This window comes from Bacillus sp. EU55 (assembly GCF_038005925.1).
Lineage (GTDB): Bacteria > Bacillota > Bacilli > Bacillales > Bacillaceae > Bacillus > Bacillus velezensis.
Map to the genome: position 1 here is coordinate 4,013,979 of NZ_JBBOUE010000001.1, position 115,343 is coordinate 4,129,321.

Annotated in this window: 101 protein-coding genes, 7 pseudogenes and 3 riboswitches (2 of these 111 cut by a window edge); of the genes and pseudogenes, 40 read left to right on the plus strand and 68 right to left on the minus strand. The window is 47.0% G+C overall.

Annotated elements, in window-relative coordinates:
- On the plus strand, positions 1-1,351 hold the 3' portion of the coding sequence (locus NYE50_RS20530; protein WP_159353582.1) for a S8 family peptidase. Its footprint begins 395 nt before the window's first position; the window shows 1,351 of its 1,746 coding nt (coding positions 396-1,746); its start codon lies beyond the left edge, outside the window; the stop codon is at positions 1,349-1,351.
- Between the two features lie 55 nt (positions 1,352-1,406).
- On the opposite strand, the gene NYE50_RS20535 is transcribed toward NYE50_RS20530, so the two are convergent.
- The 3 genes from NYE50_RS20535 to NYE50_RS20545 all read right to left on the minus strand — a co-directional run bounded on the left by NYE50_RS20535 (position 1,407) and on the right by NYE50_RS20545 (position 4,226).
- Positions 1,407-2,267, minus strand: coding sequence for a glycosyltransferase family 8 protein (locus NYE50_RS20535; RefSeq protein ID WP_015418500.1), 861 nt, complete (start codon positions 2,265-2,267; stop codon positions 1,407-1,409).
- A 259-nt stretch (positions 2,268-2,526) separates the two neighbouring features.
- Positions 2,527-3,159, minus strand: a complete 633-nt coding sequence (locus tag NYE50_RS20540; protein WP_007407732.1) for a GTP pyrophosphokinase — start codon at positions 3,157-3,159, stop codon at positions 2,527-2,529.
- A gap of 131 nt (positions 3,160-3,290) precedes the next feature.
- Positions 3,291-4,226, minus strand: coding sequence for a 1,4-dihydroxy-2-naphthoate polyprenyltransferase (locus NYE50_RS20545; protein ID WP_007614633.1), 936 nt, complete (start codon positions 4,224-4,226; stop codon positions 3,291-3,293).
- Positions 4,227-4,669: 443 nt separating this feature from the next.
- Between NYE50_RS20545 and NYE50_RS20550 the strand changes: the two genes are divergently transcribed.
- The 6 genes from NYE50_RS20550 (at position 4,670) to NYE50_RS20575 (ending at position 10,231) form a co-directional block, all read left to right on the plus strand.
- A complete protein-coding gene (locus NYE50_RS20550) occupies positions 4,670-4,819 on the plus strand; it encodes a teichoic acid D-Ala incorporation-associated protein DltX (protein ID WP_003150882.1) in 150 nt (49 codons plus the stop codon).
- A gap of 15 nt (positions 4,820-4,834) precedes the next feature.
- On the plus strand, positions 4,835-6,346 hold the full coding sequence (dltA, locus tag NYE50_RS20555) for a D-alanine--poly(phosphoribitol) ligase subunit DltA (RefSeq protein ID WP_224988572.1): 1,512 nt from the start codon (positions 4,835-4,837) through the stop codon (positions 6,344-6,346).
- Positions 6,343-7,524: a D-alanyl-lipoteichoic acid biosynthesis protein DltB gene (dltB, locus tag NYE50_RS20560; protein WP_015240830.1), complete on the plus strand. Its 1,182-nt coding sequence runs from the start codon at positions 6,343-6,345 to the stop codon at positions 7,522-7,524. Before dltA ends, dltB begins: the two co-directional genes overlap by 4 nt.
- A gap of 16 nt (positions 7,525-7,540) precedes the next feature.
- Positions 7,541-7,777, plus strand: coding sequence for a D-alanine--poly(phosphoribitol) ligase subunit 2 (dltC, locus tag NYE50_RS20565; protein WP_003150875.1), 237 nt, complete (start codon positions 7,541-7,543; stop codon positions 7,775-7,777).
- Positions 7,778-8,956: a D-alanyl-lipoteichoic acid biosynthesis protein DltD gene (gene dltD, locus NYE50_RS20570; RefSeq protein WP_007407736.1), complete on the plus strand. Its 1,179-nt coding sequence runs from the start codon at positions 7,778-7,780 to the stop codon at positions 8,954-8,956.
- A 183-nt stretch (positions 8,957-9,139) separates the two neighbouring features.
- Complete coding sequence (locus NYE50_RS20575) at positions 9,140-10,231, plus strand: branched-chain amino acid aminotransferase (RefSeq protein WP_025650062.1); 1,092 nt, start codon at positions 9,140-9,142, stop codon at positions 10,229-10,231.
- Positions 10,232-10,271: 40 nt separating this feature from the next.
- Here the strand turns inward: NYE50_RS20575 and licH are convergent, their stop codons facing one another.
- The 7 genes from licH to NYE50_RS20610 all read right to left on the minus strand — a co-directional run bounded on the left by licH (position 10,272) and on the right by NYE50_RS20610 (position 16,607).
- The gene (gene licH, locus NYE50_RS20580; RefSeq protein ID WP_014419213.1) at positions 10,272-11,600 is read right to left on the minus strand and encodes a 6-phospho-beta-glucosidase LicH; all 1,329 of its coding nucleotides are present in this window, start codon (positions 11,598-11,600) and stop codon (positions 10,272-10,274) included.
- The gene (licA, locus tag NYE50_RS20585; protein ID WP_003150867.1) at positions 11,597-11,929 is read right to left on the minus strand and encodes a PTS lichenan transporter subunit IIA; all 333 of its coding nucleotides are present in this window, start codon (positions 11,927-11,929) and stop codon (positions 11,597-11,599) included. The genes licH and licA overlap by 4 nt, the downstream gene beginning before the upstream one ends.
- 18 nt (positions 11,930-11,947) lie before the next feature.
- Positions 11,948-13,306, minus strand: a complete 1,359-nt coding sequence (celB, locus tag NYE50_RS20590; protein WP_007407740.1) for a PTS cellobiose transporter subunit IIC — start codon at positions 13,304-13,306, stop codon at positions 11,948-11,950.
- Between the two features lie 15 nt (positions 13,307-13,321).
- Positions 13,322-13,630, minus strand: coding sequence for a PTS lichenan transporter subunit IIB (licB, locus tag NYE50_RS20595; RefSeq protein ID WP_003150863.1), 309 nt, complete (start codon positions 13,628-13,630; stop codon positions 13,322-13,324).
- A gap of 98 nt (positions 13,631-13,728) precedes the next feature.
- A complete protein-coding gene (gene licR / locus NYE50_RS20600) occupies positions 13,729-15,684 on the minus strand; it encodes a transcriptional regulator LicR (protein ID WP_224988570.1) in 1,956 nt (651 codons plus the stop codon).
- 146 nt (positions 15,685-15,830) lie between these two features.
- The gene (locus NYE50_RS20605; RefSeq protein ID WP_369719122.1) at positions 15,831-15,965 is read right to left on the minus strand and encodes a hypothetical protein; all 135 of its coding nucleotides are present in this window, start codon (positions 15,963-15,965) and stop codon (positions 15,831-15,833) included.
- 51 nt (positions 15,966-16,016) lie between these two features.
- Positions 16,017-16,607 carry a DNA-3-methyladenine glycosylase gene (locus tag NYE50_RS20610; protein ID WP_021494728.1) on the minus strand — a complete coding sequence of 197 codons (591 nt, stop codon included), beginning with the start codon at positions 16,605-16,607 and terminating at the stop codon, positions 16,017-16,019.
- Positions 16,608-16,849: 242 nt separating this feature from the next.
- Here NYE50_RS20610 and NYE50_RS20615 point away from each other — a divergent pair, with 242 nt between their 5' ends.
- The 13 genes and pseudogenes from NYE50_RS20615 (at position 16,850) to katX (ending at position 29,727) form a co-directional block, all read left to right on the plus strand.
- Positions 16,850-17,848: a FecCD family ABC transporter permease gene (locus NYE50_RS20615; RefSeq protein ID WP_224988580.1), complete on the plus strand. Its 999-nt coding sequence runs from the start codon at positions 16,850-16,852 to the stop codon at positions 17,846-17,848.
- On the plus strand, positions 17,849-18,862 hold the full coding sequence (locus NYE50_RS20620) for a FecCD family ABC transporter permease (RefSeq protein ID WP_021494727.1): 1,014 nt from the start codon (positions 17,849-17,851) through the stop codon (positions 18,860-18,862).
- Between the two features lie 16 nt (positions 18,863-18,878).
- Positions 18,879-19,775, plus strand: coding sequence for an ABC transporter substrate-binding protein (locus NYE50_RS20625; protein ID WP_007407746.1), 897 nt, complete (start codon positions 18,879-18,881; stop codon positions 19,773-19,775).
- A gap of 102 nt (positions 19,776-19,877) precedes the next feature.
- Complete coding sequence (locus NYE50_RS20630; RefSeq protein ID WP_033574347.1) at positions 19,878-20,228, plus strand: ArsR/SmtB family transcription factor; 351 nt, start codon at positions 19,878-19,880, stop codon at positions 20,226-20,228.
- 13 nt (positions 20,229-20,241) lie between these two features.
- On the plus strand, positions 20,242-21,540 hold the full coding sequence (locus tag NYE50_RS20635) for an arsenic transporter (RefSeq protein WP_224988568.1): 1,299 nt from the start codon (positions 20,242-20,244) through the stop codon (positions 21,538-21,540).
- A gap of 152 nt (positions 21,541-21,692) precedes the next feature.
- On the plus strand, positions 21,693-22,004 hold the full coding sequence (locus tag NYE50_RS20640; protein ID WP_159353588.1) for a PTS sugar transporter subunit IIB: 312 nt from the start codon (positions 21,693-21,695) through the stop codon (positions 22,002-22,004).
- Positions 22,005-22,018: 14 nt separating this feature from the next.
- Positions 22,019-22,339, plus strand: coding sequence for a PTS lactose/cellobiose transporter subunit IIA (locus NYE50_RS20645; protein WP_159353589.1), 321 nt, complete (start codon positions 22,019-22,021; stop codon positions 22,337-22,339).
- A 4-nt stretch (positions 22,340-22,343) separates the two neighbouring features.
- A pseudogene (gene celB, locus NYE50_RS20650) lies at positions 22,344-23,662 on the plus strand (PTS cellobiose transporter subunit IIC).
- A 29-nt stretch (positions 23,663-23,691) separates the two neighbouring features.
- Positions 23,692-25,092 carry a glycoside hydrolase family 1 protein gene (locus tag NYE50_RS20655; protein WP_159353591.1) on the plus strand — a complete coding sequence of 467 codons (1,401 nt, stop codon included), beginning with the start codon at positions 23,692-23,694 and terminating at the stop codon, positions 25,090-25,092.
- A gap of 19 nt (positions 25,093-25,111) precedes the next feature.
- Positions 25,112-25,993 (plus strand): ROK family protein, encoded by an 882-nt coding sequence (locus NYE50_RS20660; protein WP_159353592.1) that lies wholly within the window; start codon positions 25,112-25,114, stop codon positions 25,991-25,993.
- Complete coding sequence (gene manA / locus NYE50_RS20665) at positions 25,990-26,934, plus strand: mannose-6-phosphate isomerase, class I (RefSeq protein ID WP_159353593.1); 945 nt, start codon at positions 25,990-25,992, stop codon at positions 26,932-26,934. Before NYE50_RS20660 ends, manA begins: the two co-directional genes overlap by 4 nt.
- A gap of 19 nt (positions 26,935-26,953) precedes the next feature.
- A pseudogene (locus NYE50_RS20670) lies at positions 26,954-28,036 on the plus strand (glycosyl hydrolase).
- A 77-nt stretch (positions 28,037-28,113) separates the two neighbouring features.
- A complete protein-coding gene (gene katX, locus NYE50_RS20675) occupies positions 28,114-29,727 on the plus strand; it encodes a catalase KatX (protein ID WP_159353594.1) in 1,614 nt (537 codons plus the stop codon).
- 39 nt (positions 29,728-29,766) lie between these two features.
- Here katX and NYE50_RS20680 read toward each other — a convergent pair whose 3' ends face one another.
- On the minus strand, positions 29,767-30,753 hold the full coding sequence (locus NYE50_RS20680) for a choloylglycine hydrolase family protein (RefSeq protein WP_071182066.1): 987 nt from the start codon (positions 30,751-30,753) through the stop codon (positions 29,767-29,769).
- 317 nt (positions 30,754-31,070) lie between these two features.
- Here NYE50_RS20680 and NYE50_RS20685 point away from each other — a divergent pair, with 317 nt between their 5' ends.
- A complete protein-coding gene (locus NYE50_RS20685; RefSeq protein WP_224988565.1) occupies positions 31,071-32,429 on the plus strand; it encodes a purine-cytosine permease family protein in 1,359 nt (452 codons plus the stop codon).
- Positions 32,430-32,442: 13 nt separating this feature from the next.
- Here NYE50_RS20685 and NYE50_RS20690 read toward each other — a convergent pair whose 3' ends face one another.
- The 5 genes from NYE50_RS20690 to NYE50_RS20710 all read right to left on the minus strand — a co-directional run bounded on the left by NYE50_RS20690 (position 32,443) and on the right by NYE50_RS20710 (position 39,201).
- Positions 32,443-33,273: an NAD(P)H-hydrate dehydratase gene (locus NYE50_RS20690; protein WP_032875660.1), complete on the minus strand. Its 831-nt coding sequence runs from the start codon at positions 33,271-33,273 to the stop codon at positions 32,443-32,445.
- Positions 33,274-33,364: 91 nt separating this feature from the next.
- On the minus strand, positions 33,365-35,095 hold the full coding sequence (cydC, locus tag NYE50_RS20695; RefSeq protein ID WP_159353595.1) for a thiol reductant ABC exporter subunit CydC: 1,731 nt from the start codon (positions 35,093-35,095) through the stop codon (positions 33,365-33,367).
- Entirely contained in the window at positions 35,092-36,795 is a 1,704-nt protein-coding gene (gene cydD / locus NYE50_RS20700) for a thiol reductant ABC exporter subunit CydD (RefSeq protein WP_159353596.1), read from the minus strand. Before cydD ends, cydC begins: the two co-directional genes overlap by 4 nt.
- Positions 36,795-37,811: a cytochrome d ubiquinol oxidase subunit II gene (cydB, locus tag NYE50_RS20705; protein WP_014722010.1), complete on the minus strand. Its 1,017-nt coding sequence runs from the start codon at positions 37,809-37,811 to the stop codon at positions 36,795-36,797. The genes cydD and cydB overlap by 1 nt, the downstream gene beginning before the upstream one ends.
- Positions 37,795-39,201, minus strand: a complete 1,407-nt coding sequence (locus tag NYE50_RS20710) for a cytochrome ubiquinol oxidase subunit I (RefSeq protein ID WP_007614697.1) — start codon at positions 39,199-39,201, stop codon at positions 37,795-37,797. Before NYE50_RS20710 ends, cydB begins: the two co-directional genes overlap by 17 nt.
- A gap of 502 nt (positions 39,202-39,703) precedes the next feature.
- Between NYE50_RS20710 and NYE50_RS20715 the strand changes: the two genes are divergently transcribed.
- Positions 39,704-41,047: a 2-hydroxycarboxylate transporter family protein gene (locus NYE50_RS20715; protein ID WP_012118784.1), complete on the plus strand. Its 1,344-nt coding sequence runs from the start codon at positions 39,704-39,706 to the stop codon at positions 41,045-41,047.
- A gap of 35 nt (positions 41,048-41,082) precedes the next feature.
- Here the strand turns inward: NYE50_RS20715 and NYE50_RS20720 are convergent, their stop codons facing one another.
- The 4 genes from NYE50_RS20720 to NYE50_RS20735 all read right to left on the minus strand — a co-directional run bounded on the left by NYE50_RS20720 (position 41,083) and on the right by NYE50_RS20735 (position 45,131).
- Positions 41,083-41,925 (minus strand): polysaccharide deacetylase family protein, encoded by an 843-nt coding sequence (locus NYE50_RS20720; protein WP_061861669.1) that lies wholly within the window; start codon positions 41,923-41,925, stop codon positions 41,083-41,085.
- Positions 41,926-42,024: 99 nt separating this feature from the next.
- Positions 42,025-43,125 (minus strand): ABC transporter ATP-binding protein, encoded by a 1,101-nt coding sequence (locus tag NYE50_RS20725; RefSeq protein WP_014419235.1) that lies wholly within the window; start codon positions 43,123-43,125, stop codon positions 42,025-42,027.
- 117 nt (positions 43,126-43,242) lie between these two features.
- Positions 43,243-44,136, minus strand: a complete 894-nt coding sequence (locus NYE50_RS20730) for a PucR family transcriptional regulator (RefSeq protein WP_159353597.1) — start codon at positions 44,134-44,136, stop codon at positions 43,243-43,245.
- Between the two features lie 158 nt (positions 44,137-44,294).
- Positions 44,295-45,131, minus strand: a complete 837-nt coding sequence (locus NYE50_RS20735; protein ID WP_003150818.1) for a YitT family protein — start codon at positions 45,129-45,131, stop codon at positions 44,295-44,297.
- 65 nt (positions 45,132-45,196) lie between these two features.
- A riboswitch (guanidine-I (ykkC/yxkD leader) is annotated at positions 45,197-45,298 on the minus strand.
- 346 nt (positions 45,299-45,644) lie between these two features.
- On the opposite strand from NYE50_RS20735, the gene NYE50_RS20740 reads away from it, so the two are divergent.
- Complete coding sequence (locus tag NYE50_RS20740) at positions 45,645-46,184, plus strand: DUF4352 domain-containing protein (RefSeq protein ID WP_119834765.1); 540 nt, start codon at positions 45,645-45,647, stop codon at positions 46,182-46,184.
- 112 nt (positions 46,185-46,296) lie between these two features.
- Here the strand turns inward: NYE50_RS20740 and NYE50_RS20745 are convergent, their stop codons facing one another.
- Both NYE50_RS20745 and galE read right to left on the minus strand, forming a co-directional pair.
- On the minus strand, positions 46,297-47,865 hold the full coding sequence (locus NYE50_RS20745) for an IS1182 family transposase (protein WP_340762868.1): 1,569 nt from the start codon (positions 47,863-47,865) through the stop codon (positions 46,297-46,299).
- A 162-nt stretch (positions 47,866-48,027) separates the two neighbouring features.
- Positions 48,028-49,044, minus strand: a complete 1,017-nt coding sequence (galE, locus tag NYE50_RS20750; RefSeq protein WP_014419237.1) for a UDP-glucose 4-epimerase GalE — start codon at positions 49,042-49,044, stop codon at positions 48,028-48,030.
- A gap of 210 nt (positions 49,045-49,254) precedes the next feature.
- On the opposite strand from galE, the gene pepT reads away from it, so the two are divergent.
- From pepT to NYE50_RS20770, 4 genes are all read left to right on the plus strand, one after another.
- Positions 49,255-50,487, plus strand: coding sequence for a peptidase T (gene pepT, locus NYE50_RS20755; RefSeq protein WP_224988560.1), 1,233 nt, complete (start codon positions 49,255-49,257; stop codon positions 50,485-50,487).
- A 576-nt stretch (positions 50,488-51,063) separates the two neighbouring features.
- Complete coding sequence (locus NYE50_RS20760; RefSeq protein ID WP_003150808.1) at positions 51,064-51,231, plus strand: hypothetical protein; 168 nt, start codon at positions 51,064-51,066, stop codon at positions 51,229-51,231.
- Positions 51,232-51,334: 103 nt separating this feature from the next.
- Complete coding sequence (locus NYE50_RS20765) at positions 51,335-51,811, plus strand: LURP-one-related/scramblase family protein (RefSeq protein ID WP_022553977.1); 477 nt, start codon at positions 51,335-51,337, stop codon at positions 51,809-51,811.
- Between the two features lie 84 nt (positions 51,812-51,895).
- Positions 51,896-51,982, plus strand: a riboswitch (SAM riboswitch).
- Between the two features lie 77 nt (positions 51,983-52,059).
- Positions 52,060-53,196 (plus strand): 5-methyltetrahydropteroyltriglutamate--homocysteine S-methyltransferase, encoded by a 1,137-nt coding sequence (locus NYE50_RS20770; protein WP_159353599.1) that lies wholly within the window; start codon positions 52,060-52,062, stop codon positions 53,194-53,196.
- A 34-nt stretch (positions 53,197-53,230) separates the two neighbouring features.
- Here NYE50_RS20770 and NYE50_RS20775 read toward each other — a convergent pair whose 3' ends face one another.
- A complete protein-coding gene (locus NYE50_RS20775; protein WP_224988559.1) occupies positions 53,231-54,112 on the minus strand; it encodes a methyltransferase domain-containing protein in 882 nt (293 codons plus the stop codon).
- A gap of 361 nt (positions 54,113-54,473) precedes the next feature.
- Positions 54,474-54,574: riboswitch (purine riboswitch) on the plus strand.
- Between the two features lie 135 nt (positions 54,575-54,709).
- Between NYE50_RS20775 and NYE50_RS20780 the strand changes: the two genes are divergently transcribed.
- Positions 54,710-55,903 carry a NupC/NupG family nucleoside CNT transporter gene (locus tag NYE50_RS20780; protein WP_014419242.1) on the plus strand — a complete coding sequence of 398 codons (1,194 nt, stop codon included), beginning with the start codon at positions 54,710-54,712 and terminating at the stop codon, positions 55,901-55,903.
- 47 nt (positions 55,904-55,950) lie between these two features.
- Here NYE50_RS20780 and NYE50_RS20785 read toward each other — a convergent pair whose 3' ends face one another.
- The 3 genes from NYE50_RS20785 to NYE50_RS20795 all read right to left on the minus strand — a co-directional run bounded on the left by NYE50_RS20785 (position 55,951) and on the right by NYE50_RS20795 (position 59,386).
- Positions 55,951-56,625, minus strand: coding sequence for a DUF3298 and DUF4163 domain-containing protein (locus NYE50_RS20785; protein WP_159353601.1), 675 nt, complete (start codon positions 56,623-56,625; stop codon positions 55,951-55,953).
- A gap of 140 nt (positions 56,626-56,765) precedes the next feature.
- Positions 56,766-57,014, minus strand: a complete 249-nt coding sequence (locus NYE50_RS20790; protein WP_046341506.1) for a hypothetical protein — start codon at positions 57,012-57,014, stop codon at positions 56,766-56,768.
- A 320-nt stretch (positions 57,015-57,334) separates the two neighbouring features.
- Complete coding sequence (locus NYE50_RS20795) at positions 57,335-59,386, minus strand: catalase (protein WP_015418529.1); 2,052 nt, start codon at positions 59,384-59,386, stop codon at positions 57,335-57,337.
- Positions 59,387-59,586: 200 nt separating this feature from the next.
- Between NYE50_RS20795 and citH the strand changes: the two genes are divergently transcribed.
- Positions 59,587-60,867, plus strand: a complete 1,281-nt coding sequence (citH, locus tag NYE50_RS20800) for a citrate transporter CitH (protein WP_025285499.1) — start codon at positions 59,587-59,589, stop codon at positions 60,865-60,867.
- Between the two features lie 41 nt (positions 60,868-60,908).
- On the opposite strand, the gene bglS is transcribed toward citH, so the two are convergent.
- Together bglS and licT are read right to left on the minus strand one after the other, a co-directional pair.
- Positions 60,909-61,640: a beta-glucanase gene (gene bglS / locus NYE50_RS20805; RefSeq protein WP_007407782.1), complete on the minus strand. Its 732-nt coding sequence runs from the start codon at positions 61,638-61,640 to the stop codon at positions 60,909-60,911.
- Positions 61,641-61,870: 230 nt separating this feature from the next.
- Positions 61,871-62,699: pseudogene (gene licT / locus NYE50_RS20810) on the minus strand (BglG family transcription antiterminator LicT).
- Between the two features lie 171 nt (positions 62,700-62,870).
- Here licT and NYE50_RS20815 point away from each other — a divergent pair.
- Positions 62,871-64,121, plus strand: a complete 1,251-nt coding sequence (locus NYE50_RS20815; protein WP_224988562.1) for an MFS transporter — start codon at positions 62,871-62,873, stop codon at positions 64,119-64,121.
- 31 nt (positions 64,122-64,152) lie between these two features.
- On the opposite strand, the gene NYE50_RS20820 is transcribed toward NYE50_RS20815, so the two are convergent.
- The 17 genes and pseudogenes from NYE50_RS20820 to NYE50_RS20900 all read right to left on the minus strand — a co-directional run bounded on the left by NYE50_RS20820 (position 64,153) and on the right by NYE50_RS20900 (position 82,031).
- The gene (locus NYE50_RS20820; RefSeq protein WP_072177492.1) at positions 64,153-65,592 is read right to left on the minus strand and encodes a DEAD/DEAH box helicase; all 1,440 of its coding nucleotides are present in this window, start codon (positions 65,590-65,592) and stop codon (positions 64,153-64,155) included.
- A 54-nt stretch (positions 65,593-65,646) separates the two neighbouring features.
- The gene (locus NYE50_RS20825) at positions 65,647-66,021 is read right to left on the minus strand and encodes a hypothetical protein (protein ID WP_159353603.1); all 375 of its coding nucleotides are present in this window, start codon (positions 66,019-66,021) and stop codon (positions 65,647-65,649) included.
- Between the two features lie 55 nt (positions 66,022-66,076).
- A pseudogene (locus NYE50_RS20830) lies at positions 66,077-66,327 on the minus strand (DNA-binding protein).
- Entirely contained in the window at positions 66,324-66,704 is a 381-nt protein-coding gene (locus NYE50_RS20835) for a YxiJ family protein (protein ID WP_159353604.1), read from the minus strand. The pseudogene NYE50_RS20830 and the gene NYE50_RS20835 overlap by 4 nt, the downstream one beginning before the upstream one ends.
- A complete protein-coding gene (locus NYE50_RS20840) occupies positions 66,698-66,859 on the minus strand; it encodes a hypothetical protein (protein ID WP_172869695.1) in 162 nt (53 codons plus the stop codon). Before NYE50_RS20840 ends, NYE50_RS20835 begins: the two co-directional genes overlap by 7 nt.
- A 95-nt stretch (positions 66,860-66,954) precedes the next feature.
- Positions 66,955-67,782, minus strand: a complete 828-nt coding sequence (locus tag NYE50_RS20845; RefSeq protein WP_224988557.1) for a hypothetical protein — start codon at positions 67,780-67,782, stop codon at positions 66,955-66,957.
- A 42-nt stretch (positions 67,783-67,824) separates the two neighbouring features.
- Positions 67,825-68,304 (minus strand): hypothetical protein, encoded by a 480-nt coding sequence (locus NYE50_RS20850; protein WP_060562347.1) that lies wholly within the window; start codon positions 68,302-68,304, stop codon positions 67,825-67,827.
- Positions 68,305-68,371: 67 nt separating this feature from the next.
- Entirely contained in the window at positions 68,372-68,779 is a 408-nt protein-coding gene (locus NYE50_RS20855) for a YxiG family protein (protein ID WP_060562346.1), read from the minus strand.
- A 3-nt stretch (positions 68,780-68,782) separates the two neighbouring features.
- Entirely contained in the window at positions 68,783-69,193 is a 411-nt protein-coding gene (locus NYE50_RS20860; protein WP_032869335.1) for a WapI family immunity protein, read from the minus strand.
- A 207-nt stretch (positions 69,194-69,400) separates the two neighbouring features.
- Entirely contained in the window at positions 69,401-69,838 is a 438-nt protein-coding gene (locus NYE50_RS20865) for a hypothetical protein (RefSeq protein WP_159353606.1), read from the minus strand.
- A gap of 226 nt (positions 69,839-70,064) precedes the next feature.
- A complete protein-coding gene (locus tag NYE50_RS20870; RefSeq protein WP_172869664.1) occupies positions 70,065-70,508 on the minus strand; it encodes a hypothetical protein in 444 nt (147 codons plus the stop codon).
- A 98-nt stretch (positions 70,509-70,606) separates the two neighbouring features.
- The gene (locus NYE50_RS20875) at positions 70,607-71,365 is read right to left on the minus strand and encodes an Imm26 family immunity protein (protein WP_060562343.1); all 759 of its coding nucleotides are present in this window, start codon (positions 71,363-71,365) and stop codon (positions 70,607-70,609) included.
- 123 nt (positions 71,366-71,488) lie between these two features.
- Positions 71,489-72,097 (minus strand): hypothetical protein, encoded by a 609-nt coding sequence (locus NYE50_RS20880; RefSeq protein ID WP_224988556.1) that lies wholly within the window; start codon positions 72,095-72,097, stop codon positions 71,489-71,491.
- 16 nt (positions 72,098-72,113) lie between these two features.
- Positions 72,114-79,157 carry a DNRLRE domain-containing protein gene (locus NYE50_RS20885; protein WP_159353607.1) on the minus strand — a complete coding sequence of 2,348 codons (7,044 nt, stop codon included), beginning with the start codon at positions 79,155-79,157 and terminating at the stop codon, positions 72,114-72,116.
- A gap of 162 nt (positions 79,158-79,319) precedes the next feature.
- Complete coding sequence (locus NYE50_RS20890; protein WP_032867891.1) at positions 79,320-80,384, minus strand: polysaccharide lyase family 1 protein; 1,065 nt, start codon at positions 80,382-80,384, stop codon at positions 79,320-79,322.
- Positions 80,385-80,525: 141 nt separating this feature from the next.
- Positions 80,526-81,437, minus strand: a complete 912-nt coding sequence (locus NYE50_RS20895; RefSeq protein ID WP_047936319.1) for a DMT family transporter — start codon at positions 81,435-81,437, stop codon at positions 80,526-80,528.
- 147 nt (positions 81,438-81,584) lie between these two features.
- Positions 81,585-82,031 carry a universal stress protein gene (locus NYE50_RS20900; RefSeq protein WP_007407802.1) on the minus strand — a complete coding sequence of 149 codons (447 nt, stop codon included), beginning with the start codon at positions 82,029-82,031 and terminating at the stop codon, positions 81,585-81,587.
- A 250-nt stretch (positions 82,032-82,281) separates the two neighbouring features.
- On the opposite strand from NYE50_RS20900, the gene NYE50_RS20905 reads away from it, so the two are divergent.
- Positions 82,282-85,413 (plus strand): DUF3427 domain-containing protein, encoded by a 3,132-nt coding sequence (locus NYE50_RS20905; RefSeq protein ID WP_224988554.1) that lies wholly within the window; start codon positions 82,282-82,284, stop codon positions 85,411-85,413.
- Here the strand turns inward: NYE50_RS20905 and NYE50_RS20910 are convergent.
- The gene (locus tag NYE50_RS20910) at positions 85,402-85,791 is read right to left on the minus strand and encodes a (deoxy)nucleoside triphosphate pyrophosphohydrolase (RefSeq protein ID WP_160223362.1); all 390 of its coding nucleotides are present in this window, start codon (positions 85,789-85,791) and stop codon (positions 85,402-85,404) included. The genes NYE50_RS20905 and NYE50_RS20910 overlap by 12 nt on opposite strands.
- Positions 85,792-85,970: 179 nt before the next feature.
- Positions 85,971-87,376: pseudogene (locus tag NYE50_RS20915) on the minus strand (glycoside hydrolase family 43 protein).
- A 241-nt stretch (positions 87,377-87,617) separates the two neighbouring features.
- On the opposite strand from NYE50_RS20915, the gene hutP reads away from it, so the two are divergent.
- The 6 genes from hutP (at position 87,618) to NYE50_RS20945 (ending at position 95,075) form a co-directional block, all read left to right on the plus strand.
- On the plus strand, positions 87,618-88,064 hold the full coding sequence (gene hutP / locus NYE50_RS20920; protein ID WP_071182075.1) for a hut operon transcriptional regulator HutP: 447 nt from the start codon (positions 87,618-87,620) through the stop codon (positions 88,062-88,064).
- A 112-nt stretch (positions 88,065-88,176) separates the two neighbouring features.
- Positions 88,177-89,715, plus strand: a complete 1,539-nt coding sequence (hutH, locus tag NYE50_RS20925) for a histidine ammonia-lyase (protein ID WP_224988552.1) — start codon at positions 88,177-88,179, stop codon at positions 89,713-89,715.
- The gene (gene hutU / locus NYE50_RS20930) at positions 89,712-91,376 is read left to right on the plus strand and encodes a urocanate hydratase (RefSeq protein WP_224988551.1); all 1,665 of its coding nucleotides are present in this window, start codon (positions 89,712-89,714) and stop codon (positions 91,374-91,376) included. The genes hutH and hutU overlap by 4 nt, the downstream gene beginning before the upstream one ends.
- Position 91,377: 1 nt before the next feature.
- Positions 91,378-92,643: an imidazolonepropionase gene (gene hutI, locus NYE50_RS20935; RefSeq protein WP_224988550.1), complete on the plus strand. Its 1,266-nt coding sequence runs from the start codon at positions 91,378-91,380 to the stop codon at positions 92,641-92,643.
- Positions 92,636-93,586, plus strand: coding sequence for a formimidoylglutamase (gene hutG, locus NYE50_RS20940; RefSeq protein ID WP_017418560.1), 951 nt, complete (start codon positions 92,636-92,638; stop codon positions 93,584-93,586). Before hutI ends, hutG begins: the two co-directional genes overlap by 8 nt.
- 70 nt (positions 93,587-93,656) lie before the next feature.
- Positions 93,657-95,075, plus strand: a complete 1,419-nt coding sequence (locus NYE50_RS20945) for an amino acid permease (protein WP_224988549.1) — start codon at positions 93,657-93,659, stop codon at positions 95,073-95,075.
- Positions 95,076-95,114: 39 nt separating this feature from the next.
- Here NYE50_RS20945 and NYE50_RS20950 read toward each other — a convergent pair whose 3' ends face one another.
- The 7 genes from NYE50_RS20950 to NYE50_RS20980 form a co-directional block, all read right to left on the minus strand.
- On the minus strand, positions 95,115-96,416 hold the full coding sequence (locus tag NYE50_RS20950; RefSeq protein ID WP_071182079.1) for a pyrimidine-nucleoside phosphorylase: 1,302 nt from the start codon (positions 96,414-96,416) through the stop codon (positions 95,115-95,117).
- A gap of 27 nt (positions 96,417-96,443) precedes the next feature.
- The gene (locus NYE50_RS20955) at positions 96,444-97,625 is read right to left on the minus strand and encodes a NupC/NupG family nucleoside CNT transporter (protein WP_004393280.1); all 1,182 of its coding nucleotides are present in this window, start codon (positions 97,623-97,625) and stop codon (positions 96,444-96,446) included.
- A gap of 92 nt (positions 97,626-97,717) precedes the next feature.
- Complete coding sequence (gene deoC, locus NYE50_RS20960; protein WP_071182080.1) at positions 97,718-98,386, minus strand: deoxyribose-phosphate aldolase; 669 nt, start codon at positions 98,384-98,386, stop codon at positions 97,718-97,720.
- A gap of 90 nt (positions 98,387-98,476) precedes the next feature.
- Positions 98,477-99,418: a sugar-binding transcriptional regulator gene (locus tag NYE50_RS20965; RefSeq protein ID WP_224988548.1), complete on the minus strand. Its 942-nt coding sequence runs from the start codon at positions 99,416-99,418 to the stop codon at positions 98,477-98,479.
- Positions 99,419-99,488: 70 nt separating this feature from the next.
- Positions 99,489-100,301, minus strand: coding sequence for a sugar-phosphatase (gene yidA, locus NYE50_RS20970; RefSeq protein WP_015240895.1), 813 nt, complete (start codon positions 100,299-100,301; stop codon positions 99,489-99,491).
- 68 nt (positions 100,302-100,369) lie between these two features.
- Positions 100,370-100,894 carry a hypothetical protein gene (locus NYE50_RS20975; RefSeq protein WP_025285527.1) on the minus strand — a complete coding sequence of 175 codons (525 nt, stop codon included), beginning with the start codon at positions 100,892-100,894 and terminating at the stop codon, positions 100,370-100,372.
- Positions 100,884-101,303: a lipocalin family protein gene (locus NYE50_RS20980; protein WP_053573898.1), complete on the minus strand. Its 420-nt coding sequence runs from the start codon at positions 101,301-101,303 to the stop codon at positions 100,884-100,886. Before NYE50_RS20980 ends, NYE50_RS20975 begins: the two co-directional genes overlap by 11 nt.
- 110 nt (positions 101,304-101,413) lie before the next feature.
- Between NYE50_RS20980 and NYE50_RS20985 the strand changes: the two genes are divergently transcribed.
- Positions 101,414-101,800 carry a hypothetical protein gene (locus NYE50_RS20985; protein ID WP_007407822.1) on the plus strand — a complete coding sequence of 129 codons (387 nt, stop codon included), beginning with the start codon at positions 101,414-101,416 and terminating at the stop codon, positions 101,798-101,800.
- Between the two features lie 160 nt (positions 101,801-101,960).
- Positions 101,961-102,323, plus strand: a complete 363-nt coding sequence (locus NYE50_RS20990; RefSeq protein WP_007407823.1) for a hypothetical protein — start codon at positions 101,961-101,963, stop codon at positions 102,321-102,323.
- Positions 102,324-102,373: 50 nt separating this feature from the next.
- Here the strand turns inward: NYE50_RS20990 and NYE50_RS20995 are convergent, their stop codons facing one another.
- Positions 102,374-102,766 carry a hypothetical protein gene (locus NYE50_RS20995; RefSeq protein ID WP_004393261.1) on the minus strand — a complete coding sequence of 131 codons (393 nt, stop codon included), beginning with the start codon at positions 102,764-102,766 and terminating at the stop codon, positions 102,374-102,376.
- 129 nt (positions 102,767-102,895) lie between these two features.
- On the opposite strand from NYE50_RS20995, the gene NYE50_RS21000 reads away from it, so the two are divergent.
- Positions 102,896-103,858 carry an iron-hydroxamate ABC transporter substrate-binding protein gene (locus tag NYE50_RS21000; protein ID WP_004393259.1) on the plus strand — a complete coding sequence of 321 codons (963 nt, stop codon included), beginning with the start codon at positions 102,896-102,898 and terminating at the stop codon, positions 103,856-103,858.
- Positions 103,859-103,898: 40 nt separating this feature from the next.
- Here the strand turns inward: NYE50_RS21000 and NYE50_RS21005 are convergent, their stop codons facing one another.
- From NYE50_RS21005 to iolD, 13 genes and pseudogenes are all read right to left on the minus strand, one after another.
- Positions 103,899-104,246, minus strand: a complete 348-nt coding sequence (locus NYE50_RS21005) for a YxeA family protein (RefSeq protein WP_004393256.1) — start codon at positions 104,244-104,246, stop codon at positions 103,899-103,901.
- Positions 104,247-104,259: 13 nt separating this feature from the next.
- A complete protein-coding gene (gene yxdM, locus NYE50_RS21010) occupies positions 104,260-106,128 on the minus strand; it encodes an ABC transporter permease YxdM (RefSeq protein WP_172869693.1) in 1,869 nt (622 codons plus the stop codon).
- Positions 106,103-106,375, minus strand: a pseudogene (locus tag NYE50_RS21015) (bacitracin ABC transporter ATP-binding protein); the annotation flags it as partial. The gene yxdM and the pseudogene NYE50_RS21015, both read right to left, overlap by 26 nt.
- A gap of 106 nt (positions 106,376-106,481) precedes the next feature.
- Positions 106,482-107,205, minus strand: a pseudogene (locus NYE50_RS21020) (ABC transporter ATP-binding protein).
- A 143-nt stretch (positions 107,206-107,348) separates the two neighbouring features.
- Complete coding sequence (yxdK, locus tag NYE50_RS21025; RefSeq protein ID WP_015418563.1) at positions 107,349-108,326, minus strand: two-component system sensor histidine kinase YxdK; 978 nt, start codon at positions 108,324-108,326, stop codon at positions 107,349-107,351.
- Positions 108,323-109,012: a two-component system response regulator YxdJ gene (yxdJ, locus tag NYE50_RS21030; protein ID WP_015240901.1), complete on the minus strand. Its 690-nt coding sequence runs from the start codon at positions 109,010-109,012 to the stop codon at positions 108,323-108,325. Before yxdJ ends, yxdK begins: the two co-directional genes overlap by 4 nt.
- A 107-nt stretch (positions 109,013-109,119) precedes the next feature.
- Positions 109,120-109,992 (minus strand): class II fructose-1,6-bisphosphate aldolase, encoded by an 873-nt coding sequence (gene fba / locus NYE50_RS21035; protein WP_159353623.1) that lies wholly within the window; start codon positions 109,990-109,992, stop codon positions 109,120-109,122.
- Positions 109,993-109,994: 2 nt separating this feature from the next.
- Positions 109,995-110,837 (minus strand): 2-keto-myo-inositol isomerase, encoded by an 843-nt coding sequence (gene iolI, locus NYE50_RS21040; protein ID WP_007614866.1) that lies wholly within the window; start codon positions 110,835-110,837, stop codon positions 109,995-109,997.
- A gap of 87 nt (positions 110,838-110,924) precedes the next feature.
- Positions 110,925-111,794, minus strand: a complete 870-nt coding sequence (locus NYE50_RS21045; protein ID WP_007407833.1) for a sugar phosphate isomerase/epimerase family protein — start codon at positions 111,792-111,794, stop codon at positions 110,925-110,927.
- A 19-nt stretch (positions 111,795-111,813) separates the two neighbouring features.
- Positions 111,814-112,848 carry a Gfo/Idh/MocA family protein gene (locus tag NYE50_RS21050; RefSeq protein WP_159353624.1) on the minus strand — a complete coding sequence of 345 codons (1,035 nt, stop codon included), beginning with the start codon at positions 112,846-112,848 and terminating at the stop codon, positions 111,814-111,816.
- Between the two features lie 22 nt (positions 112,849-112,870).
- Entirely contained in the window at positions 112,871-114,166 is a 1,296-nt protein-coding gene (locus NYE50_RS21055; protein WP_172869675.1) for an MFS transporter, read from the minus strand.
- A 12-nt stretch (positions 114,167-114,178) separates the two neighbouring features.
- Positions 114,179-115,075, minus strand: coding sequence for a myo-inosose-2 dehydratase (gene iolE / locus NYE50_RS21060; protein ID WP_172869672.1), 897 nt, complete (start codon positions 115,073-115,075; stop codon positions 114,179-114,181).
- Between the two features lie 15 nt (positions 115,076-115,090).
- On the minus strand, positions 115,091-115,343 hold the final stretch of the coding sequence (gene iolD / locus NYE50_RS21065; RefSeq protein ID WP_022554007.1) for a 3D-(3,5/4)-trihydroxycyclohexane-1,2-dione acylhydrolase (decyclizing). 1,661 nt of this gene lie beyond the right edge of the window; the window shows 253 of its 1,914 coding nt (coding positions 1,662-1,914); its start codon lies beyond the right edge, outside the window — the gene reads right to left on this strand; the stop codon is at positions 115,091-115,093.

Here is a 115,343-nt window from a genome sequence, read left to right on the forward strand (position 1 = left end):
AAAGGTGAAAGTGGCTGTCATTGACAGCGGCATTTACCCTCATGATGACCTTTCCATTGCCGGAGGCTATTCCGCAGTCAGCTATACTTCCTCATACAAAGATGACAACGGACACGGGACGCATGTCGCCGGAATCATTGCGGCCAAACATGACGGATACGGCATTGACGGCATCGCGCCGGATGTCCGGTTATATGCGGTTAAAGCATTAGACAGAAAGGGTGCAGGCGATCTTAAAAGCCTTCTGAAAGCGATCGACTGGTCGATCGCCAATAAAATGGACATCATCAATATGAGCCTCGGAACTAACGCAGACAGCAAAATTCTTCACGACGCCGTAGACAAAGCATACAAAAAAGGAATCGTGATCGTAGCCGCCGCAGGAAACGACGGCAACAAAAAACCCGTCAATTATCCGGGTGCCTACAGCAGCGTAACGGCAGTCTCAGCGTCAACTGAAAAAAACGGGCTCGCGGCTTTTTCCACGACTGGAAAACAAATTGAGTTTGCCGCACCCGGCACCAATATTACGAGCACGTATCTGAATCAAATGTACGCCACGGCTGACGGCACATCTCAAGCCGCGCCCCACGTCACCGGCATGTTCGCGCTGCTCAGGCAGAAATATCCCGAGGAAACAAATACACAGCTCCGGCAGCAGATGCAGCAAAACGTCAAAGATCTGGGCGCTCCCGGACGTGACAGCCGATTTGGGTACGGCCTGGTGCAATATCACGTAAAGCAAAAGAGCTTTGCCGAACGGGCCGTAATAAAAGCGGAAAAGACGAAAAAACAGGCAGATATCAATCAAGCAAAAACGGCCGTCAGCAAGCTGTCCAAGTCAAAGGGAAAAACCGCTCTCGAGTCCCGGATCAATAAAGTTCAGACGGCAAGAAATGTGACGGACGCAAGAGACAAAGTCCGGACTGCCGAAAAACAAAAGAAAAAAACCGCCGTCAATGCCGCACAAAGCGTCATTCGCAAATTACCGGCCGGTTCAGAGAAAAAAGGGCTGCAAAAGCGGATTAACGCTGTCAACTCAAGCCTTTTGAAAACAGCTGAGGCCAGCGTCAAACAGGCGGAAAAAAAGACCTCTGAGGCCAGCACCGCAAAAGCCCAAAAAGCAGTCAGCGAAATCCAGCCGGGAAAAGAAAAAACCGCTCTGGAAAAACGGCTTGACCGGATAAAAGATAAACTCAACCGGCAGCAGGCTAGAGACAAAGTAAAAACGGCGGAAAAAACCAAGACGAAAAAAGCAAAATCAGCGGCGCAAACGGCAGTCAGCCGATTGAAGCCGTCTGCCGAAAAGACCAGCCTGCAAAAACGCGTGCGTGCGATTCGGGTTAAATAGCAAAAAAACGCTTATGAGCCGGATAACGGCTTCACAAGCGTTTCATCACACCTGCCTATTGGTTCATGGCCGGGCGGTCGATCGTGTTCCATTTCGTAAAGGACATATATCGGAAATAATGATCACGATACGGGTGCGAGGTGCCTGTATTCCAAGGCTTGTCGCTGCCGCAGAAATGGACGATGGCCGGTTCGGCACGTGTTTCTCTGTAACGTATACGGTCGATCAGTTCAGGAGGCGTTTTCTCGTTCATGATAATATGCGTCTGCGCATTCCAGCGCGGATGCAGTTCATGCCATTGATCATATAAGATCGCGTTAAGCGCGTCCTGATCATGAAACACGAGAAAATCCTCCGAGCTGTTTTCGTTAATAAAATCAATCACCTTTTCGGAAATATTTTGTTTTCTCCAAGGTTCGAAATCTATAATCATAATGCCGGAATTAAAATACTTGGCAGTTTCGCTGATATTCATTTTTTTCAGTCTTTCATGCTGTCCGGCGTCTTCTACTGCCGCAACTATTGCCGGGGAAATATCCAAGTCCCATAAAACCGAAATATCTTCCATCACAATTGCATCGCAATCAATGTAAATCATCCGCTTTACGGACTCATCCTTAATTAAATCAGGGATGGAAATGCGGTAATAAGCCGCTTTCGTAATGTGGCTGCTTTCGACTGCATGCTTGTATTGATCAGCGTCTACTTCTAAAAATTCAAGCGGCGTCCCGAATGACATCGCGGTCTGTTCAAGCTTGTCCTTGTTTTCGGCAGTAATTCCGCCGTCGATTACATATAATTTCGCATCCCTTGTTTTATCCATATTCATCAATAAAGAAGCGAACATCCCACCCAAATGACGAGCATAATGATCATCGGCACATGATACGATATGCATTGTTTCATTCTTTCCCACTGATATTCATCTCCCTTTTTGTTGTACAAATTTCTTTCCCTTTTTTTAAAAAGTAAACCTCGATCTTACACATTTTTTCTGCGGGAATGTGCTGTTTGCGATTTGATATCTATTGCATTCCCTGTTCAAATTCAATCAGGATTTCAGCCTGAATCATCGTCAGAATATATCGCGCAGGAAAGCGAAAACACGTAAACATAAAAACAACCAGCCGGACTGCACATAAAAGCGGTCCGGCTGTTTGTGATGCGTCAATCGTTTAATCGACTTCTTTCTTAATCCCAAGCATCTTTTCGTCTAAATAATGGGCGATGTCCGCTGCTTCCTTCAGCTCGTCGGTCAGATGCTTTGGGACTTCGTTATTTAATTTGTAATAAATTTTATGTTCAAGACTCGCCCAAAAATCCATGGCGATGGTGCGGATTTGAATTTCCGCCTTCACATATTCCACACGATTCGTCAAATAAACGGGAATTTCAATAATCAAATGCAGGCTGCGGTAGCCGTTCGGCTTCGGATGTTTGATATAATCCTTCACCTTTACGATCTTCAGGTCCTTATGCTGCTTCAAAACCTCAGCGACATTATAAATATCGGAAATAAAGGAACAGATAATCCTGACACCCGCAATATCATGAATATGCTCTTTCATTTCCTGCGTCGTCACATCGCAGCCTTTGCGCATCAGTTTATTGACGATACTCTCGAAACTTTTTACGCGTGATTTTGTATGCTCGATCGGGTTATGCCCGTGAATCAAATTATATTCCTGGCTGATGATCGAAAACTTCGTATCCAGCTCATCTAAAGCGAATTTATAAACTAATAATTCATTTTTCCAATCTTCCATGACCGTTTTCAAATCATCCATATGGGCTGTTGACAAGTCCATTTTTTTCATCTCCTTGCTTTGCTGTCCGTATATAAGACGGGTCAGTCCTCAGTCAGGTTCTTTACAAAATCATGAAGATTATTTCATAAAAAAAAGCAAATGCCGGTTATGGCATTTGCCTTTTCATTTGATCAGCGGAAATAACTGATCAGGAGTCCGATTGAAAGCAGGAATCCGAAAAATGTATTGGTTTGCGCCGTTGATTTCATCGCAATAATCATGTTCATCGGCATTTCGTTTTTCACAAAGCCTTTCACAGCCTGAACGGGCTTCGGCACGCTCAGGAAGACCAGGAACAGCCATGGGCTTGTGTAACCCATGATGACAAGACCGACGATCCAGATGTAAGCGATGGCAAAAGATGCGGCCAGTATCATGACGGCTCCTCTATGCCCCATCAAAATGGCCAGCGTTTTACGTCCGCCCTTTTTATCTTCCTCAATATCACGGATATTGTTGGACAGGTTAATCGCTCCGACCAAGATGGCAATCGGGATGGAAATCAAAATGCTCTGTTCATTAATTCTGCCTGTCTGAATGAAGAAAGAAATAAGGACAAATACAGAGCCCATGCAAATGCCGGAGAACAGTTCCCCGAACGGTGTATACGCAATCGGCAGCGGGCCGCCCGTATACAGATAGCCGATCAGCATGCCGGCAAGGCCGATAACCGCAAGCCACCAGCTGCTGCTCATGCAGATATAAACACCGAGCACGAGGGCAATCGCATAAGAGCCGAGCGCCAGCTGCAGAATTGTTTTCGGCTTCATGCCGTGGCGGACGATCGCTCCGCCGATACCGACGGAATCCTCCGTATCTAAACCGCGTTTAAAATCGTAATATTCATTGAATAAGTTCGTGGCGATCTGAATCCAAAGGCAGGAAAACAGCATGGCCAAAAACAGCAGGAAATCAACCTTTACGTAAAACATCGCCAATACGGTGCCGAGAAGTACGGGCACAAACGATGCCGTCAATGTATGAGGGCGGGTTAGCTGCCACAAAATGCGGCCCATGCTTTCTTTCTCGGGCGTCTTTTGGCTGCCCCCCATATTGTTTTGATTCATTTTCCTCTTCCTTTCTATTAAAAGGCTTTCACAGTCAGCCGATAACAGTAGTGTTGAATTGGGGTTTTCACGTTTTCTGCTACCTTATCTATCATAATAATTTCTTCCTCATTTCACAAGATGCGGCGCTTTATCGGCTATCCTGCCGGAAACGGGTTTTCGCCCTTCTCCATTGGGGTTCGGCTCAAGCCTGCGTAAGAAAAAGCCGCCAAAATTTTTTTACCTCGTTTATATTTACGATAAGTTAAAAATCCCGCCTGAACAGCGCCTTTTTAGTATGATCATTTGCCAATTTATACATGCGTGTTTTCCATCCTTTTGTTTCTCATTCATTTTTAAGGAAATTTTAAGCTTAGGATATTAGACATATTTTGAAACTTTTTGTTAATCTAATCGTCATATACTGGTGTAATTATTGAATACGCGGGGAAGGAATTTTGAATATGATGCAAAAATTAAAACGTGCTTATGAAAATACATTGATCAAATGGACGTTTCATACAGGCTTTTATTTTCTGATATTAGTATTGCTCTTTTGGATGTATGGATTTCATACAGCGAATACCGGCACTTATATTTACAACGATTTCTAATCGGGGAGGATAACTATGAAACTACTTGATGCTATAAAAACATACGCAGACGCCAAGCCGCAGGCTGAAGCGTTTCGTTCCTTAGATCATTCCCTCACTTACGGGGAATTATGGGATTTGTCGGAGCGGGTTGCGTCCGGCATTCAAAAACATACAGCTGACGGTTCGAAAGCGCCTGTCCTGGTTTACGGACATATGGAGCCGAATATGATCGTTTCTTTCTTAGGAAGCGTCAAAGCGGGCCGCCCTTACATCCCTGTCGATGTTTCCATTCCGGCGGAGCGGATCGTCAAAATCATTGAAAGCTCAGGCGCAGAGCTGCTTATCAGCGTATCGGGCGATGCAGTCGATACGGGAAGCAATCTGATTAAAACCGTTACGCCCGAAGAGCTTGCAGCTGACGGAGATGCAGACCTCAGCCGTGAGAACTGGGTAAAAGAGCTGGACACATTTTACATTATTTACACGTCCGGCAGCACGGGAAATCCGAAGGGCGTGCAGATATCGGCTGATAACCTGCAAAGCTTCACTGACTGGATCTGCAGGGATTTTCCTGTGGGCGATGGTAAGACATTCTTAAACCAAGCGCCGTTTTCTTTTGATTTATCTGTCATGGACATTTTCCCTTCGCTTCAAACGGGAGGTACGCTGCATTGCGTAACGAAAGACAAAATCAATAAACCGAAAGTACTATTTGAAGAGCTGGAGAAATCCAAACTGAACGTCTGGACATCGACGCCGTCTTTCGTCCAAATGTGTCTGATGGACCCCGGCTTTACGCAGGAGCTCCTGCCTGAGGCAGAAGTATTTATGTTTTGCGGAGAAGCGCTTCCGGCTGCCGTGGCACAGGAGCTGTTAAACCGTTTTCCGAAGGCCCGCGTATTCAATACATACGGCCCGACTGAAACAACGGTTGCCGTCACCTCCGTTGAAATTACGCAGCAGATCATCGATGAAAATGAATCTCTGCCCGTCGGTTTTGCAAAACCCGATATGGATATCTTCATCATGGATGAAAACGGGAATAAGCTTCCGGACGGAGAAAAAGGGGAAATCATCATCGCGGGCCCGAGCGTGAGCAAAGGCTATCTCGGAGAGCCTTCTCTGACGGAAAAAGCGTTTTTCCCGATCGACGGCCAGTGGGCATATCACACGGGTGATGCCGGTTATGTTCAGGATGGTCAGATTTTCTGCCAAGGACGCCTTGATTTCCAGATTAAGCTTCACGGCTACCGCATGGAGCTGGAGGAAATCGAAGTACATGTAAGGCAGTCTCAATATGTGCGCACGGCGGTTGTCATCCCGTATCAGCCTAACGGACCTGTCGAATATTTAATTGCCGCCATCGTGCCTGAAAAACATGATTTTGAAAAAGAATTCCAGCTGACAAGCGCCATTAAGAAAGAACTGGCCGCTTCGCTTCCGGCCTACATGATTCCGAGAAAATTCATTTATCAGGATCACATCCAAATGACTGCGAACGGAAAAATCGACCGTAAACGCATTGGCGAAGAGGTTCTTGTATGACGCCTTACAGCTCGTTTTTCTTCTTTATCTTACTTGGAATCCTTCTTTTGCCGACGATTATTTTAGGGCTGAACGGCAAGAGATTCCAAGGATACAACATGTTTATATCCATCATCGTATTGGCTTTGATTTTCGCGCATGATCTGCACGGCGTGATCGCACTATGTATCTTTACGCTGTGGCAGGTGCTTTTAATCAGGGGTTATCTCGCTTACAGACTGAAAGCCAACAGCGGCTTTGTCTTCAGTATGGCCGTGATCGCGTCCATTTTACCCCTGTTTTTATCTAAATTATGGCCGTTTTTCTTTCCGCCGGTGCCTCATCACCCGGTTCATAACCTGATCAGTTTCTTAGGAATTTCTTATTTGACATTTAAAGGCGTCCAGCTGATCATGGAAACGAGAGACGGGCTGATTAAAGAAAAAATGCCGCTTCACCGCCTTTTGTACTTTATTATGTTTTTCCCGACCATTTCTTCCGGTCCCATCGACAGATACCGCAGATTTGCCAAGGACGAACAGAAAGTATGGACAAAGGGAGAATACGCTGATTTACTGTATACCGGCATTCATAAAATTTTTATCGGTTTCTTATACAAATTCATTATCGGATATGCGATTAACACGTATTTCATTATGAATCTGTCTCATATCACCCACAGCAAACTGTGGGGTAATGTGCTGTACATGTACGGATACAGCTTGTACCTGTTTTTTGATTTTGCGGGTTACACGATGTTTGCCGTCGGTGTAAGCTATATCATGGGTATCAAATCTCCGGAAAACTTTAATAAGCCGTTTATCAGCAAAAACATTAAAGACTTCTGGAACCGCTGGCACATGTCCTTATCCTTCTGGTTCAGAGACTACGTATTTATGCGCTTTGTTTTCTGGATGACAAAGAAAAAATGGATAAAGAACCGGATGGCCGTCTCGAACATCGGGTATTTCCTGCTGTTCATGCTGATGGGCGTCTGGCACGGACTCGCCCTGCAATATATTGTATACGGCCTGTACCACGCCGTATTAATGACCGGGTATAACTTTTTTGAGAAATGGAATAAGAAATACAAGTGGCTGCCCGCCAATCGTTTTACGGCCTTTTTAGCCATCGTCATCACATTCCATTTCGTATGTTTCGGATTTTATATTTTCTCAGGAAAACCATTTCATCACTAAAGGAGATTGAAAACACATGGAATTTAAACAGGAAGTATTAGACGTATTAGCTGAAGTTTGTCAGGAGGACGCTGTGAAAGAAAATCCTGATATTGAAATCTTTGAAGAAGGACTGCTTGATTCTTTCGGAACTGTAGAGCTGCTTGTCGCCATCGAAAACCGCTTCGGCATTACAGTGCCGATCACTGAATTTGACCGTGACGAGTGGAATACGCCAAACAACATTGTAAACAAACTGACTGAGTTGAAGTAAATGAAAAAGCGTTTCTTTGGACCAATTATTTTAGCGTTCGTCCTGTTTGTCGGAGCTATCGCAGTTCCGGCTTCATGGCTTACGCGCTTCATTCCTGAAAAACGTGTCGAAGAGTCGGCGGCAGCCTTAAATCCGAATATGTTCCAGGGGCTCTATCTGCAAAATAAAATGTTCGAAGACTCGAAGTATCTGCCGATTTTCGGTTCTTCCGAGCTTTCAAGACTGGATGAGTTTCATCCGTCCAACTATTTCCAAGTAAACAACCAAGGCTTTACGCCTTATCTTGTCGGAAAAGGCGGGGACCAATCCTTGATACACGCCGTGAACTTTGCGGCGCATTATCAGCAGCTGAAAGGCAAAAAGCTGGTATTCATTGTTTCTCCGCAATGGTTTATCAAAAAAGGTTCTGATGAACAGCACTTTGCGCCGAATTTTTCATCACTTCAGGCATTGGATTTAGCATTTAATAACCAGATTGATCCCGCGGTCAAAAAGAACATGATGAAGCGCATGCTCCGTTTTAAAGTCGTTCAGCATGATGCCGTCCTTTCTGAATTGTACAAGGGAATGGTCAACGGACAATCATGGAAAGTGAAAGCGGTCATGCCGGCTGCCAAAGCTTATTATTCTCTGCTTGAGAAAAAAGATCTTTATTATTCAATGGGAGAAACCAAGGGCCCTGAACGGACGATCTCTGAAAACCTGAAAGGGAAATCGTGGTCAGAGTTAAAAACAGCCGCCGCGCAATTAGGAGAACGGAGCTCCAAGTCCAATCCTTTCTATATCGATGACGCTTCTTATAAAAAGATTAAGAAGAAAGTAAAGAGAGTGAAAGGGATCAACAAAGGAAGAACGTACGCCAAATCAGTCGAATATCACGACTTTGAGGATATGCTGGACATTCTGAAAGATGCCGGCGCTGAACCGATGTTCGTGGTTATTCCGGTCAACGGAAAATGGTATGACTACACCGGCTTCCCGAAAAAAGGCCGGACTGATTACTACAAAAAAGTCACTAAGCAAATTAAAGCGAAGGGCTTTCAGGTTGCCGACTTATCCGGGCACGAATATGATCCGTACTTTATGAAAGACACCATCCATATCGCCTGGAAAGGCTGGGTGTACGTCGATAAAGCAATGGAGCAGTTTTACAAAACCGGCAAGGTGACGGTTCACTGAGCACGGTGATGACAGAATACGTAAAAACGAACACGCAGGGGGCATTCTCTCCCCTGCTTTTTATGTGATTTGATTTTTTCACAAATTTGAGGAAAACTATTGCGAATATTTGTTGAAGGTATACAATAGAATATAAATTATTTTCAAATAAGTTTGACAATAACACCAATAGGGAGACAGAACATTATGAAACAAGACATTCGTGTTGAATTGACTTCAGCCAAAAAACCGAAACCGGACCCCCATGACCTTGCGTTCGGCAGAATTTTCACCGACCATATGTTTGTTATGGATTACGATGCTGATCAAGGCTGGTACGATCCGAGAATTATCCCTTATCAGTCCATCTCAATGGATCCTGCGGCCATGGTTTATCATTACGGCCAAACCGTTTTTGAAGGGCTTAAAGCGTATGTAACGAAGGATCAGGAAGTGCTTCTGTTCAGACCGGAGAAAAATATGGAGCGCCTGAACCAGTCAAATGACCGCCTTTGCATCCCGCTCATTGATGAAGAGCTTGTTCTTGAAGGCCTGAAACAGCTCGTAGCCATCGACAAAGACTGGATTCCGAAAGCGGAAGGCACTTCCCTTTATATCCGTCCGTTTATTATTGCGACTGAGCCTTTCCTCGGTGTAGCGGCATCCCATACGTACAAGCTGTTTATCATTCTTTCCCCGGTCGGCTCTTATTACAAAGAAGGCATTAAACCGGTGAAAATCGCCGTGGAAAACGAATTCGTGCGCGCCGTCAAAGGCGGCACCGGAAACGCGAAAACCGCCGGCAACTACGCATCAAGTCTGAAAGCGCAGCAGGTTGCGGAAGAAAAGGGATTTTCCCAGGTTTTATGGCTTGACGGCATTGAGAAAAAATACATCGAAGAAGTCGGCAGCATGAACATCTTCTTCAAAATCAGCGGCGAGATCGTGACGCCGGAGCTGAACGGAAGCATTCTTGAAGGAATTACGAGAAATTCCGTCATCACCCTTCTCAAACATTGGGGACTGACTGTGTCTGAGCGGAAGATTTCGATCGATGAAATCATCCAGGCGCATCGTGACGGCCGATTGGAAGAAACATTCGGAACCGGTACGGCGGCGGTCATTTCTCCGGTCGGCGAACTGATCTGGAATGATGAAAGTCTTGTCATCGGCAGCGGTGAAACCGGAGAGATCTCGAAGAAATTGTATGATACCATTACAGGCATTCAAAAAGGCGCGGAAGCCGACGTGTTCGGCTGGACGACGGAAGTCGCCTCACTAAGCGAATCAAAATAAGCAAAAAACCCGGAAGCGAATCCGGGTTTTTTTACTGCTCTTATGCTTCAATCGACTTAAAGAAATGAGGCAGATGTTCTTTGTGGGCCTCAAGCATTTCATCCAGAATGGCCTTTGCCACGGAGTCTGACGGGACGAGAGGGTTGATCGTCATCGCAAGTAGCGCCGTTTGATAATCTCCCGTGACGGCTGCTTCAGCGGCGACACGCTCAAATGATTTGATTTGCTGGACGAGTCCGCGGACAGACACCGGCAGATCACCGACGGCGATCGGTTTCGGACCGTCTTTCGTCATGACACAGTTCACTTCGACTGCTGAGTCATTCGGAATGCTGGCGATCGCGCCGTTGTTTATCGTATTGACGGGCTGGATATCATGTTTGTCATTATAGATGGAGCTGATCAGGTTGCAGGCCGCGTCACTGTAGTACGCTCCGCCCCGTTTTTCAAGCTGCGGCGGTTTGATGGCGAGATTCGGATCTTTGTACAGTTCGAACAGTTCTTTCTCAACCTTCTGCACGACCTCGGCGCGTGTGCCCTCCGTCTGTGACGCTTCTATTTCATGCTCGAGCATTTCTTTCGTTTTGAAATAATAGCGGTGGTAGCCGCAAGGAATCAGATCGAGCGCCTTCAGGAATTCAGGCTCCCATTCCGCTCCTGAAATATTTTTCATCGTCATGGCGTTTTTCGGGTCTCCCATGGCTTCAATGACTTGATCTTTCACGCTGACGCCGTCTAAGAAAACATCTAATCCGAAGACCATGTGATTCAGCCCGGCAAATTGCACTTCGATCCGGCTGACATCCACATCCAATGCTTTTGCGACGCCCATTTTAATGCCGATCGGCACATTGCAGAGGCCGACGACTTTTGTGAGATTCGAGTAGCGGAGCAAGGCCTCGGTAACCATGCCGGCAGGGTTTGTGAAATTCACGAGCCATGCATTCGGACAAAGCTCTTCGATGTCTTTCGCGATTTCCAGAATAACCGGGATGGTGCGCAGCCCTTTGAATAAACCGCCCGGACCGTTTGTCTCCTGGCCGATTACGCCGTATTTTAACGGAATCCGTTCATCTTTGGCGCGGGCCTCAAGAAGGCCGACGCGGAATTGAGTCGTTACGAAATCCGCATCCTTCAAGGCTTCTCTCCGGTCAAGCGTCAGGTGAATCTCTATCGGAACACCCGCTTTTTCGACCATGCGTTTTGCAAGCGTGCCGACGATATTGAGTTTTTTCTCGCCTTCAGGAATGTCGACGAGCCATAATTCTCTGACAGGCAGTTCCTCATAGCGCTTAATGATGCCTTCCACAAGCTCCGGTGTATAGCTTGAACCTCCGCCGATCGTTACAATTTTAATTCCTTTTGTCATATTTTTGCTCCCCCTTGCAGACTCACTTTTTCATAAATCTCGACTAACTCTGCGGCCAAGTCTTTCACGGTCATGGCATTCATTAAATGATCTTGCGCATGCACCATCAAAAGCGTCATGTCTGTTTTTTCTCCGCCGGCTTCATTTTGGATCAGTTCTGTCTGATAATGATGAGCTTCGGTCAGTTCCCTTGCGGCTTCCTGAAGCTTTTCCTCCGCCATGGCTCTGTCCCCCCGCTTTGCGGCGGCAATGGCTTCCATTGATGCGCTTCTGCCGTTGCCGCCATGCAGGATGATCTGAAAAATGGTCTGTTCCATTTTTTCATTCATGTGTTTCACTCCCTTTCTCTACAGCACGGCTTTTTCGTCTCCCTGTACGGCTGGCGCCTGCGATTGTTCAAGTTCGTTTTCTTCTTTCAGCTTTTGCGAATCCCACATTCTGAAGAACGGATAGTACACGATAAAGGCTGTGATGATATTAATCGCCTGCATGACAGCCCCTGATATTTTTCCGCCCGTGGCAAGATAGCCGGAGAAAATCGGCGGCATCGTCCATGGGACGGCAATGCCGGCAGGTTTGGCGACGAGGCCGGTGCTCATACCGATATAGGTAAGGACCAGTGTGACAAGCGGTGTGATAATGAACGGAATGAGAAGCATCGGGTTCATGACGATCGGCATTCCGAAAATAATCGGCTCATTAATATTAAAGACGGCCGGCCCGATGGCGAGTTTCCCAAGCTGCTTCATCTGCTTGCTTCGCGAACGGAGAAACATGGTGACCACGAGCGCCAGTGTCGCGCCGCTTCCGCCGATGTTGATCCAGATTTCAAAGAACTGCTGGGTGAAAATATTCGGAAGCGCATCGCCCGCCTGAAACGCAATCCGGTTGGCATCCATCGCTCCGAACCAGATCGGCGCCATGACGCCGCCGACTATGTTCGCCCCGTGTAATCCGCACGCCCACAAGAGCATTTGAACCGCTTCGGCTATCAGGCTTCCGCCGAGACTTCCCCCAAGAATCGAGAGCGGCGTCCCCAGTACAACGCTTACAATGTTATGAAGGCTTTCAAACGGCGTCGCTTCGACAATTAAACGCGCACCCCAGATCAGAAAGATGACGGCAAAGCCGGGAATTAAGGCGACAAACGATTTGCTGACCGCCGGAGGCACGCCGTCCGGCATTTTGAAGACGAAATTCCGCTGGATGATCAAGCGGTAAATTTCCGTCGACAGCATGGCGATGATCATCGCGACAAACAGCCCTTTGCTTCCCATGAGAGACAGCGGGATGCCGCCGCCCACCATGATTTCCTCTTTGGCGCCGGAAGGCAGAAACGGAACTTTGTACGGCGTTGCCAAGAGAAACGCCGCCAAAGATATCGCACCGGCTGATAATGCGTCCACCCCGTATTTTTCGGCCAGGCGGTAGGCGATTCCGAAAGCGGCGACAAGACCCATGATTTCAAAGGTCGCATCAACCGGATATTGCAGTTTTTGAGACCAGGCGCTTCCGAACGTCTTTGCCATGAAATCCGCATATCCCGGAATCGGCAGGTTGCCGATGATCAGAAAAAACGAACCGATGATGATAAGCGGCATGGTGAGGATGATCCCGTCACGCAATGCTTGCAGATGCCGCTGGGAAGCAATTTTCCCGGCAATGGGCATGACTTTCTCTTCTAAAAACTGATTCACCTTATTCACACGGCCCGCCCCTTTCTACGATGCGTTTCCGAGCTGTTCTGCTGATTTCAGAACCTCCGCTCCGTTGCATGTGCCGTAATGGACGGTATTAATGACTTCAACCGGCACGCCTTTTGATTCGCCCAATTTTTTCAGCTGCGGAAGCAAATAACGGACTTGAGGCCCAAGCAGCAATACGTCCGCTTTATCTATATGCTGGTTGACTGAATCGCCTGACACAGCCCAGATTTTATATTCTTTTCCTTGTTCCTGCGCGCTTTTTTCCATCTTTGTAACGAGTAAGCTTGTTGACATCCCTGCTGCACAAACGAGTAATATATTCATGTAAAAGACCTCCTGAAAGTTTGATATTTTGTATGTCTCGGTGTTAATACCATCATATTATGAAATCGCTTTCATAACTACTCAGGCTTTTTCCGCTGCTAACGGAAAAAAGGTGTATCCCGGTCTTTCTCTGATCGTTTGTCTCTGAATACTTGTAAAACCTCGTGATAGGCTGTGCATTTTAAGAGACGGCTCACCGCGGCCGGATCATCTAACATGCCCCCCAGCCATTTGTACATATGCTGGAGGTCGGCTTTGCTCTCTTTCTCGACGCAAAGCAGGCAGACAAATTGGACACGCTTATCCGCCCAGTCAATCGGTTTTTTCAGCGTGCACACCGCCCAAAACGTCGTGTCTGTCTGCGGAACGAGCGGATGCGGAATCGCCGTGAGATTGCCGAAACTCGTAGGAGAAATCGCTTCCCTTTCAAAAATAGAATCGGTCAGAGTATCAGAAGCGAGGCCGGCTTTTGCAACCTGATGTCCGAGAAAACGGATGACGTCCTCCTTCGTCTCCAGATCCTGCTGCAAAAAAACCAGCTCCGGTTTCAGAAAGTTCAATTGTTCCCGCTTTTCTTCCAGCATGGCGTCGATTTTTGTAAAATCCCCGCCGCCCAACAGCGTATGAACCTTCAATACGGGAACGGGCAGGTCTTTTTTGATCGGCACTGTGCTGACCACAAAATCAATCGACTCAAAGGAAAGCTGGTCAAGGCTGCAGTAATCAGCCGTTCCGACGATTTCAAGACGCTTTGCGAACCGGGAACGGAGCTTTTCTCTTAAAAGCTGCGCGCTGCCGGCGCCGGACGCACAAACAATCAAGCAGCGTTTAGGCGGCCGTTCCGTCTTTCTCCTTTCAATGGCGGCTCCGAAATGAAGCGCCAAATATCCGATCTCATTTTCATGAATATCAATGCCGGTTTGCTCCTTGATCACGATTCCCGCAATCACTCCCGCTTCAAATGCGAGCGGATAATTTTCCTTTATGGCGGAGAGCATCGGGTTTCTCAGGTTCATTCCGTACCGGTTTCGGTTAATCGCCGGCTTGATGTGGAGCGCAAGACCCGCTTTCAGCTCATTGTCGTCCGTGATTCCGAGCTTCAGCTCCCGCTCAATGGCTTCAATCATGGCCTCCGTCAAACGGCTGGTTTCCCCGTCTATCAGCCTTGTAAGCTCTTTTCCTTCCAGTTGTGACTGGGTCATGCGCTTTGTCCCGAGCAGGTGAATGGCGATATAGGCTGTTTCCTGTTCGGGAAAGGTGACCGAAAGCGCAGATTCAAGCTCTTTTACGATGGCTTCCGCTGACTGATATTCTGTTTCAAGCTTAATATCATGAAGATCTTCCGGGATGAGAGATACATAGTTTTCTGTCCGGATTCGTTTGCAGGCAATGGCGATATGGATGATGAGATTGTTCAGGCCGAAGAAAGAAAGCGGGATCTTATGGTTTCGAACCTGCTTCATAATGGCTGTGCGGATCACGTGAATGTCGTCTTTCGGCAGAATACCGGCCTTTTCACTCAGGAGATCAGGCTCAGGCTCGCGGTCGTCCACTAAGTATTCCGCCATACAATAACGGAGGCGGAGCTCTTCGCCGCGCAGCTTAAAGCCGTAATTCGGCCTTGTTTCCAAAATGATGTCATAGGGGCGGAGCCGTTTTTTGACTTCTTTTAAATCAGATTGAAGTGTGGATTTACTGATGAACAGTTCTTCCGCCAAGTCATCCAGCTTGAGGTAGCCGTCGGCCAGAAGCATTCTTTTCATAAGGTAATCTAACCGTTCACCGGGAAAAATCGGCACGGTGCTGTTCTGCTGGAAATTGTCCTGAAGCCAGTTTTTAAACGGCTGCTCATTCCGGATCAGCAGCTTATAGCCGCTCCCTCTGACAGATTGAATGGATGCGCCGTGTTTTTCTACAATGGTTTGCAGTTCCTTTATGTCATTGCGGACCGTCCGCGTCGTTACCTTTACATTTGCAGCGATGACTGAGCTTGTAACCGGTGTTTCAGCAGCTAAAAGCAAGCGCAGAAGTTCACGAAGCCGCCCATGAAGCATGAGAAAAACCTCCTATCAGATCAGATGCAGACGTGAAAAATGGGCAAATAGAATGAGGAAGGGGTAAATGTATGTAAATTCTATAATGGGGAGGATTTCAAGTCAATGCGGCAATCCGATGCCAGGCCCGTAAAAAAACAGCCGGATCAGCCGGCTGTTCGGGATGCGGACATGCGGTTCCGCTTAGATGCCTTCCGTTCTTTTATGATTTTTCTGATGATCGGATAGATGACGGGCGCCCATTTGATAATCGTTTTGAAAAATTTTTTCAATGTCTGAATCCCCTTTCTTTTACCTTGTCTTTCCCCTGTTATCAGCGTTTATAAACATGGTCAGCGTGAGACATACCGGTTCCCCGTCACCCAATAGCGCCACGGATAATCCCGGGCTTCTCCGCTGTTGTCAATCCCGATTCTCGGGCCTGTTGATATATGCTCAGGCGTAAAGCCCTCCGTAATATACAGCGGCGGTTCCGTGATCATGCTGCCGTAGTCGTTCATTGAAATGCCCATCGCCTTCGTCAGTTTTCCCGGGCCGTTTGTCCGCTCTCTCGGGGGTCTGCCCGGTCTCCTGCTCTCCATCAGGAACTGTCCTTCATGAGGCTCCGCCGCCCTGATTAACACGGCCTGCGGAATGCCGATGTCCGCGGCGACGACGTTCATTAATGTATGAGTGTGCATGACGTATGTATAAATGCGGCCCGCCTCATGGAACATAATTTCCGTCCGTTTCGTGCGCCGGTTGCCGAAGCTGTGCGCCGCCCTGTCATCCGCTCCCATATAAGCTTCCGTTTCCACGATAAAACCTGAAGCCGTTCCCTCGTCCGTCTCCTTCACCAAGAGACAGCCGAGCAATAAAGGGGCAAGCTCCACTGACGGTCTCTGGTAAAATTCAATCGGCAAAGGCTTTCGTTCTCCCGCCATTTGCCTCCCTCCTTTCTGAATATAGCGATTTCCTCTTTCACGTTTTTCACTTCTTTTTTACAATATAAACATGAGAGAAAAAAAGGACATCATTGTTGAACGCTCTATTGCGTTTTGAAAATCAGCTCGGTATAATATGATGGTTCAAATGAAAATGATTCTCATATTCAATAAATACCGGACAATGATCATAAAAGTAGGTGAATTGATTTTTGAGCGATTCTGTCACGTCCGCAAACCGTCTGATCAGCATCTTAAAAAACGGGGTTTTCTTCCTGATCGCGGTGATCGGGCTGCTTGTATCTATTTTTTTCGCTGTCTCATTCGGCGCGAAAGACATTACTTTACATACGGTTTGGTCGGCTGTTGCTGATTACAATCCGAACATAACGGGCCAGCAGATCATTCATGAATTGCGTCTTCCGAGGGTGCTCGGGGCGGCCGTTACAGGAGCCGCTTTTGCTGCAGCCGGCGCCCTCATGCAGGGTGTCACGAGAAACCCGCTTGCCGATTCGGGTGTCTTAGGCGTAAACGCGGGCGCCATGTTTGTTGTTGCGCTCAGCTTTGCTTTTTTCCCTCATTTGTCATACGCCCTGCTGATGGTGATGTCATTTTTGGGAGCACTGGCAAGCACCGGCTTGATTTTCTTTATCAGTGCGGCGGGAAAAGGCAGCATGACACCTTTAAAGGTGACGCTTGCCGGAGCGGTCGTGGCCGCTCTTTTACATTCACTCAGTACCGGTGTGGCGATTTATTACGATTTAAGCCAGGATTTGGCCTTCTGGTACGCCGGCGGGGTGTCAGGGATCAAGTGGGCTCATTTACAAGTCCTAGTTCCCGTGATTGCGGTCTTCATCATTCTCGCGACATTCATGGGCCGGTCCGTCACCCTTCTCTCAATGGGAAATGACGTGGCGGCGAATTTAGGAGTGAACACGGCTCTGACGCGTGCCGCCGGATTAATGATCGCTGTCGTTCTTGCCGGTGTGTCTGTTTCCTCTGCGGGCGCGATCGGCTTCGTCGGGCTGGTCATTCCCCATATCGCGCGAAAGATCGTCGGCGTTACGTACAGGCTGATTATTCCGATGTCCGCGTTACTCGGCGCGATTCTATTGATTTTGGCCGACCTGGCCTCGCGCACGGTCAGTCCCCCGAGGGAATTGGCGATAGGCATTATGGTCGCACTTGTCGGTGTCCCTTTCTTTCTTTATATTGCCCGCAAGGAAGGAAGAGACTTATAAATGAAAGTGCAGAAAGAAACAAAAAAAGCGGCGGCGGCAGGACTCATTCTGCTGGTCATCGCCGTTTGCATGATTCTGATCGGGCTGCATACGGGCTCATTCCGGCTTTCTCCTCTCACCGTGGGAAAAACGCTGTTCGGATACGGCACGTTTCAAAGCACAACCGTTTTATTCGATTACCGGCTTCCCCGGATTCTGGTGACGATGCTGGCCGGCATCGGTTTAGGAGTGTCGGGCGCTATTTTGCAGGGTGTATCCCGAAATCCGCTTGCCGATCCGGGCATTCTCGGACTGCATGCCGGCGCTTCCTTCGGTTTGATGATGTATATCACATTCTTTCATTCCCTGGAGGCGCAGGCGTCGATGTTCATCCCGCTGTTTACGTTTGCGGGCGGAACACTCGCCGCCCTGCTGATTGTAGTGCTTACGTACGACAGGCTGAACGGTTTTTTAACGATCCGTATGCTGTTAGTCGGGATCGCCGTTTCCGCGGGCTTCAGCGCCGTTACATTGTTTATGTCGCTGCGCCTGAATGAAGAAACTTATACATTCGCTTCCCGCTGGCTGGTGGGAAACGTCTGGGGCAGGGATTGGATTCACGTGTGGTCGCTATTGCCCTGGATCGGCATTCTCGCACCGCTTGCATGGCTGAACGCCCGCTCTTTGAATATTTTAATGCTCGGTGACCAGGCAGCCGCGGGGCTCGGCGCACACGTGCAGAGAAAAAGGATCATGCTGATCGCCATAGCGGTCGGCTTGTCTTGCGCGAGTGTGGCGATGGCCGGGGGAATCGGCTTTATCGGCTTTGCCGCCCCTCACTTGGCAAGACGGCTCGTCGGCACCATGCATCAGCATATTATCCCGATTGCGGGATTAATCGGACTCGTCATTCTTGTCGCGGCAGACACCATCGGCCGGTCTTTGTTTCAGCCGAACGCCATTCCGGCCGGCGTGGTTGCGGCAGCCATCGGCGCGCCGTATTTTCTCTATCTCGTCATGAAAATCAAATCATAAAACAAGGAGTATTCCCATGAAAAAAATAATTGCGCTCGTCAGTTTCATGTGTATTTTCTTATTGGCTGCCTGCCAATCCGACTCAACACAGCCGGAGTCAAAAAAGAAATCCGGCGATCATAAAATCGCTTCGATGTCCATTCACCTGACAAATGATCTGCTGGCTCTCGGCGTTACACCTGCCGGTTCCGTCGTGGGCGGAGAATTGAAAGATTTTCTCCCTCATGTGAAAAATCAGCTGAAAGACACGAAAAAACTCGGACCTGCCTCAGACCCGGATATGGAAGCTTTACTTGAGCTGAATCCAGACAACATTTATCTTGATAAAGAATTTGCGGGGAAAGATGTGTCAAAATACAAGAAAATCGGAAACACACACGTTTTCGACCTTGATAAAGGCACTTGGCGCGATCATTTAAAAGATATCGGAAAAATCGTCAACCGTGAAAAAGAAGCGAAAACATTTATTCAAGATTACGAAGATGAAACAAAACAAGTCAGATCCATGATGAATAAGGAATTAGGGAAAAACGCCAAAGTCATGGCGATCCGCGTGAACGCAAAAGAGCTTCGCGTCTTCAGCACACGCCGTCCGATGGGACCGATTCTGTTTGACGATCTGAAGCTGAAACCGGCTGACGGCATTAAAGAAATGAACACCTCCCGCCCTTATGAAGTCATTTCTCAAGAAGTGCTGCCTGATTACAACGCAGATGCGATTTTCGTCGTCGTTAACAGAGACGACAAATCACAGCAAGCCTATAAAGAATTGCAAAAAAGCGCTGTATGGAAAGGGCTGAAGGCCGTGAAAGCAAACCACGTCTATAAAATTGCCGATCAGCCTTGGCTTGATTATTCAGCACTGGGAAATAAATTAGCAATGGATGAAGCGAAAAAACTGTTCCAAAAATAAACACGAGCCGGTTTTGCAAAAAGTGCAAGGCCGGCTTTTTTATATTGTCGTTTACTTATATAAACATCTGCTTATATAATAGTGTAAAAAAGGAGTGAGCGCATGGAACGGAGGCATCATGCTTTAAGTTCCGAAGGGATCACCCAGTGCCTCAAACTTCTAAGCGACCCGACGAGGCTGTTGATGCTGAAGCTTCTGAAGGATAAGGAATATTGTGTCTGCGAGCTGACGGCTATTTTTCATATAAGTCAGCCCGGCATCAGCCAGCACTTGAGGAAATTAAAGAACGCCGGCCTTGTGCGGGAAAGACGCGAGGGTCAGTGGCGGTACTATGCCATTCATCCGTCCGGTCCGGAATACGCGCTGGTTTGCTCGATTCTGCAGCAGATAGATGAAAAGGACGAAGTTTTACAGACATTGCGGCAAAAAGAAGTCACTGTTACATGCCGGTAAGGGGGATATATTCTTGGGAGTTGCGGTTTTATCAGCGCTGATTTTTGTGCTGACACTTGTGTTTGTCATATGGCAGCCGAAACATGTATCAATCGGCTGGTCTGCCTGCGGCGGAGCGGTCCTCGCTTTGATCGCCGGAGCAGTCAGCCTGCACGATATCGCGGAAGTGACGGGAATCGTCTGGAATGCGACACTTGCCTTTATCGCCATTATTATCATTTCATTGATTCTTGACAGCATCGGTTTTTTTGAGTGGGCCGCGCTGCATATGGCCATGGCGGCCAAAGGCAGCGGGCTGCGGATGTTTCTCTATGTGTCGGTCTTAGGGGCTGTTGTCTCCGCCCTGTTTGCCAATGACGGAGCGGCGCTCATTTTGACGCCGATCGTACTGGCGATGGTGCGGGCTTTGAATTTACCTGAAAAGCTGGTTTTTCCGTTTATTATCGCCGGAGGATTCATCGCCGACACCACCTCGCTTCCGCTCGTTGTAAGCAATTTGGTCAATATTGTATCCGCCGATTACTTTCATATCGGGTACATTGAATATGCATCACGCATGCTGGTGCCCAACCTTTTTTCTCTGGCGGCAAGCATTTTGGTGCTGTATCTCTATTTCAGAAAAAACATTCCGAAACGGTATGACACCGGTCTTGTGAAACATCCGGCATCCGCGATTAAGGATGAACGCCTTTTCCGGTTATCGTGGGCTGTGCTGGCCGTTTTATTGATCGGATATTTCGTCAGCGAACTGCTGTCGATACCCGTTTCCTTCGTTGCCGGCTCCATCGCGGTCATTTTTCTCATTCTGGCGCAGCGAAGCCCCGCCGTCCCTGCGAAACAAGTCATCAAGGACGCCCCGTGGGCCATCGTGTTTTTTTCTGTCGGCATGTATGTTGTCGTGTACGGCTTGCGGAATGCCGGACTGACGGATTTTCTTTCTCAGCTTTTACAGAAAGCGGCGGATCACGGACTGTTTGCGGGCACACTCGGAATGGGTTTTATCGCGGCGATCCTCTCCTCCGTTATGAATAACCTGCCGACGGTGATGATTGACGCCATAGCCATCAGCGGAACGGAAACTCACGGGCTGATGAGAGAAGCATTGATTTACGCGAATGTTATCGGTTCGGACCTCGGGCCGAAAATCACGCCGATCGGATCGCTGGCGACGTTGTTATGGCTCCACGTGCTGAGCCGGAAAAACGTGAAAATTTCCTGGGGAATGTATTTCAAAACAGGTCTGATATTAACCATTCCGACGTTATTCATCACCCTGATCGGACTTTATTTATGGCTGTTATGGCTCCCATGAGATGAAAAACCTTTTAAGTTGAATCTTAAAAGGTTTTTTTGTGTCAAAAATCCGAAAAGTAAAACTTTATATTTTAAAAGTATAGACATTTAATTTCAAAAGATTATAATATTCATGAAAACGTTTTAACTTTATGAAAGAAGGGATTCCTCATGAAAAGAATTTTATTAGCCTGCAGCTCAGGCATGTCCACCAGCCTTCTTGTTACGAAAATGCAGAATTACGCCCGCTCCATCGGTGAGGAAGCCGAGATTTGGGCAGTCGGACAGGATAAAGTAAAAGAAGCGATGAAAGACGCAGACGTCGTACTGATCGGCCCGCAGATGAGTTTTTTAAAAGGTGAGCTTCAAAAAGATGCGGACCCGCTTCACATCACCGTTGATGTGATTGACATGATGGCTTACGGCATGGGAGACGGCAAAAAAGCATACGAACAGGCCGTTGCCTTGATAGAGAACAAATAAAGGAGGCGATAAGCATGGAAACGTACACGGATGAACAGATCAGTTTTCAGCTGATTCTTCACAGCGGCAATGCCCGCAGCAATATTATTCAATCGATACGCGCTTATAAAGACGGCCGGACAGATGAGTCAGACACCTTTCTGACAAAGGCTGAAGAAGAACTGGGGATAGCGCACGACATCCATTTTCAGATGATTCAAAAAGAAGCCGGCGGCGCCAAGACGGATGTCTCTCTGCTTTTTATGCATGCCGAAGACCACTTAATGTCAGCGCTTTCTATGAAAGAGCTCGTTAAAGAAATGCTCGACTTATTTCAATCAAAAAGCCGGGGGTGAAGACGTGTTTGAGAAAATCAGCCAATTCCTTGTTCCGATCGCGGGCAAATTAAACAATAACCGCTACTTGCAAGTCTTACGGGATGCTTTTATGCTGGCGTTTCCGCTGACCATTTTCGGTTCGGTGTTCGTCGTGCTGACGAACCTGCCGTTTTTAAACAAAATCATGAGCAGCTCCGCACTGTCTGTCTTTCAATCCGGATTTGGCGGCGCTTCGACGGCGACGATGGGGATTATGTCCATTTTTGTCGTCTTCGGGATCGGCTATTACCTTTCCAAAAGCTACGAAGTGGAGGCCGTATTCGGCGGAGCGATCGCATTGGTTTCTTTTCTGCTGCTCACCCCGTTCGTCTTAGAGCCGGAAACGGGCAAAGCGGTCGCAGGCGTCATTCCGGTTGACCGGCTTGGAGCAAAAGGGATGTTTCTCGGCATGATGACCGCGTTTTTGTCAGGTGAAATCTACAGAAGAATCGTTCAGAGAAACTTAACGATTAAGATGCCTGCCGGTGTTCCTCCGGCTGTTGCTAAATCGTTGCCGCATTGATTCCGGCTTTTATCACGCTTACCGTCTTCCTCTTGATCAATGCGGCTGTCACCCAGATCTTTCACACCAATCTGCATGATGTCATTTATCATACGGTTCAAGCACCGCTTGTCGGACTTGGAAGCGGCATCATTCCTACATTAATCGCTGTTTTCTTTATTCAGATTTTATGGTTTTTCGGACTTCACGGACAAATCATTATCAATTCCGTGATGGACCCGCTTTGGAATACATTACAGGTCGAAAATTTGGCAGCGTATACAGCGGGGAAAGAGATTCCCCATATTATTTCTAAGCCGTTTATGGAGATTTACACCGTCGGAATGGGCGGAACCGGAATGACATTGGCCATAGTGATCGCCATCTTGCTTTTTATGAAAAGCAAACAGATGAAACAGATATCCAAACTCGGTCTCGCGCCAGGCATTTTCAACGTCAATGAGCCGGTTATTTTCGGTTTGCCGATCGTGATGAACCCGATCATTATCATTCCGTGGGTGATCGCACCGATGGTTGTCACCCTCGTCACCTACCTGGCCATGTCGGCGGGGATCGTGCCCCCTCCTACCGGCGTGACCGTGCCTTGGACCGTCCCCCTTTTCATTAACGGGATTATGGCGACCAATTCCGTCATGGGCGGCATTATGCAGCTGGTCAACCTCTGTATTGTGTTTGTCATCTGGTTCCCGTTTCTTAAAGCGCTGGACAAATTAAACATGGCAAAGGAAAAAGAAGCTGAGACCGAGCAGCATGCCCGGGATGACAGCATGAGTATGTAATCAAAATCGCAGTAAGGGAGAGAAATCAATTGACTGACTCAAATATTCAATATCGTTTTCCGGAAGGATTCTGGTGGGGGTCTTCCGCCTCCGCCACCCAAACAGAAGGCGCCGCTGACAGAGACGGAAAAAGCCAAAACATATGGGATTACTGGTATGAAAAAGAGCCGAGCCGTTTTTTTAACGGCGTCGGCCCCGGCGACACGTCACGTTTTTACGATCAATACAAGGAGGATATCCGGCTGATGAAAGAAATCGGCCATAACTCCTTCCGGCTGTCTATTTCCTGGTCAAGATTGATTCCGGACGGAACTGGCGAGGTCAATCAGAAAGCGGTCGCGTTTTATCAGGACGTCATCGATGAAATGCTTGCCCATCGCATTGAGCCGTTTGTCAATTTGTTTCACTTTGACATGCCGCTCGCCCTTCAGCGGAAGGGGGGCTGGGTCAGCCGGAACACCGTTGACGCGTTTGAACATTACGCCAAAACATGCTTTTCGCTATTCGGTGACAAGGTGAAAAAATGGTTCACTCACAACGAGCCGATTGTGCCGATTGAAGGCGGCTACTTATACGACTTTCACTACCCGAATCACGTTAATTTTCAAGAAGCGATGCAGGCCGGCTTCCATACCCTGCTGTCGAATGCAAGGGCTGTCAAAGCCTACAGAGAATTGAAACAGGACGGACAAATCGGAATCATTCTGAATCTGACGCCTTCTTATCCGAGAAGCTCACATCCTGAAGATCTGAAAGCGTCCCGGATTGCCGACGCCTTTTTCAACCGCTCATTTTTAGATCCCGCCGTAAAAGGCGAATTTCCTGAGGAGCTTGTCGAGATTCTCAAGGCGGAAGGCTTTCTGCCGCGTTATGAGAAAGAAGATCTCCGCCTCATTCAGGAGCATACGGTTGACCTGTTAGGCGTGAACTACTACCAGCCGAGGCGCGTCAAGGCAAAAGAACATGTTCCGAATCCGCATGCCCCTTTCCTGCCCGAGCGTTTCTTCGATCCGTATGTCATGCCCGGCCGTAAAATGAACCCTCATCGCGGGTGGGAAATTTATGAAAAAGGAATCTACGACATTCTCACCAATCTCAGAGAACATTACGGAAATATCGAGTGTTTTATTTCTGAGAATGGCATGGGAGTAGAAGGCGAGGAACGCTTCCGCGATGAAAACGGCATCATTCAGGATGATTACAGGATTGAATTTATCCAGGAACATCTGAAATGGGTGCATCGGGCCATCGGAGAAGGTTCAAATGTAAAAGGCTATCACCTGTGGACTTTCATGGACAACTGGTCTTGGACAAATGCTTATAAAAACCGCTACGGCTTTGTATCTGTCAATCTGGAAAACGGGGGCGAACGGACCGTCAAAAAAAGCGGCCGCTGGTTCAAAGCCGTTTCCGATCAAAACGGATTTTAACAGATGAGGAGGGACGGCCATGCTTGGAGGTATTGAAGCCGGCGGCACGAAATTTGTCTGTGCCGCCGGACAAAGAGACGGCACCATTATGGACAGAGCAGAGTTTCCGACGGGAGAACCGGATGACACACTCAGACAGGTCATCCGTTACTTTAAAGATTTCCCGATAGACGCCATCGGCATCGGGTCGTTCGGGCCGATTGATATCCGTCCCGACAGTCAAACATACGGGTGCATCACCGCGACGCCGAAGACAGCCTGGCGGAACTGCCCTATTCTTCAAACGATCAAAAGCGCTCTGGATATTCCCGCAGGCTTCACCACCGACGTTAATGCGGCGGCGCTTGGAGAAGCTTCTTTCGGCGCGGCCAAAAACGCGGACAGCTGCCTCTATTTGACGGTCGGTACAGGCATCGGCGCGGGCGCCATTATGAACGGCAGATTTGTTCAAGGGCTGTCTCATCCTGAAATGGGCCACATTTATGTCAGAAGACATCCGGACGACGGCTACAAAGGCAATTGCCCTTACCATACAGATTGTCTGGAAGGCCTCGCGGCAGGCCCCGCCATTGAGAAACGCTGGGGGAAAAAAGCAGTTCTGCTCACGGATCAGCAGGAAGTGTGGGAGCTTGAGGGCTATTATATTGCCGAAGCGCTTGTGCAGTATATTCTCATACTTTCGCCGGAAAAAATCATCCTCGGCGGGGGCGTCATGAAGCAGCGGCAGCTGTTCTCTTCTATCCGTCAGCACGTGAAAAAGCGGCTGAATCAATATATTGATCTGCCCGACATTGAAAACCGCATCGTCCCCCCTCAATTAGGCATTCACTCCGGAGCGGCCGGTTCGCTCGTATTGGCGGAGCGCGCATTAGAGGCGGCAAACCGGGAGGCGGAAAAATGACGAAACTCTTATTTTTGGAACCGGTTTTTAAAGAAAGATTATGGGGCGGGACGAAGCTGCGCGATACATTCGGGTATGAGATTCCTTCTGAGCGGACGGGAGAGTGCTGGGCGATTTCAGCTCATCCGCACGGCACATCCATCGTGCGGAACGGGCCTTTTTCCGGAACATCATTACATCGTCTCTGGAATGAACACCCTGACCTGTTCGGACATCCGAAAGAAGAAGCCTTTCCCCTGCTCACAAAAATTCTCGACGCAAATATGGACTTATCCGTACAGGTTCATCCGGATGACGTATATGCACATCGGCATGAAAACGGAGAACTCGGAAAAACGGAATGCTGGTACATATTGGACTGCAAAAAAGAGGCGGAGCTCATTTTAGGGCACCGCGCCCAAACGAGAGAAGACTTCGTTCGGCACATTGAACAAAACGAGTGGGATCACCTGCTCCGCCGCATCCCCATTAAGCCCGGCGACTTTTTCTATGTCCCGAGCGGCACACTGCACGCTTTATGTGAAGGTACGCTCGTTCTTGAAATCCAGCAAAGCTCTGATGCCACCTACCGGCTTTACGACTATGACCGGACGGATGGGAACGGGAATAAACGCGAGCTTCATCTTCAGAAAGCAATTGACGTAACAAGTATTCCGCATACCGATGAAAATGTAAAAAGCACAAAGCATCGGATCGGAAATGCTCTTATTACAACACTTGCCGAAACACCTTTCTTTTCAGTTTATCAATGGGATGTGAGCGGGAAAGCATCATTCCCCGCACCCGGCCGTTATTTACTCGCAAGCGTCATTAAAGGACGCGGAGAACTGGATGGATGCCCCATTCACAAAGGCGATCACTTTATCGTGCCGGCGGATTCCGGAGATTTTGTTATAGAAGGAGATTGTGAGGTTATCGTTTCACATCCTTCATCATCTTAAAAATCAGGAGGTCTTTTTTATGCTCAAAAAGTTAGCAGTCTGCCTGTCTATCGTTTTATTACTCTTAGGAGCCGCCAGTCCGATATCGGCTCACACCGTTTATCCCGTAAACCCAAATGCCCAGCAGACGACAAAAGATATCATGAACTGGCTGGCGCACCTGCCCAACCGTTCAGAAAACAGGGTCATGTCCGGTGCGTTCGGCGGGTACAGCGATGTCACTTTTTCAATGACAGAGGAAAACCGCTTGAAAAACGCGACGGGACAGTCTCCCGCCATCTACGGCTGTGACTATGGGAGAGGATGGCTGGAAACAGCGGATATCACCGATACTATCGATTACAGCTGCAACAGCAGCTAGATCTCATACTGGAAAAGCGGCGGCCTCCCTCAGGTCAGCCTGCATCTCGCAAATCCGGCTTTTCCATCCGGAAACTATAAAACGGCCATCTCAAACAGCCAGTACAAAAACATCCTGGACCCTTCAACTGTTGAAGGAAAACGGCTTGAGGCGCTGCTCAGCAAAATCGCCGACGGCCTTACTCAGCTGAAAAATCAAGGCGTCACCGTTCTGTTCAGGCCGCTTCACGAAATGAACGGCGAGTGGTTCTGGTGGGGGCTGACAGGCTACAACCAAAAAGACACGGAAAGAATCTCGCTGTACAAAGAGCTTTACAAGAAGATATACCGCTATATGACAGAGACAAGAGGATTGGATAACCTTTTGTGGGTGTATTCGCCGGATGCCAACAGAGACTTTAAAACAGACTTCTACCCAGGCTCATCTTATGTGGATATTACCGGTCTGGACGCTTACTTCACTGATCCGTATGCGATATCAGGCTATGATGAAATGCTGTCTCTGAAAAAACCGTTTGCCTTTGCCGAAACCGGTCCGTCCGGCAATATCGGAAACTTTGATTATGCTGCTTTTATCAATGCGATCAGGCAAAAGTATCCCGAGACCACGTACTTTTTGACATGGGATGAACAATTAAGTCCGGCGGCCAATCAAGGCGCGCAAAGCCTTTATCAAAACAGCTGGACGCTGAACAAGGGCGAAATATGGAACGGCGGGTCCTTGACACCGATCGCGGAATAACCGCTTCTTTTGAAAATCGGTTTTAAAAAACGGCTCTGCTGGGCATATTGTTACCGTTCAAAAAGGAGGGTTCAACAATGGAAAATAACAAAAACAGCGAAGAAACGCTTTCCAGTAAGACGACCGGTAAAGGCGAGTCAGAAGACACGCTGACAAACCGGCAGGGCCATCCGGTCACTGACAACCAGAATGTCAGGACAGTCGGCAATAGAGGACCGACGACATTGGAGAATTATGATTTTTTGGAGAAAATCAGCCACTTTGACCGCGAACGGATTCCCGAGCGCGTCGTTCACGCGCGCGGCGCCGGCGCACACGGATACTTTGAGGCCTACGGAAGTTTTGGAGACGAGGAGATTTCTAAATACACAAGAGCGAAAGTGTTTCAAAAGAAAGGAACGAAAACTCCGGCGTTTGTGCGGTTTTCTACCGTCAACCACGGAAAGCATTCCCCGGAAACATTGCGTGATCCCCGGGGTTTTGCCGTTAAGCTTTATACCGAAGACGGCAACTGGGATCTGGTCGGCAACAACCTGAAAATCTTTTTTATCCGTGATCCGCTGAAGTTCCCGGATCTTGTGCACGCATTTCAGCCTGATCCCGTTACGAACATTCAGGACGGCGAGCGTATTTTCGACTTCATCTCCCAATCACCGGAAGCGACTCATATGATCACTTTCTTGTTTTCGCCGTGGGGCATCCCGGCCAACTACCGGCAGATGCAGGGCTCAGGCGTCCATGCCTACAAATGGGTCAATGAAGAAGGAAAAGCCGTACTCGTCAAATATCACTTTGAACCGAAACAAGGCATCCGCAACCTGACACAGAAGGAAGCGGAAGAGATTCAGGGGAAAAACTTTAACCATGCGACACAGGATTTGTATGAAGCGATTGAAAAAGGCGATTACCCTGAATGGGAAGTGTATGCGCAAATCATGACTGATGACGAACACCCCGAGCTGGATTTTGATCCGCTTGATCCGACCAAGCTGTGGTATAAAGACGATTTCCCTTGGAAGCCGATCGGTAAATTGGTTCTGAACAAAAACCCGGAAAACTACCATGCCGAGGTGGAACAAGCGTCATTCGGAACGGGCGTGCTTGTGGACGGCCTTGATTTTTCGGATGACAAATTACTTCAGGGGCGGACATTCTCCTATTCAGATACCCAGCGGTACCGCGTCGGCGCAAACTACCTGCAGCTTCCGATCAACTCGCCGAAAAAGCATGTCGCCACCAACCAGGAAGGCGGGCAAATGCAGTATCGGGTCGATCGGGCAGAAGGACAAAACCCGCACGTCAACTATGAGCCGTCCATTATGGGAGGACTCAACGAAGCAAAGCAGGATGGGAAAGACCATACACCTCATGTCGAAGGCGATGTGAAGCGGGAAGCGATCGACCGGTCGAATAATTTCGGCCAGGCCGGAGAAACATACCGCAGATTTTCGGAATTTGAACGGAACGAATTGATCACAAACCTGGTCAATACGCTTTCTTCCTGCCGCAAAGACATTCAGGATCAAATGATTGAGAATTTCACAAAAGCAGATCCGGACTACGGAAAACGTGTGGCGGAAGGGCTGAAAAAAGCCGCCGAAAGCAACAGCGGCGGGCCGATCGGCACTACTGATACAGCACAAGCCGCAAAACAGGCTGAACAGGAAAGCCATCCGTCTGATCCGTATTAAATAAAAAAACAGGACAATCGCGTCCTGTTTTTTTTTGAGCTAATTCAGCTCCTGTATATTCTGCTCCGCCGCGGCCGCAAATACTTTCGGCTCCGGACGGTCAAGATTTTCATGGAATAAACTTACTTTGTGAATCTGCCGGTTGTCGTACAGATGAAAGTAGTAGTTCCCGGTGTCACAGCACATGACCGACGTATACTGCGTATAATCAATTTCATTCTCCTCTGTGATCACCGCGCCTTTTGGAATATTCACATTGGACAGCACGTGAAAAGCGGCCGTAACGCCATCCGTTTCATGAGCGGCAGGCTCTAAATGCTCTTTCAGATAAGCGGCTCTGATGAATCGGGATGGCGGCGTGTAATCACCGGGAAGCCCGATCGTTCCAGATCCTTGGCCGAAAGCGGTTAATGTCATTCCGCCCAATGTTTTGCTTTCTGACTGTTGCGGCCTGATTCCGATATAATGGCGCAGATTGGTCACATGCCAAGGAAATTCCGGACTGTTGGTCATCACTCCGGGTTTGTTGTCATATACTTTCATTCCCTCCGGTGTCGGCTCGATGACAATGCAGCCGCCCGTGCGGTCTGATAAAATCCAATGAAGAGGCAGCACCGTATCCAATAACATTAACTTCTTCTCTACAATCGTCAGCGAACCGAGCTTTTCCTTTATTTCTTCAAGAGATTCACAGTTTGATAAGGCCCAGGTGACAAACTCATGAGGAGCGATGTGACAGGTGCCCTCCCGTTCCGCTTTCTCGTATCCCGCAAAGCCCGGAAAATACAGCGTCGCACACGACAGCCCTTTTTCATTTACGCCGTCGGCAAACAGAACATTGCCGAGATTTCTCCCCATACCGATAAATGCGTATTTCGTCTTATGCATCCTGCCGTCAGCTTCGCTTTTCCAGCTGTACTGACGAGGGTAAAGCACGACGTCCGTACCGAGCTGAAATGCAAAATCCATCGTTCGCGCCAATAGGTGATTACCGTCTGTCGTTTTCAATGTAAGACTTGTACACATATTATCAATCCCCTTTTCATTAATGAAATTTACACAAAGTAAACTATTCTTCCAGCTTAACGAATAATGGCTCCATTCGTCAAAAGATTGACACATTTCTCCTTAATACATATTAGTCCGTAAGCATATCCATGCCTTTTAAACCCTGGCAAATCGTTTTGGCGGCAGTGTTTGTTCCGTTTTTTTAAAAAAACTTTTGAACGGCTGTCAGCGAGGCTTTACAATGTTTTTCCTGCATGCTGGAATTTGTAAACGGCAGGTCAATCTGTTAAGCTATGACTTTATGTTAAAAGAAGACATACGGAGGAGATTATCTATTGAAAGTAGAAAGGCGAACGATTGAACATATTCCGCATCACGAAAGACACGGAAAGGCCAAAGATTTATTCCCCGTTTGGTTCGGGGCGAATATGCATATTACGACGTTAGTCACAGGCACACTGCCCGTTACAATGGGACTCGATCTCTTTTGGAGTATCGCCGCCATTATTATCGGAACCTTTATCGGCGCAATCTTTATGGCGTCTCATTCCGCACAAGGACCTCAGCTCGGAATTCCGCAAATGATTCAAAGCCGCGCGCAATTCGGCGTGATCGGAGCGATTCTGCCCCTCTTTTTGGTCATGTTTATCTACCTGGGCTTCTTTGCGAGCAGTACGATTCTCGCAGCCGGTACACTGAGCAGCTTTGTACCGATTCCGGCTTCATGGTGTATTATCGGCTTAAGCGCCATCTGTTTTTTACTCACGATCTACGGTCATGATCTGATTCACAAAATGCAGAAAATCCTCTCTTGGACCTCCTTTGCCGTTTTTTTTGCTGCAACGATTCTTATTTTTCAACTGCCGATTCCTTCAGGAAGCTGGGTGCCCGGCTCATTAGACCTGCCTGTTTTCCTAGTGGCGGTCAGCGCGGTGGCCACATGGCAGCTGGCATATGCGCCATATGTCGCAGATTATTCCCGTTATCTGCCGGTCAAAACACCGGCATCGCATACCTTTTGGTACAGCTACGCAGGTACGTCAGTCAGTTCCATCTGGATGATGCTTCTCGGCGCCATTTTGACGACGGCGCTCCCGGAATTTACCGCTAATGCGGGAAATGAGATTGTCCGATTGTTCGGTCCGTTTTCCTTTATTATGCTGATCATCGTCCTGTTCGGACAAATGGCGATCAACGTCTTTAATTTATACGGAGCCTTTATGTCAACCACGACTACTTTGGAGCCGTTTTTAAAACTGAAGGTGACGCCGAAAACGCGAGTGGTAATGATCCTTTGTGTGACGGCAGCGGGTACTGTATTAAGTCTCTTGGGCCAAAGCAATTTCATGGAACTGTTTTTAAATTTCATCTTTTTCATCAGTTATTTCTTAATTCCATGGACGGCGATCAACCTCGTGGATTACTATTTTATCCGACGCGGAAAATACCACGTCAAATCGATGTTTGACGTCAACGGGCAATACGGCAGGGTCAATTGGATTACAGCGGCCGCCTTCGTTTTGTCGATTATATTAGAAATCCCGTTCATCAATACATCCTTTTACATCGGGCCGCTCGCTGAAATATTCGGCGGAGGCGACATTGCCTGGGTCATCGGCCTGGCCGTTCCGTCGCTGCTGTATTATGTCCTGATGAAATCAAGGGTAAAACAAAAAGAGGCGCCTTCCCTATGAAGACGCCTTTTCTTTATTCATATTCCTTCCATACACGCGGCAGCAGTTCAGAAAGTTCGTGCGCCAATAAGGTATGGGCGGAGCGCTCTTTCGTCCATAATTCCGCACATTCGCCGTGAAGGCGGACGGCGTTCAATACGGCATGCTTCGGGTCTTGATGACAGCACAGCATGCCGAGAATCATTCCCGTCAGCGTGTCGCCGGTCCCGCCTTTTGCAAGCGCGCCGTTTCCGGTTGTATTCCTGCGGCATTCCCCGTCGGGAAAAGCGATAATGGTTTCGTTTCCTTTCAGGACAATCGTGGCATGAAGCCGCTCCGCCCATTCCGCGGCATATCCCGCTCTGTTCTGCTGAATTTCTTGAATCGGAAGGCCTGTCATTCTGGAAAATTCGCCGGGATGAGGCGTCAAGATCACGGGGGCTTTCCTCTTTGGATAGGTTCTTTTCGTAATGGCGCCCGCGTCCAGTATGACGGGATAATCGGCAGAAAGCAGCTGATCAGCCGCCTGCTGCACTTCGTCTGTTTGAGGAAGGCCCGGCCCGATGGCAGCGGCCCGGATGGTTTCCCCGGGCTGGCCCGCCGCGGCTTTTTTCCAGCCGTCACGCCAGTACGTCGCTTCCGGCAGCACCGGGACGATGAGCGGAATGACGCCTGCCGATGTACCGATGACGAGCTTGCCGACACCGCTTCTCATCGCGCCCAATCCGGCCAGAAGGGCGGCTCCCGGCATGTCATCGCTCCCGGCCAGCAATAACGCCGTCCCGAACGTTCCTTTATGGCTGTCTGCCTCCCGTTTCGGCAGCGTATCTTTCACATCCTGTTCCGTCCAATCCATTATATTCATCTCTGTACCTCCTCTTCTGTCTCCTATTTATATTCCAAACAAGAAGAGATTTTAAACCGCACAAAAAAAACAGCCGCTCGTTTGCGGCTGTTTATGTTCTGATCGGAACATCAAGACGGTAAAGCTTCCGGTACCGTTCGTTTTCTGCAAGCAGCTCTTGATGGGTTCCTTCCATTTCTGCTTTTCCATTTTCTAAAAAGACGATTTTATCAGCTGTTTCCACACCCGCTAAATGGTGTGTAATCCAGAGGATCGTTTTCTCTTTAAAGACATCAAAAATCGTATCAAGCAATTCGCGTTCAGTGACCGCATCAAGGCCGACCGTCGGTTCATCAAGGATAATGACCGGCGTATCTTGGAGCAGAATACGGGCAAGCGCGATCCGCTGCCGTTCCCCGCCTGAGAAACGAATTCCCGTCTCCTGCACGGACGTTTCATATCCGTCAGGCAATGATTCAATATAATCATGCAGCTTCACTTGCCGCGCCGCACGCTTAACATCTTCATCACTCGCCTTGCCGTTTCCGAGCCGGATATTGTTCATAATGCTCGTGTTAAAGAGATGAGGTTTCTGATTCAAAACGGCCACCGCTGAGGAAATCTGCTCCTGCACGGCCGCAGTTTCCAGCCCGTTCAGCATCACTTTGCCCGAATCGGGAACTAAGGCGCCTTCAATTAAAGCGAGAGAGGTCGACTTACCGGAGCCGCTCCTGCCGAGCAGCGCCATTTTTTCACCTTGGCGGAGAGTGAAGGAAAAACGGTCAAGCACATGACTGTGCTGATCATAAGAAAACGTCACGTTATCAAATGTAAGTGTCACATCAGATACATCCAGTTTCTCATCTGTCTGCTTCACCTCACGACTTCGCAGCTCCGGAGCCGCCTTACTCATTCTTTTGATGGAATCCTGATAAGAAGGCACTTCCGTCAGCGCATCCGAAAGGGGCAGAAACGCCTCCGTCAATGGAAATACGACAAGCACAAAGGCCGCGATCATCGTGTTGGCGATGCTGCCGTCCGCATACTGACCCGCCGTCCAGAACAGCATGATCAATATGAAGCCGCCGACAAGACATTGCGCGGCGAGATCACGCCATCTCGTAAACCGCTGACGTTTGTTTTCAAGGTCAAACCATGCCTTCTCTTTCTCTTCATAAGAGGAAATAAAGGCGGCCTGGCGTCCCGAAAACATCCAGTCGCTCACGCCGAGCACGGCATCTGTCAGCCGGCTGTAGAGCGTATTCCGGCCGCTTTTCAGCCTCATGTTTTTCGCTCTCGTCACAAGAAGCGACACAACCGGAAATAAGACAACCAATACAAACAGGTAAATCGCCGCAAAAGCGGCAAACGGCCAGGAAAAAAAGCCGAGTCCGATAACGGAGGCCGCATACAGCAGCAAAGCGGAAACCGCCGGGAAAATCGTTTTTAAAAACGCATCCTGCAAATGCTCAATATCCTCAGCCAAAATGCCGAGCATGTCGCCCGTCCGAAAACGGGATGAAAGCATGAGCGAGGCCGGCTCCAGCATATTGTAAAGCCGCACCCTCATGTCGGACACGATTTTCAAAATGATATGGTGCCCCGTCAGACGCTCGGCGTACCGTGAGACTGAACGGGCAATCCCGAAGGTGCGCACGGCTACAATCGGAACGTACACCAGCAGGATATTCTCAGGCCTTGTCGCCGACTTAGAGATCAAAAAACCGGAAGTGAACATGAGAAAGGCCGCCGAAAAAATCGTCACCGCGCCTAAAAAAATCACAAGAACAAACAAACGGGCATTTTGCTTCATATACGGCAGAATCCATTCTTCTTTTCTCATGTTCTTTCCCCCAGTTGCGCCTTTACAAGTTTGGCGTATACGCCTTGTTTCGCCATCAATTCGTCGTGGGTGCCGATTTCCGCCACCGCGCCGTCATTAAGCACGATAATGTCGTCCATCTCAAGCATCCAGTGAAGACGGTGAGTGGCCAGAAAAACAAGCTTGTTTTCAAACAGGTCTTTCATCGTTTCTTTTATTTCATATTCTGTTTCAATATCAAGGTGAGCGGTCGGCTCATCCAAAAGGAGAATCGGACGGTTTCCTAAAAAGGCTCTGGCCAGCGCGACACGCTGAGCCTGTCCTCCGCTGAGCGGCCGTCCGCCCTCGCCGATCAGGCCGTCAAGACCGCCGGGCAGATCACGGATCAGTTCGGAAAGACCTGCCGAAGCAGCGGCCTGCGCCGTTTCCTCATGCGAAGCATCAGGATGATAAAACCGGATATTATTCAAAAGCGTGTCATCAAAAATGTACGGATGCTGCGGAATATAAAGCAGCTGCTTCTGCCAGCTGTCCGACTGCAGATGCGAGCGGGATTCACCGTTTACCTTGATCTCACCGGACGCAGGCTCTAAAAAGCCGCCCAGCACATCAATGAGTGTCGATTTTCCCGCACCGCTTTCCCCGATAATTCCGATTTTCTTCTTCCCTTTAAAGGACAGATGAAATTCAGACATCGATTCTCGGACGGACAAACGCGTAAGCTGTAATTCATCCCCGTCAGTCCACGTATCAAGTTCGAGCGGCTTTTCTTCTTTAAAACCGGGCTGCGCCAAAATCGTTTGAATGGTTTTCCCCGCCTCCTGCCCGTTTAACGTCGCGTGGTAATCATTTCCCACTTCGCGGACCGGGAGAAAATATTCAGGCGCGAGAATGAGCGCGGTCAGTGCCGGCCCGAGCAGAATTTGTCCGTCTATCAGCCGCAAGCCGAGAAACACCGCCACTGTCGCCACCGACAGCATCGTAAAGAAATCCAGGGCGAATGATGATAAAAACGCGACCCGGAGCGTGCTCATCGTCGCCTTACGGTATCTCTCACTGACATGAAAGATGTTTTTACTGTGTGATTTGCTTAATCCTAAAAACCGCAATGTCTCCAGTCCGCGAAGCGAATCCACGAAATGATTGGAAAGCGTCTGATAGGACTTCCATTGGCGATCGGCTTTTTTCTGTGCGACAAGTCCGAGCAGAATCATAAATACAATCAAAATCGGAAGCGCAAGAATCAGAATCAATGCCGATGTTTTATCCTGAAAAAACACGTAAATAACAACGGCCGCCGGTACAATCGCCATGCTGACCATTTTCGGCAGAAACAGCTCTAAATAACGGCGGAACTGGCTGATGCCTTCCATCGCCAGCGTCACCATCCGGCCTGTTCCCTCTTTTTTCGCAAAGCGGGGGCCGAGACGGAACAATTGCTCAAGAAATCTTTTTCTTAAGTCTGCGCCGGTTTGCGCGGCATATTGGTACACGATTTTCTGCCGGACCGTTGTCACCGCATGCCGGACCAAAAACGCAAGCAGGAAAAAGCCGATAACCGGATAAAGAGAAGCAATCCGCTTCCCGTTAAATAATCCGGTTACCGCCTGGCTCAGCCATTCCGCCTGCAAGATGATGGCGGCCGTTTGTATAATCGTTAATCCCGTAATGATCGCAAGAATCCGCTTCATTCCTTTATAAAGAAACAGGTCTTTTCCCATTAATAAGTCATAGGCTCCTTATGGCTGACGCGTTTCCGGAAGACATAATAGCTCCAGATCTGACTGCCGATAACAAACGGCAGCAGAGTCAGTGCGACAATTGTCATGACCTTAAGTGAATAATCACCGGAAGACGCGTTAGCTACTGTTAAGTCATACGCGCTTTTCAGCGAGCTGACCATGACGCGCGGGAACAGAGAGATAAAAATCATCGCAACTGTCAAAGCAAGACCCGCGCCGGTCATACCGAATGCCCAGCCGTCTTTTTTCTTGCTCATGAACACAACGGCAAGAACGTTGCAGATGACAATCAGCACGAATACCGGAATCGTGATGTTTGCCCGGCGTGTAAACATATCCGTATCGTATGCAGACATCGCAAAGAAAGCAAGTACAACAAGAAAGATAACACCGATTACGCGTTTTGCCATTTTTCTCGCACGCTCTTGTAAATCACCGATCGTGCGCAGGGTGATAAACATTAAACCGTGCAGGAATGAAAGAAGGGTGACGGCTGCTCCGCCAAGAACGGAATACACGTTCACAATATCTGAAAAACCTGCGTGAATGTTCATATGTCCGTCAATCGGCACACCGCGGAACAAGCTTGTGAAAATAAGTCCGAATACAAATGGCGGGATAAGGCTGCCGAAGAAAATCACCCAGTCCCATGTTTTGACCCATTTCAGATTATTCACTTGGCCGCGGAATTCAAATGCCACGCCGCGCCCCATCAAAGCAAGAAGAATGATGATAAACGGAATGTAATATCCGCTCAGCATCGTCGCATACCAGTTCGGGAATGCCGCGAAGATCGCTCCCGTACCTGTGATAAGCCACACCTCATTCGCATCCCAGAACGGGCCGATGGTGTTAACCAGCACTCTGCGTTCTAATTCATTATGGCCAAGAAATCGGGTCGAAATGCCGACACCGAAATCAAAACCCTCTAAAAAGAAAAATCCGACAAACAAAACTGAAACGAGTATAAACCAAAGATCATGAAGTGACCCCATGGTAGACCTCCTGACTGAACGGATCCGTTGATACAGGAACATCCTTATGATCATCATGGTCCGCACCTTTTTTAATTTCACGAACGAATAGGAAAACAAGCAGAGCGCCTAAAATCAAGTACATGACGCCGAAGCTGATAATTGAAAACAGCAGAGATCCCGTCGTTACGTTAGGAGAAACGGATTGTGCGGTCGTCAATTGTCCCATGACCGTCCACGGCTGGCGGCCGATTTCAGTCATAATCCAACCGGCAGAGTTCGCAATGAATGGAAATGCGATCAGTGCGATCATGCCCCGTAAATACCACTTGCTCGTATGAAGCTTTTTGCGGCGGTTCAGAATAAAGCCGGCAATCGCGGCAAAAATCATAAGCGCGCCCGCGCCCGCCATAATGCGGAAACTCCAGAACGTCGTTTTAACAGGCGGGATATAGTCGCCTTTTCCGTACGTTTTTTCGTATTCTTTTTGAAGTGTTTTCATCCCTTTCACACTGCCGCTGAACTTCTGGTAAGCCAAGTAGCTGAGTGCGTAAGGAATTGAAATTTCTGATGTGTTTTTTTCTTTATTCGTATCAATATTCGCAAAAGCCGTCCACGCGGCAGGATCACCGCTGTCATCCCAAAGCGCTTCACTGGCAGCCATTTTCATCGGCTGCGATTCCATTAAATGCTCAGCCTGCATATGTCCGCTGAACGCAACGCCGATACCGGCGATCAGACCGACAATCATCGAAAGCTTGAAAGATTTATGGAAGAAAGGCACTTCTTTTTTCTTCAATAATTTAAATGCGCTGACACCGGCGATAAAGAAAGCACCCGTCGCAAGCGCCCCGAAAATGACGTGAGGGAATTCAACCCAAAGCTGAGGGTTTGTCAAAAGCGCCCCGAAATCATTCATTTCCGCGCGGCCGTTTTTAATCGCAAAGCCGACCGGCTCCTGCATGAATGAGTTCGCCGTCAAAATCCAGAAAGATGACATAATCGTTCCGAAGGACACAAGCCAAATGCAAAGCAAATGCACTTTTTTAGATAAACGGTCCCAGCCGAAAATCCATAATCCGATAAAAATAGACTCCATAAAAAACGCCAAAAGCGCTTCAACCGCAAGCGGAGCTCCAAATACGTCTCCGACAAAACGGGAATAATCAGACCAGTTCAGACCGAACTGGAATTCCTGAAGAATCCCTGTGACGACGCCGACAGCAAAGTTAATTAAAAAGAGATGCCCCCAAAATTTAGCCATTTTGAGATAGGTCTCTTGTTTTTTGACAACATAAAGCGTCTCCATCAAAGCAACCATAAACACAAGCCCGATAGACAAAGGCACAAACAAGAAGTGAAACAATGTTGTAGATGCAAATTGAATGCGGGCTAATACCAACTCACTCATGATGTTTTTCCTCCAATCTGGTAAATTGCTCAACATTTCACAAACATAACGAGATCATTGCTCGGTATTTCACAAAAAATGATATATTTGCTCAATGTTTCACAAATTCGTCAAAACTATTGAAATATCAGCCTGTACACCCTGGGGGACAGCGGCTGTCATAGAAATGATTCAATATCATTACTTTACAACGATTCAGCCTAAAAAAAAAGATCAATATACCTAAAATAAGGCTGAAATTGTGACCGATTATTGTCGGATTTGTAGAGATTTTATGTCAGCACCTAGGATATTTGTCCCTTTGATATCGTACCTCTTTTTTATTCGTGTGGCGAACAAAATGCTTTTCTCGGTGAAAAAGCCCGCCAAATCGCCATTTTGAGAAAGAAAATGTGAAGAAAGCATGTCCTCTAGTAAATTCATAATATATGAACAATTTAAATTTTTTAGTATACTTTAAATGGGGATATTTTTTCACTACATAACGACTGGGGGAACAAGCATGGGAGAACTTCAACCAAAATTGCAAACGGATTCAATCCAAAAACAGGAACGGACTGATAACTGGTTTGCCAGAGCAATGAATATAAGAATCGGCATTATTCCTCTTCCTATCTATATCCTGCTTTTCTTGCTTATTACAGTGTTTGTCATGAGCCGTGATGTAAAAAGCGACATTCTGACATCAATTGCCGTCATGAGTTTTTTCGGATTTACCTTCGGCCAGATCGGAAAATCCATTCCGATCGTGCGGTCCATCGGCGGCCCTGCGATTCTCGCAACCTTTATTCCATCCGCTGTCGTCTACTACCACCTGCTTCCGAAAGACATTATTACTTCAACAACAGAATTCACGGAAAGCTCCAACTTTCTCTATCTATTTATTGCCGGTATCGTCGTCGGCAGTATTCTCGGGATGAAAAGAGAGACGCTCGTCAAAGCTTTCGTCAAGATTTTTATTCCGCTGATCGCCGGCTCGATCGCGGCCGCCATCGTCGGCTTATGCGTCGGGACGCTGCTCGGGCTCGGCTTTCAGCACACGCTGCTTTATATTGTCGTTCCGATTATGGCGGGGGGTGTCGGTGAAGGCGCGATTCCTTTATCCATCGGCTACTCCGATATTATGCCGATGTCCCAGGGAGACGCCTTTGCGCTTGTGCTGCCGTCCATCATGCTCGGCAGCCTGTGCGCCATTATGTTATCGGGTTTGCTGAATGTCATCGGGAAACGCAAACCGGAATGGACGGGCAACGGGAAGGTTGATAAGTCTGATCATTCCGCTCCCGCATTGGAACAGCCGGCCAATGATAAAACGTTTGATTTGTCCTTTTTCGCTTCGGGCGGTATTTTAGCGGTTTCCCTCTATTTGGTCGGCATGCTGGCGCATGATTTCTTTCAGCTTCCGGCTCCTGTCGTGATGCTCGTCCTTGCCGTTCTCATTAAGCTGTTCAGGCTGGCGCCGGCTTCGATTGAAAACGGAGCCTTCGGCGTCTCGCGCTTTTTCTCGACAGCCGTGACCTATCCGCTCTTATTTGCGATCGGCGTTTCAATGACACCGTGGGACAAGCTGATTGCGGCGTTTACGATCAGCAACATCATTACCATTTTATCAATCGTCGTCACGATGATGGCCGTCGGTTTTCTGACCGGAAAATGGCTGAATCTGTACCCGATTGAGACGGCGATTATTAATGCCTGCCATTCCGGCCAGGGCGGCACCGGCGACGTCGCGATCTTGAGCGCCGCTGAACGGCTTGAGCTTATGCCGTTCGCCCAAGTGTCGACCAGGATCGGCGGAGCGATTACCGTGAGCGTCACCCTTCTGCTGCTTCATCAATTCTATTAAACTGAAAAAAGCCTCCGCATGATGCGGAGGCTCTGTTATTTCATCACATTTTGAATATAAGAGCCGAATGCCGCGCCGGACATGCCCGGCGACACACGGACGCGGTGAAGCCCGTAAAGCCCCTGATCTCTTGACGCCGCTCCCGGCTCCGTCGTGACCGCCATACGGTAGCCTGACGCGGCGGCGGCTTTTAATGTTTCCTTATTATATCGTCCGACAGGGTAGCTGATCATAGACGTCCGCTGCCCGAACATTTGATCAAATAAACGCTTAGAGTCCTTCATTTCACGTCGCTGCTGCTGCGGTGTAAGCCCGTTCAATTCGAGATGGTTCATCGTATGGCTCTGAATGGAAATGCCGTGGGCGGCCATCTCCTTCATCTGCTTCTCAGTCAGATGATTCTTGTGCCCGATAAAGTTTCCGATCATAAAAATTGTCGCTTTCATCTTGTATTTCTTTAAAATGGGATAGGCCGCTTTCACATTGTCGGTATAGCCGTCATCAAATGTGATCAGAACACATTTTTCACGCGGCTCCTTATCTTCCGTCAGCATCAGATAGGCCTCTTCAGGAGTCATCGTATAATAGCCGTGATCATGAAGCCACTTCATATGCTGCCGGAATTCTTCCTTCGGCACACGCAGGCTGTTTCCCTCAGAAATGCTGTGGTACATCAGAATCGGCAGTCTTGCCGTTCCTTTCGTTTTAACCCAGGCGGACGTATCCGGCTCCTTTTTGATTTGGCGCTTTACAGACTTTTTATCGTGGTGCGCTTCTGCCTTCGGAATGCTTTGTTCGGCGCTTGCCTCATGGCCCGAGCAGGCGGCAAGCGTAAACACGGCAGCCAAAAGGCACATGCACATGATCATGCGTTTCATCGTTTTCCTGCTTTCTGTCTTCTATTTACTTTTTATATCGGTTATGCGTCATAAATTGTTACATCAAAAAAGCCGGACATCCAGCTGTCCGGCTTTGCGTTATGAGCGGATTCTGATTTCTGTTTCACTGTCAAAAAAGTGAGCCTTATTCATGTCGAAAGCGACGGTCAATTCCTCACCGGCATGAATGTCATGGCGGGCGTCAATCCGGGCGATAAAATCCTGATCCCCGATCCGGGAATAGACCATAATTTCTGACCCGAGCAATTCCGCGACATTGATTTTAGCTGTGATGGATGAATTCTTATAGGATTCTACCACAATCAGCTCGTCATGTATGTCTTCCGGGCGGATGCCGAAGATAACATCTTTGCCGGCATACCCTTTTTCGCGGAGCATTTTCATTTTCCCTTCCGGCACGCCGAGAGCGGCTGAACCGATCTGAATGGCGCCGTCCGTCAGCTTTCCTTTGAAAAAGTTCATCGCCGGGGAGCCGATAAACCCGCCGACAAATACGTTTTCGGGATGTTCATACACGTCTTTCGGGGTGCCGATCTGCTGAATTTTTCCGTCCTTCATGACTACGATGCGTGTCGCCATCGTCAGTGCTTCTGTTTGATCGTGCGTCACATAGATTGTAGTTGTTTGCAGCCTTTGATGCAGCTTAATAATTTCTGCCCGCATCTGCACCCGAAGCTTTGCGTCCAGATTTGACAGCGGCTCATCCATTAAAAACACTTTGGCGTCCCTGACAATCGCCCGGCCTAATGCAACCCGCTGCCGCTGCCCGCCGGAGAGCGCCTTCGGTTTGCGGTGCAGATACTCTGTGAGCCCCAGCATTTTTGCCGCTTCTTCGACCCGTTTTTTAATCTCCGGTTTCGGCATCTTCCTCAGCTTCAGACCGAAAGCGATATTATCATAGACCGTCATGTGCGGATATAACGCATAGTTTTGAAACACCATGGCGATATCCCTGTCTTTAGGAGCGATGTCATTCACTCTCGTGTCACCGATATAGAAATCGCCCTTTGTAATGTCTTCCAGCCCGGCAACCATCCTCAATGTTGTTGACTTTCCGCACCCCGACGGACCGACAAACACGATAAATTCTTTATCTTTAATATGAAGGTTAAAATCATCGACAGCCGCTTCTTTTTGATCGTAATACTTATAAATATGCTCCAGCCGAAGTTCCGCCATGTCATCTCCCCCTTTTTTGTAAACGCTTTCTTAAATAGGATTGTAACAGCGTCAGACGGCGGCGGATATAGGCAATGTTCATAAAAAAAGTCCGCTGCCTTCGTGCACATTTCCCATTTAATGTGATTTTTCATACTGCAGACAAATGAAATAAGCCAGCAGGGCGCCCTGATATGTCTTAATATCAATACCCGAGCGTTCCGCAAATTTATCAATCCGATATTGAAGACTGTTGCGGTGCAAATGCAGTTTTTTCGATGTGAGCGACATGTTCGAGTTATGTTCAATAAAAGTCTGAATCGTATGCTTCAGCTCCGGTTCTTTCTGAAACAGCAGCGCCGCTTCTTCGTGAAGCAAGGCTGAGAGCTTTTCTCTGCTTTCTTCCGTGAGCATGGCCGGAAATACCGTTTCCGCGGTCAGCGTGCTCAGCTGCGGGAGATAACGCCGGCCAATCTGACAATATTGCTGTTCTCTCCGATAATGAAGGCGCAGACGTTCCCCCGCGCCATAATACCTTCCGATGAAAAAACGGACACTGAAATAAAAATCGCCTTCGAGAATCTTCACAAAAGATGCGATGTCATCCGAATCGGGCGCTTCCAGCTTTTCTTCCTCCACAATCACGCCTTGATCCCTTCCCGTCCGGACAACTATATATGAAACCGGCCAGAAATGGCGCAGCGCTTCCGTAAATGCCCCCCAGTCCCGTTCTCCCAATAAGTCATAATGGATAAAACGGACACGCGGCTCCTTGACATCAGGCACCGGGCCTTCTTCCAGCAGAAAACGCCGCCACCTCTTTGCTGCCGCCGTCTCCGGAAAAAAATCGCCTTTTTCTTCAGCGGGCGTCAAAAATGATTCCAGAAGCAGTTTCTCCTTCGGGGTGATATCCTCCTTCAGAATGGCGACATAGCCCCGCCTTTTTTCATCATAAAAGCAAAAGACATCCTCCGCCGTACAGCACGTATCAGACAACACAGCCCTTGGGTAAATTGCCAATAACGGGTTCATATGTGCTCCTCTCTATCTCTCTATCATATTTTCAGTATAAAACGTCCGGCCGATTGTATCCACTTCGTTTTAAGAAACAGCTTTCAGGCTATTTCCCGGGAAACGGATCATCTGCCGGCATAAGAAAAAAACCCTCCGCGCCGGCAGAGGGATTCTTTTTATTTAGAGATATCGACGAAGCCTTCGCCAAAGACGTCACGCACATCATGAACAATGACAAACGCTTTTGTATCACAGCTTTTAATAATTTTTTTGAGCATGGAAAGCTCTTGTTTCTGGATGACGATATATAAAATCTCCTTCGACTGCCCCGTGTAATTTCCTTTACCCGACAGCAGCGTAACCCCTCTGTCCATAAGCGTGTTGACCTGTTCAGCGATTTCGTGCTTATGCTCAGATATAATCGTCACCGCTTTTTTCGTATTCAGGCCTTCAATGATAAAGTCCATCACCTTCGTTCCGATGTACAGCATGACAATGGTAAACATCATTTTTTCCGCACCGATGATGAAATAAGAACTGAAGACGACAATCAGATCAAAGAACAAAAGCGCATAACTGATATTCCAATCGAGATATTTGTTCGCAATCCTCGCCAAAATGGCAGAACCCGCAGTCGTGCCTCCGACTCGAATAATGATCCCGATTCCGACACCGGCAAACACACCCGCAAAAATAGTATTAATAATGAGTTCATGTGAAGGCGAGTGCCAATCATGCGTCAGATGCAGAAACAGTGAGTTGGCAACAACGGTAATGATCGTATAAAGCGTTGTTTTTCCGTCTAAAAATTTATATCCGATAATCAATAAGATCCCGTTCAAAATGATATTCGTCACCCCGGGCGACCACTCAAACACATAGTACAAGATCAGGGTGATTCCTGTTACCCCGCCCTCTCCAAGATCATTCGGAATGGCGAATAAATTAACGGCCAAAGCAAAGATAAAAGCCCCAATAATCAGCATCAGCACATCCAGCAATCTCTTTTTCATCCCAGACACTCCCTTTATATAAAATCAAAAAAGCCCGGGAGAGCACTCTTCATCAAAAGAGCAGAAACTCCCGGGCTTTTATCCCAACGTGTCACAGCAGGAACCTGCTGTGTGTTTTCTCTCGGTCCAGACCAATTCAGCATTGCGGAACCCTAGAAAACCACTGTTTTTTATGTTCAGTTTTTGTATATCTTTCAAGATTATACGGGAAATCACGAACATGTTCAACCACTCTTTTTTCAATAAACCTATAAAAAATTCGAACGATCTGCCGATACTAAAAAAGGCCTTTAAAATACATGACTAAAAAACCATTAAAATACTTTTTTTCTCAAAATATTATTGACTATAGGTTATTTTACAGGCATTATAGTATGTAGTTTTTAAGAAATAGTTTACATAGGAGGAAATATTATGGCAGGCAACCTGGTGTCTTGTAAGGCATGCGGCAAAGAAATCGCTAAAGGCGTTAAAAAATGCCCAAACTGCGGTAAAGATCAGAGAAACTTTTTTATGAGACATAAAATTATCACATTGCTTCTGGCAGTAGTGGTTATTATCATTCTCGTAAACATCGGCGGCGGAGGCGGATCTTCATCATCTAAAACCGCGTCTTCAAAAGCTGCGGAATCCAAGGAAAAACTGTATAACATCGGTGACACTGTTAAGACTGAGAAAACTGAAGTTACTGTTACCAAAGTGGAAAAAAGAGATTCAGTAGGCTCTCAATTTGTCGAGAAAAAAGCGTCTGACGGCGGCGTTATCGTAGCTGTTCAATACACAGTTAAAAATGTTTCAAACAAGCCGTTAAGCTCTTTCTCCATTCCAAGAGCGAAATTAGTAGATTCTAAAGGAACATCCTATGATTCAGATATTGATGCTTCTTCAAGCTATGCAACAGAAACAAAAGTAGACAACAGTAAAATTTTAAGTGACTTGAACCCGAACATTAAAGTTACTGACGTAAAAGCTTTTGAAGTTGATAAAAACGCATACTCTAAAGGCACTTGGAAATTAAAGTTCAGCAACGATGTTGAAGTGAAAATTAAATAATGACCGTAATAAAGTGGCTGGGACAAAACTAGCTTCAAATAATGAGAAAGGTGAATTTGGGGGTACTCAAATTCATCTTTCTTTATTTTTATGTATAAATTCTTCTATTACCTTAGAAGTTGGCAGTGAATTTTCTTAAATTCACTGCCATTAATGCGAGACCCATTTCGTTTGCTACCTTCGATTTTCCTCGTACAGAAAATCGAGTGAAACGCAAATTAGCCTTCAAGAATCCAAAAACTGGTTCCACATCGGTTTTACGTTTTCGATAGATGGCACTCGTTTTCTCTTCTGAAAGCTTCGCTCTCACATATTCTTTTTGCTGTTCCCATTTTTTGTTCACCATTAGTTTTCGATTGTTTCCTTCTTTTGCCTTGGTACATGATGAACGGAATGGGCATCCTGAACAGTCTTCGCACTCGTAGACTTTGAAACTCCTTTGGAAACCTGTAGCGTCCGTTCGGACAGAATGATATTGAAATTCTAAACGTTTCTGATTAGGGCACGTATATGTATCGGTTTCTTGATCATATACCCAGTTATCAGGATTAAATGTATTTTGTTTGTACTTTTTCTTTTGTTCCTTCAAAAACATGTTATATGTTATCAGTGCTTCTCGGTTTCTGTTTGAGAGAATATCACTAAAGTTTTGTTCACTACCATAACCTGCATCTGCAACTATATGTTTCGGTAACTCGAAATAATGTTGCTCGATCTCATCTAAAAATGGAATTAACGTACGTGTATCTGTTGGGTTTGGAAATAGACTATAAGCAAGCGCATATTGACCTTCCGTTGCGATTTGTACATTGTAACCAGCTTTCAATTGCCCGTTTTTCATATAATCATCTTTCATTCGCATAAATGTCGCATCTAGATCTGTTTTAGAATAGCTATTACGTGGTCCAAAGATTTTAAGATCCTGTTGGTACTTCCGTTTTCTTAGGATAAAATCAATCAACTGTTTACGCACTTGTTTCGGGTATTTTCGTTCCCTTCGTAAGGCTTTTCGTTCCGTAACGTCTGAAGATGCTTCTATTTGTTTATCATATTCGGTCACTACTTCGTCTACTTTTTGAACCATTTGAGTGAGCTCTCCAAATGATAGCTGTTCATCACTTTCCCGTTCCATTTGGGGTATGATTTCGTTCTCAAGCAACTCATTGTACAACTGGTTTGACTTATCAATTAAACGCTGATGAAATTTCTCAATCGCTTTCTTCCAGACAAACGTAAATTTATTCGCATTCGCTTCAATCTTTGTACCATCGATAAATATCGCTTCTTGATCGATCAGTTTTTCTTCAATCAATTGGCAGCGAAATTGGATGAAACATTGACGGATTAAATCTTTCACTACTGGTTGAACACGAAATCGGTTAATTGTACGGTAGCTTGGTTCATACCCTTGAGCTAACCACATCATACGGATACTGTCTTTTAATAGGGCCTCTATTTTACGCCCTGAAAAGACAGATTGAGTGTAGGCACATAGAATAATTTTAAGCATCATGCGTGGATGATAGGCAGGACAACCTTCATTTCGAAGAAATGGTTCAAACGCTTCTTGAGGGATACTTTCCACTAAATGATGGACATGGTAGGCAATATCATTATTTTGTAACTTTACTTCTAAATCTAAAGGCAAAACGATTTGATTCATGGTATAATCTTTAAACATAAGGACACTTCTTTCTGATTAGATTTTGTATGGTAACTTAATTTTATCAGAAGTTGTCCTTATTTTTTATTGTAAAATAATCAAAAACGGTGAAAGTTTACTCGTCGTAAAATTTCACCGTTTTTTTCGTCTTAGAGGTGGGTTTTGTCCCAGCCCCTTCTTTTACACCTTTTGGTACCCGTTCACATTGGAGGACTGCCACTTCCAAGAGTCGGCGCACATTTCTTCAAGCCCGCGCTTTGCTTCCCAGCCTAATTCAGCCTTCGCTTTTGCCGGGTCTGCGAAGCATGCGGCGATGTCTCCCGGGCGCCGGGCGGCAAAACGGTACGGCACTTCTTTTCCCGATACTTTTTCAAACGCCTTGACCATCTCAAGAACGCTGTAGCCTCTTCCCGTGCCGAGATTATAGGCATCCGCGCCTGTTGTGTTCAGCACCTTCTCAAGCGCTCTGACGTGGCCCTCGGCAAGGTCAACGACATGGATGTAATCCCGCACGCCGGTGCCGTCCTTTGTCGGATAATCATTGCCGAACACCTGCAATTGCTCAAGCTTGCCGACAGCGACTTGGGCGACGTACGGCATTAAATTATTCGGGATGCCGTTCGGGTCTTCTCCGATCCGGCCGCTCGGGTGCGCGCCGAACGGATTAAAGTAGCGGAGCAGCGCAATGCTCCATTCAGAGTCCGCTTTATGCAGATCGCGTAAAATCTGTTCCAGCATCAGCTTTGTCTGCCCGTAAGGATTGGTCGCGCTTAATGGAAAATCCTCAGTGATCGGCGTTGTTTCCGGAACGCCGTAAACCGTCGCTGAAGAACTGAAGACGATTTTTTTCACACCGTGTGCCTGCATGGCTTCACATAAAATAAACGTCCCCGTCAGATTATTATGATAATAACGGAGCGGAACAGCCACAGACTCACCGACCGCTTTTAATCCCGCAAAATGAATGACGGCTTCAATCTCATTTTCAGCAAACACCCGGTGAACGGCATCACGGTCAAGGAGATCCGCTTCATAAAACACAAGCCCTTTTCCGGTAATGTCTTTCACACGCTCCAATGCTTCCGGTGAACTATTTGACAGATTATCCAGAACCACGATGTCATAGCCGCCGTTTAACAGCTCGACACATGTGTGGCTTCCGATATAACCCGCTCCGCCTGTCACTAAAATCGCCATGAAGAAAGCCTCCTCTATTGAATGAATTGACCATATTATATCGGTTTTTTCTTTCTCAAACATCCATTTCCAAAAAGTTTAATCGTTTAGTCATCGTTTCTTCATAATTTGTTTTCATTCGCGTAAAACACAGAGCCCTCGAATCAAACCGGTTGTGAAATAGAAATCCCTCCCCCGCGCATGGTAAGATAAGACAAAGGAGATGACGGTATGAAAAATGAAATCATTGAACGCTTTACCTCTTACGTAAAAGTCGATACACAGTCTGACGAAAACAATGAAAACTGCCCTTCAACCCCCGGCCAGCTGACATTGGCCAACATGCTGGCAGATGAATTAAAGTCGATCGGCATGACAGAAATCACAGTCGATGACAATGGGTACGTCATGGCGACTCTGCCGGCGAATACGGATAAAGACGTGCCGACTGTCGGTTTTCTGGCTCACGTGGACACCGCGACCGATTTTACCGGAAAAAATGTGAATCCTCAGATTATTGAGAGCTACGACGGACATGATATCGTTTTGAATGACAAACTCAATGTCGTCCTGTCGCCTGAGCAATTCCCGGAGCTCTCCCGCTATAAAGGCCAGACGCTGATCACAACAGACGGCACGACGCTGCTCGGAGCCGACAACAAAGCGGGCATTGCCGAAATTATGACGGCAATGGCATACTTGATCAAACATCCGGACATCAAACACGGAACGATCCGGGTCGCGTTCACGCCCGATGAAGAAATCGGCAGAGGCCCTCACAAATTCGATGTCGGCCGCTTCAACGCCGCATTCGCCTACACGATAGACGGAGGCCCCCTCGGCGAACTGCAATATGAAAGCTTTAACGCAGCCGCCGCAAAGCTGACTTGTTACGGAAAAAGCGTCCACCCGGGAACGGCGAAAAACAAAATGGTCAACGCTTCAAAAATCGCGATGGAATTTCATCACGCGCTGCCGAAAGAAGAAGCGCCGGAATATACGGAAGGGTATGAAGGCTTCTATCATTTACTTTCCATGAACGGAGACGTTTCTGAAGCCGCCCTGTCGTACATCATCAGAGACTTTGACAGAGACCGCTTTGCAGAACGAAAAGAATATATGCAGAAAACCGCCGATGCGCTGGCGGCCAAATACGGCAAGGAAAGCATCAAGCTTGAACTGCGTGATCAATATTACAACATGAGAGAAAAAATCGAACCGGTCAAAGAGATAGTCGATGTCGCCTATCAAGCCATGAAAAACCTCGACATCGAACCGATTATCGAACCGATCCGGGGCGGAACCGACGGATCACAGCTCTCTTACATGGGGCTGCCGACACCGAACATTTTTACGGGCGGCCAAAACTTCCACGGAAAATATGAATACATTTCCGTCGATCATATGGAAAAGGCGGTAAACGTCATTGTTGAAATCGCCAGGTTCTTTGAAGAGCGCGCTTAAAACCAAAGCCCCCTGCTTTGGTTTTTTTCTTTCACATGAAACCTTTCCTCCTTTCTTTCCGTATATAAGGTATGAAATGGAAAGAAGGAGTGAAGACTATGGCAAGAGGGACTGTAGCGAAAGAATTAAAAAAAACCTTAAAAGACCCGCGTGTTCTGGAGACGAAATCAAACCCTTTTAAAAAGCTGCGGAAAATGTTCAAACGATTTTTTTAAGATAACATCTCGTTTTCTTTAAAAAAATAAAGAAAGCGCTGTCATTCCGCAGTCATCTGTTAGAAGCAGTTATTTTGCATATTATAAGGTTTTTTAGGGTACTGAATAACACTAGGCAAACGAAAACAACGAAGTGGTTAATTAGACTCTTACAAAAAATAGTGAAAAAGTTATATAAACGATCATCATTCATCAGCCGATACAATCTATAGAACCACAACAAGAGCAAATTTTCTTCAACCCATAGTCATTTTTACGGAAAATGACGTTATTTTTTAAAAAAGTGACAATTGTTTGAATACTTTTCGTTTGTTTTTTTGTACAATAATAATACCAAAACTTTTTTTGGGAGGTATGTAAAATGATGCTACTTATTTTTGCTGCTTTGACAGGGTATCTTGTTTTCTCTTTCAGTAAGGACAACCGCCGGAAAACGCCAAAGACAAGCCCGCTGGTGACAGCTGCCGACACGAATAACATCATTGATTTAAATGCGATCCGTCAAAAACGCCGGATGCCGCTATCATAAAAACGACAGCTGCCGCAAAATCGGCAGCCTTTTTTTTATGCACCCGGCCGATATGAAACCATCCGCCTCCTTTTTTCGTACAACATAAAAAAGGAGTTTTTTTATGTACCATTTTTATATCAAAGAGCGGATGTTTACGTTTAAGAATCGTTTTCAAGTGTTTCTTGAAAGCGGGAAAGAAGTCTACAATGTTGAAGGAAAGCTGTTTTCATTCGGTGATGAACTGAAGCTGACTGATTTGGACGGCCGCACGCTCGCCAGCGTCAATCAGAAACTGATGTCGCTCGTTCCCCGTTACGAGATTTCCGTCAGCGGCAAACCCGTCTGCCAAGTCATCAAGAAAGTCACGTTATTCAAACCGAAATTTGAAATTTCCGGACTCGGCTGGGATCTTACCGGCGATGTGTGGGGCCGGAATTTTCAAGTGACAGACGGAAAATCAAACCGGATGACCGTCACCAAATCATGGATGAGCTGGGGCGATTCCTATCATTTGCAGATTGAAAAGGAAGAGGATATCGTTCTTTGTCTCGCGATCGCCATCGTGATAGATATGATTCTATTTGAGGGTGACAAATAAAAATATTTATCGAAATATATTGACAATATAAGATAATATACTAAGATTAAGAGTATTACAGTTTATTCTGAAAAATAGCATATTTCCTTATCAAGAGAGGTGGAGGGACTGGCCCTATGATACCCGGCAACCGCTGTTCAGCAGAATGGTGCTAAATCCTGAAGATAAGGTTGAGATTTGCGGACGCAAGCTCTTCCCTATCCGAGGGAAGAGCTTTTTATATTTCATCAGGAAAGAAGGAATCGTTCATGTCACAGCAAAACACAGAACAACCATTGCATACGCTTCTAAGAAAAAACCCGCCGTTTCGCGCGGATCAGGTCGGAAGCCTGCTGCGGCCGGCGGCTGTGAAGCAAGCCCGCCTGCAAAGAGCGGCGGGTGAGATTTCGGCAGAACAGCTGCGCGAAATCGAAAACAGAGAAATCATCCGCAGTGTGGAAAAGCAGAAAGAAACCGGCCTCAATGTCGTGACTGACGGCGAATTCCGCCGTGCCTGGTGGCATTTTGATTTTCTCGAAAACTTAGACGGCGTCGAAGCATTTACGCCTGAAAGCGGCATTCAGTTTCACAACGTACAGACGAAAGCGCGCGGCATTAAAGTAACGGGAGATATTGATTTTTCTCAGCATCCGATGCTCGAAGATTATAAATTCCTGCACAGCATTGCCGGCGATGCTGTTCCGAAAATGACCATCCCAAGTCCGAATATGCTGTTTTTTCGCGGAAAATTGGAAAAAGCGTCCTACCAGAATGATTACAAACAATTTCAGCACGATGTGTCAAAGGCGTATAAAAAAGCGATTCAAGCTTTCTATGACGCCGGGTGCCGCTACCTTCAGCTCGATGACACCGCATGGGCCGTTTTCTTATCAGTAGCGGGGCTTCGTCAGATTGAAGCTTTCGGCACAACGCCGGATGAGCTGCGCAAGCTGTTTGCCGCTTCCATTAATGACGCCATCGAGGACCGCCCTGACGATCTGAAGGTTACGATGCATATCTGCCGCGGCAACTTCCAATCCACATGGACGGCTGAAGGCGGCTATGATGCAGCGGCTGAAACGATTTTTGACGGGCTTGATCTTGACGGATTGTTCCTGGAATATGATGATTCCCGCTCCGGCGGCTTTGAACCGCTCCGCTATGTCAAACGCTCTGATCTTCAGCTTGTGCTTGGATTGATTACGTCGAAACATGGCGAACTTGAAGACAAGGACGCGATTAAACGCCGGATTGAAGAAGCTTCACAATATGTCAGCCTGGACCAGCTTTGCCTCAGCCCGCAATGCGGATTCGCCTCCACTGAGGAAGGAAACCTGATCACAGAAGAACAGCAATGGGCGAAACTGCGCCATGTCGTCAACATTGCCGGTGAAGTCTGGAAATAAAAAAAAGACACGCGATTAGCGTGTCTTTTCCGTTTTACAGCGGATCGGTTCCGATTAAAATATCGATATCTATCGTGACAGCAGCCTCTTTCCGGCTGATAAACCGCCGGATGCTGTCATCAGTACATTTCCATGTTAAGGGCGTCATTTTCACAAGCCGCTCGAGGTCAGGCTGCGCTAAGGTCTTTGTGTAACACAGCCGTTTGCGCTCAAAGGTTTGAAAGCCCGCTTGGAATCGTCCGGCCGCAGAATCGCCGGTGTCATTCCGCCGAGGGCTGTCTCCGAAGAAGAATTCCCTTACTTCCTTCAAATAATCACGCCGCGGCACCGCTTTAATGACTGTGCCGCCCTTTCGTAAAAGCCTGCTGCATTCCTTGTAATTCCAAGGCGATAAAACAGACATCACGACATCAAAACAACTGTCGGCAAACGGCGCATCCGCCACATCAGCGACGGCAAAAACCATATGATTCCCGAAGGCCTTTGCGGCATGCAGCACACCTTCTTTCGAGAGATCAATGCCGATTCCCGTCACGGAAAAAGCAGGCTGAAGCAATTTGCATACGGCGGCTAAATGAGACCCTTCTCCGCACCCCGCATCCAATATCGCCGCTGATGTTTGCGGAGATTGAATATGTGTGATGATGGCAGCAATCTCCTTTTGAACCGGCGCAAAAAATTCCCGACTGTCAAAAAGCTCGCGTCTCGCTTCGAACAGCTGCCTGTCATAGCGGGTTTTGACCGATTTATTGAGGAAATTCACATATCCTTGTTTTGATATATCAAATGTATGCCCCTGTCCGCAAATCAAGCTTCGGTATTGTGAGATCGCCATGGCCGACCGGCATAGCGGACACCTGAACACGGACTGGCATGATTGCAGTAATTCCGCGCGTTTTCTTTTTATAGACGTCAAAAAAACACCTCATTCATTCGTTATTCCGATGAAATGAAAAAGGCATAGACAAATAAACCTTGCCGAATTGGAAGGTTTAACCTATTCATCTATACCTCTCATTATCTGTAACGAATGAACTGGATGATCACGAAAATGACCCCTTTTCTGCCGTCTTTTGAAGGCTGTGCCCTCAGATCCATTTTATCAGCTGCATCCCGTCTTTACAATGAACCGGAACGGTTTTCAGGGTTTTTTATACCTTTATTATCCAATTACTTATGCACATCCTTTATTTTCTTTATTTATAATAAAAATTTATTATTTTGAAAATATCTAAAAAGGTTGATTTTCAAAAATTGAAACGATAAAATACTGCTATCTCATGTAATATCGTTATTCTTGTATATGATCAGTAATATGGTCTGATTGTTTCTACCTAGTGCCGTAAAAGACTAGACTACAAGAAAGTTTGCATAAATTTGAACGAGTGAAAAGCATATGACGCTGTCTATTCTTTTCTTTTGGCTCTTATTTATCACACTTTCTGGCTTTCAGGAATTTGTGACGAATAAGAGCTTTTTTTATTTCCATAATACCCTTATAGGAGTTGCTCACATGTACTTTTTATTGAACATTGTCGGTCTCATTGTTGTCATGGCTGTTGTTTTCTTATGCTCTCCCAACAAGAAGAAGATTAAATGGCGTCCGATTGTCATGCTCCTCGTCTTTGAGTTTCTGATTACTTGGTTTATGTTAGGGACAAAAGTCGGCGGCTTTGTCATCGGGAAGATCGGCGCGTTCTTTACATGGCTGATTTCCTGCGCCAGTCAAGGGATTGCGTTCGCTTTTCCGTCTGTTATGGCCAATCCGACGGTTGATTTTTTCTTCAGCGCATTGCTGCCGATTATCTTCGTCGTGACCTTCTTTGATATGCTGTCGTATTTCGGTATTCTGCCGTGGCTCATTGATAAAATCGGCTGGCTGATTTCTAAAATATCCCGTCTGCCGAAGCTGGAGAGCTTTTTCTCCATCCAGATGATGTTTTTAGGAAATACGGAAGCTTTAGCCGTCATCCGCCAGCAGCTTGCCGCCGTCAGCAACAATCGGCTTCTGACATTCGGGCTGATGAGCATGAGCAGCATCAGCGGCTCGATCATCGGATCGTACTTGACGATGGTTCCGTCCACTTATGTGTTTACAGCCATCCCGCTGAATTGCTTAAACGCCCTTTTAATCGCCAATATGCTGAATCCCGTGGACGTTTCTAAAGAGGATGATATTATTTACGTTCCTTCAAAAGCGGAGAAAAAAGACTTCTTCTCCACGATTTCTAACAGTATGCTTGTCGGCATGAACATGGTCATTGTCATTTTAGCGATGGTGATCGGATATGTGGCGTTAACGGCCGCGTTAAACGGCGTACTCGGACTGTTCATGCACGGTTTGACCATTCAAAAGATTTTCTCATACATCTTCAGTCCGTTTGCCTTCCTTCTCGGATTAGGCGGACATGACGCGATGTATGTCGCACAGCTGATGGGCATCAAGCTCGCGACAAATGAATTTGTGGCAATGGCCGATCTGAAAGGGCAGCTGAATTCACTTCCGCCGCACACGATTGCCGTGGCTACGACATTCCTGACATCATTCGCAAACTTCAGCACCATAGGTATGATCTACGGATCTTATCAATCTCTGCTTGATGGTGAAAAATCAGCCATCATCGGAAAAAACGTCTGGAAGCTGCTTGTCAGCGGAATTGCCGTTTCCTTATTGAGCGCGGCGATTGTCGGATTGTTTGTCTGGTAAAAGAAAAAAAGCGATACCGCTCCGTTTTGGAGTGATATCGCTTTTTTTTATTGATAGACGGATGCAGGTACGAAAACGTCCCGGATTCCTGCCGCGTACGGTCCGAGATCATATTGTCCGAACACAACGGCAATGCCGTTTTTCGTAAAGAAGAAAGGTCTTTCGTTATTCAGGATGATCTCCTGTTTTTTAACGTCCTGGTCAAACAGATCGTCATGTTTCTTGATGTAGCCGTAAAGATAGTCTCTCGTTTTGTTAGCTTTCGTTTTTGTATTCAGCACATTATCGAGTGTGACCCGTTTTTTTGCGGCCAGGTCGTAATTAAAGGTCTGAACGGATGTCAGCCCGTGTGCGCCGCCTGTGTAACTGTAGTCTTCCGTCTGAATGCTGAGCTTGCCGTCTTGATTATACTTCACCTTGAAATCTGCCTGGTATTCCGCTTTGTAGCCTTGTTTCTCACCGTCTTTTTTGTTTTTTACATATTCTTTGTACGAGTTTTCAATATAGCGTTTGAAGTCCTGATTGATTTTCTTTTCAAAAGATGCGTTTCCCGTATTTGTGACCTCGGGGTATGTCAGCTGCTTTACATGCTTATACGTATGGCTTTTGACAACGGGCTTTGCGGTTTGCGCGGCTTCGGCTGAAGGCGCGAAACCTCCGAACGGCGCGGCTGTCAGCACGGTTAAGAGCACAGCCGCCATCATTTTGAATGCCTTTTTCATCACAACTCCTCCTTTTCATTACCGTTCCCTTTTTGAAAACGGATTACACTCTATAGACAGCGCAGATCAGCAAATTGTTTCTGGGCCTTCTTTCACATTTTCTCCATGAAAAAAAGAGACATGGAAAATCCACGCCTCTTTTACCGTGAAGGTCTTTGCGCAATGGCTTCATAAACGGCTTCCGCCAAATCGGAGTTGCCGAACATCTCCAAAACGCCGATAACGGTTTGATCAGGAATCGGTTCTGATTCCTCCTTCGGCACGACAAGTTCTTCAGCCGTTTTTCGCAGCTCTTCGTTTAAAGGCTGTCCGGGGTAAGCCTTGCTGTAAATGGCCATCGGATCAAGGTCATGATTGACGCACCATTGGGCAAACACCAAAATCATCATGTTTTCGTCACGCCGGTAATATTCTTCGAGTTGTTTTTCGGTAAACGGCTTCACTATTATTCGCTCCTCCAGAAAATCTACCCCTAAGATACACAAACAAAGAGCGGAAGTAAACCAAAGATCATTTCACCAGCAGTCAGAACCCTTTAAATAATGCAATGCCCTGACTCTCTAAAACTGTTGTCTGAATGTCCCGGACAGCGGAAGGTACGGATTTGCACGGAAGCCATTTTCGTTTTCTCCAAATATTAATGCTTCGTTCAGATATTTCACTTTCACAAGAAAAAAGCGCCCCCCTCATAAAAGGCGCTTTTTCATTCTTATATGTTTCTGTCCCAATGCCGATGCTCAGCCACGGCGTTCAGAAATTGTTCATGGTTTCCGTCCGGAACAAGGCCGGGGCCGTTTTCGGTTCCGGCGGCGAGGGCGAGAAGTTCTTTTCCTTCACCGGAGGCGCCGATCGCTTTGTAATGGCTGAAAGCTTCGCTGACGAAGTCTCTGGCCGATTTTTGGGCTTTGAGGCTGTCTGTGCTTTGTTTTCCGCCCGGAATGAAAACAGCGTCGTACAGGACGGAATCCGCTGTCAGGAAAGTGGCTGACGCTTTCAGCTCCGTACCGTTTTCTCCCTTGACGGTTCCCAGCGCGGGGCTGATGATATCGGCTCTGACTCCCGCCTGTTTGCATGCGTCAAGCACTTGTTTGACTTTCTCATCAGAAAACCCGTGATCGGTTAACACCGCGACCTGCCTTGTCGCTGCCGTCTTCACCGTGTTTTCCTGGCTTAAGGCCGGGGAAGTGAACGTTTCATCAGATTCACGGTCCTTCGGCGGCGGGTTCACGCCGATTCCTTTCGCAACACGCTCGGCAAGCCCGGCGTCGACGTGACTGAAGACATCCACCACCTGCTGCTGCACATCCTTGCTGTTCACTTTTCCGACTTCAAAACAGAACGCGGAGATGATATGTTCTTTCTCGGCGGGAGACATGCTGTTCCAAAACATCTTCGCCTGAGAAAAATAGTCATTGAAGCTCTCGCTGCGCTGGCGGATTTTTCTGCCTTCTACTTTTTCCTGGTAATGAACGTATCCGCCTTCTTCTTCTGAGGCCGGCGACGGATCATTGTTCTGCAGGGAATTTTTATGATAGGCGACGGGGCCCTTATTAATCGTCATCCGGTGGTAGCCGTCGTATTGGTTGTTATGGAACGGGCAGACCGGCCGGTTGATCGGAATCTCGTGAAAATTCGGCCCGCCAAGACGGATGAGCTGTGTATCTGTATAAGAGAAAAGCCGTCCCTGCAGAAGCGGATCATTGGTGAAATCAATGCCCGGCACGACATTTCCCGGGTGAAAGGCGACCTGTTCCGTTTCCGCAAAGACATTGTCCTGATTGCGGTCAAGGGTCATTTTTCCGATCAGCTTGACGGGAACCAACTCCTCCGGCCACAGCTTCGTCGGATCAAGGATATCGAAATCAAACTTAAATTCATCTTCTTCGTCAATCATCTGAACACCGAGCTCATACTCGACTTTGCCGCCGTTTTCAATCGTTTCCCACAGGTCACGGCGGTTGAAATCGGGATCTTTCCCGGCAATTTTCTGCGCTTCATCCCATACGAGGGAATGAACGCCGAGCACGGGCTTCCAGTGGAATTTTACAAAGCGCGCTTTTCCTTTCTCGTTGATGAAACGGAACGTATGCACGCCGAAGCCCTCCATCATCCGATAGCTTCGCGGGATGCCGCGGTCAGACATCGTCCACATGACCATGTGAGCCGACTCAGGGTTATTAGCGACAAAATCCCAGAACGTATCATGAGCCGTCGCAGCCTGCGGCATTTCATTGTGCGGTTCCGGTTTTATGGCGTGAACGAGATCCGGGAATTTGATCGCGTCCTGAATGAAGAACACCGGAATATTGTTTCCGACGAGGTCATAGTTCCCTTCTTCAGTATAAAACTTCGTCGCAAATCCCCTGGCGTCACGGACGGTGTCGGCTGACCCCTTGGAGCCCGCCACTGTTGAGAAACGGACGAAAACAGGCGTTTTGACGGACGGGTCCTGCAAAAATTTCGCCCGTGTATATTCCGTCATCGGTTCGTACACCTGAAAATGCCCATGAACGCCGTACCCGCGCGCATGAACGACCCGTTCCGGAATCCGCTCGTGGTCAAAGTGCGTCATTTTTTCACGAAAATGAAAATCCTCCATCAGCGTGGGGCCGCGGACGCCCGCTTTTAAAGAATGTTCATCCTCAGACACGCGAAGCCCCTGATTGGTCGTCATTTTTTTGCCGCTGTTATCAGACCGGTACTGCTCCAGCTGTTCGTCCTTTGAGTGTTCATTTACTCGTTTATTTTGATCATCACTCATGTCAGTTCCCCCTTTTAAAACGAAACATTCTACAGCACATTTACCCGCGGCGTTCTTCATATAAACTGCTGATCCGCTCATTAGGATTTTAGGTCTGTATTTACATATGCGGTCATACACATTTTGAAATAAGCCATTTTTACAGAAAGAAGTTGTGAAAGCGCTTACCTAAATAGCTGTTAAACAGGGGAGGTCATATCGTGCTTGCCATACTCGGTTTTGTGATGATGATTGTCTTTATGTATCTTATTATGTCTAATCGGCTTTCCGCTCTTATTGCTTTGATTGTCGTTCCTGTTGTGTTTGCCCTGATCAGCGGATTTGGCAAAGATCTCGGCGAGATGATGATTCAAGGCGTTACAGACCTCGCTCCTACCGGGATTATGCTGTTATTCGCCATCCTGTATTTCGGCATTATGATTGACTCAGGTCTGTTTGATCCCCTCATTGCCAAAATTTTATCGCTTGTCAAAGGGGATCCGTTAAAAATCGCCATCGGCACAGCAGTTCTGACGATGACCATTTCGCTGGACGGAGATGGGACAACAACGTATATGATTACGATTGCGGCAATGCTGCCCCTTTACAAACGGCTCGGCATGAACCGTTTGGTGCTGGCGGGAATTGCAATGCTCGGCTCAGGGGTCATGAATATTATTCCGTGGGGCGGGCCGACGGCGAGGGTTTTGGCTTCCTTGAAATTGGACACGTCGGAAGTCTTTACGCCGCTGATTCCCGCTATGATTGCCGGCGTTCTCTGGGTGATCGCCGTTGCTTATCTCCTCGGAAAAAAAGAACGGAAGCGGCTCGGTGTCATTTCAATTGAACACGCGCCGTCTTCTGATCCGGAGGCGGCGCCGCTGAAGCGTCCCGCTCTCCAGTGGTTCAACCTGCTGCTCACTGTCGCCCTGATGGCCGCGCTGATCACCAGCCTGCTGCCAATCCCTGTTCTTTTTATGATCGCGTTCGCCATCGCCTTGATGATCAACTATCCAAATGTCAAAGAGCAGCAGAAACGGATTTCAGCGCATGCGGGTAATGCGTTAAACGTTGTCTCAATGGTGTTTGCGGCAGGCATATTCACAGGCATTCTCTCCGGCACAAAAATGGTGGATGCGATGGCGCATTCTCTCGTTTCCCTCATCCCTGATGCCATGGGCCCGCATCTGCCGTTGATCACTGCGATTGCCAGCATGCCTTTCACCTTTTTCATGTCAAATGACGCCTTTTACTTCGGTGTGCTTCCCATCATCGCCGAAGCCGCTTCCGCTTACGGAATAGACGCCGCTGAAATCGGAAGAGCCTCCTTGCTGGGCCAGCCGGTGCATCTGCTCAGCCCGCTTGTGCCATCCACCTATCTATTGGTCGGAATGGCGGGCGTCAGCTTTGGCGATCATCAAAAATTCACTATTAAATGGGCCGTGGGGACAACGATTGTGATGACGATTGCGGCGCTTTTAATTGGGATTATTTCGTTTTAATTAAAAAAGGATTTCCGCCAGCGGAAATCCTTTTCTGTACATTATTTTTTTGTATAGCGCACCCAGTCATAATGAGCGTATAGCGGATTTACACCATTGTAGGAACCGAGCCAGTCATCGACACCTATCCCATTCCACAAGTTCATCATGATCTTTCCCGGGTTTGTCGGGATTTGGCTTGTCGCAGTATGTTTTAATTGCCCATCGACATACCATTTAATAGAGTTTGGCTGCCAATCGAACGCATACGTATGATAGGCATTGGCCGCGTCAAATCCGAGATCCGCAACCTTCTCATGGTTTCCCGCACCATTTGTATAATAGTTAAATTGAACCTTTGTCGTGTCTTTTCCTAAAAATTCGATATCAATCTCATCCCAAGGAGTGCCATCCGTTGGACCTGTATAAGTGAAGAACGATGAAACGATCCCTGTGTTTTTAGCCGGTTTCATTCTGACTTCATAAAGTCCATAGCCATAGGTTTGAACGGAGCGGTTCTCCCCGCAGTCAAACTTGTTATAAGACGGGCTTGTCAGCGCCAAACGCATTTCACCTGATGACGTCATGGATACATTATTTGCACGCCACGTGCAGTTGAACATATCTCCATTGGAGTAACCATTTGCTTTTTGCCATAATCCGGAGTTATAGCTGTTAAAAGGTTCAAAAAACGATCCGCCTGTTTGAGCTGATGCAGTAGAAGTGATCGCACACAAACTCAAAAACAATCCAGTGACAAGAAGCAGCAGCACTCGTTTCATACGATAAAACATGTCGGCATTCCCCTTTCTTTGAAAGCGATTTCTTTATCGATCATACATGATTCTGTTAAAAGGGGACATCGGTCAGAATAATGATAATAATGAATCTTAAAAAACCTAAATTACCATCAGCACAAACAGAAATCAGCGCTCATTGTAATTTAGGTTTTGCCTGCTTATCAGTAACAATCCTAACAAGATCATATGTGAATGAAGAAAAAATGCCAACGCTTTCATTATGCTTATTTGACTACCCTTTCTATGTGAATCGTTAAATACAGCAGCTCGTCACTGGTGAGCTTGTGTTCATACGCCCTCTCAATGCATGTTTGGATTTTCTTCGTGCATTCATACGCCCGATGGTACTTTTCTTTCACTGTCTTCAGCAAAAAATCGTCCTGGCTTTCCATATGTGTGCCGTTAAAAAGACGCTGCGCGAAAAACTTTAAGTGGGTGACAAACCGATAATAGTGAAGTGATTCCTCGTTGAAGTCAATCTTAAAATGGTATTTTACGATACTCAAAATCTCTTGCATGACTTTTGTAATGTTGATGATATTGGGCATCTCTTCATTCAGCTCGGCATTGACAATATGCAGCGCAATAAAGCCTGCTTCATCCTCCGGCAGAGACACGCCAGTCTTGTTTTTTACCATGGCCAACGCTTGTTTGCCGATTGCAAATTCGTCTTTTGTACAGCCGTTTCGTTTCCCACAGTAAGGCATTTTTGATATCCAGCCCTTTCTTATTGCGCTGGATCGCAAAGTTAATATGGTCGGTCAGCGACACATAGATGCTGTCATTGAGCTTTTTTCCGAGCTGTAATTTCGCATAGCTGATAATCTCTTCGGATACTTCCATACATTCGATCGGGATATCATACAAAAGGGTTTTGAACTTTTCGGATACATCTTTGTTATCGAGCGTGAACACTTTCTCAATGCGGGCTTCATCTACCGTGTCTCCCGTTTTCTTTTGAAAAGCAATGCCCCGGCCCATGATGACCAATTCCTGATTGCCTTCTTTGAGCACACTGACGACATTATTATTAATGACTTTCGCAATCTTCAATTCTGTCTCCCTCCCGCCTGACCATTTACCTGCTACACCTTGATTGTACATTCTTTTTGAACTAGGTCAATATCTCCATGTCAATCAGAAAACGCCGTTCAGAAATCTTTGTCCAACGATGCGGATGAGGCGCATATAATGCAGAGAACCGGTTTTTGGGAAGGAGCGTGTGTGATGAAACGGTTTTCGAAAGAAGAAAGCAGCTGGATGCTGTATGATTGGGCCAATTCAGCTTATTCGGTCATTATTATGACGGCGGTGTTCCCCTTGTTTTTTAAAGCCGCGGCAGCGGAAAACGGTGTCAGCGCGGCTGATTCTACCGCTTATTTGGGCTATACGATTGCCGCCGCAACTTTTATTTTGGCGATGCTCGGCCCCGTCTTAGGAACGATTGCCGACTACAAAGGATGCAAGAAACGGTTTTTTGCCTTCTTTCTTCTGATCGGTGTGGCGGGCACAGCCGCGCTGGCTTTGATTCCCGGCGAATCTTGGATGCTGTTATTAATTTGTTATACGATTTCCACGATCGGCTTTGCCGGGTCTAATGTGTTTTATGATGCGTTTCTCGTTGATGTGGCCGCAAAGGAGCGGATGAATATGGTGTCCGCCAGGGGATTTGGACTGGGCTATATTGGCAGCACGATCCCTTTTCTCCTCAGCATTGCCGTCATTCTTTCAGCACAAGCGGAGGTGATTCCGCTGTCCGCCCAGGCTGCCGGCCGCATTGCCTTTTTGATTACGGCGGCATGGTGGGGGCTGTTTTCGATCCCGCTCCTTCTCCGCGTCCGCCAGCGCTATTATATCGAGAGGGAGCCGCGGCTTGTACTCAGCAGTTTTATACGGCTGGCCGGCACGCTGAAGCAGATCAGGAAGCACCGGGCGCTGTTTTTGTTTCTGCTCGCCTATTTCTTCTACATCGACGGGGTCGGCACCATCATTACGATGTCCACGTCATACGGGGCTGACCTCGGCATCAGCGCGGCAAATCTGCTGATTGTTTTATTTGTCACACAGGTCGTCGCCGCGCCTTTTTCGATTTTGTACGGACGGCTGGCCGAACGGTTTAAAGGAAAAACGATGCTTTATGCCGGAATCGGCGTGTATATGATTGTCTGCACGTATGCTTATTTTATGGATTCCGCTTTTGACTTCTGGATTTTGGCTATGCTTGTCGCCACTTCCCAAGGAGGTATTCAGGCGCTGAGCCGCTCTTACTTTGCAAAGCTTGTCCCCAAACAGAACGCCAATGAGTTTTTCGGCTTTTATAATATCTTCGGCAAGTTCGCTTCGATTATCGGCCCGCTTTTGATTGCCGTCACCGCCCAGCTGACCGGAAATTCGTCAGCCGCCGTGTTCAGCCTGATCATTTTGTTTGTAATCGGGATTGGCATTCTTGCGTTCGTCCCCGAGGAGACGGCGTAAAAAAAGCCTGCGCGCGGCAGGCTTTCTTTTTTTATTTCTTGGCTTTATGGACTTTCAGTTTTTTGCCTTTGACCGTTGTATTTTTCATGATGTCAAGAACGTGCGGGCCTTTGCCGTTCAGAATTTCGACGTACGATGCGTTGTCCAGAATCGTGATAATCCCGATATCATCGGCTGAAACGCCGTCGATTTTCGCAATCGTTCCGACAAAATCGACCGCTCTGAGTTTTTTCTTTTTCCCGCCGTTAAAGTACAGCTTCATGATGTCTTTGTTTAACTGTTCGCTTTTGTCTGTTTTGACATCGGGGCGGGCGTTCAATTTTTCCGCAAAAGCTGCTTTCCGTTCCGCTGTTTCTTTTTCTGACGGTGCCTCCCGCTTCTGGATGCGGAAACCGATATATGTCTCAATGTCATTCAGAAACCGCGATTCAGACGGCGTCACAAACGTAACGGCCCGTCCGCGGTGTCCGGCGCGGCCCGTTCTGCCGGTGCGGTGCACATAGCTTTCTTTTTCAAGCGGAATATCATAATTGATGACGAGGCTGATGTTTTCAATATCAATTCCTCTGGCGGCAACGTCGGTCGCAATGAGATAGCGGAACTCGCCGCGCTTGAATTCATTCATGACGTCAAAGCGGTCTTCCTGCACCATTCCGCCGTGAATTTTATCGCAAGGGTAGCCCAGCCTGTCCAGCTCATCGGTTAACTGGATGACTCTTTCTTTTGTCCGGCAGAATATGATGCAGCTGTCCGGGTTTTCGGTGATCAGGACATCACGCAGCAAAGATGTTTTGTCCTCTTCTTCTGTTCTGGTGACAAAATGCTCAATGTCTTTTGTCGTCAGGCCTTCCGCTTTTACTTCAATCAATTCAGGGTCTTTCATATATGTGCGTCTCAGCTTCTCGACGTCATCCGGCAGCGTCGCTGAAAACAGCATGGTGACTCTGTTTTTCGGCAGATGCTGAATGATGGCTTCCACCTGTTCAATAAATCCCATATTCAGCATTTCATCCGCTTCGTCAATCACCACATACGCCAGCCGTTCAAGCGGCAGCGTCCCTTTTTCTATATGATCAAGCACACGCCCCGGCGTTCCGGCAACGACGTGGCTTTTTTGCTTCAGTTCGGTTTTCTGTTTGTCAAAAGAAGCTTTTCCGAAAACCGCCGTGGCTTTTATCCGTTTGAAACGGCCGATATTCGTGATATCTTCTTTAATCTGCGCCGCAAGCTCGCGGGTCGGCGTTAAAATCAGCGCCTGCGGTTTGTTTTCCTCCCATTCCGCAAGCTCACAGATCGGAATGCCGAAAGCCGCGGTTTTGCCGCTGCCCGTCTGCGATTTGACGACGAGGTCTTTTTTTTGCAGCGCGGCGGGGATGACGCGCCGCTGCACTTCAGTCGGCTCGGTGTATTGCAAGCCATTCAGCGCCCGTCGGATCTCGGGGCTGATCGCATATTCATTAAACTCATTCATGACTAAACTCCTTCTCTGTCCGGCTCCCCTCATTATACGCGAAATGCCGCCGCTTTACCCTGACGTTTTGCCGGGCCATTCGGGGGACTGCTTTTTCTTCATGTCAAGCACGACCCATTTGGCGCAATAAAAGCTCATGCTTCCTTCTCCGTCATCGACATAGTAGCGGATCGATTCCCAGCCGCCGTCGACCGGGCTGATATCCAGATGGATGTCGGTGATGCTTTCAAGATCATCCAGCCGGGCAGCCCTCACACCCTCAAAACGCAGCACGGCATCATGCTGTCCATCAGTCAGCTTCAGCTCAAACACCGGGATTTTATCATAATACTCGTTATACCCGGTATAGAACGTAAACTCCGTCAATTCAAAACAACCCGGCGAATCCGGCCCCAGCAGAACTGCTTTCTCATGTTTGTGCCACTCCATTTTGTGCCTCCTTTTTTTAAGCTGAATTGGCATGTCTGACTCAAATGAATTTTTCTTACAAACCCCCATGAATTTCTTTATATGACTGCATCCAATCTTTTAATTCTTCAGATACGCATCAGGCGAATCTTTCAGATCAAACCCGCTCAAATATACGAGCATCTCCCAAACGGTTTCGTCCTCAACCGCCGGATCATCTGCAGCCACGTACTCGCACGCCCAATCCGACACTTCTTCCCTCGCCGCTTGACCGTTCAGGATCAGATCAGCCTTCTTCAGACATTCTGCTATTGTTGGTTCTTTCACGTCAGAAGCCTGCCTTTCTTGTTTAAAATGCTGACCAACAGCCCTCTCACCCGTTCATGCCGCCCGATTTCCCGGCTGAGCTCCGGATAATCCGTTAAAGCGTTTTCCAGATGCGCATATTGAGGATACAGCTCAAAAAAGGATTTATATAAGGCTTTACGCTGGCGCTTAGGCATTTGTTTATTCGCCAAAACAAAATCTAAGCTGCCGCAGACAAGCGCGAAATACTCATAAAAATCCCCCGCGCAGGCAACCCCCTCAAAGTCTTCTTCGAATCTCCCTGTATCTGAAGGCAGCGGACCCTCTAATTCTTTTTTGTATAATTTCAGGTTTCGGATGACGTCATCATTTAAAGAATATCTGTTGGATCTTAACATCTCAGAATCACTCGAATATCACCTGATTCATCGATGATCGTAAACGAAAGCCCGTCATTCTGATGCCGTCCGAGATACAGATGCCCGCAGTTATCAAAATGACAAAAACATCCTTTTACTGATTCTTCGACTATCTTATTCATTTTTATTTTCATGTCATTGCCCCTTGAGTCTTGGGTGATATTTTTATCGATCGCACTCTGTAAATTGATATACAGATGGCTGTAAAAAGCCATCTGCATAGGATTGATCAAAACTTTACCAGATATAAATCGTTATCATGAAAGATAAACATGCGGTCCTGTACGGCTCTGTACGTTGTTTTTCCTTTTCTATCAATACCGTGTATCATGACGTCAGCCTCTGATAACCCTTTGCTCTCTTCATGAAATGCAAATAGGTTATCCTCGTGATTCTGTATCAGCAGCACCCTATTTTTCGAAACGGACATCTGGTCACAATAGGAGTATTGATCGCCGTTTAGCACATATTCTGCAACAGTACGAATTCTGTCCTGTCCAATCTGATAATGCCCGATGACACAGCAATCCTCTCCCTCGAAACATACATACAAATCAGATTTGATCGATTGTACGGCATAGCATTCATGCATCATTTCTTTAAAATCGTCTTCAAAATAAAACGTTCTGTCTTCTGCATGAAAAGCAAATATCGCTTTCCCTTGAGGGTTTCTCTCATCATACATACCCTCGTCCGTTAATCCGATCCATAATAATCCATCCTCACCCAGATGAAATACATTGGCGCTTAATAGAAAAGAACAAATCGGATTGATTTTATTACTGTTTATGCAGTATGTTGCCAATTGACACGTATGATTTTCCAGATAAACGATCACGATTGTGTTATCATACGAATCAACGAGATAGAATTGGGCATCTTCAGAAAATCCGTGTAACTCTTTTTTGATTAAAAGAGAGCTGCCTTTCATAACCTCCAATATTACTTTGTGATCGTGCACCGACACAATAAATACTTGATCATCCCGACCCGCATTGAAATAAATGATGTGCTCTCTTTTATATGACCCAACCCGCTCCGCGATAAGTTCTAACATCAGCAACACTCCATAGATTAAGAATCTGGAATTTATATTAAATTAATCAATGATATATAAATTTGCTGCATCGTATTCAAACCAAATGATTTTTTCATTATTTTCAGTAGTTACATCAACCTTTTGAGTGTTCAGGTTCATGTAGGACTTATTTTTGGCAGGGTTTGCTATTATAACAACAAAATCATTGATCGATGATAAAAAATATAATTCATCTAATAAGTGATCTGCCATCAATTGTTCTTTGGTTAGGGCACATTCAATATGAATGAACTTTTTCGATACAGTATTCATATTTATCATTTTCTTTTCAACCTTCTTCTTCCGCTCTTCAATAAAAGAAGGAAATGCCATTACTTCTATAAGAACTGTTTCGAATTCTAAGTCATTCATTAATTGAGAAAAAGTATCTTTACTCACTAGATCACATGAATAAATCGAATTGTATTTAAGCGGATTAATCACATTCAGATTCCCTATAGCCCTCAATGATTCTTTTTGTAAATTTAAAGGAGTGTTCATGTTTACCTCCGTAAACGGTTTCGTTATGTAAGAAAAGAGAGGCTGGGAACCTCTCTTATTTGTTTATTTATGATTTCGGATGATACGCATAAAATGATTGGTCGTCAAAGCGAACTGTTTCAGCTTCTACAGCAATCAGCATGCTGTTCATATTTATAAGAAAATTAGCATTTGATTGATACTCCGGAATTACAGCATTTGATAGATTACCGATTCCTTCCGGGTGGTAACTCATCTCAAATACTTGCCAATTGTATTCTTCCGGATCTATTTTTTCTAATCTCATATCACCAATATCTGCACTAAAATAAACAGATGCTGCATTTTGAAAAAGAATGTTATGCGTACATTCGGCTTTATTTTCAACGACCTGAATCTTAAGTGAAAGCTCTTTTTTAAACACATGAAAGTCTAAATGAAGGACAGCGCACCCTCCGTCTATATAATCTACCCATTCATTAATTGTCTTGTACACCGTTTATCTCCCTAATAAAGTTTTGGAGTCTTTGAGATCTGATTTTAAAGTCTTCACGAAAATTTCTAGCTTTTCTTCATTACAGTTCAATTTATAGAAGGTTGTATTTGAATGATTCTCCATAAATCTAATGATAAATCTGTAATGTTCGTTTTCTTTATCAATACTTAGGATAAAAAATGGTTCAATTGTTTCTAAACGTATCCTGTCTTGATTGCCTGCTGATAATGCTTCAATATCTGATATCAGCATTTTATATTCACTTTCTAATAAAACGGCAGAGTAATCGCGGGCGATTGCTTTATTATGTTCCAACAGTTCAAACGTTGTTGAGATAAATGGATCATCCTTCGCCTCATGATACCTTCTCGGTGTTATTTCAAGTTCCAGACAACCGTCTCCGATTTTGGCCATGCTGTCTCCTCGTTCTCTACTTAATAGCTTTAATTTAGTAGTAAATGATTTGAATGACGCTCTGGAATTCAAGCTAAGTTTAAATCGATTGTCACCTTTTACTGTCTCAGTTCTAATCACCTACCCACTTATTATCTATAATTTTTTTTAAAAAGCCTGTTAACCAAAAGATGATCAACAGGCTCATCTATTTTTTATTTAATGCCATTATTTAATAATATTTTCCTTATGTCTAGATCCTATTCTGATTGTCTCGGAATCTGTTATTTCTATATGATAAAGAACATAATCCAGTAAATCTTTAATAATTGTTTTCTCTGCTAAAGGGGCTCCATTTAATATATCTTTTAACTCAACATCTTTTTCCAATAAGATTATATTTTCATGCGCAATCATTGTATTTTTGTACTCTTCTGCTGAGGTTTTTATAAATGAGATTTTTTTATTAAACAAAGTATTTGTTTTTAAGCTCGCTGAGAATATACAAGTATCACTATCTTTATTTGAAACAGAGTAAGAATACATTGCGTATTGTTTATTTTCCATATTTTTTAATATAACAAATATTAAATCATCTATTGTTCTATACTCTTTTTCAACCCAATCATAGTCATTGAGAGTTGATATTTCATAAAAATAGTACATTTAATTCTCTCCTTCTATCTTTTATACACTGTAAACCGTATGAGATAGAATAAGTTCCTTCGTCGTATTGGTAGCCTGTTAGCGGTAGCGCTTGTCTTTTACTTCGTCTCAGCGATATGTTATTCCCACGTGTTCCGTGTGTAGTTTGGTTTTTATCATATAAGATAAGAGAGGTTGGTAACCTCTCTAAATCTCTTCTCTAAAAATAACTAAAAGAAGCTATAAATTACTCTTTTAATATTTTTATTATATCTGTAGCTTCTAAAAACAATTGATTTATCTTATCTTGGATTTCTTTTGCTATTTCCTCTTCACTTTCTAAATCTGTTAAATATCCCACTTTCCCCGAAAACAACCTTCTTTCACAAATCCATATATCTAAATGGTCTATACAATAGCCATCTTCATTATGAAAGTCGGTACCATCCAAATAAGCTATAGAAAAAAATATTAATGAGTTATAACTATTCTCAAAACAATCTGAGGGCTGTACTTCGTTTCCTAATTCTTTTTCATCTCCGACTCTTCCAAAAGCAGCTTCAATTTTCAATCCCATTTTTCTAAACTTTTCTTGATTGTTTCTTATTTTGTTTAATGCGATTCGTTCAAATTGTTTTTCTATTTGTAAGATCTCTTTCTGTGCAATAGAATTCAGGTTGATTTTTTTCATATTATGTCTCGTTCAGCATTCAAAACATTTACTACTGTCAGTATCTTTACAGCGATTATCCTCTAATATTAATTGCAAGAATGTACGGAATCAGCCATTTACAATTCATTCTTTATGATTTCTTCCATTGACATTCCTTCAAAATATTTATAGAGAATAGATTCTACAGATGAATGTCCAAATATACCTAATGGGTTAGGAATGTCCTTGCCTGTTTTCTCATCTGCCTCTGCTAATTCATCTTCTGATGCAAATGAATCGCCTTCACTTATGAGATATTTACCGTCTTCATATAAAACAAATTTTAATTGAGAATGACTGTTTTTCTCTATTATCTCTTGAGGCATCTTGGATATTACTTTCCAATCTCCTTGCAGAAAACCTGTGTGCCCGGTATTAGCCGCAAATATTTTCTTATTTTCTTCTTTCATTAGACGAATGATTTCTTCTCTGCTAAGTGTATTTTCAGTGAAAATATTATAATACTGAATAAGAATGTCATCGTCTTTATTTTTTGATAGATCACCTTCAATGACCCAAGCATAAGTATACTTCCCGATCTTATCCAAAGGTATTTGAATAACAGCTCCCGGTGTTACTTTAGCTATTGGTTTCACTTTCCTGGTCGTTGGCTTTATTTCTACTATTCGCTTATCAACTAACTCCGTGAAAGAAGAATCTCCATTTGTATTCATTACGGTAACTAAAGTTGCTAAGAATTCTTCTAATATCGGTTCTCTGCCCAGATCTCTCTTATATCGTTCACAAAATTTTTCTACAGCATCAAAACATATATCTAAGCCTTCATCACTAAGTAAAACTTTCTTGTTTTTATATTCTTCTTCCCAATATCCCAATAGAACGGCCTTCTTTCTTTTCTATTTCATACCGCTCATACCCTGAATAATAGCGTGTTTGAATTCTGTACGCGCAGAGGTTAAAAAGTTGCCTTTATCTCACTTTTCTGTTACCTAAAAACACTAATTTGTTTGATAGTTTCGGATAATCTTGCACTCAACTTCACTCGGTATAATACCATCTTCATAAATTTGCTCTTGTAATTCAAAAACCTCATGATCCACGATTCTCCAATTTGTCTTTTCCAATAGCTCTGTTTGCCTATCTACAAGTCCAAGAATACATATTTCTTTATCTATATTCCCCCATATCGCCCACTTTCGAGAAGGGGATAACCATACAACCGTCGTTGTCGTAAATTGAATGGAACCTATTTCTCCAGGACGAACGCCATTAGGTTCAGCCCATAATAATTCAGAATACTCTTCTTTCGTTAAGGAAGAGGGAGTCCATATCCAATTGTAGTAGTCTGAAAAGTTACGGTACGTTTCCGGGGGCGTATCAAGAACTGCTGTAAGAATTTGAGCATCAGAATAATAGTTTGCCAGTAACTTTAACGTGTCCCAAATTTCGTCGCCCCACAATGCAGAAAATTCCTGAAACCAAAAATATTTATATTGCTCATGAAAGACCTGATCAGGAAACATTTCACTTGTTTTAAAGGTTTGATTTACCCATTCCTTGAACTTTTTTAATTGATGTTTATCTTCTATAAAGAAATTTTTGTGCATCGTGAATTTGCCTCCTTTATCTCCTTAATCTAATTTTTAATTTTGCTCTTTTTGCTCCGTACGGATAATAATCTGCCGTAGGAGAACCTTCTTTAGAGTGACGTCTAATAAAATATCGCCTCCCATTTTTATGCATACTTATACCTTTTATTTCATTTCCTTTTCTAGCTATAGACTTTCGCCATCCTTGCCTCCTCAAATTTTTTTCAAAAGTACGAGCGCCTATATTAGTTGTTCTATTTTTAGTTATCGCTTTTTTCCCCGAAGAATTACTATATCTAGAATACGCGCCTCTTCTAGCCCGTACACTTTTTCTAGATAGTTTATATGTTTTAGCAGCTTTATAAATCCGACTAGCACCCTTAAATATTTTCCCAGGACCAAAGTTCGAAGCCGCAGCCCAGGCTGCACCTCTCCATCCTTTACCTGATTTATATGCTTTATATCCATCATAGGCTGCAAATCCGGCATTTACCACAAGCCACACCCAATGCCCGTCAGGATCGACGTTCATCACCGGGTTGTTGTTTCCGTATGCATATCCATTCTGATCTAAAGAATCGCCGTCACTGCCCGGGTCTGGGTCTAGTGATAAGAATACGCCGTTTCTTGGTTCGTAGTAGCGGGCCATGAGATAGTATAGACCGGTTTCTTCATCGTACTGGTAGCCTGCGTAGCGGTAGCGGTTGTCTTTTACTTCGTCGCTCGCTTCGGTTTTTGTCGGATTTCCCCATGCATCGTATTGATATTTGGCAACGGTTTTTCCGGTGCTGTCTGAGATGGCGATGACGTCGCCGTGTGCGTTGTAGTGATAGAAATATTTCTTGCCGTTCTTTGTATAGGATAACAGCTGGCCGCTGTCACCGTACGTGTATGATTTAGTGACGTTGTTGTCGGCGTCTGTTTCATACAGGACATTCAAGCTGTCTCCGTCGTAGAAGTAGTTCGTGACGTTTCCGTTGACGGTTTTTTGGATTCTGTTTCCTTTTTCATCGTATTTGTATGTTGCGAACGGCTTGTCTTCACCTTTTTTCGTGACGGCGGTCAGGTTGTCTTCCGCGTCCCACGTATATGTGTATTTGCCGTCGGATGTGCGGTTGCCGTTTTTATCGTAGGACAGGTCTTCGTCATTCACCTTCGTCAGCTGGTTCATGATGTTGAAGGAAGCGTTGACTGATTTGCTTGCGCCGTCCTTTGTGGTGGTGACGTTTGTCCGGTTGCCGAAGCCGTCGTACGTATATTGAATGACGGTGCCGTCTTCATGAGTTTCTTTGACGAGCTGGTTGAGCTTGCCGTATTCGTACTGCACCTTTCCGCCCGCTGAGCTGTCGATGACCGTGCGGATGCCGTTGGCGTCGTATTCATAGCTTTCCCGGAAGATGCTGCCGCCGTTTTTCGCTCCGATATGAAGAGAGCTGACAAGATTCCGCTCATCATATGAGAAGCTCGTGCCGACTTCATTTCCACTGATGAATGTCTGGACATTGCCGTTTTCATCATAATCAAATGTATAGGCTGAAGTGCCGTCTTTCATTTCAATCATTTGATCAAGTTTGTTGTACGTAAAGCTGTTTGTTCCTTTTTGGCCGCCGTGGCTCCATGAGAAAGTTTTCAGCTTATCCGAATCAGCCGGATACGTCCAGCTTTGGCTGCCGCCGCGGTCGGTTAATTCGGTCAGGCGGTTTTTGTTGTCAAAGGTGCGTTTTTTCGTTGTATTTTGTTCTTTGTTTGTGACCGACGTTTCATTGCCGTTTTTGTCATAGGTAAAGTTGTATTTTTCAGTGCCGTTATACGTTTTTGACTTAACCCGGTCGGTGCCGTCATAGGTCAGCGACACTTCATTGCCGTTGGCGGAAACGGTTTTCGTCAAGTTGCTGTTGGCGTCATATTCACTCTTCAGTACATTGCCGAGCGGGTCGGTTGTTTTGACGAGCTTGCCCATGACGTCATATTCATATTGATAGGTCTGGTCCGCGTCGGCCCGAATCGTTTTTGTCAGCTCATTTCCTTCGTTGTCATAGCTGTGAAGGATGGATGTGCCGTTTGACAAGGTCAGCTTTGTCAGCTGGTCGGCCTGATCGTATTCGTAGGCGGTTGTTTCGCCTTTCGCATCGGTTTCAGACATTTTCTTTCCAGTCTCGTCATATGAAGCAGTGCTTGCATACCCTAGTTCGTCTTCTTCTTTTGTGACGTAGTTTCCTTTTTCGTCATAGGTGTTTTTCGTCAGGATGCTTCCTTCGATTATACGGATATCATCAAACCACGCCGTTCCTGTGGCGCTTTTTTGGAACAGAATGCTGAGTTCGATTTTATTGATCGGCTTTGTTTTCGGAATGACTGCCGCTGCCCGGTTCCATTCCTGTGTCCCCTGCGGGAATTTGGCGGTGTAGACGCCCGTCGTGCCGTCCGCATAAGTGACGTCAGCCTGAAGAGCGTAATCATTGTCGTTCGTTAATTTTACGCCGTCAGCCTTGGACATCCCCGTCAGCGTGATATATACCGGCTTATCGTCCGTGCTTTGGCCTAATGTAACGGTTTGTTTTGCGGCCGCATTGGCTTGTGATGCATTTGTGCGGGACGCTTTTAATGAGCTGTCATCATCGAAGCCTTCATCAAGGTCAGCGGCGGCTCCGCTTGTGCTCCAGCCATCTGTTTTGGCCGTGAAACTGCTGTTTTGCACCGGGTTATAGCTTGAAGAGACTTCGCCTTTTTCCAGCTGAACCTGATCAAACCACGCTTTTCCTTTGCCGTCCTTGTCGTTATGATCCACTTCCATATAGACGATGGCTTTTCCTGCATTGGCCGGTGTTGTAAAGGTGATCTGCCGTTTCGTCCAGTCATTCTTTCCGGCTAATGCGCCTGATTCATTGTGAATCCATTGAATGCGTTTTTGGTCTTTGTCACGCAGATCAATGTTGAAATACGCTCTTGCCTTTGTCAGATCCGTTTTGATCTGGCCGCTGAGTGTATACGTCGTATTCGGCTCAAGCTGCACTTCCTGCGTTGCGGACGCATGGCCGTGCTCTGTTCCGGCAGTAGAGGATTGTGAGGTGATCTCCAATGCTTTTTGTCCGGACAGCGCGCCGCTTCTTCCTTTGACAGACGCGATGCTTCCGCTGTCTCTCGTAGCGGTGAGATTCCAGCCCAGCTTTGTTCCTTCAAAGCTGCCGTCTTTCAGCAGACTTGCCGAAGCTGCCAGCTCTTTGCTTGATTGAATGAGATTTCCGTACTTGTCATACACGGCGGCGGATGAGGATTTTCCGCTTTGATCCGTTTCAGAAACGGCATCAAGTCCGTCGTACGCAATGTCAGTGACGTTCCCCTCGGTGTCCTTCATTTTCGTTACGTCATTGTTTTTGTTGTACTGATACGTTTCGGTGCCGTAGTTGTCTTTTACGGCTGTGACGTTTCCGTCTTTATCATATTGATAGCTTTCTGTCGCTTTGCCCGCATCCGCGTCGTTCGGATCGGTGTCCTGAATGACGTTGTTGCCTTCGTATACAGTGTTGGTCGTGATTTTCAGCCCTTCGGCATCATCGATCATCTGAATCGGGTTGCCCGCCTCATTATAGCCGTACTGCACTTTGCGGCCGTTCGGCTGCGTCATGAGCAGCGTTTTTTTGTCCGCGTCATAGCTGTAGTCGTACGTTTCTTTTTTCGCATTGACGGCTTTGGCCAGACGGTGGCCGCTGTATTGGTATTCGGTGAACAGCGGTTTGTCATCCGTGCTGTTTGCGGAATACTGCTTGACGAGGCGCCCTTCGGCATCATAGTCGTAGCTTGTGACGCTGCCGTCAGTATCCGTCACCTTTTTGAGAAGGTCTTTGTCATATGAATATGAAATCTTTTTGTTTTTCGGCCCTGTAAGAGATGTGACATGGCCGTTTTCATCATAGGTAAATGTCAGCTTGCGCCCTGATGCATCTGTTATGGCGGTCAGCTGATTGCTGTCGGTATATTCGTATACGGTTGTGTTGTTGTGTCCGTCAACGATTTTTTGGAGCTTGCCGCCTTTTTTGCTGAAATAAGCGTTCGTCTGATCTTTTGTTTTTAATACAAATTGATCGCTTGTTTCCGTCAGTTCGAGATAAACGCCCGTCGGCGGCTGATACGTGCCGTCAGATTTTTTCGTGAAGACATGTGTTGTCGCGTCCTCATCAATATAAACGGCTCTGCCGTCTTCAGAAAGAATCGACGTTTCCGCATCGGCATACCAGCCTTGGCCGAACATATGGTCAGAGCTGTCAAGGCTGTTGAAGGTCCGGGAGAGTCCGAGCCCCGGTCCGCGTCCGTCGATTGACATATCTTCCTCATTGACGATGACATTTCCCGTCGCGCCGTTCAGCTGTCCGTCCGGAATGTCGATAATGGACCAGAATTCTTCCGTTCCGAGGAATTCCGCCCCTTCATGGAAAACAGGGTTAAAAGGTGCCGTCGGTATGCTGTCACCGTTTGCGTCATAGGCGGTCAGCGTAAAGGAATAGTTCTTCTTCCCTTTGTAATTGCCGTTTGCGTTTTCGTAAACAGGTGAAGGGTCAAGCGCCAGTTCGCCGCCCTTTCCGTCCGTGTGAAGCTGGAATCTTCCCGCTTTCACTTCATCGGCTGACGGCCAGATGTGTTTGTTTTGGGTCGTCCAATGATCGGTATCACCGATATCGTATGATTGATAGTCTTTTCCGTTGTAGATGTTGATTTTGTAGCCTTTGGCGTTTTTGACTTTATCCCATATGAGATTGACATAACCCGTTTGGCTCGATTTCGTGTTCGTATAGACGTAGCCTGTCAGATTTTTCGGCTTTGCGATATCAGGCAGCGCCGGACTCGCTTCCGGTGAGGCGATCGCTTCTCCGTCTTTGTTATAGGCAATGACTTTAAATCCGTAGGTTTTCCGGTTCGCATCTCCGCCGGCGTTTTTATAAACAGAGCCCGGGTTGATCGGCAATTCCGCGCCTTTTTTGTCTTTCAGGTGAAGCGCATATTTTCCGGCGCTGATTTCCGCCTTTGTCGGCCAGATATTTTGATCTTTTGTGGACCAGGATGTTTTATTTCCGAGGTCAAGCGTTTCAAAGCTTTTGCCGTTAAAGACTTGCATTTTATACCCGGCTGCGCCTGATACGGCTTTCCAGGAAAGATCAAACCAGCCTGTGGCGTTGTTGTTATTAAAGCCTTTCGTACTTGGTTTCTGAACTCTGCCAATATTCGGAATGACGGGCTTGGCGGCCGCAGACATGGCGCCTTCTCCCTGGTCAAACACCGCGCTGACCGCGACCCAGTAATTTTTACTTGCCGGATAGCTGCCGCCGGAGTTTTTATAGACCGGCGAAGGATTAAGCGCTAATTCACTTCCGCCTTTTCCGTCTGTATGCAGCTTATATTTGCCGGAGTCGATTTCCGCTTTTGTCGGCCAAATCTTTTTCCCTCTTGTGCTCCAAGAGGTTGCATTGCCGACCGGAATGGCTTGATATTCTTTCCCGTTATAAAGCCACACTTTATAGCTTTTGGCGCCTTCAGCTTTTTTCCAGCTGATATTGAAAAATCCTGTCGAATCTCCGTTATGATACGCTTTGACAGACGGCGTGTCCGCCTTCGGAATCGTGTATGTCACTTCAATGTATGGTTTTTTAGCAGAGTTTGCTGATGACATCAGCTTCTTCCAATATTCTTTTCCGTTGCCGTTTGCGTGAAGCTTAAAGCCGTAATTGGCGCCGCCGCTGTTCCACGACTTGACTGCGGAGGTGACATCGAAGCTTGCCCATTGGCCTTTATAGACCTCTGCTTTGCCGATGTTTTTGGAGCCCGGTTTGTTCTTCCACGTAATCTTGGCATTGTCGTAATTGCTGTTAACGGTGTCGAGCCAAAGCCCCGTCGCCTTTGATCCGTAATAGGAGTGGGCTGTGTATGCTTTAAGCGTCGCTTTCGTCACCGTCATGTTTTTGATCGGCTTTAGATTATCAAACTTCATAAAAGCGTAGTTCGTTCCGGTTGTGCCGTCATAATATCCAGTTTTCAGCACGTACGCTTTCAATCCGGCGTCCCATTTCTGCGAAGCGGCAGAGTAGTTTGTCGTCGGATACGCGCTCATGACAAAGGTATCGGATGACACAGATACTGATGTTGACGGGTCAATAGATACCGGATAAACCCGCTTGGGATCTTTCAGCCATTTTTCATCGGCCGTTACATGGAGCAAGTAGCCTTCACTGTTTTTTTCAAGCTTGAAGCTGACATCTTCTGACCTGCTGACTTCACCTGACTTTTCGTCGAGATCTGAGTCGGTCATAAAGGGCTTCGGCACGGTGTAGACGACATTGTCTTTATCATCAGAAAACGCGATCGAGCCGTCTTCCTGTTCTTTAGCCTGAAGGTCAGTTTTGATTTGAAAAGTGAAGGAATTGTAGCCTTCATATTTGTGAAGCACAAGGTCTTCTTTTATGTTTTCGTTAAATGTGTAGGTTTGTAAATCAATAGCAGGAAACACTTGCTGATACGTAAGCTCGTTGCTGTCTTCCTTGACTTTTGCTGAGGCATCTGTCGGAGTGATTGCAGCCTGATCGGGGCCTTTTGCGCCGGTTAATGAGTATGTGAGCTTATGATCATCATGTTCAAATGTGGCGTATAATCCGTTTTTCATTTGCTTCAGAAAATCGGAATTCAGCACTGTATTTTCCGTTCCGACTTCCTTTGAGCCGGTTTTCAATTCAGGGGAAACGTCTTCCCAGTCCGCATTGGCGGTTTCTTTCGTATGAATGGGGTCTGTGTAGATTTCCTGTTTGTACACACCCTCGCCTTCATAGTAAAGCTTTGAATTCTCAGTTCTTTCAGACGTGATCTCACCGTCTTGATTGATATCTTTTTGATCAAAAGGCATCTGCTCAGATGCTTTTTCCGCCGGAAGATCTTTTTCCGGGTCTGCGGCCGGAATGGCGGCGGTTTTCGCTTGATCTTGTTTTTCACGCGTTTCTGCCGCAAACACATCGGCAGGCGCAATGGAAATCATCAGCGTGGCCGCAAGAGTGCCGGCCAACCACTTTTTCCACTTGTTCTTTTTTCCTATTTTCATAGGTTTCCCTCCTCCTTTTGTAATATAGGCTTAACAATAGTAATATTATTGAAATTGTTTATCAATATTTTCCTAGGTATTTAAGGTTATTTTAAGGATTATAGGAATTTTGAACCTTTTATTCATATAAAAAAAACCGCCGGCAGCCGGCGGTTTTTCGTATTATGGATAGCGGAGATTTGTATTTTGCGCTCCCGCGTAAGATTGGGCGAAGTTTTTGGCGTCCTGGGCTGAAAGGGTGCCGTAGCTGTAATTTGATCTCGGATTCCAGCCGGTGCGCGGTGATTTCGGGGCCTTGAGCGACGGGAATGAACCGGTGTCGGTGAATTGGGCCGTCCCGTAGTCGTCTATCATTCCGCCTTTTTCATTTCCGTTACCGAAATAGTTGGCTTCTGAGAAGACAGTCGCGTTTGTATGAATGGTGAATCCTAAATTGAAATTGGTCACATAGTTGTTTTTCGCGTGAAAATAGCCGTATCTCATCAGGCCCGGTGAACGCACATAGACGTTATTAAAATAGTTGTTGGTGATCGTCATATGCGGATAGCCGATATAATTGCGTCCTTCGTTATCATCATTCGGATAACCGAGAATCAGCCCGTACAGATGGTCTGTGAATTTAGAGTTAGACAGCGTCACAAAATCCGCTTTGGCGCCGACATACAGAAGCTTTCCCAAATCACTGTGGCTGTTCGGATTGTAGCTGTGTCCTTCAAACCACACGTGGTCAATCCAGTAATTCTGTCCGTTCGCTATGTACATCGGAATGTCGTTGTTGCCCGTAATGGCGGCACTATGGCTGATAATGAGATTTTTGAAAATCACATTGTTTGAGCCGGAGCCGGTGGTCAGATAGATGTTGGTCAGCCTGTGGCTGGTATAAGAGCCGACGATGGTTTTATTGGCGCCGACTGTCACGACGGCTTTACCCGGGGAAGAAATATCACTTGTGATGACGATGGTTTTGCGATCCGTTCCGCCCGCATTGTTTTTCAAATCATTGAGATTGCTGACGTAGACGACGGGGCCGCCCTGGCCGCCCGATACGGCGGATTTTGCTTTTCCGTTATGATCCTTCGCATTGCCCGCGAATCCGGTAAGTCCCTGCATCACATCCGGATAAGCCGCTGCCGCTTCTGCCTGCTTTGATGCGGAACATACGATGGCCAGACAAAGCGCAAATCCGAATGCAGCCAAGAAAGCGAGATGACGCGTCTTTTTTATCATGCCCTTCACTCCTTTAATTTCTTAAATTGTAAACACAAGAAGTATTATACAATTACTATCCTCTTTTTCCATGATCTGTTTGTCTGCTTTTTCGTTATGGCTGAAAAGCCCCAAAATAAAAAAAGCAGCCGGTACGGCCGCCTATATACGGGTGCTGTCTGCCTGAGTTTCCGCCGGCACGGCTTTTTGCTTTCGAATCAGGGACAGCGCCATTCCAGCAAAAATCAACACAATCCCCAAAGATTGATAAAGGTCGGGGCGAAATCCCGTAAATACGGTGTCAAGCACAATCGCCACCGCCGGATCAAGAAATACGATGATTGAAATAAACCGGGTGGATAAAAACCGCAAGCTGTCAAAAAAGAGCAAATACACAATTCCCGTATGGATGATACCGGTCGACACAATCATGATCCAGTTCACATGCGACAAATCAGAAAAAGCGCCGAAACGGACGAACGGGAGAAGAATGATAACGCCCAACCCGGTCTGCAAACAGGTGACCGCATATGGACTGAGACTGTTGATGCCTTTCCCGGCCAGTGTCGTAAAAGCATAAAAAAGGGCGGCCAGCACGGCCCAAATAATACCCGATCCCATCAGCTGAGAAAATGATGTATTTCCGTTGATGCCGGAAATCAGAGCGGTGCCCAGAAAACAAATTACGATGGAACTGACGGACACAATATGCAGTTTCTCCCGGTATATAAGGCTCCCCAGAAGAAGGACGAGAACCGGAGCCAAATGATAAACGGAAATCGCTATCGTCACTGATGTCTCCTCAAACGATTTAAATAAAAACACCCAGTTCAGCACGAGAAAAAATCCGCAGGCCAGTGTCTGCAGCACCTCCCGCCGGTTCCATTGTTCGGTGCGGTACCGTCCGGAACCAAACCAGCAAACGCCCAGAAACAATGAAGCGCACAGACATCTCACAAAGACCAGTTCAATTGAAGGCACATTCGTATGTTCCGAGAAAAAGCCGATTGATCCGAAAATGACCATGGAAATGACCATTTTGATGACGGCATTTGATGTTTGTTCAGCTTGCATTGATTTGCTTCCTCCATATCATTGACTGTTTATTCAGACAAATACTAACAGCCATTTTACTTGATTCAGAGGAAGATTTCACCCTATTTTTCGAAAACCGGCGGTCTTTTCTCATGAAAAAAACCCCGCATCAGCAGGGTCTTCTGTTTAATGAACGATCAGTACAGGACAAGGAGACAATTGTGAGACCTTATGGCTCACGCTTCCGAGCATCATTTCTTTAAATCCGCTGATTCCGCGGCTTCCGACGACAATCAGATTGAAATGCTGTTCTTTCGCTATGTTTAAAATTTGATGCGCAGGTTCGCCTTGGACGTACAGGCTTTCCGCGTTTACTCCGCTTTCAGCCGCTTTCTGCTTGGCATCTTCCAGAATGGCCGCTCCTTTTTGCTCGACTTCATGTTTGATGTCTTCAATGAAGTTTTCCGGAACATAGACAATCCCGGTTAAAGCTGATGTGGAGACAACGGCTTCACGTCCCGCATAGAGAATGGTGAGTTCAGCCTGCTGTTCTTTCGCCAGATGGATCGCTGCGTCCAGGGCTTTATTGCTCATGTCTGAACCGTCTACTGCTGCAAGAATTTTTTTAAACATATGAATCCCGCCTTTCTGCTTTTATTGTCCTCCTCTCTTTGCTGAATGTCAATTTTGCCGGCTTTCTCCGGAACATTGCGCTTACAGACTTTCTCCGTTTGTGGCGATGACGTCTTTATACCAAACCAAACTACCTCAGCGTTATTTTTTAAGCGCTTAATAAATAGGACTTTATTCTCTTCTTTTTAGTATTACCTATTGGTAAGAGTAGTGATAAAATGGAATTATTGATATAAAAAAGGAGATTATGATGAGAAATCATAGAGGCTTCCATGAGGAAATTCAGCAACAACAAAAACTTTATCCAACATCACATCGCATTCAACCGGTTAGCCCTAAAGAATATGCAGAGGTTTTGACTTTACATACGGCAAAACAACTGAGCGAGACATTTCAAACACTTGTGGATCAAGATCAATATGAACAAGCGATTCAGCTGAGCGAGAAAGTTGCCTCTCAGCTTGGACAACATACGAATTTTTCATTACCACTTTCCACAGTGCTTTATAGTTTAAACGAAATGGAACTTCCTATTTCAGAGGAATTCTCTCTACATCGTCTGAAACTGCTAGGAAATCATCAAACTCATGATAACTTTTTCAAAGCATTAAAACACGAGATGTTAACGGCGGATCGGGTAGACTTTATGGTTAGTTTTACAAGGTGGTCTGGTGTTCAGCTTTTGATCCCTCCGCTTCAGGAGCTTGCTAAAAGACATGTCCCTGTACGCATCATTACATCTACCTATATGGGTATTACAGAACCGAAGGCGTTAAGACATCTTCTTCAATTTGAAAATGTTGAGTTGAGAATTGTAAATGAATATAAAAAATCTTTCCATACGAAAGCATACTTATTTGAACGCTGTTCTGGACAGCATAGTGTCATTGTAGGATCTTCAAATCTATCACAAGCTGCCCTTACGACCGGGTATGAGTTAAATGTTAGACTACCTGAAACCAGATATCTCCCCGTTTATCAACAAACAAAAGATTTGTTTGACACTGTTTGGAATGAAAAGACACAGCCTGTTGACGAACAATTTTTACAAGCCTATGAGGAATTCCAAGCAGGAAGCCAAAAGGTAAGTGCTTCCTTTGCTGCTCAAAACTCTCTTTACAAAACGAAAATGTCCCCGAATGCCATGCAAAAGGAAGCGTTACGAAACCTTAAAAAAACAAGAAACGAAGGGGAGACAAAAGCAGTCATCATCGCCGCCACTGGAACCGGAAAAACATTTTTAGCAGCATTTGATTTTGAGCAATTTAAACCAAATAAATATCTTTTTCTTGCCCACCGGGAAGAGTTACTTACAAAAGCAATCGAAACATTCCAGAAAGTCACCAATAATCATGAAGATTTCGGTTTATTGACTGGAACGAAAAAAGAAAGAGATAAGCGTTTTTTATTTAGCACTGTACAAACGCTACATAAAAAAGAAACATTGGAATCCTTTTCAACAGATGAATTTGACTACATTGTGATTGATGAATTCCATCATGCAGAAGCATCTACCTATCAAGCTGTTTTAAACTACTTTACACCAAAGTTTTTATTAGGTTTAACTGCAACACCAGAGCGTCTTGACGGTAAAGATGTGCTTCAGATTTGTGATCATAATGTTGTTTACGAAATTAGACTCCGCGATGCTCTAAAGGCAGAGCTACTTGCACCATTTCACTATTTTGGAATTTCAGATCACACTGTAGATTACGAAAAAGTAAAAGTGAAAAATGGACTGTACGAAGAGAAATCGCTAGTAGATCATTTAAAAACTCATAAACGAGTAGAATATATCATTAAGATGATCAACATGTATGGATTCCACGGCGAGAAAATGGTTGGCTTAGGTTTCTGTACAAACGTCGAACACGCAATATACATGAGTGATGAATTTAATAAATTGGGATTTTATACAACTTACTTAACAGGAAATGATTCTCCTGCAAAAAGACAAGAGGTCATTCGTCATTTGGAGGACCCGCACCACAGTTTAGAACTTATATTTACAGTAGATATTTTCAACGAAGGAATAGATATTCCAAAACTCAATCTACTATTGTTCCTTAGACCAACAGAATCACCAACGATTTTCATTCAGCAATTAGGACGGGGACTTAGAAAAACTGACGACAAAGAGTTTGTAACGATACTGGATTTTATCGGAAACTATCAAAAGTCATTCGTTATTCCACTCGCACTATCTGGACAAACAAGCCAAAAATCGTTTGATAAAGATTCCCTCCGAGTGGCCGTGACGCATGAGTTTTCAGATTTACCTGGAGGATCTTATGTTGACCTTTCAGCCGTAACGAAGAAAGAAATTTTAAATAAGATCGATCATATTAAACTAAATTCAGATGCCATGCTGAAAACGTTATACAAGCAATTTAAACAAGAGCTCGGACGCTCTCCAGAATTAATTGATTTTCTATACTCTGAACAGGCACCTGGGCTTACCTTTTTTATAAAGAAATACAAATCGTGGGTACAGACCAAAAAGAAAATGGACGATTTGAATGCTACAGATGAAGGAATTCTCAATAACCCCTTGGTTGTAGGGATAGTAGCAAAATTAGAACAGCAATTACCTATTAAATGGCCTTATGAATGGTTAATTTTACAGAGCGGTTTTCACAAAAATATCATCACAATAGAAGATGTAAAAGAATCGTTAGAAAAACAGTTTCATATTCAAATCACAACAGATACACATGATGACCTCATTCAGCGAGCAATGGAGCGTTTAACGAAATCAGATCAAAAACAGAATTGGTGCTTTGGTACATTACAAGGTGATACATTCAAGTTAGATCCAGAAGTGAGCGAGATATTAAACGATCCATTATTCGGACCGTATATTAAGGAGCGCGTCCACTATGGACTGATTGAATTTAGACGTATGAACAATATAGACGCCCTTGCTTCAAAAGAGATTAAGCTTACAATGTATCAAACCTATACAAGAAATGAGCTCATTTATCTTTTTCAGTCAACTGATCAGGAAGGGACTTGGCGAGAGGGTGTACGTAGAGTTAAAAATCACTATTTAATCTTTATCAATTTGAATAAGTCAGAAAAAGTAGAAGATCATTTGCTATATAAAGATTATTTTATTGATCCTAGCCATTTTCACTGGCAAAGTCAAAACCAAACCTCACATACATCAAGCGTAGGGCAAAACTTTATTCACCATAAGGAAAAAGGATACCATATTCATTTATTTGTGAGGAAATTCACTGAAATGCACAACATCACTTTACCATTTATTTATGTAGGAGAAGCGGATTACGTATCAAGCCACGGAGACAAGCCAATGAATGTCAAATGGAAGCTCCATCAGCCTGTCCCAGAAAACTTGTATGTGGATTTAACGAATTAAGGCAGATACGGTCGGAAGATCAGCGGGTGCCCACTCTAGTGATTTTAGCTCACGTATAGGCACCCATCTGAATTCCGCATGCTCTTTTGCTACCGGCTCCCCTGATACAATCTTCGCTTTTATTGAAATTAAATTGACGATGACCTTCTCATATTCATGATGAATATCGGCTATCACATCGCCCGCAACAATTTTACAATCAAGTTCCTCTTCAATTTCTCTTACAAGTGCTTCTCGTGCATTCTCCCCTTCTTCAAGCTTTCCACCAGGAAACTCCCACAGATTAGGAAGAGACATTGTTGGAGAACGTAGAGCACATAGAATTTCATTATTTTCATTTTGTATGACTGCGGCGGCTACTTTTATTGTTTTTTTCAAAATTAAACTTCCTTTCGTTTTTTCTTAGGTATGTATTCAAATTCTTCAATTTTATACTGTTCACTGTAAACGATAGAGGTTGAATCCATCATAATTCAAATGGTTTATTAAAAGCAATAGAAGGTCATTCTCCTAATTAGCAAGAAAAAAGCACCCTCCAAAATGGAGTAGGTGCTAATTCACTTCACTCCCCAAACAGCCTCCCCATCACCGCTCAGCACACTAAACGTCACAACTTCCTTCTCTCTCGCTGAGTCCCATTCTTTCAGGAAGACGCCGTCATAATTTGTGCCGTTCAGGTTGATTCGGGCTTTGCTGCTGTCCATTATTGTCCAGGTTCCGGTCATTTCCCCGGAAATGGTGCCGTCGTTGTTAAGCCGGATGTTTTTTGGGGTTTTGATCGTAGCTGTGATGTCTTTTCCGTGCTGGATGAGTTTGTAGGTTCCGGATGCAGCGGCCGCCGATATGTGTGAATCCGGTTCTCCCGCATAGCGGTATGGCGCTGCAACGGGCCATCGTCTTTGTTCATGTACAGCCGATGCACTCTGACTTCATGCTCTTCTCCTCTGTTCGGGAAACGGGTGTGGAAAATGAGGTATGATCGTTTCGTTTTCCCGTCGTAAAACACGGAGTTGTGTCCCGGCGATACGTAGCCCGTGCCTTTTTCAGATTGTGAGGCGAAGCTATAGCCGCCCATGAGTTTAACCCCGTACGGTTCAATTGCTTTGTCGTCGAAGAAACTGCCGTCTTTTCCTTTAGCATCAAGCATGTTATGACCTGCGGCGTCATAGTACGGACCGTCCGGATTTTTAGAGCGCGCCACACGCATATTGTAACCGCCGGCTGTGTCAAGTCCGCCGAATGACAGATACAGATAGTAATATTTCGTTTCCGGATTGTAGCTGATGTACGGGCCTTCGATTCTGCTGTGATTTCCGCCGAGCAGTTTTTTTCCGTATCCTTGGTTCGGGAGCGGGAAACCGGTTTTCGGATTCATTTCCAGTATAAAAATCCCGCCGGAGTAAGAGCCGTACACCATCCAGAGCTTGCCTTTATGGTCAAAAAACGTTTGCGGATCTACGACGTTCGGGTGAACGTTTGCATGATACGTCGTGCCGTCTTCGCTTTTTCCTTCCATGCCCGATTTCAAAAAGATGCCTTTGTTTTTGTAGGGTCCTTCGATTTTGTCACTCACGGCGACACCGAGAGCGGATCGCGGCGAGTCTCCTTTACAGGCGTTATAGTACATGTAATATTTCCCGTCAGACAGCTGGGCGACGTCCGGCGCCCACAGCGTATCAGACTGGGCCCAGTCGAATGTCTCTTTTAATTCGGTGTAGACATTCGGGATCAGGGGATTATTGGGATTGACGCTTGAAGATATCTGCTGCCACTGCATCAGGTTTTTCGACTTGGCGGAAGCCAAATGCGAGCCGAATACATAATATGTATCGCCTGTTTTGATGACGGACGGATCATGCACGCTGACCTCTGAAAAAACCGGATGCTGGGCTTTTGCCTGCGGCAGAGTGAACCCGATGACCGCTGCTGAGACCAGGCACACACGAAAGAAACTGGTTTTCATTTTCTGAAATCTCCTCGCTCTCTTCTTTTCTTAAAACGCTTTCAAGACAACGCTCCATTTTATGATGCGGCTGGCGGAAATATGTGATCAACATCGCCGGCTTCACGATGTACCGCTTTACTTCGATAGCAATCTGATTTGTGAAAGACTGGAAAAAAAGTTTTGACTTCTGATTCGCAAACACTTAATATAAAAAACAGTTACTAGTTATCAGAATATTTAAGAATTGAGTGAAGCATATATGACCTTACACAAAGACCGCCGCATCGGGCGCTTGTCCGTCCTTCTTCTGCTTCATGAGACTGAAGAAAACCAGCAGATCAGACGGCTGGAACAGGACGGCTGGAAAGTCTGTCTCGGCAGGGTGGGTTCAATGGATGCGCATAAAGTGGTAGCTGCGATTGAAACCGCTTCCAAAAAGAGCGGTGTCATTCAATCTGAGGGTTATCGCGAATCACATGCGCTGTATCATGCCACAATGGAAGCTTTGCACGGAGTGACGAGGGGCGAAATGCTGCTTGGCTCGCTGCTTCGTACCGTGGGCCTGAAGTTTGCTGTCTTGCGGGGAAATCCGTATGAAAGCGAGGCGGAAGGCGATTGGATCGCCGTTTCACTTTACGGCACGATCGGAGCTCCGATTAAGGGGCTTGAGCACGAAACATTCGGAGTCGGAATTAATCACATATGAATCAGCCCATAGATTTCAGATGATAGGGGGCTATGCGTGAAATATCATTTTCATGGCATAGCTCCTTTTTGTATGGGCGCTTTACCAAAGTAAAGGAAAAGGGGTTGAAATGATGGTGACATTAGACGGTTCCTCACTGACAACCGCAGATGCCCAGCGTGTGCTGTTTGATTTTGAAGAGGTTCAAGCATCTGCCGAAAGCATGGAACGTGTGAAAAAAAGCAGGGCGGCGGTTGAACGGATCGTTCAGGAAGAGAAGACCATTTACGGGATTACGACGGGATTCGGCAAGTTCAGCGATGTGCTGATTCAAAAAGAAGACGCTGCGGATCTGCAGCTGAATCTGATTCTTTCTCACGCGTGCGGCGTCGGTGATCCGTTTCCGGAATCTGTATCGCGGGCCATGCTGCTTTTGCGAGCCAATGCCTTGCTGAAAGGCTTTTCCGGCGTGCGGACTGAGCTGATTGATCAACTGCTTTCGTATCTCAATCATCGCATTCACCCGGTCATCCCGCAGCAAGGGTCACTGGGGGCGAGCGGGGATTTGGCGCCGCTTTCTCATCTCGCACTGGCGCTTATCGGTCAAGGCGAAGTCTTTTACGAAGGGGCCCGGATGCCGACAGCTCATGCTTTAGAACAGACAAACCTTCAGCCGGCCGTCCTGACCTCTAAGGAAGGACTCGCGCTGATCAACGGAACGCAGGCCATGACCGCGATGGGACTGATCGCTTACCTCGAGGCCGAAAAGCTGGCCTATCAGTCGGAACGGATCGCGAGCTTAACGATCGAAGGCCTTCAGGGTATTATCGATGCGTTTGACGAGGACATTCATGCCGCCCGCGGTTATCAGGAACAGATGGATGTCGCAGAGCGAATCCGCTATTACTTGTCAGACAGCAAGCTGACGACCGTCCAAGGGGAGCTGCGTGTCCAGGACGCCTATTCGATCCGCTGTATTCCTCAAGTCCACGGCGCATCATGGCAGACATTAGCGTATGTAAAAGAAAAATTAGAAATTGAGATGAATGCCGCGACAGATAACCCGCTCATTTTCGAAGACGGCGCCAAAATCATCTCAGGCGGAAACTTTCACGGACAGCCGATCGCCTTTGCCATGGATTTTCTCAAAGTGGCGGCGGCCGAGCTTGCGAATATTTCTGAACGCCGGATCGAACGGCTTGTGAATCCGCAGCTGAATGACCTGCCGCCTTTTCTGAGCCCGCAGCCCGGCTTACAATCCGGAGCGATGATCATGCAATATGCGGCGGCCTCCCTCGTGTCAGAAAATAAAACCCTGGCCCATCCCGCCAGTGTCGATTCCATTCCTTCATCGGCAAACCAGGAGGATCACGTCAGCATGGGAACCATCGCCTCAAGGCACGCCTACCAGATCATTGCGAATACGAGACGGGTGCTTGCCGTTGAAGCCATTTGCGCGCTGCAGGCCGTGGAGTACCGGGGTGCGGAACATTGCGCCTCGTACACAAAACAGCTCTATCACGAAATGAGAAACATCGTGCCGTCCATACAAGAAGACCGCGTGTTTTCTTATGACATCGAGCATCTGAGTGACTGGCTGAAGAAGGAGTCTTTTCTGCCGAATGAGCATCACCAAAAACTGATGACCAATGAAGGGGGACTTACAAGATGACTGATGTAAAGAAATCAATCCGCGCCGGCCGCGGCACCGAACTTGAATGCTTAGGATGGGAGCAGGAAGCCGTGCTCCGCATGCTCCGAAACAACCTTGACCCGGAGGTTGCCGAAAAACCGGAGGATCTGATCGTATACGGCGGCATAGGCAAGGCCGCACGAAACTGGGATGCTTTTCACGCGATTGAGCGTTCCCTCAAAATGTTAAAAGATGATGAAACACTGCTGATCCAATCCGGAAAACCGGTCGGACTGTTCCGCACGCACAGCCGCGCGCCCCGCGTCCTGCTGGCCAATTCGGTTCTCGTGCCGAAATGGGCGGATTGGGAGCATTTCCATGACCTTGAGAAAAAAGGGCTGATGATGTACGGGCAGATGACGGCCGGCAGCTGGATTTATATCGGCTCACAAGGTATTTTGCAAGGCACCTATGAAACCTTTGCCGAGCTTGCGAGACAGCATTTCGGCGGCAGTCTGAAAGGAACCCTTACGCTGACGGCCGGACTTGGCGGAATGGGAGGCGCCCAGCCGCTGTCCGTCACAATGAATGATGGCGTCGTCATCGCCGTTGAAGCGGATGAAACACGGATTGATAAACGCATTGAAACAAACTATTGCGACCGTAAAACAGCATCAATTGACGAAGCGCTGCGCTGGGCCGAAGCAGCCAGACAAGCCGGAGAGTCTTTATCGATCGGCCTTCTCGGTAATGCGGCTGAGGTGCATCATGAGCTTTTGAACCGCGGCGTCCATATTGACATCGTGACCGATCAGACTTCAGCTCACGACCCGCTGATCGGCTATATTCCGGCAGGATACTCACTTGAAGAGGCTGACCGCCTGCGCCGGGATCAGCCTGAATTATACGTAAGGCTTTCCAAGCAGAGTATGAAAAAGCATGTGGAAGCCATGCTCGCCTTCAAGAAAAAAGGTGCCGTCGTCTTTGATTACGGCAACAATATCCGCCAGGCTGCCAAAGATGAGGGTCTCGCCGATGCTTTTGACTTTCCGGGATTCGTTCCCGCCTACATCCGGCCTTTATTTTGTGAAGGAAAAGGGCCGTTCCGCTGGGCCGCGCTGTCGGGAGACCCTGAAGATATATACCGCACGGACGCTTTATTAAAAGAGCTGTTTCCAGAAAATCAAGCCCTTCACCGCTGGATTGACATGGCACAGAAAAAAGTCACATTCCAAGGCCTGCCGTCCCGTATTTGCTGGCTCGGCTACGGTGAACGGGAAAAGATGGGGCTCGCCATCAATGAATTGGTCAGAAACGGCGAGCTGAAAGCCCCGATCGTCATCGGAAGAGACCATTTAGACTGCGGATCTGTCGCCTCTCCGAATCGGGAAACAGAAGCGATGAAAGACGGAAGCGACGCGGTCGGCGATTGGGCGGTGCTGAACGCGCTGATCAACACGGCCTCAGGCGCAAGCTGGGTTTCTTTTCACCACGGCGGGGGCGTCGGCATGGGGTATTCCCTTCACGCGGGAATGGTCGCGGTCGCTGACGGCAGCATCCTTGCGGAACAACGGCTTTCCCGCGTTCTGACAAGCGACCCGGGAATGGGCATCATCCGCCATGCGGACGCAGGTTATGAAAAAGCGGCTCAAGTCGCCGAGGAACAAGACATTATGATACCGATGAAAAAGGAGCGGTAACATGCCGAAACAAATAGATACCATACTCACCAACATCGGCCAGCTGCTGACAATGGAATCCGGCGGCCCCCGATCAGGCGGAAGCATGCAGGATCTTCGTGTCACGGAAGATGCCGTCATCGGCATTTCCGACGGGCGCATTGTTTTTGCCGGACATCAAGGAGCGGAGGAAGGATACGAGGCAAGAGACATCATCGACTGCGGGGGACGGCTCGTCACCCCCGGCCTCGTCGATCCCCATACCCATCTTGTATTCGGAGGGTCCCGGGAAAAAGAACTGAATTTAAAAATTCAGGGCATGTCCTATTTGGATATTCTGGCGCAAGGCGGCGGTATTTTGTCAACGGTCAAAGACACGAAAGCCGCTTCCGAAGAAGAACTGATTGAAAAAGCGCTTTTTCACCTCGGACGCATGCTGTCATACGGCATCACGACCGCGGAAGTAAAAAGCGGGTACGGACTCGACAAAGACACGGAGCTGAAACAGCTGACCGCAGCGAAAAAACTGGGCAGGCGCCAGCCGGTCGACCTTGTCACGACCTTTATGGGGGCACACGCCATTCCGCCTGAGTACCGGAACAGCCCTGACGAATTTCTGAATCGCATGCTGCAGCTTTTGCCTGAAATAAAAGAAAAAGGCCTCGCGCAATTTGCCGATATTTTCACAGAAACAGGCGTCTTTACCGTCAGCCAGTCGAGGGACTACCTGAAAAAGGCGTCTGAAGCTGGTTTCGGCCTGAAAATCCATGCTGATGAGATTGACCCGCTCGGCGGCGCGGAATTGGCGGCAGAACTGCATGCTGTTTCTGCCGATCATTTGGTGGGGGCATCTGACGAAGGCATCGAAAAGCTAGCGGAGTCCGGAACGATCGCCGTCCTGCTGCCGGGCACGACTTTCTATCTCGGCAATCACACTTACGCGAGAGCCCGGAAGATGATTGATGCGGGCGTACGGGTCAGTTTGGCAACTGACTTCAACCCGGGCAGCTCACCGACGGAAAATCTCCAGCTCATCATGTCGATTGCCGCGCTTCATTTAAAAATGACCGCAGAAGAAATCTGGCATGCTGTCACCGTTAATGCCGCGTATGCGATCGGAAAAGGCGAAGAGGCCGGACAAATTAAAGCCGGACGGGCGGCTGACATTGTCATTTGGGAAGCGCCGAATTACATGTATATCCCGTATCATTACGGCGTCAATCATGTCCGCCGTGTCATCAAGAACGGAAAGACGGTCGTTTCAAGGGAGGGAGCCGCTCTTGGATAAGTATCCGTTTCTGCAAAAAGCCGGCTCTCTCTTCAACGACCGCCATGTGACAAGGATCGGCGATGTGACGGAAGCGTGGGCGGGACAAACGATCAAAGGGCCGGCTTTGATAGGCGTTCCGCTTTCTAAGTCGTCAATCAGCCATTCCGGCGCCTGCTTTGCCCCCGGTGCGATCCGCCGGGCGCTCGGCGGCATTTCCGCATATTCCGCAGAGCTGCGGGAGCATGTCATTGACCATCTGTACGATATCGGCGATATTCAGATTCACGTCACGGATGTCGTCACATCTCACGAACACATTTATCGGACCATTCATGACATTCTGACGGATCAGCCTGACTGGGTGCCCGTCATTCTCGGCGGCGACAACTCCATCAGTTATTCCACCATTAAAGCCATTGCGGAAACGAAAGGAACAACAGCCGTCTTTCAATTCGACGCCCACCACGACGTCCGCAACACAGAAGACGGAGGGCCGACAAACGGCACGCCATTCCGCCGGCTGTTAGATGAAAATATCATAAGCGGACAAAACCTGATTCAGCTTGGAATCAGGGAGTTCAGCAACAGCTTGGCATATGAACAATATGTAAAAGAGCGGCAGGCAGACGTGCATACAATGGAGATGATCCGGGAGAAAGGGCTCCTCCGAACGATACAAGAGGTCTTGCCGGCCGTTCAAAAAAGAGCCGACGCCATTTTTATTTCGGTTGATATGGATGTGCTGGATCAAGCTCATGCGCCCGGCTGCCCCGCGATCGGCCCAGGAGGCCTATATACCGAAGAACTGCTTCAGGCGGTCAGGTTTTTAGCCCAGGAGGCTGACATCTCGGGTATTGAGATCGTTGAGGTTGATCCGACACTTGATTTTCGCGATATGACAAGCCGGGCAGCCGCACACGTCATTTTACATGCATTAAAGGGATTTAAATTGTCACGTTAAAGTCAAATCCGGCACGCGTGCTCTCGGCTGCCGGAAGATTTTCACGCCACGCAAAAAGGGGGAGATCACGATGGATGTTGATCAAGGCGGCAATCAACTAAAGCGCACGATGAAAAGCAGGCACTTATTTATGATTTCATTGGGAGGGGTCATCGGCACGGGGCTGTTTTTGAGCACAGGGTATACATTGAGCCAGGCCGGGCCGGGCGGGACGATCGCCGCCTACTTAATCGGCGGCTTGATGATGTATCTTGTCATGCAGTGTCTCGGAGAATTGTCAGTAGCCATGCCTGTGACCGGTTCATTTCAAACGTATGCGACAACGTTTATCGGGCCGTCCACGGGTTTTATGGTCGGTATCATGTATTGGGTGAATTGGGTGGTGACGGTGGGATCGGAGTTTACAGCTTCCGGTATCCTCATGCAGCGCTGGTTTCCCCACAGCAGCGTCTGGATGTGGAGCGCGATTTTCGCGGCTCTCCTTTTTGCCGCCAATGCATTCTCCGTTAAATTGTTTGCAGAAACAGAGTTTTGGTTTTCCAGCGTCAAAATCGTCACCATCCTTTTATTTATCATCTTAGGCGGCGCCGCGATGTTCGGTTTGATTTCATTGCACGGTTCGGGTGAAGCTCCGATGCTGTCGAATTTCACCTCACACGGCGGACTGTTTCCGAACGGCTTTCTTGCGGTTTTCATCGCGATGATTTCCGTAAGCTTCGCCTTTTCAGGGACGGAGCTGATCGGAATTACCGCGGGTGAAACCGCCAATCCGGCAAAAGATATTCCGCGTTCGATCCGAAATGTCGCCTGGAGAACGGTCATCTTTTTTATCGGCGCCATTTTTGTGCTGTCCGGACTGATCTCCTGGAAGGAAGCCGGTGTGATTGAAAGTCCGTTTGTCGCGGTCTTTTCCCAAATCGGAATTCCATACGCCGCAGACATCATGAATTTCGTGATTTTAACGGCTTTGCTTTCGGTCGCCAACTCCGGACTGTATGCTTCCACCCGGATGCTGTGGTCTCTTGCAAATGAAAACATGATCAGCGCCCGGTTCAAAAAAGTCACGCCGAAAGGCATTCCGCTGAATGCCCTGCTCGCCAGCATGGCCGTTTCCTGCATATCCTTGATCTCAAGCATTGCCGCCCCGGGCACGGTCTACGTGGTGCTCGTGGCAATAGCCGGATTTGCCGGCGTCGTGGTGTGGATGAGCATCGCCCTGTCTCAGCTGTTATTTCGAAAACATTATGTGAAAAACGGCGGACGCGTCTCGGATCTGACCTTCCGCACACCGTTATACCCTCTCGTTCCGATCGCCGCCATGATCTTATGTTTCGCTTCATGCGTAGGCCTTGCATTTGATCCCAATCAAAGAATCGCCCTCTTCTCCGGAATTCCTTGTATGATCCTGTGCTATCTCATTCGTTTTTTGAGAAAGAAACAGCCGAAACAATCCGTCCGTGACATTCATTTGGATAAAACCATGCCATAAAAAAAGGCACATACTGATGAGGTATGTGCCTTTCTTCTCTTATTCCGTAATCAGCGTATGAATCAGTTTCGGCGCTTCCGCTTTTTCTGAGATGCGGATGTTGTCATAGACTTTGGCGGTCACGTCGTCAACGTTTTCGCGGTTGGCGTAAAGGGTGACGAGCGGCTCGCCTTTTTCGACATTGTCACCGACTTTTTTGCGGAGCATAATGCCGACGGCAAGATCGATTTCGTCCTCTTTTGTCGCACGTCCCGCGCCCAACAGCATCGCTGCGACGCCGATTTCGTCAGCGACGATTTCTGAAACGACACCCGCTTCTTTCGCCGGAACGTCAATTTTGTACGCCGCCTGCGGAAGTTTGGACGGATCGTCAACAACAGAAGCGTCTCCTCCCTGATTGCTCAGGAACTCTTTGAACTTTTCAAGCGCTTTGCCGTTTTTCATGACTTCCTGAAGCTTCGTTCTCGCTTCTTCCAATGTCTCAGCTTTTTTCGCCAATACGACCATTTGGCTGCCGAGCGTGAGGACGAGTTCGTTTAAGTCTTCAGGCCCTTCCCCTCTTAACGTATCAATGGCTTCTTGTACTTCCAGGGCATTCCCGATCGCAAAACCGAGCGGCTGCGACATGTCAGAAATCACGGCCATCGTCTGGCGGCCGACGTTGTTTCCGATGCGGACCATTGCTTTGGCGAGGTTCACGGCATCTTCATCCGTTTTCATAAACGCGCCGGCCCCCGTTTTGACGTCAAGCACGATGGCATCTGCTCCGGCGGCGATTTTTTTACTCATAATTGAGCTTGCGATCAGCGGGATGGAGTTCACCGTACCCGTTACATCACGCAGCGCATACAGCTTTTTATCGGCAGGCGTCAAATTGCCGCTTTGTCCGATGACGGCTACCTTGTCGCGATTCACAAGCTTGATGAATTCATCTTTTGACAATTCCACATGGAAGCCTTCGATCGCTTCCAGCTTATCAATGGTCCCCCCCGTATGGCCAAGACCGCGGCCGGACATTTTAGCAACGGGAACGCCGAGCGCCGCGACGAGCGGTGCGAGTACGAGAGTTGTCGTGTCGCCGACCCCGCCCGTAGAGTGCTTGTCGACCTTAATGCCTTCAATGGCGGAGAGATCAATCGTTTCCCCTGAATTCACCATCGCCATTGTCAGATCTGCGCGCTCCTGATCTGTCATATCCTGAAAGTAAATCGCCATAGCCAGTGCGCTTGCCTGATAATCAGGGATGCTTCCGTCCGTGTATCCTTTTACGAAAAATTCAATTTCTTCTGTTGTCAGTTCTTTTCCATTTTGTTTTTTTACAATAAGATCTACCATTCTCATGATCTATCACCTGTCCTTCATTTATGTTCAGTGAATCAATCCGACGATCGCCGCTGTCAAGAAGCTGACGAGTGTTGCGCCGTACAGCAGCTTCAGCCCGAACCGCGCGACGACGTTTCCTTGTTTTTCATGCAGCCCTTTCACCGCACCGGTAATGATTCCGATAGAGGAGAAATTCGCGAATGAGACAAGGAATACAGATACCACTGCCTGTGTATGCGCACTGAAATGGAAATCGCCGGATGAGAGTGTCTGCATCGCCACAAATTCATTCGATACCATTTTCGTCGCCATAATGCTTCCGGCGCTCACCGCTTCATTCCACGGAATACCGGTTAAAAACGCAAACGGCGCGAATACATATCCGAGCAGCGCCTGGAATGTAATGCCGAAGACCGCGTTAAAAACGCCGTTGACCAGGGCAATGAGTGCGACAAATCCGATCAGCATCGCCGCTACGACGACGGCGACTCTGAATCCATCCATTATATACTCACCGAGCACTTCAAAAAAGGATTGCTTTTCTTCTTCAGGAACGACGATCAAATCCTCTTCTTTGCTGACGGTGTACGGGTTAATGATAGAAGCGATGATAAATCCGCCGAATAAGTTCAGCACAAGCGCCGTCACGACGTATTCAGGCTTCAGCATCATCATGTAAGAACCGACGATCGACATTGAGACCGTCGACATTGCGGACGCGCAAAGCGTATATAAGCGCTGTTCAGTAAGATAACCGAGCTGTTTTTTCAAACTGATAAAGACTTCTGATTGCCCTAAAATCGCGGATGCAACAGCGTTGTAAGATTCGATTTTCCCCATTCCGTTCACCTTGCTTAACGCAAGACCGATATACTTCGTGATGAAGGGGAGGACCTTCCAATGCTGCAGAATTCCGATTAAAGCGGATATAAAGACGATCGGCAGAAGCACGCTCATGAAGAACGTCGTCTGTTTCGCATTCACAAGCCCGCCGAATACAAAGTTAATCCCTTCTGATGCATATTCCAGCAAGTAGTTAAATCCTTTTGCAAAACCGCCGACAAGAAAATTCCCGATACCGGTGTTGAGGAGAATATAACCGAGAATCAGCTGCAGCACGAGCATGACGGCGATCGGCCGGATTCTGATTCTTTTTTTGCCGTTGCTGGCAAGCCAGGCAAGACCTAAAAACACAATGATTCCGATAATTCCGATGAGATACTTCATATGTGTTCTCCTTTTATTTGTATTCGCTTACAATTTTTTATGCATCAACAAAGAAAGAGGATGGCGGAAGCTTTCGGCTTCCGCACTGCTGATTAATAGTCGCTGCTGCCGCTGTCTCCGCCGCTCATGATAGAGACGCCCGCACTTGCGCCGATCCGGCTCGCGCCCGCAGCGATCATGCTGTCAACATCAGCTTTTGTTCTGATGCCGCCTGATGCTTTGACCCCGATGTCCGGTCCGACTGTTTTTCTCATAAGAGCGATATCTTCAGCCGTTGCCCCGCCTGTAGAAAAACCGGTAGACGTTTTGACGAAATCGGCGCCTGCTGATACCGCTAAGCGGCACGCGCGCTCTTTTTCTTCATCTGTCAAAAGGCATGTTTCGATGATCACTTTGACGAGCGCTTTTTTATCAGCTGCTTCAACTACCGCGCGGATATCAGCTTCAACCGCTCCATCATCGCCGTCTTTTAATGCGCCGATATTGATGACCATGTCAACCTCAGTGGCTCCTTTTGAGATGGCATCCTTCGTTTCAAATGCTTTTGTTTCCGATGTCGTTGCGCCGAGAGGAAATCCGATAACGGTGCAAACGTCAACTCCCGTGCCCTTCAGTTCCTCCGCTGCGAGTTTGACCCAAGTCGGGTTTACACAAACGGAAGCGAATTTATATTCTTTTGCTTCTTTTATCAGTTGTAAAATATCCGCTTTTTGTGTATGCGGTTTCAAAGCAGTATGGTCTATTTGACTTGCAATTGACATTGTATGCACTTCCTTTTTCCTAGGATACGTTTAGAATAACCGAGTTTTGAACATATGTAAATTGGTAATTGAAATTATGTTCATGAATTGTCACAATTCTTGAATGAGTTTTTTGGCCGTATGCTGATCGGTAATCAAAACGTTGGCGTACTTTCCTTTCAGGGCACCGTGAATGGCCTTGCATTTTCTGCTGCCGCCCGCCACCAGAATCGAACGCTCTTTCATTTTCAAGTCGCTGAGCTCGACTCCGATCGTCCTGCCGTTAATGCTGCTGCTGCAAATCCTGCCTTCCTCGTCAAAAAAGCGCGAACAAATATCGCCGACCCCGCGTGCTTTCAGTAATTGTTTCTCTTCTTCCCGGAAATAGCCGAGTCTGAAAAGCAGCGCCTCATCCCGGACGGTTCCGACCGTAAACAGGGCGATATTAGCTTGTCTGCCCATTTCAATGATCCGCTTAATATGTCTGTCCCGCTCGACCATCTGTTTCACATCGGCGCTGTCAAATATAACCGGCAGCGGCAAATACCTCGGCATCGTCTGAAATGCTTCGGCGAACAGCTGAATCGTTTCTGACGAATACGTATTGACATTGGAATGACTGATGCCGCCTTTCAGCTGCACGACTTCAACGCTCTTTACCTGCTTCGGCTCCATGCGGCTTGCGATCTGGTACATCGTCGTCCCCCAGCTTACGCCGAGTATATCGCCGTCCTTTACGGTTTTATGCATATAGTCTGCGCCATAGCGGCTTAAGTAATGTGTAATGGCCTGGTAATCGTCGCTTGGAGAAAAGACGACGTGCGCCTCAAGCAGCCCGTATTTTTCTTCCAGCTTCGCGCCTAGTTCGTCCAGATCCTCAAATGGGTCCATGACGCGAATTTGCACATACCCTTTTTCCTTTGCGTACTGAAGCAGCCTTGAAACGGTGGGGCGTGACAGATTAAGCCGTTCGGCGATCTGCTGCTGGCTGTAATCTGATTGATAATATAGTTTTGCCGCAACTATGCTGAGCTGCTGTTTTTCACGATCCATGTCGCGCCTCCCCTCTCCGCTTATCATATCACCAAAATACGCGGTAAAAAAGCACCCTCTGATGGGGTGCCTATTTTTTCAGCACAAGCTCCTGAATCGCATGCGCCACGCCGTGTTCGTTATTTGATTTCGTTTCAAAATCGGCAATCTCCCTTACTTCCGGGATGGCATTGGCCATTGCCACACCGCAGCCGGCCCACTGAATCATGGACATGTCGTTGCCGTTATCGCCGATTGCCATGACGTCTTTCTGTTCAATGCCGAGTTTTTCGGCCAGAAGCTTAACCGCGTTTCCTTTACTGACTTTCGGGTGAAGAATCTCATGGAAGAATGGCGCACTTTTGACCATTGTGTATGTTTCTTTGAATGATTCCGGAATGGAAGCGATCGCTTTCTCCAGCTTGTCCGGATCGTCAATGAACATGACTTTCGGAATCAGAATATCCTTCGGCACTTCATCGATCGTGCGGAAATGAAGCGGCACTTTCGTAATGTATGATTCGTATACCGTGTATTCACTGATATCCCGGTTCGGCGTGTACAGATTGGCTGTGTCAAAGTAATGCATCGGAGTATCCAGCTGTAAGCTCAGCTCGTAAAGCGACTTCAAATCCTCATAACCTAATGACTGCTCGGCCACGACACCGTTTGTATACGTATTTTGGACGAGTGCGCCGTTATAGGCAATCACAAAGTCGCCTTCTTCCTGTAAGTTCAGCTCTTCCAAATACCGACGCACGCCGCCGATCGGCCGGCCCGTGCACAGGACGATATTGACCCCTTCCGCTTTGGCGGCATCAAGCGCCCCGCGGACTTCAGCCGTCACTTCATGATGATCGTTTAGTAGTGTTCCGTCCATATCTATTGCGATTAACTTGTACATCCTGCATCTCCTTTGTATCCTTTTCTTCTTATGCTTTCATCATATCGTTTTTTCGTTTCAATGAAAAATCAAACGGACAAGTTTCTCCGCCTTCTCTTCGTAAACCGGGCCTGCCTCCGGATGCGGGGCCGTCTTTTCCCCTTGTCAGCTTGTTCGCCGCCGTCATCTGTTTTCTGCTTCAAGAGCATCAGCCCCGCCGCAAAGAAAGGGACGGCCGCTATGTCCAGAAGGGCAAGCTTTATTCCCATCGCTGCGGGAAAGTATGCCCATAATGAACGGCTGTTCCGCCTGATCATGATATAAGAAACGATTTCCAGCAGGATAAACAGAGCGTTCACCCACATGTAAATGAGTAGCGCCGCAAACAGAAACAGCAGGAGCGTATTCCGCAGCGTGCCGGAAAACAGAAGAGCGCGCATCATATCAAAGAATGAAAAAGATTGCATGCTTCCGTTTACGACATTGGGATTGTAAATGGTAAAACGCCCGAACTGATCAAAAAGCATAAAAAATAACCATAACAGTGAAAACCATTGAATGATATGTACGATGACACCCGTCAAAACGAGTCTGTCGGCAGCCTTATTTCTCATGTGCATCCTCCCCGCCGGTTTTTATTCTTGTCATTGTTTTTGTTTCTCCGTATATCTTCCAAATGAGCGTATCGTTTTTTCCTCTTTTCAACGTGCTTTTGACGGGGTGCGGATGTCCGAGGTATTCAATCTCGATCGTCCCGTCCGTGTTCTGAGAGATCACCTTGTACACATCTGAGGGCATGGCAACCTCGCCGCGGCCTTGAATGACCTGCTTTGTCAGCACGCTGTCTTTCGTAAACGTGACGGTTTCAGATCTGACCCCGTCCATCGGGCCCGGCTTCAGCCCTGCATCCCATGTCCCGTAATAAAAAGGGGTATCGTCTGCTTTCTTTTGCGAGCAGCCTGTTATCATGACGCATCCGAAAACAAGAACCGTCATGATGAAAATCCGTATGTTCCGCAACATGATCACCTTCCTTTGAAGCTTTTTTACGCCTGTAACTTAGGCGGATGCCGTGGCACTGTGCAATTGACTACATAGTGTATAAAGACTTCACTAGATAAGGAGAATGATGAATGAACCCATATCAGTACTACACCCCGCCTGCCTATTTCCCTCAGCAGCAGGAATACGAAGTGAACCGCGTTGAGTATGAGCCGTATCAGCAGCAGGAAAGCTATTATTATGCGCCCCCTCAGTCCGAAGAGCGGCAGCCGACAGGTTTAGAACGGAGAGTCGCCCAGCTTGAAAGACAAAACGCCGAGCAAACGAGAGAGCTCACCCGCCTCTCACAAGAAGACCAGCGCCAAAACCGGGAAATCACGCGTATGAATGAGCAGATCAGACGGCTGAGCCAGTCCATTGAAATCCATACCCGCCGCTTAAACCGTTTGAATCAGCGCCTGCGCGCAGTCGAAAACAGACTCAATATTCCTTTTCACGCTACAGAAGGCGGCTTCTGAGAAAAAGGGCCGGAATACAAAGCTCGACAGGCCATCCCGAGCCTTGTATTCCGCTCTGTACATAACAGGTAAATATTTGAATTCTTTTCTTGCATGAATGCCTCTCCTATTCTTTCACATGATAAATGTGTAAAATCAATCACTTCAGGAGGTCTTCATGATGTATCAAAACCAATACAGTGGAAATCAGCTGCAGCAATGCCGCCAAACAGCACAGCAGCTTATTCAGCAGACACAGCAAAGCAGTCAGCAGTACAAGCAAATGCTCCAGCAGGAACAGCAAAACATTCAAATGCTTCAGCAGATGCTTAACCATGAACAGCATGCCGTTCATACCATTCAGCAAGCGCTGCAGGGACATGAAGCGGCCATTCAGAAATGCCAGCAAATCGTGAATGTGTGCAATCAGCTTCAGCAGGAAGTAAGCGGACACATGCCTGCACCGATGGCAAACGCTAATGTTTCTTCATTCCCGCAAACACAGCATCACACACCGTTTCAGCAGCATTCATACCAGCAATAGGCCGGTCATGCAAATGACAAAGCGCGAGATACCGGCTTTGTCATTTGTTTTTATCTCTGTTTTGTCAGATCAATGCGTTGAGCGGGTTTTCCGCCGAATTTTTCCTCCGCCTCATGCCTTACCGCTTCAAACGCTCTTGCTTCGACGTTTTGTTTAAACACATCAAGCTGTATTAAATAAGCCGCCCGCACTTTCAGCCCGTGGATGATGGAGATGACCCATAAAGGCAGCACGATATACACGCCCGGCGTGCTCGGCAGCACAAAAGCAATTGCTAAAATAATAAAATAGATAAGTCCGTATTTCAGCCATTTTTTGTTCTTGGCCCGGTAGCCGATATAGAAAAAGGCCAAGAAAGCGGTCAGCCCAAACGGCGCGAAAGTCAGCAGCAGCCACCAGCTGTGCAGCACTTCCCACCAAGTCCCTCTTTTCGTAATCAACATTCATTCCTCCTCCTTTACTACTATAACATGGATAATCAAGGAAGGTTTTCTATAAAAAACATAGACGGAATGACATCTTCCTGCTATATTAATAATGATAATCATTATCAACGAAATAGGAGGATCATTATGAAGAAACAATCATGGCTGATCGGCCTGGCACTTCTGCTTGTTTTCGCATTAAGCGCTTGCAGCGGCGCGAAGGAAAACAACGGATCGGCATCAGGCAAAGGAAAGACAGACATGCGTACATATGAATCAACAAAAGGAAATATTGACATACCCGCACATCCGAAACGGATCGTCACTGACTTTTATGCAGGTGAGCTGCTGTCCGTTGACGCAAATGTCGTCGGGGCGGGCTCATGGGCTTTCAAAAATCCGTTTATCAAAAAACAGCTGAAAAACACCACGGACATCGGCAATCCCGTCAATGTGGAGAAAGTGATGCAGCTGAAGCCTGATTTAATCGTGCTGATGAAGGATGACCAATACGAGAAACTATCGAAAATCGCACCGACGATTGTCATTCCTTTTAACACCGCAAAGAATACGAAAGATACGGTCAGCCTATTCGGCGACATTGCCGGGGCGAAGGATAAAGCCAAAAGCTTTATGGCAGACTTCAACAAAAAGGCCGAAGCCGATCAAAAGCGCCTCAAAAACGTGATCGGCAAAGACGAGACAGTCGGCCTTTATGAAACGACGGATAAAGGCGAAATCTGGATTTTCAATGACAATTCCGGCCGCGGCGGCCAAGCCGTTTATAACGCGCTCGGATTGAAAGCGCCGGCCAAAATCGAAAAAGACATCATGAAAACGGGCGCCATGAAACAGGTTTCCCAAGAGGTCATTCCCCAATATGCGGCTGATTATATGTTCATTACCGATTACAATCCGAATGGAGAAAGCAAAACATTTGAGCGTCTGAAAGAGTCATCCGTTTGGAAAAATCTCGATGCCGTAAAGAACAATCGTGTCTTTATCAACGATTTCAACACCTTCTATCCGTATGACCCGATTGCCGTCAGCAAACAGATGGATATCATCACCGACATGCTGATCAAACGGGCTGAAGAAAATAAAAAGTAAAAAAAGCGGCACAGTCATGACACTGTGCCGTTTTTCATGTTCACTTTAATTTTGACTGTACGGAGCCCGGCATATCTTCAAATCTGACTTCTTCCCAGGTCTCGACATACTTTCCTTTCGCCTTCACCTTCAAATACGCGTTCTTCCGAAGGTCTTTCCCGGCGAAAAAGGTTACTTCTTCTTTTTTCCCGGATGCGTTATATCCGTCTAATGTATACTCAGTACCGCCCGGGCTAAGATGTTTGCCATCTCGATCAATCTGTACATAAACATCTTGCTGGTGAATAAACGGATTAAATCTGTCTGTAACATCATTATGAAAAAAGAGAAGTCCGTATATGACGGCAGCGGCCGCCAAGACGGCCAGGATTGCCAATGCTTTTTTCATCTGTGCACTCCCCTTACTTGTTCATTTTTTTCAAATAGCTTGTCCGCACCGCGAGGAAGAACAGAAGCTGAAAGATGAAAAACCCTCCGATGGTCAGACTGAGCGGCCCCGCTACATCGGAATAGCCTTCCACCGCCAATGTTCTCAAAGCAAACAGCGTATGCATGACGGCAATGACGAAAGGAAAGAAAAAGAGAATCGCCAATTGTATCGTCACGCTTTGTGCCATTTCACGCTCACTCAGACCGATTTTGGCCAATGAACGGTAGCGCTCCCGGTCCTCATCTAAATCGGTGAACAGCCTGAAATATAAGAAACTCGCTGCCGCGACAAAGAAAACGATCGCGATAAACAGGCCGATGAATAAACTCAGGCTCGGCAGCTGCACCGTATCATAGTACGTCCCGGCTTTTGCCATAAAATCAGAATGCACGTCGATATAGTTGCCGTAAATCTCATTTTTCAAGGATTGACTGATCCCAAGACTGTCTTTCCAATGATCATAGCTGTAGCCGTATAATGACGCTTTCTCACCGAGTGAATTCAGCTGATCAAAGGTTTGATCGTTTACCGCGATGATGGCATTCAATGAAATCAGCGGTTTTTTGACTTCTTTTACCGTCAGTTTTTGGTCAGACGGCTTGCCTTTTTGGTTCAGCAGCTTCAGCTGATCCGGCGCTTCGTTTTTGAAATTGCGGTCATACGTGCCCGGGAAATAGACAGCCTCACCATGTTTCAGGCCGTTCAGCTTGACATGGAAGTATGTTGATACATCCGATTCGCTGATCATGTAAACAGGGGGAACAGTTTCTCCTTCCTGATAGCGGACATAGGAAACATTTATTTTGTCTTTCTTATACGTAAAGCCGTGTGTTTTCAGTTCATGGTCAATATCTTTCAAATGAGTCTGTTCTTTCGGGTTATTGCTGAAAGATAAATACTCCATCTCATAGGCGGACTCTTCCGCCCCGACGGTCGATTTGTACATCGCGAGCACGCCCGTCGCCGTAAAGGCTACCGCGGAAATAATGCTGACGATAAAGAACAGGCGGGCGTTGTCTTTTAAACGATACACAAGATCAGAAACCCAAATGACGTTTTTCCCGCGCAGATAAAAGGCTTTCCACTTTTTCAGCGCGCGCAGAATCCAGATGCTGCTTTGGCTGAAAAAGAAATACGTGCCGATGACGGTAAGCAGTAAAATGATGAACGGCTCGGTCCCGTGGACATTGCCTTTCAGAACCATGCCGTACCCGCCGCACAGGCAGGCGATGCCGAATAAGGACAGAAGCACGGACGGCTTCGGCTCCGGCTTGATCTTGTCAGTGCCCTTTATTAATTTGATCACCGTATTTGATCTGACAAAAAGGATTGTGAACTGCGATAAAAGAAAAAATAAGAGCAGAAATCCGCCGGCCGTAATGCCAAGCGCTTTCCAAGGCATATACAGAGGCAGCGCGTCCATTTCTAAAATATAAGCGCCGACCGTAAAGAACGTTTTCGAAAAAATGAATCCGCCGATAATTCCGGCTGCGATCGACATGACGCCTATGATCATGTTTTCCGCCGTAATGAGCTTTCTCAGCTGCCCCGGCGTGATGCCCTGCATCAGCAGGATGCCGAATTCTTTATTTCTCGATTTCAAAAAGGCATTAACTGAATACAGAACAAATAAGAAAGAAAAAACAAAGATCATCCATTCCGCGGCGGTTAAGCCTTTTCTGGCGATGTTATTCAAGTAGCCTTCCTTTAGTGCCGGATGAAACAGGAACATCGCAAAGGTAAAGAAAATCAAAACGGAAAAGGCGCTGCTCAAGAAGAATGCAAGATAGGCCCTTTTGTTTCTCGTGACGTTTTTATAAGCGAACTGAAGAAAGGTCATTTGCGTTTCCCCCCAGCATAGACAGCACATCAAGAATCTGCTCATAAAAGACTTGGCGGTTTTCCCCGCGGTAAATCTCATTAAACAGTTCGCCGTCTTTTATAAAGATGACGCGGCGGCAGTAGCTTGCCGCAACCGGATCATGGGTCACCATCAAAGCCGTGATATGATCATCCTGATTCAGGCTCTGCATCGTTTCCATGACGTCTTTTGACGCTTTGGAATCAAGGTTTCCCGTCGGTTCATCTAACGCCGGATGAAACAGGAACATCGCAAAGGTAAAGAAAATCAAAACGGAAAAAGCGCTGCTTAAAAAGAAAGCAAGATAGGCCCTTTTGTTTCTCGTGACGTTTTTATAAGCGAACTGAAGAAAGGTCATTTGCGTTTCCCCCCAGCATAGACAGCACATCAAGAATCTGCTCATAAAAGACTTGGCGGTTTTCCCCGCGGTAAATCTCATTAAACAGTTCGCCGTCTTTTATAAAGATGACGCGGCGGCAGTAGCTTGCCGCAACCGGATCATGGGTCACCATCAAAGCCGTGATATGATCATCCTGATTCAGGCTCTGCATCGTTTCCATGACGTCTTTTGACGCTTTGGAATCAAGGTTTCCCGTCGGTTCATCGGCCAGAATGAGTGACGGCTTATGAATGACCGCTCTTGCGATGGCGGCCCGCTGGCGCTGTCCGCCGGATACTTCAAACGTCCGTTTGTTGAGCAGGTCTTCGATTCCGAGCTTTGCCGCGATGCCGTGCAGTTTTTCTTCCATGACAGACGGCGCTTCTTTTTCAAGCGTTAACGGCAGCATGATATTTTCACCGATCGTCAGCGTGTCCAGAAGGTTGAAATCCTGAAACACAAATCCGAGCTGCTTGCGGCGGAAATGAGCGAGCTTTGTCCGCTTCAGCAGGTGCGGGTTTTCTCCGTGAATCAGGATATCGCCTGAATCCGGACGGTCCCATCACCGCCGTGAACCCGCCTTCTTCTATTGAAAACGAAATTTGTTTTAAAGCTTGATAGGACACTTGTCCTTTATAGGTTTTATTTATATGTTTGACTTCAAGCATATTCGCCATGAAAATCCTCCTTATGGTTTTATTCTTGTTGGTCTGGGCTGCTTTCATGTAGTGCCGGGGCATTTAACATAAAAATCCCCTTGACATAAATCCATGTTATCAAGGGGAAACAAAACGAGCTATGTTGTTTTCTTAACGCAGTCTTACATTTTTGTAAGAAATGAAAATCGGACCGATGTCCCTTCACCGGGGGACGAGCTGATGTCCACCGTATGATTGAGCTTGCCCGTAATTTCTTTGACGAGATGAAGGCCGATTCCCGTAGATTCTTGGAAACGCCGTCCGTTTTCGCCAGTGTAATAAGGGTCAAACACCCGCTTGATATCTTGCGAGGGAATGCCGACACCGTAATCTTTGACTTCAAGCACCGTCCTGTCTTCATCGCGGAAGACATTCAGCTCAAGTCTGTCACTCTTGCCTGCCGAATACTTGACCGCATTTGTGACCACTTGGCCGATCGCAAATTTGAGCCATTTCGCATCGGTGTAAATCTGATGATCATCGCGAATATCCATTTTCGGATAGACGCGGTATTGAATAAAAAATCGTTTATAGCTTTGAATGACCGATTGGAGAAGCTCTGATAAGGAAACCGCTTCAACTTTAAAATCCCGCTCAAACAGGTCGAGCCTTGAAGAATAAAGAAGCGTCTCCAGCCCGAATTCAATCTGCCGGACCTCTTTTTTGATTTGTTCAAAGACGGGCTCATCCTCTTCCTGAATGATTAAATTAATGACCGACAGCGGCGTTTTTACTTGGTGCACCCATTGGTTCATATACGTCACCCGCGCGTCAAGCTTGGCTTCGGTCTCATGGAGCTTCTGGTGCTGCATCCGGGTCAGCTCCATCTGCTTTTCATACAGCTCTGAACAAAACACTGAAGAACCGAGATACGGGATGTCCGTCCCTTCCTGCTCCGAGCTGAGCCAATGATACACACCGCGGTCTTTGTACCAGCGATAGGCAAGATATCCCGCCAAAATAAGAAGCTGCACGCCCAATATGTAAAACAGGTGGGAAAAAGAATGAAGACCCGCAAACCAGTAATAAAAGAAAACAAACAGCCCCTGAAGAAGAAAAAGCAGAATCAGCACGGCATGAGACCGGAGAAACAGCTTCATGACAGCGCCCTCAGCTGGTAGCCTTCGCCCCGCACCGATTCAATGGAAACAGGCGCATTCAGCTCCCGCAGTTTTTTTCTGAGCCGCGTGATATACACGTTAAGCGTATTATCATCGACGAAAATATCGGTGTCCCACGTTTTTTCCATGAGCCGGTCTCTTCCCGTCACCTTTTCTCCCCGCTCCAGCAGCACTTCCAAAAGCTTGCTTTCTTTTTTAGAAAGCTCGCTTTTTTCGTCCTGAAAGCGCAGTTCAAACCGTTCCACAAAGAGCTGCACACCGGCATATTCAACCACTTTCTCTCCCTGCTTGGCGGCGTACTCTCCGTACGCCCTCCGGATCTGGCTTTTGATTTTCGCCAGCACAATATCATAAGAAAACGGTTTTTCGATATAATCATCTCCGCCGTTTTCAATCGCCATCACTTGATCCATTTCCCCGCTTCTGGCTGAGATGAAAATGATCGGGCTTGTAGAATGCTGGCGGATCTGGCGGCACCAATAATAGCCGTCATAAGACGGCAGATTGATATCAAGCAGCACCACATCAGGCTTTTCCCGCAAAAAAACATCAAGAACAGCCGTGAAATCATCGGCGGCCACGGTTTGATATCCGTATTTTTCAAGGTAATTCTGCAATAGTCCGCGAATGTCTTCACTGTCTTCCACAATCATGATTTTATTCAAACTGAACCACTCCCGTTTCTTACACTGCTGCCATCATCATAATCGTTTCGGGCGTACGGGCGCAACACCGCACAAAAAAACCGCCATCTTGGCGGTTTCCGTTCTCATCAGCCGACCTGCTGTTTTACGGCTTTACCGGCTGATCCGAACTCTCTCATTTTGCTTCGCACTGTCTCTTCCACGGCCTCAATGCCGGGTGCCATGTAGCCGCGCGGTTCGTACAGATCGCCGTTTTTCTGAAACATGCGGCGTGTTTCTTCTGTCCAGGCGACCATACATTCCGTGTTGATATTGATTTTCGCGTGGCCGAGCGTGATGGCTTTTTTGATCTGTTCCTGCGGAATCCCGGATGCTCCGTGAAGAACGAGAGGAATATCAGTCATGCGGGAGATAGCCTCCATTTCTTTAAATCCGAGATTCGGTTCACCTTGATATTTGCCGTGGACGGAGCCGAGGGCGGCGGCCAGCGCGTCGATATTGGTTTCTTTGACGATCCGCTCACATTCGGCGACATCGGCATAGCGGACCCCGCCGACCAGCCCGTCTTCCATGCCGCCGACCGTGCCGACTTCTGCTTCTACTGAGACGCCGTGCTGAGCGGCATAATCGGCGACTTCTTTTGTCATCGCGATGTTCTCATCAATCGGATGATGGGAGCCGTCAATCATCACTGAGCTGAATCCGGCGTCAATGGCCTGTCTGCAGCGTTCCGCACTGCTTCCGTGATCAAGATGGAGCACGACGGGAACGGTAATCGCCATTTCTTCCATTAACGCGCCGACCATGGCGGAAATCGTTTTAAATCCGCCTAAATAGTCGACCAGACGATCGGAAGCCGCGGCGATGACCGGCGATTGCTCCTTTTGCGCGGCTTGCAGAATCGCCTTCGTCCATTGGAGGCCGTTGATATTAAATTGGCCGACTGCATAATGCTCCCGTTTCGCTTCTGCAAGAAGATGTTTCATGGTGACAAAAGCCATGTTCACGCCTCCTTCATGAAGTATTTTGATACGACGGCTTCCGTTGTTTCCTTTGCCGTTTTGATCGTTTCCTCCGCAGTCAGCTTATAATATTCAGGTCTGAACAGCTCTACGGAGACAACATCATTGAATCCGATTTCTTTTAACGCTGACAGATGGGCGTCTAAGTCAATCGCACCCTGTCCAGGCCAAACGCGGTCTTCATCCGTTAAAAAGCCGATCGGGAAGTCCTCTGTATCGTCGATATGATAGATGAAAATTTTCTTTCCATCCGCCTGCTTCAAACTCTCAATATTGGAGCCCATCGCGTGGAAATGGAAGCTGTCAAACACCAGTCCGACATTATCGCGGCCGACAGCGTTCACGATGTCATACGCCTGTTCAAATGTATTGACCGTGCATTGCGGATGGCCGACAAATTCAAGGGCAATGTTTACGCCGTACGGCTCCGCGATGTCCGAAAGCTCAGTCAGCACCTCTGCGCTGCTCTTTTTGATCTCTTCTTTCAAGATTTTCCGCTCTGTCACAAGCGGCACGGCCACCACATATTTCACGCCGAGCGTCCTGCAGGTTTCCATCATGCTTTTGAATTCCGAAATGATCTCCCTATAGCCCTTCTCATCACGGTTGTTGAAGAAAACCAGTGCGTTCAGGGCAAGCGGTTTAATGTGGTGTGTTTGAAAATATTCCGCCAGATCGGCCAGTGAATGGTCTTTTAAGTATTCCGGCAGCTTATCCATTGTGCGGATTTCAATATAATCATAGCCGTGCTTTTCGCACAGCTCTAAATCCTGTTTCAGGTTTGAATTCTCCAGCGTAGTCGCTTCATTAAAGCAAAGTTTCATGTCAGCCTCTCCCATCCGCGTTTTCGATATGAAGGGAGTCCGGCTGGAGGGCTTTTTTGCCCCGCTCCGCCGAACTCCGTACTCAGCTTATGCCATACCCAGTTCTTCCTTTAATTTCTTAAGCGTGGTCCGGCTTGATTCATCCGCTCTTTCGCCGACCCAAGCAAAAACGGCGTTCGTCGCAATTCCGTCGAATTTCATCTCTCTCATCTTTCTGAAAATCGTCTCAAAATCAACCTCGCCTTGCCCGATGTCCAAATGCTGGTGAACCGTTACTTTCGCGTCAGGCGGATTGACGATGTAACGCAGGCCGTGCGCCGCTTTATGATTAAAAGTATCTGCAAATAAAACATGTGTGAGGCGGTCGCCGGCTTCATCAAACATGGTCGCAATATCGCCTTTTCCGTCATCATAGAAGAACGTATGCGCAGTCGAGTAGACAAGATTGATCCAATCCTTATCAAGCGCGCGGATCATATCCATCGCACCTTTGTGCGTTTCGATAAAATCATACGGGTGAGCCTGAAGATTGAGTTTAACGCCTTCTTTTTCAAAAACGGGCAGCAGTTCATCCATGGATTTGATAAATTTTTCTTCACTTGTCAAAGGATCATATTTTGAACCGCTGAATTCACTGTTCATCAAATCCACTTCAAGTTCAACCGCAATTTCGATCGCCCGTTTCCAGTTGCGCACGGCGGCCTGTCGACGGTCTTCATCAGGACCCGCCCAGTGGTAAAGCGGAAGAAGAGAGGACAGCTTCACACCTGTATCCTTTAAAAGGCGCTTCAATTGTTTGATTTTTGCTGAATCGACTTTCGGATATTTGTAGAAAGGACAAAAATCCTCGCGCGGGGACAGTTCGATATATTCGTATCCGAGTTCCGCCGTTTTATAGACCATTTCTTCTAACGTTAAATCATCGCGGTACATGGATGGATCTAAGGCCAGTTTCATTTCTTTCACTCCCGATCTATTATTTGTTCACAGTCGTAAATGATTGGTAGAATGCCGGTTTCTCTTGCAGCGCCACAGGCTCTTTCTGTCCGGATTCCTGAGCTTTTACGCACGCGTCAGTTGTCACCGCGGCAATATAACCGTCCCATGCCGTCGGACCGCTGACTTCGCCTTTTTTCCGGATCGAATCAATGAAGTCTTGAATTTCCACATCATACGCAGCCACAAATCGGCGCTGCCAATCCATCAGGATATCGGTGCTGAATGTCCCTTCTTTTCTCAAACTGATGCTTGACGGTTCCGGAAGCTTGATGACGCCGTCTTCCCCGACGATCTCACATTGAATGTCATAGCCGTATTTACAGTTCACGTAGATTTCGGCATTGATGACGATGCCGCCTTTTGTTTCAATGATGACCATCTGCGGATCTTTCAGATGCGGCAGCGCATTTTTTGATTTCTTCGGATAGATGACCTGTACGGATTCATAGTCGTCATTGACGAGCCAGTGGAGGACATCAATTTCATGAACGAGCGTATCGACGACGGCCATGTCCGTTGAATAATTCGATGCGACTGTCGGGTTGCGGTGCGCACAGTGAATCATCAGCGGCTCGCCGACCACGCGGTTATCGATCGCTTCTTTCAGCTGAACGTAACCGCTGTCATATCTGCGCATAAAACCTACCTGCACCAATCGTTTTCCCGTCTTCATTTCTTCCTCGACAATGCGCATACAGCCTTCTGCCGTTATCGCAAGCGGCTTTTCACAAAACACGTGCTTGCCGTGCTGAATCGCTTTCAAAACGCTGGACTCGTGAGCCGGGCCCCAGCTTGTCACTAAGACGGCATCCACATTTTCAGCAGCGAGGAGGCTGTCGTCATCAGGATAAACGGAGGCGTTCAAATTGAAATCCTGAACGGTCTGCTGCGCGGCCTCCTGATTCACATCTGTGACAGCGGTAATTTCCGCTCCGGACAGCTTATTTGTGATGCGGTTGATGTGCTCTTTTCCGATAGCACCGGTTCCGATAACACCTATACGTAAATTCATTGATCGCCACTCCTTCTGATAATCAAATAATGGTTCTCGTCTTTCTTTTCTCGCTGCCGTCCTGAGGAGCGCCGTACAGTTCCTCCTGTATCTGTTCAAGCGACTTGCCGGACGTATTCGGCGCGAAGACAAGCCCGATGATCATACTGGCCGTCACACATATGAGCAGAATACCGGCCATAAAACCGATGCCGAATTGTGACATGATGACCGGCACAAATAAACTCCAAATGCCGATTGAAATACGGACGAGAAAGAACATGAGCCCTTGTGCTGACGCTCTGTATTCTGTCGGGAACAGCTCGCTTGCCCACAGCTGGTAGTTCGCCTGCTGGCCGGCTCCGTTATTGATGCCGATCGCTAAAACAAACAAAAGCAGCATCGGGAGCCCCTGAAACGGCAGTAAAAACAGCGACCAGCCGACAACGGCCATAAATGCGCAAATTCCGAACACCGTTTTCCGATATTGATCTGCAAAAGGCATGAAGATACAGGCGACGCCGAGCCCGGTGAAGATAAACAGGGCCATCTGCAGAATGTTGGCCGTATTTGCGGATACGCCGCCGACCTGCTGGTAGATGTACGGCATGAAGAATCCCATGACGCCAGCTGCGAGATTCCATACGAGAAACACACCCATTAAAAACAAAATGTTCTTGAAAAATTTCGGCTGAAGCAGGTCAAAATAAGATGTTTTTTTCACGGCGGCAGGCCGCTCTTCACTGTTTTTCCAGGCATCCGACTCAGGTAAACGCTTTCTTATCACATATGTGATCAGGGCGATCACCAATAGATGCGCAAAGACAATTTTATTTCCTAAAAGCCCGAGGTCACCGACCAAAACGGATAACAGCAGAACCACAACGGCTCCTGCGGCCCACGCCACCTGCGCCACTCCGCAATGCCTCGCCCGGTTTTTCTCGGGGGCGTTTTCCGCGATAATGGTCCATGAAGCCGTAATATCCGCGCCTACAGAAATCCCGATAATCATGTATCCGCATAACAGCATGGGAAAGTTGAATCCAAACAAAACCAAACAAATTCCTAAGGCGTAGACGAGCATACTGTTTGTGTATACAGCTTTTCGGCCGACCTTATCAGCCAAATACCCGCCGAGCAGCGCTCCGATGGCCGCTGATATCGCGTTTGCGCTGAAGGCGCCGAGCAATCCGATCTGACTGTCGGACAGCTTTAAATAGCTGACCCACACAGATAAACCCGCTGATCCTGCCACGATGGAACCTGCATCAATGTAATTTGCTAATGCTGCGGCGATGGTCCTTTTGCTGAAAGCTGATTCCGCCTTGGCACTATTCATATAAGTCCCCCTCTAATTTGCAGGATCAAGCAGTTCACTGTCGATGTACTTTCTCGCAATCAGCGCGTACTCAAGCGGATTGGCGACTGCCGGGTCTTGTTCGGCTTCGATGACGATCCAGCCTGAATAATCATGACGGACGAGCGTTCGGTACACTTCGGTAAAATCGATGCATCCGTCTCCGGGAACCGTAAAAATGCCCTGTAAAAACGACTGCCTGAATGACTTGCCTTCCTGTCTGCACCGCTCCATAATGTCAAACCGCGCGTCCTTGAAATGAACGTGTCTGATCCGATCCATATGCTTGTTGAGAATTGTCATATAGTCTCCGTCCGAGATATAGGCATGCCCGGTATCATAAAGTAAATGGACATACCGCAGGTCCGTTCCATCCATCAGCCGGTCAACTTCTTCAGCCGTCTGGACGCCTGTGCCGAGATGATGATGAAACGTGAGATCCAGCCCGTATTCGTCAGCGATTTTCCCGAGACGGTTCAAGCCCTGGCACAGCGTATCCCATTCTTCATCTGTGAAGTGCGGTTTTTTCTTAAATACATCAATGTCCAAGCCTTGAACACTGTACGTCTGTTCAGAAACGGTGGCGACATCCGCTCCGACTTTCTGCAAATAATCACAGTGTTCTGTAAATTGTTCAGCCGTTTTTTCAATACCGTCTTGAATGATAAAGCTGCTGAACCATTTCCCCGCAATCCGCAAGTTCCGGAGAGCCAGCTCCTTATTGAGGACGGAGGGTTCAGGGAAAAACCCTCCCACTTCCGTACCTTGAAAGCCGGCGACAACAATATCGCTTAACAAATGCTGCAGCGTATTCCCGGCTCCGATTTCCGGCATATCGTCATTGCGCCACCCAATGGGAGCGATGCCCCACAGAATATCTTGTTTGCCCATCGTGATGCCTCCCCTCTAGTACTGCTTCGCAGACTTCAGCTTCATCTCTTTCGCTTCGTATGCCCGCTGAACGCTTTCCTGCTCAGACACTTCCGCCACGCCGACATGCCACCAGCTGTCATAGCCGTCCGTCATTGTTTTCGGCAGAACCTTCATTTCAATTAAAGTGGATACGTCTTGCGTTTTCGCATCTTCAAGCGCCGCTTTCAGTTCTTCAACCGTATTGGCTCTGTATGTTTTAGCGCCGTAGCCCTCTGCCACCTTCGCG

What these genes read in the sequence shown, in the direction of transcription:
- cydB (WP_014722010.1), bottom strand. Translation starts at nt 37,811, where the DNA reads ATGGGGTCACTTCATGATCTTTGGTTTATACTCGTTTCAGTTTTGTTT.
- NYE50_RS21050 (WP_159353624.1), bottom strand. Translation starts at nt 112,848, where the DNA reads ATGAATTTACGTATAGGTGTTATCGGAACCGGTGCTATCGGAAAAGAG.
- NYE50_RS20660 (WP_159353592.1), top strand. Translation starts at nt 25,112, where the DNA reads ATGCTTGGAGGTATTGAAGCCGGCGGCACGAAATTTGTCTGTGCCGCC.
- NYE50_RS20795 (WP_015418529.1), bottom strand. Translation starts at nt 59,386, where the DNA reads ATGAGTGATGATCAAAATAAACGAGTAAATGAACACTCAAAGGACGAA.
- NYE50_RS21005 (WP_004393256.1), bottom strand. Translation starts at nt 104,246, where the DNA reads ATGAAAAAAGCATTGGCAATCCTGGCCGTCTTGGCGGCCGCTGCCGTC.
- NYE50_RS20995 (WP_004393261.1), bottom strand. Translation starts at nt 102,766, where the DNA reads ATGTTGATTACGAAAAGAGGGACTTGGTGGGAAGTGCTGCACAGCTGG.
- NYE50_RS20710 (WP_007614697.1), bottom strand. Translation starts at nt 39,201, where the DNA reads ATGAGTGAGTTGGTATTAGCCCGCATTCAATTTGCATCTACAACATTG.
- NYE50_RS20990 (WP_007407823.1), top strand. Translation starts at nt 101,961, where the DNA reads ATGTATCAAAACCAATACAGTGGAAATCAGCTGCAGCAATGCCGCCAA.
- NYE50_RS20840 (WP_172869695.1), bottom strand. Translation starts at nt 66,859, where the DNA reads ATGAAAATAAAAATGAATAAGATAGTCGAAGAATCAGTAAAAGGATGT.
- NYE50_RS20895 (WP_047936319.1), bottom strand. Translation starts at nt 81,437, where the DNA reads ATGCAAGCTGAACAAACATCAAATGCCGTCATCAAAATGGTCATTTCC.
- NYE50_RS20790 (WP_046341506.1), bottom strand. Translation starts at nt 57,014, where the DNA reads ATGATGATTTTGGTGTTTGCCCAATGGTGCGTCAATCATGACCTTGAT.
- NYE50_RS21045 (WP_007407833.1), bottom strand. Translation starts at nt 111,794, where the DNA reads ATGAAACTGGCCTTAGATCCATCCATGTACCGCGATGATTTAACGTTA.
- NYE50_RS21055 (WP_172869675.1), bottom strand. Translation starts at nt 114,166, where the DNA reads ATGAATAGTGCCAAGGCGGAATCAGCTTTCAGCAAAAGGACCATCGCC.
- NYE50_RS20760 (WP_003150808.1), top strand. Translation starts at nt 51,064, where the DNA reads ATGATGCTACTTATTTTTGCTGCTTTGACAGGGTATCTTGTTTTCTCT.
- NYE50_RS20975 (WP_025285527.1), bottom strand. Translation starts at nt 100,894, where the DNA reads ATGAGAAATAAGGCTGCCGACAGACTCGTTTTGACGGGTGTCATCGTA.
- NYE50_RS20550 (WP_003150882.1), top strand. Translation starts at nt 4,670, where the DNA reads ATGATGCAAAAATTAAAACGTGCTTATGAAAATACATTGATCAAATGG.
- NYE50_RS20955 (WP_004393280.1), bottom strand. Translation starts at nt 97,625, where the DNA reads ATGAAGTATCTCATCGGAATTATCGGAATCATTGTGTTTTTAGGTCTT.
- NYE50_RS20725 (WP_014419235.1), bottom strand. Translation starts at nt 43,125, where the DNA reads ATGGCGGAACTTCGGCTGGAGCATATTTATAAGTATTACGATCAAAAA.
- NYE50_RS20825 (WP_159353603.1), bottom strand. Translation starts at nt 66,021, where the DNA reads ATGGAGTGGCACAAACATGAGAAAGCAGTTCTGCTGGGGCCGGATTCG.
- NYE50_RS20950 (WP_071182079.1), bottom strand. Translation starts at nt 96,416, where the DNA reads ATGAGAATGGTAGATCTTATTGTAAAAAAACAAAATGGAAAAGAACTG.
- NYE50_RS20980 (WP_053573898.1), bottom strand. Translation starts at nt 101,303, where the DNA reads ATGTTGCGGAACATACGGATTTTCATCATGACGGTTCTTGTTTTCGGA.
- licR (WP_224988570.1), bottom strand. Translation starts at nt 15,684, where the DNA reads ATGCTTCATGGGCGGCTTCGTGAACTTCTGCGCTTGCTTTTAGCTGCT.
- iolI (WP_007614866.1), bottom strand. Translation starts at nt 110,837, where the DNA reads ATGAAACTTTGCTTTAATGAAGCGACTACGCTGGAGAATTCAAACCTG.
- pepT (WP_224988560.1), top strand. Translation starts at nt 49,255, where the DNA reads ATGAAAAATGAAATCATTGAACGCTTTACCTCTTACGTAAAAGTCGAT.
- licA (WP_003150867.1), bottom strand. Translation starts at nt 11,929, where the DNA reads ATGAATGAAAAAATGGAACAGACCATTTTTCAGATCATCCTGCATGGC.
- NYE50_RS20715 (WP_012118784.1), top strand. Translation starts at nt 39,704, where the DNA reads ATGGGAGAACTTCAACCAAAATTGCAAACGGATTCAATCCAAAAACAG.
- NYE50_RS20860 (WP_032869335.1), bottom strand. Translation starts at nt 69,193, where the DNA reads ATGGCCAAAATCGGAGACGGTTGTCTGGAACTTGAAATAACACCGAGA.
- NYE50_RS20870 (WP_172869664.1), bottom strand. Translation starts at nt 70,508, where the DNA reads ATGAAAAAAATCAACCTGAATTCTATTGCACAGAAAGAGATCTTACAA.
- NYE50_RS20645 (WP_159353589.1), top strand. Translation starts at nt 22,019, where the DNA reads ATGGAAACGTACACGGATGAACAGATCAGTTTTCAGCTGATTCTTCAC.
- iolE (WP_172869672.1), bottom strand. Translation starts at nt 115,075, where the DNA reads ATGGGCAAACAAGATATTCTGTGGGGCATCGCTCCCATTGGGTGGCGC.
- hutI (WP_224988550.1), top strand. Translation starts at nt 91,378, where the DNA reads ATGCCGAAACAAATAGATACCATACTCACCAACATCGGCCAGCTGCTG.
- NYE50_RS20945 (WP_224988549.1), top strand. Translation starts at nt 93,657, where the DNA reads ATGGATGTTGATCAAGGCGGCAATCAACTAAAGCGCACGATGAAAAGC.
- cydD (WP_159353596.1), bottom strand. Translation starts at nt 36,795, where the DNA reads ATGGGAAAAGACCTGTTTCTTTATAAAGGAATGAAGCGGATTCTTGCG.
- yidA (WP_015240895.1), bottom strand. Translation starts at nt 100,301, where the DNA reads ATGTACAAGTTAATCGCAATAGATATGGACGGAACACTACTAAACGAT.
- fba (WP_159353623.1), bottom strand. Translation starts at nt 109,992, where the DNA reads ATGGCTTTTGTCACCATGAAACATCTTCTTGCAGAAGCGAAACGGGAG.
- NYE50_RS20890 (WP_032867891.1), bottom strand. Translation starts at nt 80,384, where the DNA reads ATGATAAAAAAGACGCGTCATCTCGCTTTCTTGGCTGCATTCGGATTT.
- NYE50_RS20885 (WP_159353607.1), bottom strand. Translation starts at nt 79,157, where the DNA reads ATGAAAATAGGAAAAAAGAACAAGTGGAAAAAGTGGTTGGCCGGCACT.
- hutP (WP_071182075.1), top strand. Translation starts at nt 87,618, where the DNA reads ATGACCTTACACAAAGACCGCCGCATCGGGCGCTTGTCCGTCCTTCTT.
- cydC (WP_159353595.1), bottom strand. Translation starts at nt 35,095, where the DNA reads ATGAGAAAAGAAGAATGGATTCTGCCGTATATGAAGCAAAATGCCCGT.
- hutU (WP_224988551.1), top strand. Translation starts at nt 89,712, where the DNA reads ATGACTGATGTAAAGAAATCAATCCGCGCCGGCCGCGGCACCGAACTT.
- NYE50_RS20735 (WP_003150818.1), bottom strand. Translation starts at nt 45,131, where the DNA reads ATGAAAAAGAGATTGCTGGATGTGCTGATGCTGATTATTGGGGCTTTT.
- yxdK (WP_015418563.1), bottom strand. Translation starts at nt 108,326, where the DNA reads ATGAAGCTGTTTCTCCGGTCTCATGCCGTGCTGATTCTGCTTTTTCTT.
- NYE50_RS20620 (WP_021494727.1), top strand. Translation starts at nt 17,849, where the DNA reads ATGAAAGTGCAGAAAGAAACAAAAAAAGCGGCGGCGGCAGGACTCATT.
- NYE50_RS20820 (WP_072177492.1), bottom strand. Translation starts at nt 65,592, where the DNA reads ATGAATGAGTTTAATGAATATGCGATCAGCCCCGAGATCCGACGGGCG.
- hutH (WP_224988552.1), top strand. Translation starts at nt 88,177, where the DNA reads ATGGTGACATTAGACGGTTCCTCACTGACAACCGCAGATGCCCAGCGT.
- dltB (WP_015240830.1), top strand. Translation starts at nt 6,343, where the DNA reads ATGACGCCTTACAGCTCGTTTTTCTTCTTTATCTTACTTGGAATCCTT.
- NYE50_RS20845 (WP_224988557.1), bottom strand. Translation starts at nt 67,782, where the DNA reads ATGTTAGAACTTATCGCGGAGCGGGTTGGGTCATATAAAAGAGAGCAC.
- katX (WP_159353594.1), top strand. Translation starts at nt 28,114, where the DNA reads ATGGAAAATAACAAAAACAGCGAAGAAACGCTTTCCAGTAAGACGACC.
- NYE50_RS20540 (WP_007407732.1), bottom strand. Translation starts at nt 3,159, where the DNA reads ATGGACTTGTCAACAGCCCATATGGATGATTTGAAAACGGTCATGGAA.
- dltC (WP_003150875.1), top strand. Translation starts at nt 7,541, where the DNA reads ATGGAATTTAAACAGGAAGTATTAGACGTATTAGCTGAAGTTTGTCAG.
- NYE50_RS20965 (WP_224988548.1), bottom strand. Translation starts at nt 99,418, where the DNA reads ATGGATCGTGAAAAACAGCAGCTCAGCATAGTTGCGGCAAAACTATAT.
- NYE50_RS20745 (WP_340762868.1), bottom strand. Translation starts at nt 47,865, where the DNA reads ATGTTTAAAGATTATACCATGAATCAAATCGTTTTGCCTTTAGATTTA.
- galE (WP_014419237.1), bottom strand. Translation starts at nt 49,044, where the DNA reads ATGGCGATTTTAGTGACAGGCGGAGCGGGTTATATCGGAAGCCACACA.
- NYE50_RS20785 (WP_159353601.1), bottom strand. Translation starts at nt 56,625, where the DNA reads ATGAAAAAGGCATTCAAAATGATGGCGGCTGTGCTCTTAACCGTGCTG.
- dltA (WP_224988572.1), top strand. Translation starts at nt 4,835, where the DNA reads ATGAAACTACTTGATGCTATAAAAACATACGCAGACGCCAAGCCGCAG.
- NYE50_RS20625 (WP_007407746.1), top strand. Translation starts at nt 18,879, where the DNA reads ATGAAAAAAATAATTGCGCTCGTCAGTTTCATGTGTATTTTCTTATTG.
- deoC (WP_071182080.1), bottom strand. Translation starts at nt 98,386, where the DNA reads ATGTCAATTGCAAGTCAAATAGACCATACTGCTTTGAAACCGCATACA.
- NYE50_RS20720 (WP_061861669.1), bottom strand. Translation starts at nt 41,925, where the DNA reads ATGAAACGCATGATCATGTGCATGTGCCTTTTGGCTGCCGTGTTTACG.
- NYE50_RS20900 (WP_007407802.1), bottom strand. Translation starts at nt 82,031, where the DNA reads ATGTTTAAAAAAATTCTTGCAGCAGTAGACGGTTCAGACATGAGCAAT.
- dltD (WP_007407736.1), top strand. Translation starts at nt 7,778, where the DNA reads ATGAAAAAGCGTTTCTTTGGACCAATTATTTTAGCGTTCGTCCTGTTT.
- NYE50_RS20680 (WP_071182066.1), bottom strand. Translation starts at nt 30,753, where the DNA reads ATGTGTACAAGTCTTACATTGAAAACGACAGACGGTAATCACCTATTG.
- NYE50_RS20905 (WP_224988554.1), top strand. Translation starts at nt 82,282, where the DNA reads ATGAGAAATCATAGAGGCTTCCATGAGGAAATTCAGCAACAACAAAAA.
- NYE50_RS21000 (WP_004393259.1), top strand. Translation starts at nt 102,896, where the DNA reads ATGAAGAAACAATCATGGCTGATCGGCCTGGCACTTCTGCTTGTTTTC.
- manA (WP_159353593.1), top strand. Translation starts at nt 25,990, where the DNA reads ATGACGAAACTCTTATTTTTGGAACCGGTTTTTAAAGAAAGATTATGG.
- NYE50_RS20765 (WP_022553977.1), top strand. Translation starts at nt 51,335, where the DNA reads ATGTACCATTTTTATATCAAAGAGCGGATGTTTACGTTTAAGAATCGT.
- NYE50_RS20730 (WP_159353597.1), bottom strand. Translation starts at nt 44,136, where the DNA reads ATGAACCCGTTATTGGCAATTTACCCAAGGGCTGTGTTGTCTGATACG.
- NYE50_RS20690 (WP_032875660.1), bottom strand. Translation starts at nt 33,273, where the DNA reads ATGAATATAATGGATTGGACGGAACAGGATGTGAAAGATACGCTGCCG.
- NYE50_RS20630 (WP_033574347.1), top strand. Translation starts at nt 19,878, where the DNA reads ATGGAACGGAGGCATCATGCTTTAAGTTCCGAAGGGATCACCCAGTGC.
- NYE50_RS20865 (WP_159353606.1), bottom strand. Translation starts at nt 69,838, where the DNA reads ATGTACTATTTTTATGAAATATCAACTCTCAATGACTATGATTGGGTT.
- NYE50_RS20835 (WP_159353604.1), bottom strand. Translation starts at nt 66,704, where the DNA reads ATGTTAAGATCCAACAGATATTCTTTAAATGATGACGTCATCCGAAAC.
- NYE50_RS20740 (WP_119834765.1), top strand. Translation starts at nt 45,645, where the DNA reads ATGAGACATAAAATTATCACATTGCTTCTGGCAGTAGTGGTTATTATC.
- licB (WP_003150863.1), bottom strand. Translation starts at nt 13,630, where the DNA reads ATGAATATATTACTCGTTTGTGCAGCAGGGATGTCAACAAGCTTACTC.
- NYE50_RS20640 (WP_159353588.1), top strand. Translation starts at nt 21,693, where the DNA reads ATGAAAAGAATTTTATTAGCCTGCAGCTCAGGCATGTCCACCAGCCTT.
- NYE50_RS20880 (WP_224988556.1), bottom strand. Translation starts at nt 72,097, where the DNA reads ATGCACAAAAATTTCTTTATAGAAGATAAACATCAATTAAAAAAGTTC.
- NYE50_RS20985 (WP_007407822.1), top strand. Translation starts at nt 101,414, where the DNA reads ATGAACCCATATCAGTACTACACCCCGCCTGCCTATTTCCCTCAGCAG.
- NYE50_RS20770 (WP_159353599.1), top strand. Translation starts at nt 52,060, where the DNA reads ATGTCACAGCAAAACACAGAACAACCATTGCATACGCTTCTAAGAAAA.
- bglS (WP_007407782.1), bottom strand. Translation starts at nt 61,640, where the DNA reads ATGTTTTATCGTATGAAACGAGTGCTGCTGCTTCTTGTCACTGGATTG.
- NYE50_RS20850 (WP_060562347.1), bottom strand. Translation starts at nt 68,304, where the DNA reads ATGAACACTCCTTTAAATTTACAAAAAGAATCATTGAGGGCTATAGGG.
- NYE50_RS20545 (WP_007614633.1), bottom strand. Translation starts at nt 4,226, where the DNA reads ATGAATCAAAACAATATGGGGGGCAGCCAAAAGACGCCCGAGAAAGAA.
- NYE50_RS20780 (WP_014419242.1), top strand. Translation starts at nt 54,710, where the DNA reads ATGTACTTTTTATTGAACATTGTCGGTCTCATTGTTGTCATGGCTGTT.
- yxdM (WP_172869693.1), bottom strand. Translation starts at nt 106,128, where the DNA reads ATGACCTTTCTTCAGTTCGCTTATAAAAACGTCACGAGAAACAAAAGG.
- NYE50_RS20610 (WP_021494728.1), bottom strand. Translation starts at nt 16,607, where the DNA reads ATGGCGGGAGAACGAAAGCCTTTGCCGATTGAATTTTACCAGAGACCG.
- licH (WP_014419213.1), bottom strand. Translation starts at nt 11,600, where the DNA reads ATGACAAAAGGAATTAAAATTGTAACGATCGGCGGAGGTTCAAGCTAT.